The sequence below is a fragment of the Bacillus sp. GW823-FHT06A11 genome (genome assembly GCF_058795355.1).
In genome coordinates this window covers 1-115,343 of record NZ_JBXAHS010000006.1, presented here as the reverse complement: position 1 = coordinate 115,343, position 115,343 = coordinate 1, and the positions used below count along the sequence as shown (strand labels likewise).

Below are 115,343 nucleotides of genomic sequence, written 5' to 3'. Positions count from 1 at the left end.
CGTGTCATTATAGTAACATCACTAGCAGGCGGAACAGGTTCAGGGATGTTTCTGCAAATTGCATTATATTTACGTGAAATGCTTCGGAAGAAATTGCAGCATCATAACATTTTAATACGCGGTGCGTTTTTAATGCCGGATGTTTTAGTAAAGACGAGAACGGTTAGTGCGAAAGAATTTGAAACGGTGCAAGCAAATGGCTATGCATCGTTAAAAGAATTACATGCTATTACGCTCGGTTCTACTGGAGAATTATCAAAACGCGGTGGTGTAACAATTGAATTAGAGTATCGCCCTGATCAAGTAGATGAAGACGGAAGAACGAATCATACAATTAAACAACATCATTTACCGTACAATTATTGTTTCTTATACGATTACGAAAATCTACATGGACACCATTTACACAATTTATCAGACTATATGGAACAGATGGCAAATACAATTTATTTACAGTTATTTAGCCCGATGTCTACAAGTCATTTTGCACAAGAAGACAATCAAATTCAGCAATTAGCAGAATCAAGTGGAAAAGGACGATATTGCGGGGCAGGAACGGCAAAACTCATTTATCCATATGAGCATGTGTTAAAATATTGTGCTTTAAAATGGGCGGTGCAAGGTTTAGATGAATCGTGGCTGCATTTAGATCAACTGTTTCAAGAGAAGAAGCAAAGATACGACCAAGATGTAAAACGTGGGATGCAGCGTGAAAAGCCGGAGAGAGGTAAAAGTTATTTAGAGGACTTGGAGCATCTTGCTACCCGTCCAGAGCAAGCTCATATTTTCTATAGACAAATGTACAATGAAACACGTGAAGGAGCAGAGGGTGGTAAGCTCGGAGTTGCGAAATCAAAACTGTTTTTAGAAGCTGTAGAAAGTTATGTACAACGAACGGTGCAAAAAGATGAGGAATTAAATCGTCTGCAACATGAGTGTAAAATTTCAGCTGCGAAACTGAAAATGATGGAACAAATGAAAGGTGAAGTGGCAAGAGTGGATCATGCGGTTCGCTTATATGCATATGCGATTCCGAGCCGTGTACATGAACATGTAACGACACTTTTATATGACATGATTGAATCAGACCGCTTTTCACCAAGTGGTTCTGAAGGGCAGTCCTATCAATTAAATACATGGTTTTTAAAGAAAACAGATCCAGTTCACCCAGTAGCAGCACGTTTTATGTTATATGAAATTCGAAAACAGTTAGTAGAAAAAATGAATCGATTACATGAAAATAATGAACAAAAGCGTAATGTAATTCAAAACTACGATAAAAAATTTAATGTAGGTAATATCGATGGCACGGTAACGGCTGTACGCCGAGTAGAAATTGCTCAACAACAAGGCTGGTTCGGAAAAATGATTAATAATCAGCAACGTTTATTCAAAAGAGAATTTGAAGACATCGTAACGCAATATGTACACAAATTAAATGAATATCGAAAAGAAATGCTATTAGAACTTGTGTATCAATCGCTATATCAGGCAGTTAATAAAATGATTCAATATTGGGAAAGATTTTTTGATAATTTACATGAAACACGTGAAAATTTATTGTTTGAAATCCAAAAGCGCAGTAAGGAATTTGAAGGGAAAACAAACCCGACGAATGTTTATGTATTAGCAGAGGAACAGCTGCAAGAAAAGATATGGCAAGATATGCAGCAACATTTAAATTTAGGTGTACTACCGAAAGATATATCAGCGGAAATTTATATGAGTTTGTATGGGGAATATTGTCGTGATGCGAAAACAGAAGAGATTCAGTCGAAAAAGGTAGAGGATTTCTATCGCGAACATATACTGAGCTATTGTTATGACGAACTGCAAGTACGCTATCGTGATAAATTAGAATTGAATATTATTGAAGCGTTGCGAAAAGAAGCAGATTATAAGAAACGTGATCGCGATGAATACGTGCGTGAAAAAATTGAAGACCTGTTCCATTTAGCAAGTCCATTCATTCCGAAAGTTGCTCATCATAGGGAATTACAATATTGGGGTATACATCCTTCTTTAAAGAAAGAGCTACAAGAGGAATTGATTCAAGAAATGTTTAAAGAAAAAGATACAGTACACGAAGCCTTTTCGCCATTTGAAGTGATCTGTTATCGAGCACATTATGGCTTATCGCTGCAAGATTTTCCTAAATTATCATCAGGACATATTTCAAACGGATTTATGAATGATAAAGGGGACTATTTCCAATCGTATTATCGCCGTGTAAACAAATTAAATAGTAAAAAATCTAGTTTAACGCCGCATTTAGATAAGTATTGGCACTTACCAGCCTTTATGCCAGATTTGAATGCGACTCAAACAAAATTAGATTATGATAAATGTAATCGTGCATTACTATACGCATATATGTATCGCTGGATTAGTTTAGTTGCTGTTGATGGACAGTTTGTGTATCAATATAACGGTGTGGGACGTAGCTTTTTAATTCAGTCGATGGGAAAAAATATTTCAAGCGAAAGTTATAAATTACACAGAGCATTGCTTCATAATCCGTTTATTTATGAAAACATCTTGTCACGATTTGAAGAAGAGCAAGAAAAGGCGATGATACAAGGTGGACATTTATATACACATCCGTTCGTATTAGGAGCCCAAGATGTAAGATGGCTTAGAAAAGAACATGTCCACAATCTTTTAGACATGATTTTAATGTATGACCGTGAAGCGAAGTATGATCCGACGTTAGAAGAAACATCAGATGAATTATTAAGACTATTCCTTGATGAAATCGAGTTGTATTTCCAGAACTATTACGGTACAGGTGCTGATATGGTTGCAAAGAAAGAGAAAGAAATGTTTATTAAACAATTGTGGGATCGCTCGCATGCGAAAGGATATGTAGATCCAAATAGCGCTCCGTATAAAAAATGGCAAAATTTATTAAGTATTCAAGATGAAGAAGAAACGCCAAAAACGAATGTATAGTGAATGAAAAGGGAATCCTTAAAAGTGGCAATACAACTTTAGAAAAGAGGGATTCTGATGCCGTTTTTAGGAAGTGTATATCAAATATTTGGGTTATATCCGGAACTTTATTATGGGATGATTTCAGCAGAGTTGCAAGAGGAAGCTCAGAAGGAGCATCTTGAAAATAGTAGTGCAGAAGCTGAAGTGGAAGAATAAAAAAAGTGCAGATGAAAATCTGCACTTTTTTGTTAGTATTAAAATGGTGAAATAACCTCAAATTAATTATTATTTTTGAATAATAATTAATTTGAGGTTATTATGATTTTCATTACATTGTATGTAATGAAAATCAATGTAATAAAATGAATATGAATATTAAGGTGGAAAACAACAATGTTTTTAAGAAAATAATTATGTATAAAAATAACATTTGATACATAATCAACCGATTATTTTTGAGTGATTTATTATTGACAATATAATTAATTGTATGATAAATTCAATCAGCATTCTTAATGGTTTTTTGGTATGATTAATATTTTGAAAATTCAATACGGTATAAAGAGATTGAATTTTCTGTTTTTTTATGAGGTGGGTTACTAAGTCTATAGGGGAAGTGAACTATGTATATTTTTATTTTTAAAATAGAACAGTAATAAAGAATGTAACAAGTAAGAGATAAACTTGAAAAAGAGGTTTCAAAGAATGAGTCTTTTCATAAAGAAAGCAATGGATGAAGAAAAGAAAAAAGTATTGAATCAAACTTTAGGAGCGATTGATTTAACTCTTTTAGGTATTGGAGCAATTATTGGTACAGGTATTTTCGTATTAACTGGTATTGTAGCAGCGAAACATGCTGGTCCGGCGATTGTATTATCTTTTGTATTAGCGGCAATTATATGTGCATGTGTAGCTTTCTGTTATGCTGAATTTGCATCTACAGTTCCAGTTTCGGGAAGTGTATATTCATATACATATATGACACTAGGTGAGATTTTTGCATTTATAGTTGGCTGGTGTGTTATGCTGGAGTATTTATTAGCGACTTCTGCGGTTGCAGCAGGCTGGTCAGCATATTTTCAGTCATTGCTACTAGGTTTTAATATTCACATTCCTACGGTTTTTGCTTCGGCACCAGGAATGGGGAAGGGTGGAATCATTGATTTACCAGCAGTTCTTATTATTTTAGTTGTTACATTTTTATTAAGCCGTGGTGCAAAAGAAAGTGCACGAATTAATAATATAATGGTTATTATTAAACTGGCTGTTATTGTAGGATTTATTGTTGTAGGGACACAATATGTAAGACCAGAGAATTGGCAACCATTTCTACCGTTTGGTTTTCACGGTGTGGTAGGGGGCGCTGCTACTGTATTTTTTGCTTTTTTAGGATTTGATGCAGTTGCAACAGCCGCAGAGGAAGTGAAGCGTCCACAACGTAACGTGCCAATTGGGCTACTTGTTTCCTTGTTCATTTGTACCGTTCTATATGTAGGTGTTTCATTCGTGCTAACTGGAATGGTTCCGTTTACGGAATTAAATGTTGCTGATCCGGTTGCATATGCGTTGCGCACTGTAGGAGAAGATAGAATTGCTGGGTTGTTATCGGTGGGAGCGATAGCGGGGCTAACAACAGTTCTGTTAGTAGCTATGTTTGCATTTGTTCGTGTATCTTACTCGATGAGTCGAGATGGACTGTTACCAAAAAGACTTTCAAGTGTCCATAAACGTTTACAAACTCCATTTTTTAATACGTGGGTTACAGGTATACTAGCAGCTTTATTAGCGGGATTAGTGGATTTGAATTTATTAGCTAATTTAGTGAATATGGGAACGATAACAGCATTTGTGTTTGTATCTATAGCTGTCATTGTATTAAGAAAGACGCATCCTGATATGAAGAGGCCATTCCGTGCCCCTCTAGTACCTTTTTTCCCTATCGTTTCAATAGTAAGTTGTATATATTTGGCTTTGAACCTTTCTAAGCTTACTTTAATTAGTTTTGTGGCATGGATTATAATAGGCGTTTTCATATATTTTGTATATGCTAAAAAACATAGTAATGTTAGAAATGGAAATAGAGTATAGTCCATTGAAATAATACTTGTAATGGAAATGAAAACACGCTACTTATTCATATAAGAACAAGTAGCGTGTTTTTTCTATTTAATAATCCCATTTTCTAAAATTTTAATAGTTGGTGCCACTTTCACATTAGCTTTTGAAAAGGAACTTGGCCAATCATCTTCAACTTGTTTCCATTCTTCATATTGAAACGCTCTCGCATAATCACCAAATCCGAATGGATCAAGCTGCTGTTTTTGAATTTTGTGGATTAAATCGTTTAAATCATTGTTTAGTTGTTTTGTAATAAGAGAAGTTAATTTTTTTCTATCATTTTCTATATCCATGTTGAATGTAAGTTCAGATACGGCAATTTTTAAATCCATTTTAATATTAAATTTGAAGCGGTTATCGCTATAGTCTGTACCGATATCATGACTCATACTAAGAACATTTATTGTTATAAAATCGTCGCCTTTTGTATCTTTTAGATGGCTATTACTTTCAACTAAATTAGAGGGGATTTTCATTGTAAGTGAAACGGGTATATTAGCTTTCTTTTGCACCATAAGAAGAAGGGCACTTTCGTAGCGATTTAAAGACATCTTATAAGTTCCACGAGAGGTTAATAGTGCCGAACCGGTAACAATAACATCTTTCTTCCCTTTTTTTATTTCTGAAATAGCAGGAGTTACGCCTTTATTAAAAGTTTGTCTATGAAATTCATGGAATGTCGTAAACACGGTCCGATTGTATAGTTTGTTCGTATTAATTAAATCTGTTAAATATTCAGGAAGAGCAGGCTTATCTTTGAAATTATTATATATAACAGAAGAAATGGGGCCATCTACTGCAACCATGCGCATATTCCCTGTATTTTTAGGGTCGCGATACCAAACATCCAGATAAGGCATAGCTCCTTCTTGTTTTAAAAAATTCGTGCTAAACAATATAAGCTGTAACTTTTCTGTGGACACTAAACCGCTGCTTGAACTGTTAAACGTATCTTTTGCTTCTCGGGGTGTATGTACTTTCGCTTTATGAATTTCGTACTTTTTCTCTACATCTTCATTGAAAATAGGGTTTACGTGATACACAATTAATTTTCCTTTTGCTTTTGCGTCAAAACCGTAAATTAATGAGATGGATTGTTTTTCTAAATCAAGCCGATCTTCACAACCTGCTAAAAAAATTATGAGAAAACAAAATATAATAAAATGAATAAAGCGTCTCATTTAAACTTTTCTCCTTTTCCAATGCTGATAAAGTGTCATGTATAAGAGAAATACAACTGGGAATAGAAAAACGATAAAATAACTAGCAGTTCCCCAAAATTCCCGCAACGAACTTATCTGATAAGAAGAAGGGATATAAAAGAATAAGATGAAAATACACCCGAATAATAAAAAATAAATAGGTAATGAACTGCCTTTTTTGTTAAGTAATTGATTAATACCATCTGAAGCAGTAAAAATATAAGGAATACAGGAATCAAAAATAATAAAGAGATAAAATGACAAAAAGATAATTTCAAACCGCTCAAGAAATGAGAAATGAAACGGTGTAACAAGAGAAAGAGTTGGCCATAAAAACTTTGTTATACCATCTGGACTAAAATAAATAAAAGAAACGAACGTGATTTGAAGATAAATAAATAACGTAATCAAATTTGCAATAACAATTCCTTTTTTTGCAGATGCTTTGTTAGTTAAATAAGGATAAAGGACAAACGCAAACTCGAATCCGAGAAACGCAATGATAGTTGATTTTACGGTGTTTATAATTGGTAGCCATCCTTCCTTGATAAGAGGAAGAAGATATATAAAATGCCCATCTTTAAGAGGAATAAATAATAATAATGGCATCCAAAGTGTAAAGATGACAGTGAAAACAGCAAAACGACTAATAATAAGTGCTCCTTTACATGCAAGCATAAGCATTGGAATAGATAGCAAAATCATAATTAAAGACATAGGAGATCTAGGTAAAATCCAAATATGAATAACGTATAAGAGGGAAAAAATTAAGGAAACAGCTGCGAGTACAGCATATAAAATCCAAAAAATCATTACTACTCTTCCTAGCCATTTTCCAAGATAGCGTATCAGCACATCAAGTAAAGTATATCCTGGATGTTTTTCCATGATTTTTACAATACATAGACTGACTAAAGTAGTAATGACACATCCGATAATAATAGACATCCAGCCATCTGTATTCGCTCCTTGTGCAACTTCACGCGGGAGTGTAAGTACGCCGAATCCGACTTGAACACCACTAATAGTTAAAATGTATTGAAATAAAGTGATTTCCCTCTTTGCACGTTTTGTCACTTATTCTCCTCCTTTTCCTCAACATCTCTTTGCCGGTTATCTTGTTTTAATTGTAGAGATAGTGGCCGTTTCTTCATAATCTTCCAGGGGAAACGTACAAGGGTATCTTTTAAATCCGAAGCATATGACGGAGAAAAAGGACTACCATATGGCACACCAAGTGATTCCATAGAAAGAATATGGATGATAATGATTGCCATTCCAACCATAATTCCAATGACGCCAAATAAAGAGGCAGCTATCATCATTGGGAATCGAAGAAGCCGAATTCCTGCTGACATTTCTAAGTTAGGAATAATGAAAGAGGCAACCGCAGTAATTGATACGACGATAACCATAACGTTACTAACAATCCCAGCTTGAACCGCAGCTTGTCCAATTACAATTCCTCCTACGACGCCGATTGTTTGTCCAACAGGCCCAGGAAGCCGAATCGCTGCTTCTCGGAGCATTTCGAGAACTAATTCCATTAATAAAGCTTCTAATATGGGGGGAAAAGGAATTTTGGCTCGAGATTCTCCAATCGTTAACAACAATTTGAGCGGAATCACTTCATAATGGAAGGAAATCATAGCAATATAAAGAGCAGGAGCAAATATTGCAATAAATAACCCAGTGAAACGAAGGAGTCGTATAAAAGATGGAATCATAGGTCTGAAGCTGTAATCATCTATCGTCTGAAAAAAGGATGAAAAGGTCATCGGTCCTATTAATACGCCTGGTGAGCGATCTACAACAACAGCAATTCGCCCATTCAAAATATGATGTGCCGTTGTGTCAGGACGTTCAGTGATAGACAATTGTGGGAAGAGAGTATAGGAATTATCTTCAACAAATCCTTCTAATTCACCGGTAGTAAGAATAGCATCTACTTTGATTGATTCAATGCGGCAGGCCATATCTTGTACAACATCTTCGTTTGCAACATCTGCAAGATAAAGTAAAAAAACTTTAGAGGTTGCTCGTTCGCCAACAGTGAATCCCTTCACTTTTAATTCGCGATTTGGAATATAGCGACGAATAAGTGCGATACTATCACTTGCCACTTCATTAAATCCTTCGTGTGAGCTTTTTATGGAAGTCTCTGTTGTAGGTTCTTCAATACTCCTTTTTGGCGCCGCTTGCGTATCTAGTTCTAAAGCTGATAATTGCCCGTTTATAAATAAAATACTTTTGCCATGTAAGAGAGATTGCTCAATGTCTATCCACTTCTGAACTTTTTTAATATTCCCTATAGAAACAGAAGATTCCCAAAAATCATCTTCATTCCATTCTTTAAATAAGAGAGGACGAAGAATATCTACATTAATAACAGTTTTATCTACAAGTCCTTCCATATATATAAGAGCAGCTTCTTTTCCGTTTTTTAACGGGAAAGTGCGTGTAATTAATTCTGGAATACCACTAAATAATTTGGATAAGTGTTTAAGATTAAGCGGCATGGAGGAAGAAATTTCTTTATTTAATACAGTTTCAGATTGCTCATGAGTAGAGAAAGATTTTTCGCCCCTTATCCATTTTCGAAAAGATCCCATATATTCACCTTATTCCTCGTTGAACTTTATATGGGTTATTATGGATAGTTACATACAGACATATGCGCAGTTTAAAATTTATATTGTATATTTGTACATTTAACGCTATAATTATAGTGTTAAAGATGGAATCGTGATATGACCTGTTATGAATCTATCGTTTTATTTATGAATAAATGGATTGGTATTTTAGCAAGATGTGCTAATAAACTACTCCACCATGATGATAGCGTGCCCAAAATGTGGTGCGTATATTTTCGTGGTGGAGTTTTTTTATTCTCAAAAAGGGGGAGAGACCATGAATGACAACATGGTTCATATTACAATTGACGGAAAAAAGTATACAGCGGAGCCTGGTTCAACGATATTGGGTGTTATTAATGAGAACGGGATTGAACATCCGCAAATTTGTTACGTGCCAGAAGTAGATCCTATTCAAACATGTGACACTTGTATTGTAGAAGTTGACGGAAAGTTAATGCGTTCTTGTTCGACGATAGCAACGGAAGGTATGGACATTGAACGTGCTTCTGTTCGCGCAAAAGAAGCACAAACAGAGGCGATGGATCGGTTACTAGAAAATCATTTATTATACTGTACAGTATGTGACAACAACAATGGGAACTGTAAACTGCATAATACAGCAGAATTAATGGAAATTGAACATCAAAAATATCCTTATGAACCGAAAGTAGATGTAAGTGAAGTTGATATGACGCATCCGTTTTATCGCTATGACCCTAATCAATGTATTGCATGCGGTCAATGCGTTGAGGTGTGTCAAAACTTACAAGTAAATGAAACGTTATCGATAGACTGGGAAGCGGAACGCCCACGAGTTATTTGGGATGAAGGAGTAAATATTAATGATTCTTCATGCGTTAGCTGTGGTCAATGTGTAACGATTTGCCCTTGTAACGCTTTAATGGAGAAAACGATGCTCGGTGAAGCTGGATTTATGACGGGATTAAAACCAGATATTCTTGAACCGATGGTAGATTTAATTAAAGAAGTTGAGCCTGGATATAGCGGTATTTTTGCGGTATCAGAAGTGGAAGCGGCCATGCGTGATACTCGTACGAAGAAAACGAAAACAGTATGTACATTTTGTGGTGTAGGTTGTTCGTTTGAAGTGTGGACGAAGGGGCGTAAAATCCTTAAAGTACAGCCATCTTCAGATGCACCAGTTAACGCAATTTCCACTTGTGTAAAAGGGAAATTTGGTTGGGATTTCGTAAATTCTAAAGAACGAATTACAAAACCTTTAATTCGTAAAAATGGAACGTTTGTTGAATCTACATGGGAAGAAGCACTGAATGTAGTTGCAAATAAATTAGGTACTATTAAAGAAGAGTACGGTAAAGGTTCTATCGGATTTATTTCTTCCTCTAAAATTACAAATGAAGATAATTATGTAATTCAAAAATTAGCTCGACAAGTATTTGGAACGAATAATATTGATAACTGCTCACGTTATTGCCAATCACCAGCAACGGATGGTTTGTTCCGTACAATTGGTATGGGCGGTGATGCAGGAACGATTAAAGATATTGCGCAATCTGGTCTTGTTATTGTTGTAGGATGTAATCCGACAGAAGGTCATCCTGTTTTAGCTACACGTATTAAACGTGCACATAAATTACACGGACAAAAGTTAATTGTAGCTGATCTTCGTAAAACAGAAATGGCAGAGCGATCAGATGTCTTTATTAGTCCAAAACAAGGAACAGATCAAGTTTGGTTAATGGCTGTTACAAAATATATGATTGATCGAGGTTGGCATGATCAGGAATTTATTAATGAGAATGTAAACTTCTTTGAAGATTTCAAAGAAAGTCTAGAAGAATATACACTTGCATATGCAGAAGAAGTAACAGGTATTTCAAAAGAAACACTTATTCAAATGGCTGAAATGATTCGTGATGCAGATGGTACATGTATCCTTTGGGGTATGGGGGTAACGCAAAATACAGGTGGTTCTGATACTTCCGCTGCAATTTCAAACTTACTTCTTGCAACAGGGAACTATCGTCGTCCAGGAGCAGGTGCATACCCACTTCGAGGTCACAATAACGTACAAGGTGCTTGTGATATGGGTACTTTACCAGGATGGCTTCCAGGATATCAGCACGTTACTAACGAAATGGAACGTGCGAAATTTGAAACTGCTTACGGAGTGAAAATTGATAGTGAACCAGGTCTTAATAATATTGAAATGCTTCACGCAATTGACGAAGGAAAAATGAAAGCAATGTATCTTGTCGGAGAAGATATGGCTCTTGTAGATTCTAATGCGAATCATGTACATGAAGTGTTGTCGAGCCTTGATTTCTTCGTTGTGCAAGATGTTTTCCTTTCTAAAACTGCTCAATATGCAGATGTTGTATTACCAGCAGCGCCATCTCTTGAGAAAGAAGGTACTTTCACAAATACAGAGCGCCGTGTCCAAAGATTATATCAAGTTCTTCCTACGTTAGGAGATGCGAAACCAGACTGGTGGATCGTCCAGGAGGTTGCGAATAAACTAGGGGCAAACTGGAATTATAGCCACCCAAGTGAAATCTTTGCTGAAATGGCAAGTTTATCACCATTATTCTCGCAAGTGAACTATGAAGTGCTTGAAGGATGGAACAGTTTCCATTGGGGAAGTTTTGATGGAACAAATACACCACTTCTGTTCCAAGATGGATTTAACTTCCCAGATAAAAAAGCTCGTTTTGCGATTGCTGACTGGGTACGTCCAGCTGAATTTCCAGCGGAGTTCGACCTTCACATTAACAACGGTCGTATGCTTGAGCATTTCCATGAAGGGAATATGACAAATAAATCAACAGGTATCCAAACGAAAGTACCTGGTGTTTTCGTTGAAATCTCTCCAGACCTTGCAAAAGAACGTGGCGTAAAAACGGGTTCGTTAGTTCGTCTTGTCTCTCCTTTTGGAGCATTAAAATTACGTGCACTCGTTACAGATCGTGTAAAAGCGAATGAGTTATATTTACCGATGAACTCTACAGATAACGAAACGGCAATTAATTTCTTAACAGGTCCTGCTGTGGATGTACGTACGAATACACCTGCGTATAAACAAACGAAAGTGCGTATGAAAGTGTTAGAAGTTGATGGCGAAAATCCGATGCCAAAAGCGAACCCACGCAATAAAAAACGTCACCCTCAAGCTGGAATTGAGGTACATCGTAAGTGGGCACGTCCAGGGTATGTGCATTTAACGGATAAGTAGGAGGAGAAAACTATGGCTGCACCTATAAAAATGATTCAAAAACAAGAATTAACTGAGGAAGAAATAAAACAGCAAAAATTAGATGATTTAAAGGAGCTTTTAACAAATAATGAAGAAGCTCTAAATCAGATGTTTAATATAGTAGGGGAATTAAATGACATTGGAATGCTAGAAGCTGCAAATTCTATGCTGAAAGCGAAAGAACCAATTGCAAAGATTGTTCTAGGTCAAGTAACTCGTGAGCCTGTTACAAATTTAATTAATAATATGATGGGTGCTGCAGGTGCGTTAACTGAACTTGACCCAGAACTTACGAAAAAGCTTATAGGTAGTTTATTAGTCGGGCTAGAAGAAGGTAATGAACATCTAGAAAGTAATAAAAAAGTAGGGGTATTCGATCTTATGAAAGTATTGAAAGACCCAGATATTAACCGCGCTATCGGGTTTGGGCTTCATTTCTTAAAAGGAATGGGGAAAGGGTTAAAAGACGAATAAACTTCATGAAGTGAACCTTTCCGCCCAAATATTTGTAGGAAATAGTTTGGGCGGAAGGCTCATTTTGGTAAAATATATAATAAAGTAAAATGAGGCTTTTGGGAGGTATAATTGTATGTCAAAAAAAGTACATGAATTTAATGATATGATCCGAAAACTTCGAAAGGAACTTTTCGGAAAAGGACCAGAACGAATTCATACTGTTTTTGCGGAAAATATGGCTATAGCGACTCTTTATGGAAACTTAACACCTACTGAAAAATTTATTTCAAGTACGATGGACGGTGCGGAAATGGTTCATATGGCTAGAACGAAAATGATTCAAGAAGTGTATGCTGCGAATTCCCGTGAACATTTGGAGGAACTTGTTGGAGCGAAATTAGTGAATTTGTTTTCAGATATGAAAGTAGAAGAAGATATTGCAGTTTCTGTATTTGTTTTTGATAAAAATATAACGTGAGAGAAGGATACTGATCGTGAAACCGATACAGGTAGAAAGAGAAATCTTTCGTTATGAACAGGGAGCATTTAAGCACATAGAGGACAGCATTGTAACAGAGTTTCCTGTCACCATTAAAATGAACGGACAGGAGTTTGTTACAATGGTTAGTACTCCAGAATATATAGAAGATATGGTAATAGGCTTCTTAGCGTCTGAAGGAATCATTCGGAAGTATGAAGATATTGATAGTGTATGGGTGCAGGAGAAAGAAGGCTTTGTGCATGTAACAACGACAAAAGTAAATCCGTATTATGAACAAATGCAAAATAAACGCTATATTACGTCTTGTTGTGGTATGAGTAGGCAAGGGTTTATTTTTGCAAATGATGCACTAAGTGCAAAAAAAATGAAGGGTGTCCATGTACAGGTTACGGCAGAGGATTGTTTTCGGTTAATGAAAGAAATGCAGCAATCTGCGGATACGTTTCATCATACTGGTGGGGTTCATAATGCAGCTTTATGTGATGTGAATGGTATTATTTTAAGCCGAATGGATATTGGTAGGCATAATGCACTAGACAAAATTTACGGTTATTGTTTAAGAAACGATATTTCTATAAAAGATAAAATCATTGTTTTTAGTGGTCGTATTTCTTCGGAAATATTATTGAAAGTTGCAAAAATCGGTTGTGAAATTATACTATCAAAATCAGCTCCAACTGAGTTAGCTTTGCAACTAGCGGAAGATTTAGGTATTACGACAATAGGATTTATTCGTAATCACTCCTTAAATGTATATACCCATCCAGAACGTGTTTTAAATATAAAATAAAAGTGAGGCAATGAAGATGAAATCAGTTACATTAGACAAGTTGCAACGTCCGTTAAAGGATTTACGTATTTCAGTTACTGATCGCTGTAATTTTCGCTGCCGATATTGTATGCCAGAAGAAATATTTGGTCCTGATTACTCGTTTTTGTCTAATGATAAAATTTTATCTTTTGATGAGATTGAAAGGATAACACGTATTTTTGTTTCTTTAGGTGTAAGAAAGTTACGAATTACGGGCGGAGAACCGTTACTTCGAAGAGGTCTTCCAAAGCTTATTGAGCGCCTTAATAAAATTGATGGTGTAGAAGATATCGGTTTAACAACCAATGGATCGTTACTTAAAAAGTTTGCTCCTGATTTATATAAGGCGGGACTATCACGTGTAACAGTTAGCTTAGATTCCTTGGAAGAAGATCGGTTTTTCTATTTAAATGGTAATAGGAGCAAAGTGCAAAGGGTTCTGGAAGGAATACAGGCTGCTGCTGAAGTTGGTATGAAAATTAAAATAAATATGGTCGTTCAAAAAGGGAAAAATGAACAAGATATTTTGCAGATGGCGCAATACTTTAAAGAAAATAAGCATATTCTTCGGTTTATTGAGTATATGGATGTTGGGAATTATAATGGCTGGGAGTTAGGTGAAGTTATTTCCAAACAAGAAATAGTAGATACGATTCATCAAGTTATGCCGTTAGAACGGATAGAAGCAAATTATTCTGGTGAAGTGGCTACTAGGTATCGTTATATAGGAAGCGATGAGGAAATAGGTATTATTTCATCAGTAACAGATTCTTTTTGCTCATCATGTACGAGAGCTCGTATTTCTGCAGAAGGAAAATTATATACTTGCTTATTTGCTTCTAAAGGAAATGATTTAAGAGAATTGCTTCGTTCTGAACATACAGATGAGGACATTACAGATGTAGTACGCGATATATGGAATAATAGGGAAGATCGTTATTCAGATGAACGCTTAAATCATACAAATAAGAAAGCAATACCTAAAATTGAAATGTCACATATCGGTGGTTAATATATAAAGCTAGCTTCATAGTGAAAAATGGAAAATTTACAAGAGTTGTGGATTTTCTATTTTATAGTAAAAGTGATGATTGATATCTCTGTAAAAGATGTGCAGAGAAATTAAGCAGCATTCAAAAACCTTTATTTGAGGAGGTTTTTTGAAGCTGCTTTTTTATTTGGAGAAAATGGAGGAATGGGTAATGGCATTTCATAAGCCGGAACAAATTGCTGAGCTTGTCATTGAGGCCGGTGTTCAAAAAGTAAGACAGACATTGCCAGCGATGCTTATTCTCGGTTTTTTAGGAGGAGCGTTTATTGCGATAGGTTTTTTACTTAACATTCGAGTTTTAGGGAATTTACCTGAGCGCTGGGGAAGTCTAGTGAATGTTTTAGGAGGAGCAGTATTTCCTGTTGGACTCATGCTCGTAGTATTAGCAGGAGGAGAATTAATTACGGGAAATATGATGTCACTGTCTATGGCGCTTTATGCAAAGAAAATTACATTGATAAGTGTACTGAATAACTGGGTTTGGATTACTCTCATGAATTTTATTGGGGCAATTTTTGTTGCGTATTGCTTTGGGCATCTTGGCGGATTAACAGAGGGAGAGTATTTAAATAAAACGGTAGCGATAGCGGAAGGGAAGTTACATGAATCATTTGGGAGAACTTTAATTTTAGCAATTGGTTGTAATTGGCTCGTTTGTCTTGCTCTTTGGCTCGCTTACGGGACGAGTGATTTTGTCGGAAAAATCATCGGAATTTGGATTCCAATTATGGCATTTGTAGTGATTGGATTTCAGCAAGTAGTAGCAAATATGTTTGTCATTTCCGCTGTTATTTTTGCTGGTCATCTAACGTGGATGGATTTGGCTAAAAATTTTGTTCCTGTTTTTATCGGGAATGTAATTGGAGGAGCTGGGTTTGTTGGTTTTGCTTACTTTGCTTGTTATCAGAAACAACATTCTAATATGAAATAGAGTTCTTGAGAGGAAGGGTATGTAATGGCTGATCGGTATTCACGACAACAGTTGTTCAAACCAATTGGGAGTAAAGGACAAGAAAAAATTCGAAATAAACATGTGTTAATTGTAGGGGCAGGCGCATTAGGAAGTGCAAGTGCCGAAAGTTTCGTACGTGCAGGTGTTGGCAAGTTGACGATTATTGATCGTGACTACGTTGAATGGAGTAATTTACAAAGGCAACAATTGTACTCTGAACAAGATGCGAGAGAGAAAATGCCGAAAGCAATTGCTGCAAAAAATCGGTTAGAACAAATTAATTCGGAAGTACAAATACATGCTTTCGTAATGGATGCAACTTCAGAAAATATGAAAGGTCTATTAAAAAATGTAGATGTAATCATTGATGCAACAGATAATTTTGATATTCGATTTGTAATAAATGATTTATCACAAAAACATAATATTCCTTGGGTATATGGTTCTTGCGTTGGATCGTATGGTATGAGTTATACAATTATTCCGCAAGAGACACCGTGTTTACATTGTATGCTGAAAAATATTCCTGTTACAGGTGTGACATGTGATACCGCTGGAATTATTAGTCCGACTGTTCAAATCGTCGCAGCATATCAAGTGGCAGAAGCACTCAAAATTTTAGTGGGAGATTTCTCAGCAATTAGAAAAACATTTTTCATGTTTGATATATGGAGTAATCAAAATCATTTTATAAAATTAGGGAAAATAAAAACAGACACTTGTCTCTCATGCGGTTTGAATCGAACTTATCCTTATTTATCATACGAAAATCAAACGAAAGCAGCTGTTTTATGCGGAAGAAATACAGTTCAAATTAGAACAGTAGACAATAGGAAATACAATTTTGATGATATAGAAAAAGTATTACAAAAACTGGGGGAAGTAGATCGGAATCCGTATTTACTATCTTGCCAATTCGATGATTACCGCGTGGTTGTTTTTCGAGATGGTCGTGTTTTTATTCATGGTACAAATGATGTTTCGAAAGCGAAACAACTATATTATCGCGTATTCGGTTAATAGAGAGGGTGTCAACAATGGAAAGAAGAGTGCCAATTACGGTTGAAGAAGCTGTTCGTAAAGTGATGGGATTTGCTGATAAAGGCTTAAAGGAGCTATTACCAATTGAATTAGCTTATGGACGTATATTAGCAGAGGATTTAGTAGCTGACCATGATGTACCGTCATTTAATCGTTCGCCGTATGACGGATTTGCTATTCGAGCAGAAGATACTAATTTAGCAAGTTATGAAACGCCAATTGTATTTGAAGTAGTGGGTGAAATTGGTGCAGGATCGCTATTCCATGAGAAAGTAGGTCCGTTTCAAGCAGTTCGAATTATGACGGGAGCACAAATTCCGAATGGCTGTGATGCGGTTGTTATGTTAGAGCTGACTAGTCAATATGAGAAGAATGGCAACAATTATATGGAAGTGAAGCGATCATTCAAAACGGGCGACAATATTTCTTTTCAAGGTGAAGATGCTCGTAAAGGAACGGTTCTTGCAAAGAAAGGATCGTACATTAATCCAGGTATTTCAGCTCTTCTTGCTACATTCGGTTATAGTGAAGTACCAGTTGCGAGAAAGCCTGTAATTGGACTGTTAGCGACTGGGAGTGAATTGCTCGATGTCGATGATTCATTACAGCCAGGGAAAATCCGAAACAGTAATACGTATATGATATTGTCTCAAATTCGAAGAGCGGGCGGCAGAGTAAAATATTTTGGGAAGTTTAGTGATGATTTTAATACGTGTTTTACAGCTGTGAAAGAAGCGCTTGGCCAAGTAGATATGTTAATTACAACGGGCGGTGTATCAGTAGGAGATTATGATTATTTACCAGCTATTTACGAAAAGTTAGGTGCATCTGTTCTTTTTAATAAAGTTGCAATGCGACCAGGAAGTGTTACGACTGTAGCACAATTAAATGGCAAGTTATTATTTGGTTTATCAGGAAATCCATCAGCTTGTTATGTAGGGTTTGAATTATTCGTAAGACCGTGTATTCGGACGTATATGTTTAGTGAAAAAGTACATTTAAAAAGAGAAAAAGCGTTATTAGGAGAAGATTTTCTAAAACCGAATCCATTTACAAGATTTGTACGAGCAAAATTGCAATATGATGAGGGGAAATTAATCGTTTATCCATCAGGGTTTGATAAATCTAGCTCAGTTTCTTCATTGGCAGAATCAAATGCGTTTATCGTATTGCCGGGCGGGACAAGAGGATATAAAAAAGATATGTTTGTTGATGTTCTTTTATTAGAAGATAACGAAGGTAGTGAATGGCCTTGGACATTTCATAAAGTGAGAGGTGGTTCTAATGGGACAAGCGCTATTTGAAATTGTAGATAATCCGATTTTAGTTGAAGAAGTAACGAATAAAGTCGCAAGAAGGGAAGCAGGTGCGATTACAACATTTATTGGTACGGTGAGAGAATTAACAAAAGGAAAACGAACGCTACATTTAGAGTATGAAGCATATAAACCGATGGCAGTAAAACAACTTATGAGAATTGGTGAAGAGATTAGTGAAAGATGGCCGGATGTAAAAGTAGCAATTACGCACCGTGTAGGGCGGCTAGAAATAATGGATATTGCGGTAGTCATAGCAGTTTCATCACCGCATCGTAAAGTAGCTTATGAAGCGAATGAGTACGCGATTGAACGTATAAAACGAATTGTTCCAATTTGGAAAAAAGAATTTTGGGAAGATGGAACGATGTGGATTGGAGATCAACTTGAAAACACACCATATCCAGAAGGAAAACCAAAGAAGGAAGAATGAGAAAATGATTACAATTTTATTATTTGCAAATTTGAGTGAGGAAGTTGGATCGGATCGATTAGTAATTTCAGAAAAGCAAGAAATGACAGTGCAGCAATTAAAAGAATGGCTCAAAGTCAGCTATTGTTTAAAATCGCTGGATAAAGTGATGGTGGCTGTTAATGAGGAGTTTGTAATGAATGAAGAGATGATAAAGGCTGGAGATATAGTCGCATTAATCCCGCCCGTTAGCGGCGGGTAATAAGCTTTTTCACCAGATGAAGCGCCAAGAAGATGTTGTATATAAATTAGAATAAGAGAAGGGATGAGTTCCATGCTTACTAAAGAACAAATAATGAATGCATTAAAACATGTAGAGGATCCAGAGTTACACAAAAGTGTTGTAGAATTAAATATGGTTAGAAATATACAAATGAACGGAACAGAGGTTAAACTTGAAGTAGTACTAACAATCCAAGGTTGTCCATTAAAAGCAAAAATTCAACAAGATATTGAAGAATCACTTCACGCAATTGGTGCTTCTAAAGTGGAGATAACATTTGGTTCTATGACACAAGAAGAACGTGCAGCTTTAACAGAGAAGTTAAAGAAAAATACTAGAACAGAAACTGGTATGCCGAGCATGCTTCGCACGGATTCAGGAGTACGTTTTATTACTGTAACGAGCGGAAAAGGCGGAGTTGGAAAATCAACGGTGACAATTAATCTTGCAACTGCACTAGCTCGTATGGGGAAAAAAGTGGGGATATTAGATGCGGATATATATGGTTTTAGTATTCCAGCTATGATGGAAACGAATAAGAAACCAACGATGATTGATCAAACGGCAATTCCAGTCATTAGTCACGGTGTTAAAATCATGTCGATGGGATTTTTTACAGAAGGAAATAACCCAGTTATGTGGCGCGGTCCGATGCTAAATAAATGGATTCAAAATTTCCTTGCGAATACGCACTGGGGAGAATTAGATTATTTATTACTTGATTTACCACCAGGTACAGGAGATGTTGCGATTGATGTTGCAGCGATGATTCCGCAAGCGAAAGAAATAATTGTTACAACTCCGCACAATGTAGCTTCATTCGTTGCTTCAAGAGTCGGTGTAATGGCAAAACATACGAAGCATGAGATTTTAGGTATTGTGGAAAATATGGCTTATTATGAAGAGCAAGATGGATCGAAAAATTATCTCTTCGGAAAAGGCGGTGGCGAAATGTTAGCAGAACAATTGCAAACAGAAGTAATCGCACAAGTACCTTTTGCAAAACGTGAAGAAAATAGCGGTTCATCTGTATATGATGAAGATTCTCTTGTTGGAGAAGTGTTTACATCGTTAGCTGAGGATATTATTTATAGAGGATAGAGGGGGAAGTTTAGTATGGCGTGTAACATTGATCATTCTATTGAAGATGTGATGAATAAGCTCGAAAGTCAAAAGAATTCTTTACCTGAAGGGATCTTTAAAGAGTTAAAGAGTTTTTTACAAGGTAATCATTCGCAGAAATTATTAAATGATATTTTTCACCTTCTAAAAAAGTATGATTTAGTCAGTGAGGAAGAACGAGAGACGAGAAACGCACAATTATTGCACATTTTGAATTAAGTACTCTTTGGCTTTAGAATTTTTTCAGAAGGGGTGAATGTGATGGATATGAAAAAGATGATTGAAACGATAGAAGTAACTAGAGTGACTGACGAGGAATTATCGATTTCGAATTTACATCCAAAGCTTGTGAAGTTGTATAGTCAAAAAGATAGTACAGAGTATACGAAGCTATTAAAATATATTTTATCATTATCCGTGCAGTTGAAGCTGAATCTCGTATTGAAATATTTTGGTGTGCGTCCGATTGTTGCTGCAGACGAGCGTATGCAATTTCAAGAGATATTTAAATGCTTAGCTAAGAAAGATGAGAATGGGGAATGGTTTCTAAATTTGGTTTCTTTATATGTAGGGCTAATTGTAGTTCTTCATTTTGAGGAGAAAGTGATTGAGAGCAGTTTTTTTGATGATATGGTAGTGGGTGAATGTAATGAAATATAAGATTCTGCTCATAACATTTTTCTATTTAAATGCTTTAATTGCGATTTTAGTTGGTTTTGTAAATATGAAGGTAACTAATTAAGAAAAAGGAATGAAACTAGTTTGATAAAAAGAGTTCTTCAGTTGTTTCCGGCGTTTTTTCGTGTTACCATTAAGCGAATTTTTCATAAGGAGAGAAAGCGATGAAATGGATTTATTTTCTTATTATTAACGTTATAGCTTTTAGCCTTATGGGGCTTGATAAACGAAAAGCAAAGAAGAAACAGTGGAGAACGCCAGAAAGTACGCTGTTTTTATCAGCGGCAGCTGGGGGAGCAGTTGGAGCTTGGATCGGTATGTATATGTTTCATCATAAAACTCATAAAAAGAAATTTGTTTTCGGCATACCGTTACTTGTTGTAATAACGGTATGTTTATTATTCGTTGTATGAGAAATGTCGAAAGAAATGCAGATTGATTATTGGTAAAGTGAGCATGTGAGACCGTATAATGGAGAAAAAATGAGAAGAGGAGAAAAAGGAAGATGGGGAGTCAATCAGCAGAGCAAAAAAAAGGGATACTATATGCGGCTGGTGCTTATACGATGTGGGGAATTCTACCGATTTATTGGAAATGGGTTGAGGAAGTTCCAGCAGATGAAATATTAGCACACCGCATCGTTTGGGCATTTGTTTTTATGTTACTTGTATTAGGTGTTACGAAGAGGTTTCGCCAGTTTATTGGGGAATTTGTGAATCTTTTTAAACGACCTAAATTATTAATGTCATTAACAATAGCTTCAGTCTTGATTAGCGGAAACTGGTTTGTTTACATATGGGCCGTTAATCATAATCATGTTATTGAAGCGAGTCTTGGCTATTATATTAATCCGCTTATTAGTATTTTACTTGGTACAGTCGTTTTAAAGGAAAAGTTAAACTTTTGGCAATATGTTGCAGTTGGTTTAGCAGGAGTAGGGGTTGTCATTTTAACAGTACGTTTCGGATCTATTCCGTGGGTTTCTCTTTCACTTGCCTTTTCATTTGGATTATACGGATTAACGAAAAAACTGTTAAACTATGATGCCACAATTGGACTTACGATGGAAACGATGTTAGTGACGCCGTTTGCAATCATTTATCTTGTTATGACAGGAGCACATGGTTTCGGCTCATTTGGATCTATTTCAATGTTATCAACGTTACTTTTAATAGGAGCAGGTATTGTAACGGCATTACCACTATTTTATTTTGCAAAAGGAGCACAACTTATTCCGCTTTATATGGTGGGATTTTTACAATATATTGCGCCAACAATTAGCTTAATTTTAGGTGTATTTGTATTTGGTGAACATTTCACATCTACACATATGATTGCATTTTTCTGTATATGGGTTGCTTTATTTGTATTCTCGGTAGCGAAGACAAAGTTTTTAGTGCAGAAACAACCGAAATTTATAAAAAATAAATCAGCAAAAGTATCATAATGCGTAGTATTTTCTACGCATTTTTCTTTATACTGATACTATATAGGATTTCCATCATAGCTAGTAGGGAGCTGAGAACGTGGAAACAATTTTACATAATGATCCGCTTATGGCCGCTGTAATTTCATGGTTTTTAGCACAATTAACGAAAGTAGTCTTTAAATTAGTCAAAACGGGTGAATTTGATTTTGCAAAGTTTTTCGCTTCAGGTGGGATGCCGAGTTCTCATGCTTCAACTGTTACAGCACTTGCTACAGGAGTTGGGGTAGTAGAAGGTGTGGAAAGCTCGATGTTTGCGGTTGCTACTATTTTTGCCATTATTGTTATGTATGATGCTTCAGGAGTAAGGCTTGCAGTAAGTAAACAAGCAAAAATATTGAATGAGTTTTTTCACGGTAGAGAAACAGAATATAAGAAGTTAAATGAACTTGTTGGGCATACACCGTATGAAGTAGTAGTTGGTGCTTTATTAGGGATTATTGTCGGAGTAGGATATTGTTTATGAGCGGAACATTTTATATGTTCTGCTTTTCTTTGTTTTTATACATATTCAGCTACCTTTTTGAATATCGTTATACGGATTTCGAAAGGGTGGGTGAGTAACTTGTTATTATATGAAAAAGTGCATGAAGAAATAGCGAGAAGAACAACTGCACTTCAAACAATGCAACGGCAAGATGGTACGTGGCAGTTTTGTTTTGAAGGAGCGCCACTAACAGATTGTCATATGATTTTTTTATTAAAATTATTAGGTAGAGATAAAGAGATAGAACCGTTTGTAAAAAGATTAGCATCACTTCAAACAAATGAAGGAACATGGAAATTGTATGAAGATGAAATGGGTGGTAATTTATCTGCTACAATTCAATCTTATGCTGCCTTACTTGCATCGGAAAAATATACAAAAGAAGATGCGAATATGAAGCGAGCGGAAATGTTTATAAATGAGCGCGGGGGGGTAGCGCGTGCTCATTTTATGACGAAGTTTTTATTAGCAATTCATGGAGAATATGAATACCCTTCTCTCTTTCATTTGCCAACACCAATTATGTTTCTGCAGAATGATTCCCCTCTCAGTATTTTTGAACTGAGTAGCTCAGCACGTATTCATTTAATTCCGATGATGTTGTGTTTAAATAAAAGATTTCGAGTAGAGAAAAAGTTATTGCCAAATTTAAATCATATTGCAGGCGGGGGCGGAGGATGGTTTCGGGAGGACCGATCTCCGGTTTTTCAAACGTTAGTAAGTGACGTGAAGAAAATTATAACGTATCCACTTTCTTTGCATCATAAAGGATATGAGGAAGTAGAACGTTTTATGAAAGAGCGTATTGATGAAAATGGAACATTATATAGTTACGCAACTGCCTCGTTTTATATGATTTATGCTTTACTTGCATTAGGACATTCTATTCAATCACCAATTATTCAGAAGGCTATAACGGGAATCACATCTTATATATGGAAGATGGAGAGAGGGAGCCATTTGCAAAACTCTCCGTCAACTATATGGGATACAGCTTTACTCAGTTATGCTTTGCAAGAAGCTCAAGTTCCGAAAGCAAGTAAAGTGATTCAAAATGCATCAGCGTATTTACTAAGAAAACAGCAAACAAAGAAAGTAGATTGGAGTGTACATGCACCGGATCTCTTCCCAGGTGGTTGGGGCTTTTCGGATGTGAATACGACGATTCCAGATATTGATGATACAACTGCTACGTTAAGAGCATTGGCGCGAAGTAGAGGGAACGAAAATGTAGACAATGCTTGGAAGCGAGCGGTTAATTGGGTTAAAGGATTGCAAAATAATGATGGTGGTTGGGGGGCTTTTGAAAAAGGCGTAACGAGCCGTATATTAGCAAATTTACCAATCGAAAATGCAAGTGATATGATTACAGATCCTTCTACACCAGATATTACAGGAAGAGTGTTAGAATTTTTCGGGACGTATACGCAAAATCAATTGCCCGAGAAACAAAAACAAAGTGCGATAAATTGGTTAATGAATGTACAAGAGGAAAATGGATCGTGGTATGGGAAATGGGGAATTTGTTATATATATGGTACGTGGGCAGTGTTGACGGGTTTACGGTCACTCGGAATACCATCTAGCGATCCATCATTGAAACGAGCAGCTTTATGGCTTGAACATATACAGCATGAAGATGGTGGCTGGGGAGAATCTTGCCAAAGTAGTGTGGAAAAAAGATTTGTTACTTTGCCATTTAGTACACCATCCCAAACAGCATGGGCGTTAGATGCCCTCATTTCTTACTATGATAAAGAAACGCCAGTCGTTCGCAAAGGTATTTCATATTTGCTCTCCAACCCTTATGTAAATGAAAAATATCCTACTGGAACAGGCTTGCCAGGTGGGTTTTATATTCGTTATCATAGTTATGCTCATATATATCCGTTGCTTACTTTGGCTCATTATGCAAAAAAATATAGAAAATAAACCGAGAGATGTCTCTCGGTTTATTTTGTTGGGTAGTAGGTCCCTTTTGAAAAGAATAAGGTTGTGATGTACCTTATTTTTCGGTTGATTGGCGTTTTTGACGTGCATCAGCGGCATTTGCACGTGCGTTTGCTTCTAAGTCATTGTGGTCAGCGAGTTCGCGAGAGAACTCAACATCAATGCCATCAGTTGCTTTGCTTTGTTTGAAATTCTTTTTGTTCATTCGACATAATCTCCTTGCACTTTATGCGACGTTGCAAAGTTAGTTTGACACAAATAGACTTTTTTATACAAAGAGGAATTGAAAAGCAAAAAGCCGAAATATACAGTATAAGTAATAGAAATGGGGGATAGGAATGGAGTTTTTAAATGGGAAAACAGCTGTTGTAACAGGAGCTGCACAGGGAATTGGAAAAGAGATTGCAAGGGTTTATGCAAAACTAGGGGCGAAAGTATTAATTAGCGATGTAAATGAAGAGAATCTACAAAAAACGACACGTGAGTTATCAGATGAAGGATATGAAGTGTGCTCATATCGATGTGATGTGAGTAATCAAAATGAAGCGAAGTCGTTAATTGAATATGCGGTTCAAAAATTCGGTACATTACATATTTTGGTGAATAACGCCGGGATTACAAGAGATGCAATGTTACATAAAATGGAGAAGTCTGCTTGGGAACAAGTATTACAAGTGAACTTAACTGGTGTTTTTTATTGTATGCAACCAGCGCTTCTTTACATGAGACAACAAGGGTATGGACGCATTATTAATATATCTTCAATTAGTAGAGAAGGAAACATAGGTCAAGCAAATTATGCGGCTACAAAGGCAGGAGTTGTCGGTTTAACGAAAACAGCAGCGAAAGAAGTTGGAAGCTTCGGTATTACTTGTAATGCGATTTGTCCGGGTTTTATGGATACAGATATGACAAAAACGATACCAGATAAAGTGAAAGAAAAGATGGTTGGTGCTATTCCAGTTGGTAGAATTGGAACGCCAGAAGATATTGCGAACGCAGCAGCTTTTTTAGCATCAGAATACGCATCTTATATTACAGGTGAAGTATTAAATGTGAGCGGAGGACTGCAAGTTTAAAGGAATACATAATGAAAAGAACCTGACTAGGTAGGTCAGGTTCTTTCTCATTAATTTAAGTTAAGCCAAACGCTCTTTACTTCTGTATAGTTATTTAATGCGTAAGATCCCATTTCACGGCCAAGACCAGATTGTTTAAATCCTCCAAATGGAGATGCTGCATCAAAGACGTTATAACAGTTTACCCATACTGTACCTGCACGTACTTTACTTGCAACATAGTGTGCTGTTTTAACATTTTCTGTCCACACACCAGCCGCTAAGCCGAATTGTGATTTATTTGCACGTTCAATTACTTCATCAATATCGTTAAACGGTATTGCAGAAATAACTGGACCGAAAATTTCTTCTTTTGCGATCGTCATTTCATCATTTACGTCAGCGAATACTGTAGGAGAAACGAAGTAGCCTTGATCGAATGGATTACTTCCTCCGCATAGTACTTCAGCTCCTTCTTCAATCCCTTTTTCAATGTAGCCCATTACACGTTTTTGTTGTTCTTCAGAAACGAGAGGACCAATTGTTGTTTCAGGGTTAAGACCGACACCTTGATTTAGTTTTTTAGAATAGAGGACGAGATCAGCCATGACATTATCATACATTTTCTTCGGAACAAATAAGCGTGACCCAGCAGAGCATACTTGTCCTTGGTTAAACATAACACCAGAAAGTGCACCAGGAATCGCGCGAGATAAATCAGCATCTGGCAAGATGATATTTGGTGATTTGCCGCCTAATTCAAGTGTAACGCGTTTTAATGATTCGGATGCTTGTCGCATAATTTGTTTACCGACAGGAGTAGAACCGGTAAATGCAATTTTATCAACGAGTGGATGATTAACGAGAGCTTGTCCAGCTGATTCACCGAATCCAGGTACGATATTAATAACACCTTTCGGGAATCCAGCTTCTTCAATTAATTCAGCTAAGTATAGAGCAGATAGTGGAGTTTGTTCTGCAGGTTTTAAAACGATTGTACATCCTGTAGCAAGCGCTGCTCCCATTTTCCACATTGCCATAAGAAGCGGGAAGTTCCAAGGGATAATTTGACCAACGACACCAACAGCTTCATGGCGTGTATAGTTAAAGTAATCACCGGAAACAGGAATTGTTTGACCAACGATTTTCGTAGCCCATCCAGCGTAATAGCGCATATGCTCAATTGCAAGTGGTATGTCTGCTGCCATTGTTTCACGGATTGGTTTTCCGTTATCTAATGTTTCGAGCTGTGCAAGCTCTTCTTTATGTTCTTCCATTAGATCAGCTAACTTGTACATGAGACGGCTTCGCTCAGCAGTGCTCATACGAGACCAAGGACCTTCGTCAAAAGCCATACGAGCTGCGACTACAGCTTTATGAATATCTTCGCGACCAGCTTCAGAAACGACGGCAAGTGTTTCACCAGTTGCTGGGTTAGGTGTTTTAAACGTTTTGCTGGAAGCGCTTTCAACGAAAGATCCATTCACATATAACTTTTTTGTACCTTGAAGAAACTTTTCTACCTTTTCATGAAGATTTACAGCTAGTTGACTCATTGTATAACCCCCTTGAAAATATAATGTAAACGCAGTACGAGACGGCGCTTATTCCGAAATCAAGGATGTGGAAACTAGATGGAAAGCCTCTAATTAAAATCATAATTAATAAATACTGAAAATTCAAATTTCATTTGTGTTACAATTGTAAAAAATATGTAATGTAAGAGAAGCTTCTATATGATTATAAAAAATCCTGCTTGTTTTTGCTTTCTAGTAGGAAAAACTAGAAGAACAATGGTACAATAATACATCGTGAGAGGAGGGGGAAAAATGAAAGATTATCATGATGATCCACGCTTTCGAATAGCCCATAGAGAAGCGTTAATTGGTCTTGGACTTGCTATTATTAATTTTATAATATGGTACGGATTTGCTTATGGGCTTGGTAGTAAAGATCCAAGTGAATATACATATGTATTAGGTTTTCCCGCATGGTTTTTTTATAGCTGTATCGTTGGATTTATCGTTATGGTTATTTTACTTAGTTTAGTTGTTCGTTTTGTATTTCAAGATATTTCACTCGATGAGGAAGAAAAAAGTGAGGAATAATAGATGAATTGGTATGTAATCATTCCAATGATAATTTCGTTTATCGTTGTATTTTTAATTGGTGTATATGCTTCAAGACGCGTGCAAGCAACAGCACATAATAAATTTTTACAAGAATATTTTCTTGGTGGGCGTGAGTTAGGCGGTTTATTATTAGCGATGACAATGATTGCTACGTACGGTAGTGCAAGTAGCTTTATTGGTGGTCCCGGTATTGCTTACAATATGGGGCTTGGATGGGTACTATTATCTGCGATTCAAGTTGTAACAGGATATATCGTTTTAACGGTTATCGGTAAAAAGTTTGCAATTATTGCTAGGAAGATGGAAGCAATTACTCTTATCGATTATTTAAAAGGGAGATACAATAATAAAGCAGTTGTTATACTCTCTGCGTTATGTATTATTATCTTTTTATTTTCAGCGACAGTAGCCCAGTGGGTCGGCGGTGGACGATTAATCGAGTCACTAACGGGTCTATCGTATACAACAGCACTATTTTTATTTACTTTTTCTGTACTTGTGTACGTATTAATTGGTGGATTTCGTGCAGTCGCGCTATCAGATACATTATTAGGAATCATTATGTTAGTTGGAACGACAATCATTTTAATTGCTACTGTCATTGCTGGTGGTGGAATTGAAAAGATTATGCAGGAACTTGTTCAAATTAATCCAAATTTAATTACACCATTCGGAGCAGATGGCAGTTTAACGAAATCATATGTTACATCATTTTGGATTTTAATTGGAATTGGCGTTGTAGGTTTACCGCAAATTAGCGTGCGTGCCATGTCTTATAAAAATTCAAAAGCTATGCACCAAGCTTTAATAATTGGAACAGTTGTCGTTGGTACAATTATGATTGGTATGCATTTAACAGGTGTATTTGCAAGAGTAGTACTTCCAGGTATAACGGTACCAGATAAAGTAATGCCGCTACTCGCGATGGAAGTGTTGCCACCTTGGTTAGCTGGAGTTTTCTTAGCTGCACCAATGGCGGCGATTATGTCTACAGTAAACTCTTTATTATTACTTGTAAGCTCGTCAATTATTAAAGATATATACGTAAATTACATAAATAAAGATGCAGCAGACAGTACGATAAAAAAAGGAAGTTTGTGGATTACTGGTATTGTAGGGCTACTCGTTTATGTAGCGGCGATTAAACCACCAGATTTTTTAATATGGCTAAATTTATTTTCTTTCGGTGGATTAGAAGCAGCATTCATTTGGCCAATCGTATTAGGGTTATATTGGAGAAAAGGAAATGCTACGGGAGCGCTTGCTTCCATTTTCGTTGGAGTAGGTTCATATATGTGTATTCATCTTTTCTATCCAAATCCGTTCGGTATACATACAGTTGTCTTCCCAATTTGTTTTGCGTTTATCGCTTATGTTATTGGAAGTATGAGTGCTGTAAAAAAAACAGTATAGGTTAGCTGAAGAACGTAGTCCTTATAAGACTGCGTTTTTTCGTATGAATTTGTTCTTTTTTATTCTGTATATCCACGTTTATTCATAAATTAATAACAACTGAGGGGATGGAGTTGAGGTCGATGAAAAAAGTGTTATTTTTAGGAGACCCAGGCATTGATGACTCTTTAGCAATTATGTATGGATTGTTGCATCCTGATATTGATATTGTTGGGGTAGTAACGGGATATGGAAATGTAACACAAGAAAAGGCGACAAGTAATGCCGCATATTTATTGCAAATGGCAGGACGGGAAGATATACCTGTTATTAATGGTGCGAAAATTCCTTTATCCGGAGATGTTACAACGTATTATCCAGAAATTCATGGGGCAGACGGTTTAGGGCCAATTAAACCTCCAAAAACTTTTTCGCCAAATATAAAGCCTTTTTGTGCATTTTTTGATCTTCTTGAAAAATATAAAGGGGAATTAATAATAGTCGATGCTGGTAGATCAACAACACTAGCGACGGCATTTATTTTAGAAAAGCCGATGATGAAGTATGTGAAAGAATATTATATAATGGGCGGTGCTTTCTTAATGCCTGGCAATGTAACACCAGTCGCAGAGGCGAATTTTCATGGTGATCCGATTGCGTCGCAATTAGTTATGCAAAATGCTAAAAATGTGACATTAGTACCACTTAACGTTACATCTGAAGCAATTATTACGCCGGAAATGGTAAAATATATTACGAAACACTCTAAAACGAGTTTTAATAAGTTAATCGAGCCGATATTTACGTATTATTATAAAGCTTATAGAAAGTTAAATCCGAAAATAAAAGGAAGCCCAGTACATGACGTCGTTACAATGATGGTTGCGGCAAATCCATCCCTTTTAGACTATGTATATCGTCGTGTCGATGTAGATACAGCTGGAATTGCAAAAGGAGAGAGTATTGCTGATTTTCGGCCTCAACCTGATGCAAAAGCATTAAAAAATTGGGTGCGAATTGGTTGGTCGTTACATTATAAAAAGTTTCTTGAGGATTTTGTGAAATTTATGACGTAGACATAATAGGAGCATACAAGTTAAAATAATGGAGATGGTTATTTAAATGACCATCTCCATTATTTTGTTTTTTAATCATAAATAGAGAAGAGTTACACAATAGGAGAGGAATTTTACTTGAAAAAAACTATAGTATGCGCAGTAATTGTGGGTATTTTTGTTTTGCTAATATCGGGTAACTTTTTAGTGAAAAAAGTGTGGAGTTCAAATAATGATGATGCACAGTATATTGCATCTTTTATTGAAGAACATAAAGATGAAAAAAATAGTGCGCTTCTAGTAAAGAGAAATGATAAAGTTGTTTATTCTGTAAACCCAAATGTTGTATTGCCAGTTGCTAGTACGATGAAATTAATTGTGGCGCTTGAATATACGAAACAAGTTACTGAAGGGAAAATTGATTCGTCTAGTTTTGTGTCGATTAACGATGTGAATCGCTATTATGTGCCGAATACAGATGGTGGTGCACAAGATAGATGGCAAAAGTATTTGGAGAAGACGGGCAAGATAACTGAAGGAGCGGTTTCTTTAGAAGAAGTGGCAAAAGGAATGGTTAAGTTTAGTTCGAATGCAAATGCTGAATACTTAATGGAATTGTTAGGATTAGACAACATCAATCGAAATTTACAAAGTTTATCACTTCCTGCACATCAACCACTATTTCCAATCGTTTCATCTTTGTATATCCCGGGATATTTGCATAAAGAATTACATGTTCCAAAATATAAAATAGAGAAAAAGTTAAAAGAAATGTCTCAAGAGCAATATCGTGAATATTCGATGATTATTCATGAACGCTTAAAGAAGAAGGGACCATTATTACAGAAGGAAATTCCGCTTTATTTAGAGGAACGTTACGACAAAATTTGGTCAGATAGATTACCAGCAGCTTCTGCAAATGATTATATGGTATTACTTCAAAAGGCAAACCATAAAGGTGGCTTGACAGAAGCTGAAGAAAAAGTGTGGGCAAATATCGTTGAAACAGACATGAGTGCTAAGAAATACCGTAAAACATTTAGACATGCTGGACAAAAGAATGGTTACACACCATGGACGGTTACAAAAGCGGTTTACGCTATGGATAAACGTGGAAACTGTACAGAAATTGTGTTTTTGGCGAACAATTTAAATGAAGACGATAGTGCAGAAATACGGAAACATTTAGCAAACTTACATTTCCAAGTGTTGCAAAGTGATAAGTATGATGCGACTTTTATTAAATAAACTCGGTGCAGAGAGCACCGAGTTTATTTTTATGTACAGGCACTTTTTTTCTATCAATGGGTATGATGGGTAGTAATACTTAGGTGAGAGGGGAAAAGGTGATGAAACAGAGTAAGGAAGAGTTTATAAAGAGTGAAGGCGCTGATTTCCCTGGAAAAACATATGTGGATTGTGTATTACAACATGTATTTGATTTTCAACGAAATTACTTATTGAAAGATATGTTTCAAGTGCATAAAGCACATATTACGATGCTGACTGAAGAAAGTTTAATAAAAATAGAAGAAGCTAAAGTTATATTAAACGCACTTAGAAAAGTAGAGCGAATACCAAAAGATAAATTGGTATATACAGAGCAGCATGAAGACCTCTTTTTTTTAATCGAACATTTAATTTCTCAAGAAGCGAAATGCGATTTTGTAAGTAATATGCATATTGGTAGAAGTAGAAATGATATGGGTGTAACGATGTATCGCATGAGTCTAAGGCGGTATATATTACGATTAATGGAACATCATTTGCTATTGCAAGAAAGTGTACTGCAACTTGCTGATGATCATAAGGAAACGATCATGCCAGCTTATACACATACACAACCGGCACAGCCAACAACATTTGGTCATTATACTTTAGCAATTTATGATACGATGCAAAGAGATTTAGAACGAATGAAAAAAACGTACCAGCTTTTAAATCAGTCTCCAATGGGGGCGGCTGCACTCTCTACAACAAGTTTCCCGATTAAACGAGAACGAGTTGCTCATCTACTTGGATTTACAACTGTAATTGAGAACTCATATGATGCTGTTGCCGGAGCGGATTATTTATTAGAAGTTAGCTCGCTACTTATGGTAATGATGACGAATACGAGTAGATGGATTCATGACTTTTTGTTGTTAGCAACGAAAGAATATGACGGTATTACTGTTGCAAAGCCATATGTACAAATTAGTAGTATTATGCCGCAAAAACGAAATCCGGTTTCAATTGAACACGCTCGTGCAATTACGAGTAGTGCTTTAGGAGAAGCATTTACAGTATTTCAAATGATTCATAATACACCATTTGGTGATATTGTCGATACGGAAGATGACTTGCAGCCATATTTATATAAAGGGATTGAAAAGGCGATTCGTGTTTTTTGTATGATGAATGCAGTGATCCTAACGATGAAAGTAGAAGAAGAAACGTTAAAAAGTCGTTCCTATAAACATGCAATAACGATAACGGATTTCGCTGATGTTTTAACGAAAAATTATGAAATTCCATTTCGGCATGCTCATCATGCAGCAAGTGCTATTGCAAATATGTCATTGGAGCAGAAAAAAGAACTACATGAATTACACTTCAAAGATGTAAATATGTATTTGCAAGAACATTTTAAAATAAATTTATTAGAAAAAGAGTGGAAAGAAATTATATCGCCAGAAGCTTTTATTCAAAAAAGAAATGTATACGGTGGACCGAGTAAAAAAGAAATGAAGCGTATGATTAAAAATCGAAAAGAGTCCTTTCGAAAAGAAGAAGATGTATTTGAAAAGGAAAAACAGAGAATTTTACAAGCTGAAAATGCCTTGAATACATTAGCTTTGAATATTATTGAATCGTAAAAGAGGGATTTAATGAATTAATCGCCAATACTTAATTAAAATATAAATAGAGAGAAGAGATTGTCGATGATTCAATTACATGTATATGAAGAGATTTTTCATTTTAAAGAAGATGTTACACCATTTCTAGAAAAGAATGAGCAGGAAAACAATCTCATATTAGGTGTATTACAAATGGTTCAAGAACCGATATTTATGGGGATAGCGAAACAAGGAGAAGACATTGCGGTTGTATTTCTGCAAACAGAAGAGAAGAAACAAATCATTGTTGCAACTTCTGAAATTTCGGGAGTAGCTATTGAGGAACTTGCAAAAGAGTTAACGAAAGTATATCCGGATATTCCTGGATTGATCGGTAATAAGAAAATTGTACAGAAATTAGCGGAAGAGATTGCGGTATTAGAAAATAAGAAAATGAATGTTGCAATGGAGCAAGGTGTGTATGAGCTGAACAGAGTAAAGAAGAAGTGTAATGCGAACGGACTTTTCCGGGCGGTAAATAATGATGAATTACCATTAATAGAACAGTGGATATATCAATTTTGTGAAGACGTAAAGCTTCCTACTACGAAAGAAGAAGCAAAACAAACTGCGCATACATTAATAACTACAAATCGACTGTTTGGTTTGGAAGTAGATAGGAAACTTGTTTCTGTAGCTGCAAAAACGAGACCAACGAAAAATAATATAACAGTTAATTTCGTATACACGCCGAAAGAAGCAAGGAAAAAGGGATACGCATCTAATTGTGTAGCGGCACTTAGTCAACGTATGTTAGATGAAGGGTACAAGACGACTACGTTATATACTGATTTAGCGAATCCGATATCGAATAAAATTTATCAAGAAATCGGTTATGAGCAAATTGCGGAGTCTGTGCTTATATTTTTAGAGAAGTAAAACAAAAAGGTGTGCAATTTTAGCACACCTTTTTGTTATTCATCAATTCTAATAATCTCGCCTTGAGGGAAGTCCTCAGTTTCTAGTAAGTTACGAATAGCTTTCGCAACATATTCAGGTGATAATAGTTTTCCTTCTTCTTTTAATGCAATGAAGCGATCCAAATTTATGAAATCTTCTTTATTTGTTTCACGAATTTGTGATTGCATATTTGTATCAACAACACCAGGTGCAAAAGCGACGATTTTTACTGGATATTCTTTTTCTACTTCTTCAGTTGCTACGCACTGTGTAAACATATTTACACCAGCTTTCGTTGTACAATAAGCGCCCCAGCCAAAGTAAGGGTTTTTTCCTGCACCAGATGAAATGTTAATAACGCGTTTATCTACTTTCCAGTCTTTCGTATGTTTCATAAATATAGATGTAAGAATCATAGGTGCAAGTAAATTAATGTGAACGTTCGTAATGAATTGTTCGCTTTCAGCTTTTTCAATTGGCTTCATAGGTGCAACTGTACCCGCATTATTAATTAAATGAATAGAGGATACATTGTCTTTTTTAATAGATGAAATGATCTCTTTAAAGTTAATTTCTAAGTTATGTACATCTTGAAGATCTAGGGAATGAAAAATGCAATTGCTGTTATATTGCTCTGCAAGTTTTGTAAGCTCTTTATTTTCTCTTCTAGAAATAGAGATGACAGTTGTATTTTTTTCTAATAATTGCGTAGCGATTGCCTCACCTAAACCTTGTGAAGTTCCTGTTATGATAACGTAGCGCATAGTTTTATAAACCCCTCTCATATGTGCGGAATTTTGTTGGACAACGTACATTGTATAGTTTGTCTACATTTTATAGTATAGAGCACTTTTTACTATAATTGAAATGAGATGATTGTGTGCCTTTTATAAATAGGTTTACGACAACAGTACCTGGTGCCGTCACGTTTACTGGGAATACGCTGGGACTTAGCCCTACATCACCTGCACCAGGTAATATTTTTGGTACACTTGCTGTGTTTACGACAGTAAATACAGCGTTGCAAGTACCAGGATTCCCAGCAGGGACAACAGATGAGTGGCAATTGAATTCTTCAAGTGCAATTTTAAATCTTCCAGCGGGGAGCAGTGTGTTATATGCAGAATTAGTTTGGGCTGGTACTTTCCGGACTGATACGGAAGATGTTTTACCATTTTTAAATGATAACATTACATTTACAACGCCAGCAGGGACGTTTTCTGTTACGCCAGATCCTGCTACCGCGCAGCAAGGTTCAGTAGGAAACCAGTTTTATTATGCTCGCTCTGCCAATGTAACGAATCTTGTTAGTGCAGGTGGAGCAGGCACATATACAACAGGTGCCGTGCCAGCTGCAAGAACTTCAGCTGACCCGACAATCAGTCGTTCAGCTGGATGGACGCTTGAGGTTGTGTATCAAAATGCAAGTTTACCACTTCGAAATTTGTCAGTATATGCAGGCCAAGAAATTATTGATGCTTCATCACCACCAGTTGATGCTACTATTTCAGGATTTGCTACGCCGGCAACAGGAGCTGTTACAGGAAGAGTGCTCGTAACTGCTCAAGAAGGCGATTCTAACATTGTTGGAGATCAACTTCGCTTTGGACCGAATGCAAATGCTACAGTTGCATTATTCGGACCGAGAAATCCTGCGAATAATTTCTTTCAGTCACAAATTTGTAATGATAGTGGAAATTTAGATACGAGCGGCACGTTTGGAGATTTGAATCAGCCGTTAGGGGTAGCTTTGGCCGTCCGAAGACAAGGGTGGGATATTACGAATGTAGATGCCTCCTCATCTTTAGTAAACAGTCAAACATCAGCAACGGTTCGATTTGTTACAAATGGAGATGGATACGCAGCAGCTGGTTTTGGTGTTCAAATTGATGCAACAGGTCCAATTATTAATCCTGTTAAATCAGTTAATAGAACAGTCGCGGGGGTAGGGGATACTCTCACTTATACAATTACGGTCCCAAATACAGGAACAGGAAGTGCAGAAAACGTTGTATTACGTGATAGTATTCCGAACGGAACGACGTTTGTTGCAGGTAGTGTTACGGTAGGGGGAGTAACACAGCCGAATGCAAACCCTGCTAATGGAATTAGTTTAGGTACAATCCCAAATAACACGCAAAGAATTGTTACATTTCAAGTTCGAATAACATCATTCCCGAATCCCAATCCTATTTTAAATCGTGCAATGGTGTCATATCAATTCCGTCCCTTCGTTGGTAGTCCTCCTATTACAAGTACGTCTTCTTCAAACACAGTACAAACGACAGTGAACCAAGCAACTATTAGTATGCAAAAATCTGTAGATTTACAGACGGCAACACTTAATGATGTATTAACGTACACAGTTAATGTCACAAATAATGGAAACGTCACTGCGAACAATGTTATTTTTGTTGATAGTATCCCTGCTGGAACAACATTTGTCGCAAATAGCGTTACGGTAAATGGAGTAGCGCGTCCAGGAGCGAATCCAGCAAGTAGTATTAATCTTGGAAGTATTAATGCATCGCAAACGACTGTAGTGCGCTTTCAAGTTCGAGTAACATCGAACCCTCTTGTCAATCCAATTCCAAACCGTGCGAGTGTAACATTTAACTTTACTCCAGTGCCTGGTCAACAACCAGTTTCAGGGCAAGCGACAAGTAATACTGTAGTTACGACAATTAATATAGCTGATATAACAACGAGAAAAACAGTGGATAAAGCTTTTGCAACGGTTAACGACGTTCTTACGTACACGGTAACAATTCAAAATACAGGAAATGTACTTGCAACGAACGTTATTTTTCAAGATCCGATCCCAATTGGAACGACATTTATCGCAAATAGTGTGACTGTGGATGGGGTTTCACAACCTGGGGTAAATCCAGCGACTGGGTTTACAGTAGCTAATATATCTCCTGGCGGAAGTAGGACTGTTACATTTCAAGTACGAGTAACATCTACACCATCGGGAGGTACGATTGCGAATCGCGGAAATGTATCTGCTAATTTCGTCGTTATTCCGAATCAGCCACCGATAACAATTAATAGACAAACGAATACAGTTGTGACACAAGTTAATACAGGCGGTTTAAATGTAATAAAAGAAGTAAATACAACGCAAGCGGCGGTAGGGGATACTTTAACGTACACAATTGCCGTCCAAAATACAGGGAATGTTCCGTTAACAAATGTATTTTTCCAAGACCCTATTTCTTCTGCTGTTTCATTTGTTGCAAATTCTGTAACAATTAATGGAGTACAGCAAAGTGGACTAAATCCGAATACAGGATTCTCTCTTCCGAATATTCCTGCGGCTCAAACGGTTGTAGTCACATTTGACGTAGTAATTGTACAGAATCCAGAAAATGAAGATATTTTAAATCAAGCAAATGTAACAGCAAGCTTTCAAGTGAATCCGAATGAACCACCAGTAACAATCAATGTACCGAGTAATGTTGTGAATACGACAGTACAATCAGGAAACTTTGAAGTTGTGAAAGCAGTCAATACGGATGTTGCAACAGTAGGGGATATTTTAGTATATACAATAGAAGTCATAAATGCAGGTAGTGTACCAGCTACGAATGTATTTTTCCAAGATTCAATTCCCCAAGGGACATTATTTATTGAAAATAGTGTAGTTGTGAATGGTGTTTTACAAGAAGGGGCAGATCCAGAACTTGGATTCCTATTAAATAATTTGCCTACTGGCGCCAGTGTTATTGTTACATTTGAAGTATTAATTGATGAAATTCCCCAAGGAAATAATGTTGTAAATAATGCGAATGTAACTGGAGATTTCCTTGTAAATCCAACAGAGCCGCCGATTACTGTAACAGTACCAAGTAATACTGTTATGACGATCGTGAATTCTTCAGGGTTAAATGTAATGAAAAGTGTAAGTGCTACTGAAGCCGGTGTAGGAGATACGTTAACGTATACAGTTCGTATACAAAATAGTGGAACGGTGACAGCGACAAATGTATCATTCCTTGATCCGATTCCAGTTGGAACCACTTTTGTAGCGAATAGTGTAACAATAAACGGGACACCTCAACCAGGTTTAAACCCGACAACTGGATTTCCACTTGCTAATATTCCAGTAGGAGGAATGGTGACGGTCACTTTTCAAGTGACAATCACGAGTGTACCACCAAATAGAGTTCTTCCGAATAATGCGAATGTCACTGCTGATTTCCAAGTAAGTCCTCTCCAGCCACCAATTACAATTGTAACGATTAGTAATATTGTTGTGACGCGAGTGAATGTAGGATCACTTAATGTAATGAAGAGTGTAAATACACTACAAGCCGGTGTAGGAGATACGTTAACGTATACGATTCTTATTCAAAATACAGGAACTGTTCCTGCAACGAATATTGTTTTTCAAGATCCAATTCCGTCTGGTACTGCCTTTGTAGCAAATAGTGTGACGATAAATGGAGTCGTACAGCAAGGCGCGGATCCTATGCTAGGTTTCCCGGTACCAAATATTCCGGTCGGGCAAACGGCTACGATTACGTTTCAAGTTACAGTGACGAGTGTTCCGAGCGGTGGAAATATAAGAAACCAATCGAACGTTACTGCAAGTTTTCTTATAAACCCAGCAAACCCTCCAATAACGACTGTTACAAATAGTAATTTTGTAGTGACGCAAGTAAACACAGCACAGTTAAATATACAAAAATCTTCATCTGTACAACAAGCAGCACTTGGAGAAACTTACACGTATTCTGTTGTCATTCGAAATAACGGTACAGTAACAGCAACGAATGTCTCTTTCCTTGATCCAATTGCTTTAGAAACAACTTTTGTAGCAAATAGTGTAACGATAAATGGAACGCCACAACCTGGATTTGACCCGAATGTTGGTTTCCCGCTTCCTAATATTGCAGCTGGAACATCATTGACAGTAACGTTCCAAGTTACGGTAGTTGCACCGTCTACACGTGGAGCAGTATTAAATACAGCATCTGCTACAGCCACTTTCTTATTAAATCCTTTACAGCCACCTGTAACAACAACGAATTCAAGTAATACAACGGTAGTTACAATACCGTTACCTCCTCCTGGTGAAGTAACTGCAACAAAAACAGTTGATGTTGCAACTGGGGCCGTTGGGGATGTATTAACGTATACTGTGCTCATTTCAAACGTAGGAATTATCCCTGTTACAGATGTGTTCTTCCAAGATGTCATACCAGAAGGAACGACGTTTGTTGACAATAGTGTAACGATAGGTGGAGTGCAGCAACTTGGTTTAAATCCAGAAATAGGATTTACAGTTACTCCATTATTAATCGCTGGTGGAAGTATTGAGATCACATTCCAAGTGACGATTACAGAAATTCCAGATAATGAAGTCATATTAAATGATGCAGATGTTACATTTACTTCACAACCAAATCCGCAGGAACCACCGATTACGGAAACGATATTAACAAATTTAGTCGTTACGACAATTAATATAGCTTTTATTTTTCCATTGAAACTAGTAGATAAAGAAGTAGCGACGGTGGGAGAAATATTAACGTATGATGTATTGATTTTTAATTTCGGAACAGTGCCAGCGACGAATGTTCAATTTATCGATACTACTTCCGCGGGTGTAGCATTTGTACCAGGAAGTGTGAGCATAAACGGGGTACCAGCACCAGGATTAGATCCTTTCATTGGTTTTACAGTTCCAGATATACCTGTCGATGATTTTGTACTTGTCACATATCAGGAAGTGGTTACAAGCATACCAGAAGGTGGAACGATTGTTAATTTTGTAGACGTTACAGCTACATTTGCTGTAAGTGAAACAGAACCGCCTATTACGGAAACAACGACAAGTAATACGACATTAACAGAAATCAATGAGCCTGGTTTGAATGTTTTAAAATCAGTGAGTCAGCCGGTTGTCGCAGTAGGCGATACAATCACATATACAACAGTAGTTCAAAATACAGGAACAGTGCCAGCAACGAATGTTCAATATAGTGATGTATTACCTTCCTCTATAGCATTCGTGCCGAACAGTGTAACGATAGATGGTGTGTTACAACCTGGATTCAATCCGAATAATGGATTCCCGCTTCCAGATATAAATCCAGGTGAAAGTGTAGAAGTCATCTTCCAAGTAACCGTTGTTAGTGCGCCATCAAACGGAACAATTGCCAATACGGCAAATGTAACTGGAAGTTTTGTATTAGTACCAGGAGAACCACCAGTTATAGTAACAGAGCCGAGCAATACAACACTTACAACTGTAAATAGAGGGCAATTTAATGTTATTAAACAAGTAAATAGGGTTGCTACTCTCGTTGGAGATATATTAACGTATACGGTTCAAATAACGAATACAGGAACAGTAACAGCTAATGCTGTTCAGTTTGTTGATACCATTTCAGCAGGAGCGTCATTTGTACCAAATAGTGTAACGATAAATGGAGCCTCGCAACCAAACTTAAATCCAATTACTGGATTTGGAGTTGGTGATATACCGGTAGGTGAAACAGTTATAGTGACGTTTCAAGCGACAGTTACAAACATCCCGTCATCAGGAACAATTACGAACGTTGCAAATATAACAGGAAGCTTTACTTTAGTGCCAGGAGAACCACCAGTTGTAGTAACAGAGCCGAGTAATACGACGATAACTAGAGTGAATAGAGGACGATTCAGCGTTATAAAATCTGTAAATAAAGAAGCGACACGATTAGGAGATACGTTAACGTATAGTGTGCAAGTGACAAATACGGGAACGGTAACAGCAACGAATGTTCAGTTTATCGATGTTCCATCACCTAGTTTAGAATTCGTTCCTGGAAGTGTACAAATAAATGGGATTCCGCAAGTAGGTTTAGATCCATTTGTAGGCTTTGCATTGCCTGATCTTGCAGTAGGGGATAGTGTATTAATTACATTTGAAGTAAATGTAATCGCAGTTCCGCCTTCTAGTAGCATTATGAATACAGCAAGAGTAACGGGTGATTTCGAATTGATTCCAGGAGAACCTCCGTCTACAATTACCAATTCAAGTAATACGACGGTTACGCCGGTAAATAGAGGCAGCTTAGATATGCTAAAAGAAGTAGACCATTCAGTTGTTGGTGTAGGAGAAACGGTAACGTATACTGTTCGTATATTAAATACTGGTACTGCTGATGCAATGAATGTTCAATTTATCGATGTGCTATCTCAGGAAGCTGATTTCGTTCCAAATAGTGTAACGATAAATGGGGTTCCGCAACCGGGGTTAAATCCGCAGATTGGATTTACGATACCTGATATACCAGTTGGTGAGACGTCACTTGTAACATATGAAGCTACGATTACAAGTTTTCCGGATGGTGGTACAGTAGTGAACGTTGCTGGGGCGTTAGCAGAATATATTTTAGTACCAGGGGAGCCGCCAGTTACAGTGATGGATACAAGCAATACAGTTATAGTGACGGTAAATACTGCAATCTTATTTGTTGCAAAAGGAGCAAACTTTGAAGTAGCAATGATAGGGGATGTTGTCACTTACGGAATCGCTGTTATAAATGATAGTACAGTTCCTGTGACCAATATTGTGTTAACAGATATCATTGATCCGAATACGCTATTTATAAATGGTACGGTAACGGTAAATGATGTACCTCTTCCATTTGCTAATCCGAATACTGGTATTCCGTTAGGTGATTTTCAGCCAAATGATGCAGCAATTATTAATTTCCAAGTTGTAATAATAGGAGGGCAAGTAAATAATTTAGTTACAAATACTGCTACAGCGAATGGGCTTGCAACTGTAAATCCGAATGAGCCGCCAGTAGTAGTTGAAGGTGATAGTAATACAGTTGTTATCCCGTTTATTCCTCAAAATGTCTCAACGACAGTCGTAAAAACGGCAGATTTACAGGTAGCAACAATTGGAGATGTCATTACGTTTACGACAGTCATCACAAATACGGGTGATACTGTAATGCAAAATATTCGTTTTCAAGATATGTTAGATAGTAGTGTTCGATTTGTTCCTGGAAGTGTAACGGTTGATAATACGCCAGTGCCGAATGTAAGCCCGGCAGTAGGGTTTCTTATCGGAAGTTTAAATCCTGGTGAAGCAAGGACAGTTTCGTTCCAAGTAGCAGTACAGAGCGCGCCAAATGGTTCAGGAAATTATATAAATCAAGCGAGTATTCGTTTTGAACATCAAGTAGGCACAGTATTGCCACCTGTTACACAAATAGTAGAAAGTAACATAGTTGTCATTCCATTTGTTCCAACGATTGAACACATTTGCGAAACAAACTTTAATTGCTTAGATAAGATTCCATTTCAATGTTCTCCGTGTAATCATTTGCATGGACATAAAAAATAAAAACAGAAAGAGCATCCAATTATTTTTCAGGATGCTCTTTCTGTTTTAATCATATAGATTCATTTTCGGGCGAGGTGAAAAATTCTTCGATTTTGTCGGAGAGTAGTAATGGAATGGCTCCTTTTATAACAGAAATGTCCCAGTCCCACCATGCGAGATTCTCTAGTTTGTCAATCGTTTCTTGCGGGAAACGATATCGAACAAATTTTGCAGGATTACCAGCTACAATTGCATACGGGGGTACGTCTTTTGTAACAACGCTTCTGGCGCCGATAATGGCCCCGTTACCAATTGTAACACCAGATAAAATGCAGGATTGATAACCAATCCATACATCATTGCCGACTACGATATCACCTTTTGAAGAAGGGTGACCAGTAATATGTGCTCCTTCATCAAAAAGTGCATTAAATGGATAAGTTGTTATCCAGTCTGCGCGATGTTCACCGCCAAGTATGAAAACCACTTCTTCTGCTAATGAACAAAACTTACCTATTTTTAATTTTGTTTCATCGTTCCAAGAAAAAATGGTTGGCCCTACTTTACTATAAGTATAATCACCAATATCATATTTATTATATTCAGGTTTTTGATTTAAATATAACATGCTTCTTCAGCCTCCTTTCTCAATTAAGTGATACGTATGGAATATTATATGCAAGATGTAGTAATGTGAACTGTATTAATAGGTGAAATGAACAAAAGGGAGTGGGATGTATGCGATACGAAATGGGTTTATATAATAAACCGTTTCAGTCAATTCAATCAGGAAAAAAAGTATATGAAGTACGCCTATACGATAAAAAACGTCAACTAATAAACAAAGGTGATGAAATCGTATTTACGAATCTTACGACAACAGAAATGATGACGGTAAAAGTAACGGAAATAAAGCGATACGAGAGCTTTAAATCTATGTATGAACAAATTGATAAAAAATTATTGGATTGTGAAAATGATAGTTTAGAGGAAATGTTAGAAAGTACATACAAAATATATACGAAAGAACAAGAAAAAGAGTGGGGAACAGTTGCGATTCGTATTGAGGTAATAAAATGATAAGAAATCGCGGGGCGGCCATCATTGTACAGGAAGGAAAAATCGCTCTTATAAAACGTATTCGAGAAGAGGAAACATATTATGTTTTTCCTGGCGGAGGGATTGAGGAAGGTGAAACGCCTGAAGAGGCAACGAAAAGAGAGGTATACGAAGAATTAGGGCTACATATAAAAGTGAAGCACCTTATTGCAAAGTTAAAATATAAAGGAAATGAATATTATTATGGCGCCTATATTACAGGGGGAGTGTTCGGAAGCGGAACAGGTGAGGAATTTCAGCGGGAAGGTAGAGGAAGTTATATTCCGTTATGGCTACCGATAAACGAGTTGGAAAAAGTGAATATAAAACCTTATGAAGTGGTCGGAAATATATTTAATTATTATAAAATATAACGTCTGACAACATACAAAAAAAACCATTGACATAGGCTTCTGATTTAAGTATTGTATTCGAGTATGTTTATAATCAGGAGGTTTATATGAGCAATCAAACTACTACACATCATGTGAAAATGACAACAGCGGATCCATCTGGAATTGGTCTATTTGGATTAGCGATGGTAACACTTGTAGCATCATCTCAAAAGTTAGGCTTAACAGATGGCGTTTCACTTGTATTACCATGGGCAATCTTTTTAGGAGGATTTGCACAAATCTTTGCTTGCATTCACGATGCAAAGCATAACAATACATTCGGTACGACAGCATTTGGTGCGTACGGCCTATTTTGGTTAGGTGTTGGAATGACTTGGTTAATTCAACTTGGAGTATTTGGCGAAAAATTAGCACAAGCTGCAGATTCAAAACAGCTTGGTGTAGCCTTTATCGGATATTTGATTTTCACAATCTTTATGACGATTGGTGCAATGGAAACACATAAAGTATTATTTATGATCTTCGTCCTTATTGATTTCTTATTTATTGGTCTTTCATTAAGTACTTTAGGTGTTATGCCGCACGCAATGCATAATTTAGCAGCATATTCTGAACTTCTTATTTCATTATTATCTTTCTATGGTTCAGCAGCAGCAGTGTTAAACACACACTTCGGAAAAGTTGTTTTACCAGTAGGGAAGCCTTTTGGTATTTTTAAAAAGTAATAAAAAAGCACAGATGATTGTATAGTCATCTGTGCTTTTTTTATTTATTCCTCTATTTGTGGGCTGTCTGAAAAATCCTGATTGGTGAGGACTCATTAAAGTTTCACTTTATTTGAAATAAGTAATGTGAAATGTAAATAAAAGTAGAAAAAAATCAATTGAAATTGATTCTCATTATTAATATAATGAGAATGAGAATCATTTATTGTTAGAGGGGGATGCCAAAGTGGCAAAAATTTTAATAGCTTATGCAAGTATGTCAGGAAATACAGAGAGTATTGCTGATTTAATTAAAGTTAGTTTAGATGCTTTTGATCATGAAGTAGTATTGCAAGAGATGGAAGGCATGGATGCTGAAGAATTATTAGCTTATGATGGAATCATTTTAGGATCTTATACGTGGGGCGATGGTGAATTACCATTTGAAGCAGAAGATTTTCATGAGGACTTAGAAAATATAGATTTAGCTGGGAAAAAGGTAGCGGTATTCGGATCAGGTGATACGGCGTATGAACTGTTTTGTGAAGCGGTAACGATATTTGAAGAACGCCTTGTAGAACGAGGTGCAGAGCTTGTACAAGAAGGGCTGAAAATTGAATTAGCTCCAGAAGATCAAGAGGATGTTGAAAAATGCAGTAATTTTGCAATTGCATTTGCTGAGAAGTTCTAAGAATGGGAGTGTCAACGTGGAGACGATGTTAAGTGCAACTGCTATTACAAAGTTAAGAGATGGAAAACTGTTGTTAGCTACTACATATAATGGCTTATTTGTTGAACAAGACGGAGAATGGAAACGAATTTTAAATGGTTTTCAAAAACGAATTAGGGATTTACATAGCGAAGATAATGTAGTTTATGGTGTAGGTGACGAAGGGATTTTTATTCGTAGTATGAATGGTGGAGAGAACTGGACAATTCAGCGTTTTCCAACAAAAGCAACAAGTTGGAATGTATGTAGCAATGTACAAGGAACTGTTGTTGCTCATGGAGAAAAAACGCTGTATCTTTCTAATAATTTCGGTTCGACATGGGAGACTATTCATCCGTTTCTTGAGTATGGCAGTGCGGCACCGTCTATTCGATCATTATTTTTATATAAACATTACTTATTTATTGGTACGAAAATACATGCTAAGTATGGTGGTGTTTGGCTCTTTGATTTGAAGACACGTAAATTAAAGAGGATTAAAATTACGATGAATCAAATGATCTCTGCGTTGACTTTACACAATTCTTATTTAGTAGCGGCAAGTGGATCGTGCAAGGGAGTTAGCGGGAATATTTCTTATTGTAAAATAGATGACAGTATTGCGAGTGAAAAAATATATTGGCATACATGTCAAAGTGAGCAGAAAGCAAGTAGTTATTTAGACTTAAGTGTAGACCAACATGTCTTATATACAACTTCAACACAAAATAAGGCGGGTATTAGTAGTGTGTGCCGTGTACTTCTTGACGAAGGTATTGTTACAGTATGTGATTCAGTTAAAGGGCACGGATGGCGCATTGTTAATCAAAAAGATGGTTATGTAGTAGCTGGATCAGGTGAATTAAAAGCAATGCAGTGGGAACAAAAAATAATTTAAGAAAAAACTTTACTTTTATTATATTGATATGATATAGTATGTTTAAACCATTTTACTTTTAATAATATAGAGATTTAAATGAGCTGTAACTTCCGAGGAGGATAGCAATGTTAAATCTCCTCAGGGGTTGCAGTTTTTTAATATCTGGCTTATTATTGTAAGGTGGTTGAAAATGAATATGTACATATAGGTACATTGTAGGAGGATTTTTTTCATGCAAAACGGTAAAGTAAAATGGTTTAACTCAGAAAAAGGTTTCGGTTTCATCGAAGTTGAAGGCGGAGAAGACGTATTCGTTCATTTCTCAGCTATCCAAGGCGAAGGCTTCAAAACTTTAGAAGAAGGTCAAGAAGTTACTTTCGAAGTAGAACAAGGTAACCGTGGACCTCAAGCTACTAACGTAAACAAGAAGTAATTTTTGAAAAAAGAAGGGCTCGCCCTTCTTTTTTTTTTTTTTTTGCATTTTTATAGATGTCCTCCTACTTACATATCATAATAAGACTGAATTTTCATTTATTTATTCGAAGGATTTTTGTATAAAGTACATGAATAAATAAATACTGAAAATAGAGTGTTTGTGTGAAAAAGGAATTTAGAAAGAGGTAAATAAATTGAAAAACGCTACACATTTCATTGTGTTTGATATTGAGAGGAATTTCAGACCGTATAAATCAGAAGATCCGTCAGAAATAGTTGATATCGGAGCTGTAAAAATAGAAATAGGTACAATGAAGATAATTGAAGAATTTTCGGAGTTAGTAAAACCAAGTGCACGATTAACTCGTCATACAACAAAATTAACCGGTATTACGAAGAAAGATTTAATGGCTGTAGACAAATTCCCTCAAATTATAGAGAAATTTATTCAGTTTATCGGAGAAGATTCTATATTTGTTTCATGGGGAAAAGAAGATTATCGCTTTCTATCTCATGATTGTACATTACATGGTGTTGAATGCCCCATTATAGAAAAAGAAAGTAGAATTGATTTGCAAAAATTTGTTTTCCAAGCATATGAGGAATTGTTTGAACATACGCCAAGTTTACAATTTGCGGTAGAACAGCTCGCTTTAACGTGGGAAGGGAAACAGCACCGTGCTTTAGCAGATGCCGAAAATACAGCAAATATACTTCTTAAAGTGTATAGCGAGAGAGATATTAATAAGCGATACAAAAGACATGGTGAACTTGAACTTGTAAAAAACGGAAAACTAACAGAAAAAGCGAAAAAAAAGATGCGGAAATGGGTGTTTAAAGAACTAAAGAAAAATACAGAACGCCCTTTTGAATGGAGTACATTTGAAAGTAGTGACACGTGGGAAAGTATAACGGAAAGATATTATATAAGTGAAAATACAGTAGAACTCCTGAAAAAACATTTTCGTACGGCAGTGAGAAAAGCGGAACGACAGATTAGGTATTTGGCTGAGATGGAGGAGAATGTAGAGGTTAAATGACATTCTCCTCTATTTCTAGCTACATAAATTTAACATCATTATACTGATGGATGAATAAAGTATTCATATTAAATAGGAATTGATTTGTTGTGATTAGGCCATTATAATTGCTTTGAAAATTAAGGGGTGGTAAGAATTTTTAAATACATTCATAAAATTAGAGCCCATAGAAATGAAAGAGGGTAGAGTTAAATGGAAGCAATCTTTAACATTGTAACAGTTTTAGTTTTGGGGATAATATTTGCCACGCTATCAGCAGTAATTATACTTCCTTTCATAGCAAAGAAGAAGAATTGGAAAAAGCTTAATATATCTTTAAAGCGTGGTGTATTAAAGGTTAAAATCGAAGAATAAAATATGAGTTTTATACAAGGGAGGTGTGATAGTGATAGACTTGGATATTAAAGATGTCACCGTACAGATGGAATTAAACGGTGTCTTTTGGAATGAGGATGGGGTTGCTGAAATGACGGTGACTACAAAAGCTGAGTATTCTCTTCTTCTTCGTTTAGTAGTTGACTTAAAAAGTAAAACTATTAGGGCGACAAGTGCCGACATAGTAAATGGATTCTGCCCTCTGTGCAAACAGAAAAAGGACAAATGTAGTGAACTTAATGACCTACAAAACAAAATGGGAATTTTAGAAGAAGCCTACGATTGGGTGAGAGAGCATCCGGAATATCGTTTTCAATTATCTTTTTACGAGTATAATAAATTTGAGGTAGTGAAGTGAAGCTTTCATTTTACCAACATACATAGTGACTACTCTAATGGAAATACGCTTGTACAACAAGGAAGGAATTTACTGGATTCTGCAACAAGTGTTATCTTGGATTAAAAATAAATATTTTTGTTATAAAGCAGAAAAACTGATTCTTAGTAGAATCGGTTTTTTATATAACTATAAAATATGTCCACAATAAAAGAGCGCTTATTAAAAGCGCTCGGTAAAAATAGTTATATGGAAGGATTTATTCAATCCCGTTCGGATCATAAGAATATTGCTGCTTATTCTCAATCCGCTCAATCACATCTTGCAACTCATCCGGCTTCAGGAATTCAATAGGAGAGAAGCCTTTCTCAAACGTAAGTGTATCAGCCTCAATCATTAATACGTATCGGTCATTTACCTTCGCAATATGTATTTGATCCCCGAAATCAGCAAGCAAAGCCTTCACAGAGATATGATCTGCTTTTAGTTTTAATTCCACTTCAGGAGCGTGCTCGACGATTTGAGCGGTAGCTTCCATTACTTCTTCGGTTGAAAATTGTTCCATAATTTCCCGCTTCGGACTAGCAGCCCATACTTCCATCGCTTGGTCGAATTGTTCGCGTTCTTCCGTACCTTCTTCAAATACATCTTCAATTTGGTCGTATACCATGTCCATTACTTGTGTTTTCATAATTTCAGGCATAGAGCGTTCATATTCGACGAATTTTAAGAAGTCTTCAAAGTAGCGGGCATGTGATGCTTGGTGTATTTTTAGTTCGCCTACTTCAACCATACCTTCTTCAGGCATGTATGGGTATTGGATAGATTTCATATTCTTTGTTGTGATGGCCATTTCAACGTTACGAATCAGTGTGGATTCATCAGAAATAGAAGCAACCTTTGGTTCGAAGTCGCATTTCATTACGAATACGAATGGGTCATCAAAGTATTTTCGAAGTTTTGCCTGAGCAATTAAAAATACACCACCGCGTACAGCGCTTGTGTCAAGATATGTATAAACGAGAGGTTCGCTCATATCTTTAAAGTTGTCCTTTGTTTCTGCAAAGCGAATACGATTAAAAAGGTTGTAATGAGGGTTTGAATCAAGTTCGTGCCCCTCCTCTACAATAAAGCGACCAATTTTTGTTGGGGCTTGTTCTGTTTTTGCATGACGTTCTACTTTTCGCTTCGATATTTTTAATAACTCACCATTCAAAAATTCTTTTAAGGAGCTATCTTCATATTCTTCAGCGTCTAAAGTTTGAAAATGTTTGTAGCGTTTATCAACTGCTTCACCTTTTCCTTCTACTTGTACAACATAAAAGGAAAGATAATTTATTTCAAAATCCATATTTATCACCTTGTTTCATTTCATTAACTCTTATCAGTATAGAGATGGAAAAAACTTTCGTCAATTTATATAAGGAAGGGGGAGCCCCTTCCTTATATAATTTTTATTTTCTCGATTAAAATCCGTCTTCTAATGCTGCGAATGGAATGTTTAGTCTGTTTTCTACTGTACGTAAACGTTGGTTTAAGCGGTTTAGTCTACGTGTATGGCGCTCAACTGTATTTTCTAGTTGACGTACTCTTTGTTCAAGCTCATTTACGCGTCTTTCTAATTGACGATTTCCAGTGCCAGGAAAAGAGATTGGAAGTTGGAATTGTCTATTTTGGTCATATGGATTCGTTTGCTCTGCTTGATCTATATTAGATTGGTATTGTGCTTGTAAGTCATACTGTGGTTGTTGGTACGCATATTGATTATATGGATCATATGGATTGTAGGGATACATAATAACATCCTCCATTTCTTTAAAATAGGTTGAATTCACCATAATGTATGTGCAAAAGCGGAGCGGTGGCACGGCAAATACCTATTTATGTTGACGGGATTTCTCTTTATCCCGCATTAACGGGCAGTAAGACCCCACTGATTAAAGTTTCACTTTATAAAAAATAGCTTGAGGGTTTTTGATTTGTATTTCTTTTGCTTGATGGTATATACTGGATAAAAGAGAGAGTTTACATAAAAGTTACAATTCTATCAAACTCAAACTTTTATGTAAATATGTATAGACATTTATAAAAGAAAAGAGTAATTTATATAGAGTGAAAAATAACTTGTAACATTTTATAAACATATTGTAAAATGATTGTAACAAAACATACATAAAAATGAAATAAATACATAATAGTGATGTTGGGGAAAGGGAGAGAGTATATTGTTCCGTAAAGTAAAGGGTATATTAGTTGGGGTGTTATGTGTAGCTGTAGTGAGTGGCTGTGGTGCAAAAGTAAGTGATGTTGCATTGGTAAGTGATATTGGTGGGCACACTGTAGAGGCTAAAGCAGAAGTGCAGGATACTATTAGTTTAGTTGATGGTCGAACTGGTACTGAAGTGAAAAAATTAGATTTATCTGGTTTAGGCTATTTTGAAGATGAAGCGAAATTTAAAAAGTCTGTAACAAAGGTTGTTGGTGAGGTTGGAAAAAGCGTCGACAAAAAAATGGTTCCTTCACGTATAGCACCTGATGGAAGTTGGCAAGAAGGAAAACCTTCTTATGAATTAATGGAAAAAGAATTAGTAGATAAATTGTTAAACGTTGGTATGTGGGATGCTACGTATCAGTTGCCGATTGTGGAGAAAAAACCAGTCGCAACATTAAGTGATGCGCAAGGAAATGGTACGGTAATTGGTAGATATGAAACGAACTTAGGTGGTTCAACAGGTGGCCGTATTGAGAATATTCGTTTGTCAGCAGCGAGCATAAATGGAGTTGTGTTAGCAAAAGGAGACCGTTTCTCTTTTAATTCTTTAATCGGTGATACAACACCAGATAAAGGATATCAATTAGGGAAAGAAATAGTTGATGGTAAATTAGTAGATGGATATGGCGGTGGTGTTTGTCAAACATCTTCAACTTTATACAATGCAGCAGATCAAGCTGGCCTGAAAATGGTGGAGAGAACTACACATTCTAAAACGGTAGGTTATGTTCCACAAGGAAGAGATGCTACAATTGCATATCCATATTTAGATTTAGTATTTGAAAATACGAATGATGCACCTGTGAAGCTTTATATGGGCATTCAGGGTGGAAAGCTAGTTGCTGAAGTACATAAAATGAGATAAGAGTTATAAAGCCCCCTTTTCTGAAAGTTAGAAAAGGGGGCATTTTATTATGAAAATAAAAATGTATGTAAATTCTGACTTTTCTTATTTACATAGGATGATTTTAGTTGTATCCTTCATAGTAACGGTTATATGTAATGGGAAAATATAGGGATAAGGAGATGAGGTTATTCATGGTACAAATTCATCCGAAAACACGTATTGGTCATGTTGAATTTAAAGTGAAAGATTTAGAGCGTCAAATTTCTTTTTATGAGAATGTTGTAGGATTAGAGGTAATTAAGCAAGAGGGGAATAAAGCATATTTATCTGGAAAAGGTGGAAAAAACGCGTTACTTGTTCTTGAAAAGATAGAGGACGGGGTACTGCAAGAACCGCGTACGACTGGTATATATCATGTAGCCTTTTTAGTTCCGACTCGTGAAGCTTTTGCTTCTGCGCTATTTGGGGTTCTTCGTAATAAGAATGTAATTGACAGCCCGGCTGAGCAAGAAGGGCGTTATACATATTCAAATGAAATTTTACCAATTTCAAGGTTTAATAGTGCAAGTGATCATACATATAGCGAAGCTTATTATTTGCAAGATTTAGAGGGGAATGGTATTGAAATTTATGCAGACCGACCGCGCGATCAATGGGGAGAAGGGCCAGGAGGAAGTACACCACTTGATTTAAAAGAATTGGCAACACTCGTTGATTATGAGTTTGATGGTTTGCCTGCTAATACTGTCGTTGGGCATGTACATTTACGAATAGCTGATGTAGAGAAATCACATGAATTTTATGTGGAAACAGTAGGTTTTGAAGTACAGCAGCGTGAAGAGGATTGCTTATTTATTTCAGCAGGGGGATATCATCACCATATTGGTGCAAATACGTGGAACGGAGTAAACAATCCACACCCACCAGTACATGCAACTGGACTAAAGGTATATGCGATTGTACTACCGCATAAAGAAGCGTTAGATGAAGTGAAAGAAAGATTAATAGAAAAACAACATGAAATAAATGAAACTACAAATGGGTTTGCGGTAGTAGATCCAAGTGGTATTACAGTGCAGTTTGAAATAGAAACAGTGTAAAAGAAGCAAGAAAGTGTATAATCACTTTCTTGCTTCTTTGTGATCATTCATATCTCAATCCAATATCTTCTTACTACATTCCCATCTTCCTCAGTGAAATCATCATTACGAAGCCCACCGTTATGTAAAATCGTTTTTTCAGAAGCGGTATTCACTGCGTCGCAAACGACAAGTACTTTCTCGATGTTTAATTCCTTCGTTTTTTCTAGCGATAATTTTAATAACTTTGTAGCATAACCTTTTCTTCTTTCAGAAGGGCGAATGCCATAACCAATATGACCGCCAGCGTTAAATAAATGTTCGGTTAAACTATGACGTATATTAACAGCTCCCACAATTTTATTTTCATCTGTAACAAGCCAATATGTAGAATCTGGTACCCAAGTTTCAGGGATATTTATTCCGTTATGCGCATCGAGAAGTTCTTGAACCATAGCTGGGAAGTTGGCAGGATTTTTTGTGATAACCCACGGGATCATTGTTTCACCGCTATCTTTCCATTCGTTATAGAAATCTAAGTATTCTTCTTGTAAATCAGTAGTAGGTGTAAGTAATGAGACGTTCATTGTTAGTAAGCTCCTTTATTTATGTAGTTTTTATAAAAAATTATAAAACAAAGTGAAAGCGTTTTCCGAAATTTATCAACCTAATTTCATGCAATCCACCTTTGGTTTTTTAGAAAATTAGTGAAGGTTTAAAATTAGGAGTTATTTATTTTATGTTAATATTTAAAATATTAACATAAAACAGTCGGAGTATTAAGTGTATTTTAGTGGTATTCTTTCATGTTGATAAATGGATGTTTGTGATAATTTTTGTTTTATCTATCTATAATGAATGAAAGGGGGAAGTGCCCGTGAGTGTAGATTTTGATTTTATTATACGAATCGGTGTTGCTGGCTTGTTAGGAGCAATGATTGGTATTGAAAGAGAAATTCGATCGAAAGAAGCTGGATTAAAGACTCATTTCCTCGTAGCGGTAGGAAGTGCGTTAATAATGGTTGTTTCGAAATATGCCTTTTCAGATATTGTGTATGAAGAGCATACGTCTCTAGACCCAAGTCGGATTGCGGCACAAGTCGTTAGTGGAGTTGGTTTTTTAGGTGCAGGCACAATTATTATTCAAAAGCAGGCGGTGAAAGGATTAACGACCGCGGCTGGTTTATGGGCTACTGCCGGTATAGGATTAGCAATTGGAGCGGGAATGTATGTAGTAGGCATTGGAGCGACGATTCTCGTTTTAATTGGTTTAGAAATTGTAAGTCGTATTTTTAAGGTGCAATTTTTATTTCCACAAAATATAACAGTGCAAATGTTTGTAAATAAACATGAAGCGGTACAACAAATATTAGAAACACTACAAGTGAAAGGCATCCCAATACTCTCATATGAGGTGGAAGCTTCACAGCAAGGTACAGAAACTGTTTATAAGGTAGGGATGCAACTGAAAAATATATCGTCAGAAGAAAAGAATGAGTTTATTCAGCATATGCAAACATTACCGGAAGTTACATTTATAAAGTTAAAATCATAGTGTTGAAAACGAGGATAGATGTAGCAGGAATTTTGCTATTATCTATCTTTTTTTGATATAAAATGCACGGAAAGTCAAGCGTTAATTTTATATGGAATGGATACATGTGTGAACGTTACCTTATTTTTTTCTCAATACAGGACAAAAAGTAAAAATAGTAAAATAATGGAGCGGGACACTAAAAATGTAAGGTAGGGGAGAGCATGAAAGGCTATTCAAAGAAAATGTTAGTAGGGGTAAGTTTTGCTAGTTTAATGTTAGGGAGTTTTCAAGGAGTAAGTTTGGCAGAAGATACTAAGGGAGAGCAAGTTTCTTATCGAAATGTGCTCAAAATGGAGCCAGTCGGTGTACAACTACCAGTACAAGAATTAGCTCATTCATCGAAAGTGCTCGAAAGCAAGTCTTTTGAGAAAAGGTTACAATTTGCCGATTTATCACAAAGACCACCTGAGGTGAAAAAAGAAAGTAAGCAATTAGCTGTAGCGAAAACTTATACAATTGCCGAATTAAATCAATTAAGCAATCAGCAGTTAGTAGATTTACTTGTAACAATTGATTGGGAGCAAATTACGGGGCTATTTCAGTTTAATATAGACAGTCTAGCATTCTATCAAAATGATAGTAGGATGCAGGCGATTATTGATAAATTGAAGCAGCAAGGACAAGCCTATACGAAGGATGATTCAAAAGGGATTGAGACATTAGTAGAGGTAGTACGTTCAGGGTTTTATTTAGGATTTTATAATTCGGAACTTAGTAAATTAAATGAACGGAGTTATCATGATAAATGCTTACCTGCATTAAAAGCGATGGCTAACAATTCAAATTTTAAGCTGGGTACATTAGAGCAAAATAGAGTGGTATCATCATACGGAAAGTTAATAGGAAACGCTTCGAGCGATGTGGAAACGATAACATCGGCTGCAAAGATTTTTAAACAATATAATGCTAATTTTTCTACATTAGTAGATAATCTTTCAGCTGGAAATGCTATTTACGATATTATGCAAGGTGTTGATTACGACATTCAATCGTATTTGTACGATACGAGGAAAGCACCGAAAGATACAGTATGGTATCAGAAAATAGATAGTTATATTAATGAATTAAGTCGTTTTGCATTAATGGGAACGATTACAGCAAAAAACGGTTGGCTTATTAATAATGGCATTTATTATACAGGTAGACTCGGTATGTTCCATAGTACAGGAACGAAAGGGTTACAAGTTGTAACAGATGCGATGAAAATGTATCCGTATTTAGGGGAGCAATATTTCGTAGCTGCTGAGCAAATTGCAACGAATTATGGCGGAAAAGATGCAAATGGTAAAGTGGTGAATTTAGATCAAATAAGAGAAGATGGAAAGAAAAAATATTTGCCAAAAACGTATACGTTTGATGATGGGGCAATTGTTTTAAAAGCTGGAGATAAAGTGACAGAAGAAAAAGTAAAACGTTTATATTGGGCGGCAAAAGAAGTAAAGGCACAATTCCATCGTACGGTTGAAAGTGATCAACCTTTAGAAAAAGGAAATCCTGATGATGTATTAACGATGGTTATTTATAATAGCCCAGCAGAATATCAATTTAATCGTCAATTGTACGGTTATGAAACGAATAACGGTGGTCTTTATATAGAAGGAACAGGTACGTTCTTTACTTATGAGCGTACGCCAGAAGAAAGTATTTATAGTTTAGAAGAATTATTCAGACACGAGTTCACGCATTATTTACAAGGTAGATATGAAGTACCAGGGTTATGGGGACAAGGGAAAATATATGAAAATGAAAGATTATCTTGGTTTGAAGAAGGAAATGCTGAATTTTTTGCAGGGGCAACGAGAACGGATAATGTTGTACCGAGAAAGAGTATTATAGGAGGATTATCTTCAAACCCAGAGGAGCGTTATACGGCAGAGCGAACGTTAAATGCAAAGTATGGAACGTGGGATTTCTATAATTATTCCTTTGCTTTACAATCGTATATGTACAATAAGAGATATGATATGTTCGATAAAATACATGATCTTATTAGGAAAAATGATGTAACAGCATATGATGCATATCGCTCTACATTAAGTAAAGATGCGAATTTAAATAAAGAATATCAAGACTATATGCAAATGCTAGTTGATAATCGTGAGAAATATAATGTGCCATTAGTATCAGACGATTATTTAGCGAATCATGCATCGAAGCCAGTTTCAGATATTGCAGCAGAAATAACAGCGGAAGCAAAATTGAAAAATGTATCAGTGAAGAAAAATAAATCACAGTTCTTTAATACATTCACACTACAAGGAACATATACAGGAACTGCAGCAAAAGGAGAATATGAAGATTGGAAAACAATTACACAAAACGTTAATGATACGTTAAAACGTTTAAGTGCAAAGGAATGGACAGGCTATAAAACAGTAACAGCATACTTCGTAAATTATCGCGTGAATGCATCAGGACAATTTGAATATGATGTTGTGTTCCACGGTATTAATACAGAAGAAGGTGCAGAGAATAAAGCACCAGTTGCAGTTATAAACGGTCCGTATAGTGGAAATGTAAATGAAGCAATTTCATTTAAAAGCGACGGATCAAAAGATGAAGACGGGAAAATTACTTCGTATAAATGGGAGTTTGGTGATGGAGCAGTAAGTAATGAGCAAAATCCAACTCACGTATATACAAAAGAAGGAACGTATACAACGAAATTAACGGTAACAGACGATAAAGGAGCAACTAATACTGCTACAGCGACTGTAACTGTTCAAAAGAAAGAAGATAACAGTGTAGAAAAAGAACCGAATAACTCATTCCAAACAGCAAACAAACTGCAGTTAAATCAAGTCTTACGTGCTAGTTTAGGAAATGGCGATACAAGTGATTTCTTTGAAATTAATGTGGAGACTGCTAAAAACCTTCAAATTAACGTAACGAATGAAAATAATATCGGAATGAACTGGGTACTTTATTCTGAAGCAGATTTAAATAATTATGTTACGTATGCTCAGCAGCAAGGGAATAAACTAGTAGGTAGTTACTACACGTATCCAGGGAAGTATTATTTACATGTGTATCAGTATGGCGGGGGGACAGGGAATTATACGGTGGAAGTGAAGTAGTAAAAAGGGAGTTGTCTTTTTCAATGAATGGCACAAGGTCTGTACTTTAATGGAAAAACAACTGTAGGAAATGTCTATAATGATAATAACAAATTAAGTGTCGAGAGATGTTATATTTACATTAAACCAATCTAATCAGTAAATGAGATAAAGTCGATGAACTAGTATTTCATCACGATGTAAGAAAAGTTATAAATATTAAGTGTTTTTAATTGAATTAAACTAAAGGATCAGAGTATATCTGTAACAATAGATAAGCTCTGATCCTTATTATTTTTAATTAATATACATGAATTTAAGATAATTAATAAGTAAGCTAGCGCTAGCGGGATTCTTAAAATTCATTTATGTAATTAACTAAACAGAAAATTTTTATCGCATTAGTAAGGGATACTAATAGAAAAGCGTGTCCCTTTACCTAAGTTACTCTCTATCTCTATATCTCCGTTTAATTCTTTAATAATACTATAAGCAATCATAGTACCAAGCCCAGTTCCTTTTTCTGTTGTTGAATAGAATGGCAAAGCAATTCGTTTTATTTGTTGAGATGACATCCCAATTCCTGAATCAATAATATCAATTATGATATTTCCTTTTACTTTTTGTATATTTATTTGTAATAATCCACCATTTTTCATAGCCTCAATTCCGTTTTGGATGATGTTGTTTAGACAGAGTTTGAATTTTTCGGGGTCCCCATTTATATAAAAGGAATCTGTACTATTTTGTTTGATTTCAACTTTGTATGATAGAGCGAGTGGTGAAATAGTATCTTTCACCTGATTTAAAATGTGATTAATATCTATTTTCTCTTTTAGGGTGTTCTGTGGTTTGGTTAAAGATAAATAGTTATTAATAGTAGATTGTATTTGCTGCATTTCAATTAACATGATTTCTAAGTATTGATCCTGAGATAGCTTAGAGGCATGTTTTTCATTTAATAATTGAGTGAATCCATGTACCGTGGTTAGTGGATTGTGGATTTCGTGTGCAATTGACGCTGCTAGTTCGCTAGCTATATAAAATTTTTCAGCCCGTTGTAGCTTTTCTTTCATTTTATATTTCTCGATCATTCCCTCTATTAAATAAACTGATAATAATACTGTGAAAATATTAATGATTATGTAATTTAATAAAAATTCTATGAGAGTAGAGTCTATTTTCCCTCCTGTATGTATTTGAGTTACAATACCGCAAATAGAAAGTGAAGTTGTACATACTAAAATAAGGAGTAAGCTTAATAATACTTTTTTTTCTTTAATATACATAGGTAATAAGTAACGAAAGAGCATTGTTATACCAAAAATAATAGTGAAGATAATAAATGATGGAAGAACGCCATTTCCGCCTAAGTAAAACCGATAAGAAAGATATAAAATTCCTATAAAAACAATGTTTTTTGTATTTCCATATAGAAAAACTAATATAATAGGAATAAAACGTAAATCATAAATAAATCCCACATGTAAATGAAAAGGAAAAGTCATACAAAAAATAATAGCAATGGAGGAAAGGATAGAAAATAATATATTATTACATGTTGTTTTTTCTTTAAACTCTAGCCAAAATACGTGATAGCTAAGGATACAAATTATTATAATAAAGGTATTTAATAAAAGAGTAGAAATTCCCATAGTTTTGCATCTCCAATAGTTTGTAAGTAGAATTATGTATGAGTTGGACATAGATGTTTAGTATTAGTAGACTTTTTATCTAAAAAAGGAAGGGTACTTGAAAAATGCTGTTATATTACTCGTATTAAAATTGATAAGGAAAATAGAAAAAATCTATTTAAATTTATGTACATATGAAATTATAAACTAACTTTTGTATAGGTGAAATTTGGATTGAGTTACTGATAAAATAAGGTTTTTTAAGTATGAATATTCTGTAAAAATGATATACATGGTGACTCCTGTTTTGTAGCCTTCGTTATATTAACATGGAATATATCAAATTACAAAGTGAAATTTTAGAAAAATTTTATTAGTACATTTTATCTGAAATAGAAATGCTATTTATGTGAGTATTTTGGTACTTACTCGTATAAAACTTTGTTAGAAAAAGACTTTAAAATTCACATGTTTTTTATGAAGCGTAATATTGTAACTTTATCTATGTGGGTTTCTCAATAACTATTAAGGTGAAGAGTTAAGATATATAGGTTTATAGATATGAATTATTACATAAAAACGCACTTGGAAAAGGATGTATGATGGTAATAGAATACAAACATCAAGGGGGAACTTAAAATGAAGTTAAATAAACTAGTGCTTAGTTGTGGAGTAGTTTCAGCATTAACACTTGGTGTGTTAGGGAATAATACTTATGCTGAAGAAGTACACAAAACGAATGATCCAATTCATGTAGTTGAACATGTTTCTGCAGACTTATTATTAACCCAAACAATGGATTATAGTGGCGAGGCTGAAACTTCTTTCGTATATGATGGGAGTACTGACTTAAGCTTCTCTATGAAAAATAATGGTCAAAATACAATGGGATATAGTGTAAAAGGTCCAAATACAGAGCTAATTGTTGGTGGTTATATAAAACCTGGAGAACAACAAATTAATGTTACAAATGTACGGAATGCTTTATCTCCATTACCGAATGGAACATATAAAATTTATGTTTCAAATGATGATGGTTCTAAGGGGCAATTCCAAGTTTCAGTAAGATCTATGAATTAAATTTAAAACGCTTTGCTTTTAAGTTAATTTAATCTTTACTTATTGGAAAGAAGCTAAATTGAATTGAGAATTACCGATAAAAATGAAAACGAGCACCTTATCTAATTGTGAGAGGGTGTTCGTTTTTTGCTATTAAACAGAAAACAATTATAAATACATTTTGATATTTCCATTGCTAACCTACTAGATTGTGTCAACGAGAGAATGTCTACTATAAAAGATATCAAAATAAAGATGATGTAACATTCCGCTAAATTATATGGGGAAATAGAAAAACCACTCTTATATGAGTGGTTTTTAGTAATTATTTTTAGGTTATACATTTAAAATTAGGCTAAGTTATAGAAATAATAAACATTTAATCCGTTGTTATTATTTTGGTTCTGGATAATAATTGTAGTATGAGATTCTAATAAATTCTTGGTAGACATTTGTTAATTTGGCATCTCTAAGAGCATCGTTGAATTTTTGCATACGTACACTCCCTTGAGCGTAGCCTCCACCTGGAGTATAAGGGTTTCTTGCTTCAAAGTCATCCAAAAATACTTTTAATTTTTTATAGTCTTGAGATTGATAGAAAGCCACGGCCTCTTCAGGAGTGACATCAAAGTAAGAGGATGACGTTGAGTTATAAGAAGCTGCTTGAGCAGTAGGTGCCTCTAGCATAGTTGCAGCTCCACCGAACATAGTAAGCGCCATAGAAGATACAATAATTTTTTTTAACATAATAAAACCTCCATGTAGAATATTGGATTAACAGTAACCCTGTAATCATTGTAGTTACATTGAAAATGATTATCAAATGCAATATTGCATAATGTATCCCGCTATTTGTGGGCAGTAAGACTCACGCCCAAAAATTCAATGAAAGTAAAGAAGTTAGATGGGGATCGAGCTGAATAAAGTTTTACTTTATTCTTTAAATGAGGAGTCACCCTTATATCTCAATGAAGGAGCGTAATAGAGAATTAATAGATTAAAAGAGGTGTATAAATTATTCGGATTAACCAGAAAATGAAAAGGCTATTTTTAATAGGGAGAAAGCTTAATAACTGAAGTGAAGGAATTGGTATTTATATATTTAACATACATATTTGTCTTTTAACTTGTAGGCGTGTTTTAGAATTTGTATATAGTAAATTCGTTAAAAAACTTGATAAATAATAAAATGTGTAAATTTTTTGACTATTTCATTAAAATTATTTAATATTTGTAATTTATTGTTTTATAATGATAATCGGGTCGATCGTGAATGTTTTAGATATTGCGATATATACTCGGATTAATTTATTCTAGGGAGGTTACAAAATTGGGTAAGAGAGTCATTATAAGAGTTTTTACATTATTATCAGTACTGGCATTATTCCTTAATGTATTTTTACCTAGGGCTAGTGCAGAGGTTATGACGCATGAGAAATATTCAATGGACTGGAGTTATAGTAATAGTCTAGGTAAGTACATTCGCACTGAAATGATTAAAAATTCAAGTGGTCAAATTGCTTATTGCTTAACTCTTGGATTAAAATCACCAAATGGTGAAGATCTTCCTGAAATGGGGAAAACAGATAATGTAGTATATAGAGTCTTATTAAATGGTTTCCCACAAAAAAGTGCTGAACAGCTGGGAGTAGCTAATAAAAATGAAGCGCATTATGCAACGCAACTTGCGGTTTGGAATGCATTAGGTCAACTCGATGTAAATGAATTAAAACATGAGAATAAAAATGTTGAAAAAGCAGCTAAGGCTATTATTAGTAATGCTAATAATAGTGAAGAGACTCAAGATGTTTTTATGAATGTGATTCCTGCTGAAAAGCAAAAAGCAGAATTAAAGGGTGAATTCTTCGAAACAAATCTATATTCAGTACAAACAAATGCTAAGAGTGGTTCTTATAAGGTAGTAGCGAAAAATGCACCTAATGGAGTTAGAATTGTTAGTGAAAATGGAGAAGTGAAAGATCAGCTTTCAGTTGGAGAAAAATTTCGTATCCAAATTCCTAAGAATACAAAAACGGGTGAATTTAATTTAAGTGTAGCTGCTAATTTAACTAAAGTTCAAGCAATTGCTTACCGTGGTACGGATACTGTTCAGAACGCTACAGTACTATTAGAAAGAAATGAAGAAAAGCTTAGTAGTGATCTTGCAGTAAATTGGGAAGCAGCTGGTTCTTTAAAAATTAAAAAGGTTGGAGAAAATGGAGAAGTTTTAGCTGATGCAGTATTTGAGGTCTTTAATGCAAATAATGAATCAGTTGGAAAAATCACGACTGGTGCTGATGGTATGGCAGAATTAAACAACTTACCAATTGGTACTTACACATTAAAAGAAATTAAAGCACCAACAGGCTATGTTTCAGATGATAAACCACAAACTATTGAAGTTAAGACAGGAGAAACAGGAGCTGTCCAAATAGTAAATAACAAAGTAAAAGGTAACATCGAAATTAAAAAGCTCAGTGATTCAGGAAAGGTTTTACCAAATGTTGAATTCACAGTCTTTACTGAAGATGGAAAAGAAGTGCAAAAAGTAGTAACAAAAGAAAATGGAATTGCAAACGTTGAAGGTCTTACGTATGGTAAGTATTATTTCTTAGAGACAAAAACACCTAATGGATATATTGGAAATAAAACAAAGTATCCTTTTGAAATTAAAGAGCACAATAAAACACTTACTTTTACAGTGGAAAATACCGAAGTGAAAGGTAGTGTAAAATTACTAAAAGTAGATAATGAAGATATTAGCAAAAAATTAGAAGGTGCAGTATTTGAATTGAAAGATGAAAGTGGAAAAGTAGTTGGGGAATATAAGACAGATAAAAATGGCGAGATTAACGTCAAAGATTTAGCGTATGGTAAATATTCATTTGTAGAAAAGGCTTCTCCACATGGTTACGTTCTTGTTAAAGAACCAATTATGTTCGAAATAAAGGAACATGGGAAGATTATTGAGTTATTGGCAGTTAATCATCTTATCAAAGGTGATCTAGAAATTACAAAGGTAGATGTAGCTGATGGAAATAACAAGCTTCCAAATGCAGAATTTACGATTTATAACGAAGCAGGAAAAGAAGTAGTAAAAGGAAAAACAGACGATAAAGGAATCGCTAAATTTGAAAAATTACCATTTGGAAAATACACATATAAAGAAACTGTTGCGCCAAAAGGTTATGTATTAAATGAAGAAACGTTCTCTTTTGAAATTAAAGAGAATGGTCAAATCATTAAACACATTGTCAAAGATGAAAAGATTCCTTCAATAAAAACAACAGCTACTGATAAAACAGATGGTACAAAAGAAATACACACGTCTAAGTCTGTAACAATCCAAGATAAAGTGGAATACAAAGACCTACAAGTAGGTAAAGAATACACTTTAAAAGGTAAATTAATGAATAAAGAGACTAATAAACCATTAGTTGTAAATGGTAAAGAAGTAACAGCTGAAACGAAGTTTACACCAAAAGAAGCAAATGGCTCTATTACATTAGACTTCACATTTGATGCAACTGGTTTAGAAGAAAAAGAGGTAGTAGTATTCGAAGAGTTATTGAAAGAAGGAAAAATTGTTACAACACATGCTGATATCAATGATAAAGGTCAAACAGTTAAGTTCGTTAAGCCATCAGTAAAAACGACAGCAACAAACAAAGCTGATGGTGGAAAAGAGATTCATTCAAAGGATTCTATCACTATTCAAGACAAAGTGGAGTATACTAACTTAGTTGTAGGTAAAGAGTACACTGTAAAAGGTAAACTAATGAACAAAGCTATTAACAAACCATTATTAATTGATGGAAAAGAAGTAACAGCTGAAACGAAGTTTACTGCAAAAGAAAAGAACGGTTTTGTAACATTAGACTTTACTTTTGTTGGTGCTGAACAGCAAGGAAGAGAAGTAGTCGTGTTTGAAGACTTATTACATGAAGGTCAAGTAATTGCAACACATGCTGACATTAACGATGTAGGTCAAACAGTTCGATTTGTAGAACCTTCTATTAAAACGACAGCAACAAACAAAGCTGATGGTTCTAAAGAGTTAGACGCTTCTAAATCTGTAACAATCCAAGATAAAGTGGAATACAAAGACTTAATCGTGGGTAAAGAGTATGTTGTAAAAGGTAAACTGATGGATAAAGCAACAAACAAGCCATTATTAGTTGATGGAAAAGAAGTAACAGTAGAATCTAAGTTTATTGCTAAAGAGAAGAATGGTTCTATCACACTAGATTTCACATTTAATGCTTCTGCATTACAAGGTAAAGAAGTAGTAGTATTTGAAGAACTGTATCAAGATAATATATTAGTAGCTATTCACGCTGAAATTGAAGATAAGGAACAAACAGTGAAATTTAAAGAGGTAAAGCCGGAACAACCTAAACCAGAACAGCCAAATTCAGATAAAAATACTCCAACACCAGAGCAGCCTAACGAGCAAGTAAAAGAACAACCACAACCTAAGCAAGAAATTCAATCTAAAATTGGATGGTTACCGCAAACAGGTACTAATCTTACAAGTTGGATCTCTATGGCTGCAGGCGCATTACTGTTAATTGTTGGTGGAGTGATTTTCTTAAAACGTAAAAATGCATAGAAATTAAAAAATAAGCACATCTGTTTTTATAACAAGATGTGCTTATTTTTATCATTTTAGCCAAGAAGACTCCTATATTCAAGCGTGAATGGCATTTAAAATAGCAAATTTATTTGTAGTAAATAATACATAATTTTGTTTTACTGTTTTAATTAAAATACGGTCTGTTGTCCCATAAGCTGTTCCAATACGTATGACATCTACTTCTTCAACACCAGCATAGGTAGCATCTTCGGTAATCTCAATCACATCACGTAATGGAATTGTAATCTCCGCCAATTGCCATGAAATAATTAACTCTTCATTTGTTTTTTTTACATTAATGCCTAGCATTATACCAAGACCCTTCAATAATAATACGCTACACTTCTAATCTTATTATATAAATTTTTAGATTTTTTATCTATATGTAGGAATAGAATTTATTTATATTTGTGAGCATCTTAATGATGTCAAACAAATAGAAGGATATACAGTCTTTCTATTAAGAAATATGGTAAGAACAAAAGTTCACTTCAAATTAATATGAATTTGATATGGTTGAGATATTATGAACGAGAAATAGTAAGAGTTGCAGGAAGGAAATGAATAATGAGACTTAAATTAGTAGGAATTTTCATTTGTGTAATTATGATGTTAGGTATCTTTATAATTTACACCAATCAATCTATTGGTAAAGAACCAGATAAGACGAACTATGAATCTCGTGAAAACTCCATAAATAAAGAGAAAGATAGTAGAGGAAAAGGGCAATCAAAATACAATGAAAGTTCTTTTGCTAGTATACAGGCTGTAGTTAATAAGGAATATGGATTACCCGAAGACTATAAACCAGAGGATTTAGTTGTACCAAATGTACCATTCTCATTTAGTGGAACGGTAGAAAAGAGCCACCTCCGTAAAGAGGCGGCAGAAGCACTGGAAAAGTTATTTGATTTAGCAAAGCAGGAGGGGATTCAGTTAAATGCTGTTTCGGGATTTCGTTCCTATGACTATCAACAACGATTGTATACAAACAATGTGAAAAGAAAAGGACAAGAGCATACGGATCGCTTCTCGGCAAAACCAGGACATAGCGAACATCAAACAGGGTTAACAATGGACGTTTCTTCTAAAAGTGCGAACAATGAACTAGAGTTATCCTTTGCTAATACGAAGGAAGGAAAATGGCTGAAAGAAAACGCGCATCGCGCAGGGTTTATCATTCGTTACCCTAAGGGAAAGGAAAGTATTACAGGTTATGCATATGAACCTTGGCATATTCGCTATGTAGGAGATATTGCTGAAAATATATATAAACAAAAGCAGACTTTAGAAGAATACATGAATCTATGAAAATAGAATTGAAGAATTAAACTGGCTATCAATAGACGTGAGATTGTAAAAGGCAGGGGATATAAATTAAGGTGTTTTTTAATTTTTTTGGTGAAGAGGGAAGGTCTCCCTCTTCTTTTTTCATTCCTTGTAAAATTTGAGGATGTCTTAAGGGAATGAAAAGATGGATTGTGTGAATTTATTAATATAGGCTACTTTAGGTGGCTTCTAGAGATGTTTTTTGAGGGAATACAATGTTATAAGTTTGTAGTATTCATTGCAGCAACTGACTATATTATAGGAGCATTCACGTTGGAATATAACAGAGAATTATAGAGTAAAGTAGGATTCAAAAGCATTGTTAAAAATGTTGGTGTTATAAGTTATTTTCCTATCAAAATAATTAGTCTTTTTTCAAAATTTAAGGTTGTTATTTTATTATATCTAGTAACTATTTATATTATTTAATAATTACTTTGTTTACTATTAAGGTGGTTATCTTACAAAATTGTAAGGTTATTTTAATTGACACTCGTATGTATAAGTAACTATACTGGTTACACAATATTGGTGAGTATATTTAATAATCTCTATCTATAAGTGTATGTCCGAGGATTATTTTTGGAGTAATAGTTCGATTTTAAATTCGTTATACGATATATAGCGATATAAATAACGTGATCTATTCTTTATTCAAAGTCGTATTATTTAAAGATTAATTATAAATGATATATTTACCAAATTGTAATAAATTGATAGAGGTGTTACATTTTGAAATATAAATTAATTGCTACAGGAATTCTTGCTGGAAGTCTATTATCCTACTCATCTAATACATTTGCAAATACTCATAAGTTCCCAGATGTTCCTGCATGGGCGGACAAATCCGTTAATTATTTAGTTGATAAACAGGTATTGAATGGCTATCCAGACGGAACTTTCGGTTCAAATGACTCATTAGACAGAGCTTCGGCTACAAAAATTATGACAAAAGTTTTAGGTATACAAATTGACTCTAATGCAAAACCATCATTTACAGATTCACAAAACCACTGGGCTACTCCGTATATTGCTGCTGCTGAAAAAGCTGGTATTGTTAAAGGTGAGGGTAATGGAATCTTCAATCCATCCGGAAAAGTAACTCGCGCTGCTATGGCTACGATGCTAGTAAATGCATATAAACTACAAAGCACATCAAATCATAACGAGCAGGTTAAATTTGAAGATTTAAAAGGGCATTGGGGAGAAAAATATGCCAATATTTTAATCGGTTTGAAAATTTCCAATGGTACTGAGAACGGTTGGCAACCAAATAGATTTATAACACGTGCTGAAGCTGCTCAACTTACTGCAAAAACAGATATGATGCAACATCGTCCAAAAAACCCATTAGAAAGTAAAACAATCATTATTGATCCTGGACATGGTGGCGAAGATCCTGGGAAATCCACAAAGGGATTACCTGAAAGTAAGATTGTACTAGACACTTCTTTACGTCTACAACAATTACTTGAAAAGCATACACCATTTACAGTTTTATTAACTCGTCAATCTGATAATAGACCAGGACATGATCAAAAAAGTTCTTTACAGGAACGTGTTAAATTTGCTAAGAAAAATCAGGGTAATATCTTTATAAGCGTACATGCAAATGCTTTTAATGGTAATGCAAAAGGGACAGAAACATATTACTATAAATCTTCTAAATCCGAAAAAACAAATCCTCATGTGGAAGAAAGTCGCGTTTTAGCAGAAAAAATTCAAACACGTTTAGTAGAGGCACTTCAAACACGAGACAGAGGAGTTAAACATGGAGACCTTCATGTTATAAGAGAAAATGACATGCCAGCTGTGTTGACGGAACTGGCGTTTATAGATAATGGTATTGATTACAGTAAATTATCTACGGAAAATGGCAGACAAATTGCAGCAGAAGCCATTTATGAAGGAATTTTAGATTATTATGAATGGAAAGGAAATAATGTATCTGAATATAGGCTGTAATAAGTAATTGAAAATATAGTAATTCTCGAAATGAAGAATTCTATAATTTTTTTGTATTTTTTTAAACAACAATTTTAAATTTGTATTTAAAATTGTTGTTTAAATCGTTACTTTATGTTTTAATATTATTGATAATAGTTATCAATAATAGTGAGAGGAAGATTAGTGAAACATGTGTTTTTAGTTAGTGTCATAAAGTTAATGAATTTCTATATTGTATGGCTATGAATCTATCTCTATTTTTGTGAACTAGAAATAATATATTTATATCTTTTAAATGTTTAAGAAGGAGTGGCTGTCTGTATGAAAAAAGCAAAAGAAATAGCTAAATGCGTTGCGGTAGCGTCCGTTATTATGTCTGGATCATTTGGTTTACAAGCAACATCTGCATTTGCAGAGTCTAAAGGAACTGTAGAAAATCTTCAAAATGGTGGGAAGGTCTATAATAGTTTTAAAACTACTTATGACATGAAGCAAAATATCAAAAATTCAATAAAGGTTTCTTTTATTGAGGATCCTTACGCAGATAAAAAGATTGCAATTGTTACCACCGATGGTAGTAATATAGATGCTAAATATACAATTAATAGCGGATACTATAACGCAGGTTTAAAATGGCCATCAGCCTATCATACTGAAGCAGAAATAACAAGTGGTGATAGTGCTCAATTCCATAAAGCTGCCCCAGTTAATACAATGACTTCAGCAAAGGTCACTTCTGAGGTAGGGTATACACTTGGTGGAAGTGTTAAAGTAGGAGTAAATGATAAAGGGCCAAATGCCGATGCAAGTATCACAGGTAGCTTTGCTTGGAAAGAAAGTGTATCTTATGATCAAGTAGATTATAAAACGGTATTGGAGACTCACACAGATAAAAAATTAAATTGGAAAGTAGGATTCCAATCATTTAATTTCCCAGAGTGGGGAATTTATAATCGTGATTCATTCAATACTTTCTATGGTAATCAACTATTTATGAAATCACGTAGTTATAATGAAGGAACGAATAATTTTGTTTCAAAAGATACAGTACCAGCTTTAACAGGATATGGTTTTTCTCCAAACGTAGTAGCGGTTATTACTGCTGATAAAACAGAAACTACATCAGATTTAAAAATAACAAATCGTAGAATTTCAGATCAGTACAATATCGAATGGGTAAGTTCAAAATGGTGGGGAACAAATAATAAAGATACATATAATGAATTCTTTACGAACCACTATAAATTAGACTGGAAAAACCATCAAGTTACTCTTGATAAACAAAAAGCCCTTGAAGAACAAATGAATAGTATCAACAGTGTGAATGATAAACTTAACAAAGGAAAAGGGAAATTATCTCTTTCAATGAATGGAAATCAACTCCAAGCTACGTCTAGCAATGCTGGTTATGGTATCAGTTACGAAGATAAAAATTGGGGTATCTTTGTAAATGGTGAAAAGGTCTATACTTTTAATGAAAAATCAACTGTAGGCAATATATCTAATGATATTAACAAATTAAACATTAAAGGACCTTATATCGAGATTAAACAGATTTAGTCAGAAAATGATGGACAATTGATGGACAATTATCTCATCAAGATACGAGTACGCTAGTTTATTTTAAATTTGTATAATGTAACGAAAGGACCAAAGTTTATCTATAAAATAAATAAACTTTGGTCCTTATTATGTTTTTATTCGCGCACGAAATTAAGATGAAATTAGATGTTTTTTGTCTATTCTTTTACTCAATTAGAAAAGAGCGTAAAGTAGTTGAAAGCTATTGATGCTACGCAAGGGGATATTGTTTAAAGTAATCAGAACCTCATCGGTTGTTAAGTTACCACTTTAAATATATAATTAAATTTCATTAAAAAGATACTCTATTCAAAGTCCTTATTGGGTTTTTGAAGTGAAATATATACTATTTGAGGTGTGTGAAATGGGGAAATCTCGAGAGCAGACGATGGAAAATATCTTAAAGGCTGCTAAGAAAAAATTTGGAGAGCGTGGCTACGAAGGTACGAGCATACAAGAAATTGCAAAAGAAGCGAAAGTGAATGTTGCTATGGCTTCTTACTATTTTAATGGGAAAGAAAACCTATATTATGAGGTATTTAAGAAATATGGCCTTGCTAATGAGCTACCCAATTTTCTTGAGAAGAATCAATTTGATCCTATCGATGCCCTTAGAGAATATTTAACGGTTTTTACTATACATATAAAAGAGAACCCTGAAATTGGATCATTGGCATATGAGGAGATTATTAAGGAAAGTGCACGATTAGAAAAGATTAAACCGTATTTCATAGGTAATTTTGAACAGTTAAAAGAAATATTACAGGAGGGTGAAAAGCAAGGAGTTTTTCATTTCTTCTCTATAAATCATACGATACATTGGATCACTTCTATTGTTTTATTTCCAAAGTTTAAAAAGTTTATTGATTCTTTAGGCCCAAATGAAACGAATGATACAAATCATGAATGGATGCCAGAAGACTTAGTGAACAGGATTGTTACTGCATTAACAGATAAACCTAACGTGTAAATTATTCAGTGTATATGAATTCTATTATTACTATTTAAAGCCTAATTTCTCAATGTATTGTAGAGAAATTAGGCTTTTTTCAACACGTCATTAAAGTATTTATAATTCAATGACTCAATTTGCTGATTATATTTTCAAGTATTCGTTTTGAGCTACATAGATATAGTTTTTGTTGCAACTGTTTGTTGAAATGCTTTATCATGCTCAACAATAACCATTGTGGGATTAAATTGTTGAATAAGCTCTTCGATTTGCATACGGGAATAGATATCTATAAAATTTAGTGGTTCATCCCATATATATATATGAGCTTTTTCACATAAGCTTTTAGCGATAAGCAGTTTTTTCTTTTGTCCACCAGAATAATGAGATATATCTTTCTCAAATTGAATTCGGTCAAAGTCCATCTTACGTAGGATGGATTTAAATAAGGTCTCATCAATCTTGTGCTGTTCAATAAAGTCTGATAGCGATCCCTTTAAATGAGAAGTATCTTGTTGGACATAGGAAATGATGAGTCCTGTACCTAAAATAACTAAGCCTGTATGCTGTATCGGATGTCCTAGAATTAGTTTTAGGATACTACTTTTTCCGCTCCCATTCGTTCCATCAAGTACAATTCGGTCACCTTGTTCAACTATGAAGCTAATCGAATCATTCACAATTTGGTCATCGTACTTAACGGACACATCAACCAAAGTAATCAATTCATTTGATTTAAATTGTAATTGTTCCAATTTTAAGGACTCAGTTTTCTCCACATTTTTTAGTAATTTTGACTTTTCTTCAATAGCTTTTTGTTGTCTTGATTCAAGGTTTTTTGCTCTTTTCATCATCTTGGCTGCTTTATGACCTACAAACCCCTTATCCAACTTAGAGCCTGAATTCCTCGTTCCATTTTTTGAAGCTTCCACATCATGAGACCAACTTGCTGAACGCTTGGAAGACTGTTTTAATCTCCCTATGTCTTTTTGTAGACGCTCATTTGTAGCCTCTTCGTGCTCTTGCTGTCTATCAAAATTTAACTTCCAAGAAGAATAGTTACCACTCTGAACTTCAATATTTGCTCTATTTATAGATAGGATATGGTCAACGCACCCATCTAAAAAGATTCTGTCATGTGAAATTAAAATAAATCCTTTTTTCTTCCTTAGATAATCAGAGACTATCTTTCGTGCATCAGTATCTAAGTGATTTGTTGGTTCATCAATTAATAGGAATTGGCCCTCATTTAAAAACAGTGCAGCAAGCAACACCTTTGTTTGTTCCCCATTTGATAATGTTTTAAATGGTCTGTATATGACCTCAGCATCAACATTTAAATAGGATATCTCACGCAGAAATTCCCAATCTTCTGCTTGGGGACAAATTTCTTCAAGGATTTCATAAGTGAATTTGTTCTTATCTGCAACAGAGTAGGGGAAGTAATTGAATTCTACCGAAGCAAGGATTTTCCCACCATACTCATAATTCCCTAACAATAAATTAAAGAATGTCGTTTTACCTCGTCCGTTTCTACCGATAAATCCTAGCTTCCAATCCGTATCTATTTGGAAGTTTACACTTTCAAAAATATTATCAAAGCTACCTGGGTATGAAAAAGTTAAATCTTGGACTTTTATCATTGACATAATAATTCCTCCTTTATATATCGAAACGTTTTATATAAAGTCGGAACATCCATCCATTTTTTAATTGCTCTATATAAGTTTGATGGATATTAACGACTTATATAGAGCATTACATGTGTAACAATAGTGTCTGAAGTACTCATTTTTCTCGCTCCTTTATTTGTTAGGTACATTTAACAATTAATAAGTTCCAACTAACATAAACGGGAATAAAAAAATCCCCCCAATTGTAATCGGAAAGATTAGTCTTTCGTCTATACTTAATAAGTACTTATTAATCATTTGAATCATGACAAATAAAGTATGAACTGAATTTTAAAAATGGATAGACTAACCCTATATTTTGTAGTTTGAAGTTATAAAATTCAACTTAAAATATAAATTAGTTAATCATTATTCATCCATCATTCCTTTCATAATTCTATTTTTAGAGTAACATTCTTTTTAGAGAGATGCAATATCAGCTTCAGCTTCACCTAATCCTAGATTATTTATAATTCTTTGAGTAAGGAGGAAATATGAAATTGACATCAATCTAAGTTGTAACTATAATTGTTACAGTTAGTTTCGAAAACTAATTCGAATTTCTATGTTAAAGATAGTATATTTTCATTCCTTTTTAAGTGTGACAGTTAGCAACTAACTATAATTCAATAGAGGATTAGATTTTATCTCATATTTAAAGAGTAGATAAGTTATACAATCCAAATTTATGATGCACAAATACTTGAAAAACTACATTTTTTAACTGATCCTTTTTGGAATCCTCAGTATTGAAAATTGTAAACATCTACAAAAAGTTAATAAGACTGTTGTATGTAGAAAGAAATCTTTTAAAAAGGTCATAATATGGATAATAGGTAGCACACATTTTAATTAGTAGGAGTTGTGCTACTATCAAGACATTTCTTAATAAAAGTATAGAAAAAACTCAAGAAGGTGAGTCCATTGCGTAAAAATGCATATGTGCAATTTTATGTATTGATATTGGCTTTAATAGCTTATATAAGCTTTTGCTGTATATTTTTATTTGTTCTTCCGAATCATTATTTCGTATCAGATTTTAATATCCGGCTATCATCTTTAGTCGTTGAAACTACTGTATTTATCTCATTACTGTATTCTATATTATCCAGAAAAATTAAGTTAGGAGTATTCTGGATTTGCATAATTATTGCGATAGGGTGTTTCCTGATAGGAAATTTCATATCTGCTTTTCAAGTACTTAATGTAGAATTACCAATACAAAATTTTAATATCTCTGATATATTTTTGTTGTTTTTCTTATTTTTCTTTCTCTTTGCGTTTTTTTATAAAATTATGATGGAATGTAACAAATGGGAGAGAGCGTATTTACTTTGTGATTTATGCATTGTTGTTACTGCTATTTTTACATTAGAGTGGTACCTATTTAATAAACCTTCCGCAAATATCTTATTCTTTTCAATTGGAGATGTTTTTCTTTCATTTATTTTTCCGATTATAGATTTATTACTTCTATTACTTGGAGTTACACTAATCTTTCGACCTGCTATTTTCAATGCAAAAAGTAAATTGTTTATTTTTATCTTAGTATTAACTGGATTGGCTATTACGGACTACTTATATTTTTACTTACAAGATGATTTGTCAGATCGTTCAGTTATATTATTAAGGTGTTTGTATAGAGTTTTCCTATTATTTATCGCTATTGCTGCTACAATCCCAAAGAATACTTCTTCTAAAAGAAATTATTTTATTGTCAACCCGAAATTTGGAAGGGAACTTCTTGGCATATTTCCTTATCTTGCAGTTGCAGTCTTAATTGGCTTTACTTTGAAAGAACAAACTTCTTCAGCTACATTGATTACGGGAAATTGTATTGCTTTTGTATTTGTACTGATTCGTCATACAATTGTACGAATGCAAAACAAAGATTTAACCGAGACCTTAAAAGTGTTTAATAATCAATTAGAACAAACAGTATCTCAAAGAACAAGGGATTTAATAAACAAATCTAATGATTTGGTAAAAAGTCAAGAGAGATTTAAGTCTTTATATGAGTATCATCCAGATCCTATTTTAACGATTGATTCAAATGGTATCGTATTAAATATAAACCAGGCTGGAAGTATGTTATTAGGAAAAGAAAGTGCTGCATTAATAGGGAAAGAGTGCTTCTCTATTTTTTTAGATGAAGATAAATCTGAATTGGAATCGGCTATAAAGAAAGGGAAACGATGTAGTTCATCTTCGTTACAGTTACGTGTGAAAAATAACAATGAGAAGGATATTCTCTTTTGGTATGTCACTATAGTTCCTATTATGATAGAAGGACAAACCTTTGGGAGTTATGTAATGGTAAAAGACATAACGAGGATGAAACAACAACAGGATGAGATAAATTATCTTGCGTTCCATGATACGGTGACGGAGATTGGAAATCGTATATTCTTCCAACAAGAATTAGATAGATCCATTAAGCGTGCACAAAAAACACAGGATAAGTTCGGGCTCCTGTATATTGATTTAAATCGCTTTAAGACCATTAATGATACATTGGGTCATTCGATTGGTGACAGAGTTTTAAAAGAAGTTGCCAAACGTTTTAGGACATGTCTGTCACCGACTATTCCTCTAGCAAGAATAGGTGGAGATGAGTTTGCAATCATTGTCCATAACCAAACAGAGCAACAGCTATTGGATTTGTGTAAAACTCTATTTCGTATAACTGAAGAACCATTTGTAGTAAATCAGCATAGTTTTTACTTATCTCTTAGTATAGGAATAGCAGTGTATCCATTTGGAGGAATAAATACTACTACACTTTTACAACACGCTGATATCGCTATGTATAGCGCAAAGGAAAAAGGTAACAATGCTGTTTGTATGTATGACGAGACATTATCACAAAAAGTAACTCGTCGATTACGATTAGAACAGGATTTACCAAATGCAATTGAAAATAATGAGTTATTTTTATTGTATCAACCACAAATTGATAGTAAGGCAGGTAAGGTTATTGGTGCAGAGGCTTTAATACGCTGGCAACATCCAGAGCTTGGGCTGATTTCTCCTTTTGAGTTTATACCTATCGCAGAAGAAACGGCGCAGATTATTTCAATTGGGAAGTGGACGTTACAGAAAGCGTGTCGACAACTGAAAGAATGGCATTCTGCGGGCTATTCAAATCTAAAGATGGGGATAAATTTATCAGCTATAGAGTTTGAACAGAAAGATTTTGTTCAAACAATGATATCTACCATAGAAGAGATAGGAGTACCTGCTAATTCAATTGATTTGGAATTAACAGAGCGAATAGCAATGGTAGATGAAAAAGAAACCTTATCGAAGTTAAAAGTATTAAAATCATATGGTGTACATTTATCAATTGACGATTTTGGTACAGGTTATTCTTCACTAGCGTATCTGCCTCTTTATCCAATTGATATTTTGAAAATTCCAAGAGAATTTGTTAATAGGATCGGAACTTCTACTGATGGAGATGAAATTATACAAACCATTATTTCACTTGCTCATACTTTAAACATGAAAGTGATAGCAGAAGGGGTGGAAACGAAGGAACAATTAAAAGTGTTACAACGTAATGGATGTTATCTAATTCAGGGCTATTACTACAGTAAACCTGTAAATGAAGATGAATTTATCGATTTTTTAAGTACAATGCAAAATGAATAAGTGAAAAATCAGTATCTGTATAAAGTAAAGTGAAAAGACGTTCTATCCATATGGATTTGAACGTCTTTCTTATGTTTATTTTCAGTAGTTATGCAGCAAGGTTTCAGCCTTTGAAAGTAAAATAAGTATCTATATTCCTTGTATTTTGGGCTAATGGGATATGAGGTGAAAATTGCTTCATGTGAAAACGCATTAGGGACAGCTTGTATATTCTTAAAGCAATTTGAAAAAGGATTAGCAGTTTGTATGGAATTAGGAAATGAAGAGTATGTATATCATTTCAATATTTTACATTCTCTTAATGAATATGAAGCAATTAAACTCTTAGAAGAAGTGAAAAAAGTGTTTCTTACTTCGAAAAGCAAGGTTTATGGGATTTCGTAGAAGAATATGCAGATCTAAAAAAGGAAGAAATTATACAATAATCACATGCTATCATTTTTAATAGCTAATTAACAAAGGGACTCCAATTATGGAGTCCCTTTGTTAATGGGGTAATGCTCTGGTTTATCTAATTATAACAATATTTGTAAAAAATGCAAAGGGGTCCTAGTTTGGAGGGGGAATTATTTAATCTTTTTTATTTAATAAAAGGGATAATATTTAGTTATCTTCGCTTCTTAATTATGTTTTCTATCACAATTTGAAGTGAATTTCATTTAATCTTATTTATTTTATAGGAATTATAAGGTATACTAAAAATAGGTGCGAAATGTACCATTTGAAAAAGAGTGAATTGCAAAAAGGAATCCGTAAAGGATTCCTTTTTTGTTTCTTTGAAAATGAAGCAATGTTCTAATTATCTCTTTCATTTCTATGAATGCGCTGCGATCTTATAAACTAAAAAAGAATTTTTGGGAAATTGCCATATTCCTGTAACAAAACAAAGGTATGTTATGTGTGTTAAATATAAAGAGAAAGAAGGAAAAGTTGTGAAAAAAATTTTGCCAATTGTTGCGTTATTAGGCATGATGAGTTTCGGAGTACAGGAAATGAATGTAAGAGCTGATACATACCACAAAGGCGATTCAAAAATTAGTTTTTGGGATTCGAAAAGAAAGGGTACTAATTTCATGAATAGTACGTCATTACCTGAAAACTATAAAAGTGCAAAAGAAGCTAATATTGAATATGTACGTTTAGCACCTGATAAATGGGCAAAAGATAAAGATTTTCTATTTGAGGATAAACCAGATACTTCTGGAAAGGATTTTCTGATAGGTAATGCAGATAACTATCAGGGATTAGTAAAGGAGGATTTAGAAAAATTAAAGGCGGATTTAGATGCCGCACAATCACAAGGAATGAAAGTTGTTCTTACAATGTTATCCTTACCTGGTGATCGATGGCGCCAATTTAATAATAACAAGAATGACGACAGAATATGGGAGGAAGAGAAGTATCAAGAACAAGCAAGTCAATTTTGGAAGGATCTTGCTTTGGAATTAAAAGATCACCCCGCGGTGGTTGGTTATAATATTATAAATGAACCACATCCAGAAACAGCTAAAAATAATAGATATAATGATTTTTGGACGGAAGATTATGAGAAATGGTATGCAAAAGTGAAGGGAACGACAGCGGATTTAAACAGATTTTATCAAAAAGTAATCAATTCCATTCGTGAAGTAGACCAAGAAACACCGATTATTTTAGATTCAGGTTTATATGCTACTCCATGGGCCTTTAAATATTTAAAACCAGTAAATGATAAAAAAACCCTATATGCATTTCATATGTATGAACCATATGAATTAACGAGTCAAGGTGAAAAACAAAATAAGGAGTATCAATATCCAGGATTAGTAAAAGTAGGAGATTTAGAGAAACCTGTAATGTGGAATAAGCAGGGATTAGAGCAATTTTTGAAGCCAATCCAACAATGGTCTAAGAAAAATCATGTATCATCTAATCGAATTATTGCAGAGGAGTTTGGAATTAACCGTACTGTTCCAGGAGCTACCCAATACATGCAAGATCTTATTTCTATCTTCAACCAAAAAGGTTGGCATAAATCATTCTATGCATTTCGTGAAGACACATGGACAGGGATGGATTATGAATTGGGAACAGGAAAAATAAAATGGGATGAAGAGGGTAAACCGATGCGTCAAGATAATTCACTCTGGGATGTAATAAAAAAAGATTTACAAACGCGTAAATAGTTTAGAATATTAGGCCTAAGGACTAAATGTAAGCATCTAATTCAAATAGAATTAGATGCTTTTTATTTCGAAAAAAGGTGGAGTTGAATTAAAGATTCCATCTTTTCTTTTGCATAAAGAGTACCAATCAGGTTTATTTACAACGAAAAATAAGATTTTTAGAGAATAGCTTAGAAAAAAATTGTGGAGGTTCAAACAAATGTGGTCACAATTGTTTAAACCTTTAAAGTAAATAAGTTTTATGAATTTTTTGTGAGATTCCAACCCTTAAATGTTGAAAATTATTTACTGATTTCTCCAATTGGGTGTATTTCTCCAATTAGATGGGAGTTTAGAATACAGAATCAAAACATAATAGGCTGTTATCGATGAGTTTATCGTAAAGTTGTTATTTAATGTGTCATCAAATAACATTTATATACAATAATAAATAAAGAAAAGGAGATATTTATGAAAAAATATAGAGTAATAGACACAACTTAAATAGTATGAATAGTTTAGATTGTAAAAACATGAAGAAGAAAACAAAAAATCCTTAAGAGTACTAAGGAAAAATGAGGGAGATAATATGGGGAATAATTCAAAACATAAAACTAGAAAAATACTTGCAGCTACTGCTACAGTAACTATGCTTGCGACTGGAATGATTTCTTCATCAGATGTCTTTGCGGAGCAAAAGGAGCAGCAAAAAAATTTATCGACATCACTGCAAAGTGAAAAGTCAGTTAAATCAGAAAATATAACATTTACAGTCCCAGGAAAAGGAGATGTTGAGGTACTAAAACAACAGGAAAGAAAAAGTATGGCATTTAGTCCATATGAACCAACTGGTTTATATGCAAAACCAAATGAACAAATAACGATTAATGTAGAAGGTAATCAAGATATTCAGGTATATATTGGAACGTATTCGTATGATGCTTCTTGGAGAGAAGATTCTAAGATAAAATCATTTACATTAAAACCTGGTGTAAACACAATCCAATCTCCAAATGGGGGGCTGATTTATTTTTATAATAAACAGCAAGGTGGTACCATTCGAACAACAATCACAACAGGTGGAACGACTACGCCTTTCTTTGAACTAGGAAAGCATACGAAACAAGATTTAATAAACATGCTGGACCAATATCCTAATGCACATGCAGTGGAGTTAAAAGGCGAACGTGTATTAATTACGGCCAGCCCTGCACGTGTTAAGAAATATTTGTTGGGTTCTAATACAGATCCTGTACAACTCTTAAAAAAGATGGATGAAGCTACTCGAATTCAAGACAAAGTAGCTGGATTATCTGAAGAACAAGTAGATAAACATTATGTTCATTACGTAGAAGAAAATCATTCTCCTGATTATTATATGTATGCAACTTCTTATCGAACAGCATATGTAGGAGATGCAATCCAATACGTGTTAGATATTAATAAATTTATAACAGATGGCTGGGGCCCTTGGCATGAGGCAGGACATTTAAGACAACAATCGCCCTGGAAGTTTTATAATATGACAGAAGTACAAAATAATATATACAGCCTTTCTGTAGAAAAAGCATTTAATCAACCATCCAACTTAGAGAAAAGTGGAATTTATCCAAAAGCATTTCAATATTTAGAACAAGTGAATAAAAATTATGATGAAATTAGCGATGTTTTTGTAAAGCTTGTTATGCTTTGGCAACTACAGTTAGCGTATGGAGAGGATTTTTATCCTAAATTGCATCAATTGTATAGAGACATGCCTTCAAGTGAACTTCCACAAACTGATGAAAATAAAAAACAATTATTTATGATTTCAGCATCAAAAGTAGCCAAACAAAATTTGATTCCTTTCTTTGAGAAGTGGGGATTACGTCCAAATAACGATACCATTCAAAAGGTAGCTGCATTAGGATATCCAATTTTAACAGCAGAGATTTGGAAGGGTACGGATTCTAATCCAATTAAACCAGATATGCCTGATGTAAATAATATTTTAGAAGGAAACCAGTTTGCATGGTCGCTGAAAGGGATTGGAGATTTTGAATTCGCAAAAGTAAATTTAAATAAATCAACAGAAGAAATGCAAATTGATCTAAAAGCAGGTGTACCACATAACTACTTTGATAGTACATATGCAAGTATTAAAGTGCAAAACACATCAGGTAAAGTAGTATATAACAAGGAGTTTTATGGGAATAAACAGCAAAATGCTGGAACACAAAAAGTTTCAGTAAAGACCGGTGATCTTATTGAGCTTACACATTTAGAAGGCAGAGAGAGGGCAACATTAATAAATTTAGATAACAATAAACGTGAAAACCTTGATAAAAAAGTAATGTATGAAGTTACAAAGGATGGCCTGAAAAAAGTAAATCAAATTGTTAATCCGAAACCAGATACAGAAGCGCCCACACAGCCACAAGGATTATATGCAAGTAACCTTACTTCTAACAGTGTAGAGCTAAAATGGAATCCTTCTACAGATAATATAGGTGTAAAAGAATATCAGGTATTACGTGATGGACAATTGATTCAAACCGTACAAGGAACGACATTTATTGATCAAAACTTAACAGCTAATAAGGAATATAAATATGCAGTAAAGGCTGTAGATGCAGCTGGAAATACATCAATTCAAAGTGAAATTCTTCCGGTAAAAACCAAAGATCAAAATGTATCTTATGAAAAATGGGATCCAAAGAAGGCATATACAAAGGGCGATAAAGTAGAACATCAAGGGACGGTGTATGAAGCGGTTCAAAATCATCAAGGAAATGGTGACCCGAATTGGATATTTGCGTTATCTTTATGGAAACCACTTACAATCAAATAACATGTAAGAATTAGATGTGAAGATAGAACAACATAAAATTGGGGCAGTATTTTAAAGATTTACTGGATGTTGTTTGAATTTTGATAGATTTCTCTACTAAGTTATTATTCAATAATAAAAATTAGAAAAGGATGTAGATTAGTGATTAGTCAGAAAACGAAGAAAAGATTTAATAAAGTTATTATAATGACCGCAGCATGTAGCATGTTTTCTATGTTTGGAGCGTCTATTTCGCACACTAAAGCTGCAACACATTCAGCTGCTCCAGCAGTTTATGTGAGTCCCCAAAATATACCTGCCTCAGATATTATTAGTATAGACTGGTCACCAGTTCAGACTCCACCTTATACGTACTGGGCTGTACACAACTGGAATGCAGGTGGTGAAGCTGGAGGATATGCTGGTTTTCAACAACAAAGTGGGTTTGATGAAAATGGAAAACGTACTTTACATTTTGCCTTATGGGATCCAATTTCCTCTAAAGAAGCAATAAAGGCCGAATACTTATCTCCGAATTCGCAAGCTGGACCCTTTGGAGGAGAAGGAACAGGAATGAAGGTTCAAACAACTTATGGTTGGAAAGACTACAATTGGTACACAATGACAATGCGTTCATGGCAAGAAAATGGTCATACTAAATTTGGACAATGGATGAAAGATGTAACAAAGAATAAATGGCATCAAATTGCAATTATGGACTTTCCGGTTGCTAATGTTGCATTTAATCATGGTTTAGGAATGTTTCAAGAAGACTGGGCTGATAGTGGACAGAATGTTCGAGAAGCGCGCTTGAAAAATGGTTATAGCCGAAAATTAGTTGATAAACAATGGAGTTCTTGGAATAATCAAAGTATTTCTGGAACGCATGATAATACTTATCAATATGATGGAGGATCTACATCAGAATATGTATGGGTCAAAGCAGGAGGTAATACGCAGTCTACTATTGGGGCAGGAAAAATATTCACGCTAAATCAACCTACTCAACCTGAAATAGGAAAATTAGATTTTGATATCCAATCTATATATTATGAAAATGAAAAATTAAATGTATCTTGGAAACTAAAAGAAAATAGTACACCGCAATTTAAGGGGAAAATTGAAATTTATAACAATGAAAATATGACGGGCCAACCTATTAACGTAATTAATGATATTAAATCTTATCAAAATGGAATCAGTCAATCTATATCATTACCAACAAATGCTTATGCAAAAATTGTATTAACGGATATATTTGATCAAACTGTTGAGAAAAAGGTACAAATCAAAAATGAATCTCCAAACATTTTTGAAGGTAATGAATTTGCATGGTCGCTGAAAGGGATTGGAGATTTTGAATTTGCGAAAGTAAATTTAAATAAATCAACAGAAGAAATGCAAATTGATCTAAAAGCAGGTGTACCACATGACTACTTTGATAGTACATATGCAAGTATTAAAGTGCAAAACACATCAGGTAAAGTGGTCTATAACAAAGAGATTTATGGAAACAAACAGCAAAATGCTGAATCGCAAAAAGTTCCAGTCAAAGTAGGCGATTATATAGAGTTAACACATCTAGAAGGTGTACATAGAGCCACTCTTACAAATGTAGATAATAGTAAACAAGAGAGCTTTGGAAAAAAAGCAATATACGAAGTTACAAAGGAAGGCCTGAAGAAAGTAGAAAAAATGCCAGAAGCAACAATTTTAGAAGGAAACAAGTTTGCCTGGTCATTAAAAGGATATAGTGATAGAGAAATTGCAAAAGTAGATTATGATAAAACGGTAGAAGAGATGAAGGTAAAACTAGAAGCAGGTGTACCACATTCCTATTTTGCTAGTACGTATGCGAGTATTAAGGTCCAGAATTCTTCTGGTAACGTTCTGTACAATAAGGAAATCGTGGGAAATAAACAACAAAATGCTGAAAACCAAACTGTGCCCGTCAAGGTAGGGGATTACATTGAATTTATCCATATAGAAGGAGAAGCAACAAAGGAAAAAACGCGAGCAACTTTAACTAACCTTGAAAATAACAAAAATGAAACCATTGGAAAGACAGCGAGGTATCAAGTGACAAAAGAAGGCTTGAAGAAAGTAGAGAAAATGCCAGAAACAACGGTTTTAGATGGAAATCAATTCGCTTGGTCATTAAAGGGATATAATGATCGAGAAATCGCGAAAATAGAATATAACAAAGCAACAGAAAAAATGCAGCTTAAATTAGAAGCGGGTATACCCCATTCTTATTTTAGTAATACGTATGCAAGCATTAAAGTCCAGAATTTATCTGGTAATATTTTGTACAATAAAGAAATTATAGGGAATAGACAACAAGATGCTGAGAGCCAAACCGTTTCAGTCAAAGTAGGAGATTGTATTGAGTTTACTCATATAGAGGGAGAAGCACAAAAGGAAAAGACACGCGCCACACTTACTAATCTTGAGAATAGTAAGCAGGAGTATATGGGAAAGAAAAGAATATATCAGGTTACCTCTATGGGATTATTAATAAAGTCATAGATTTCACTACAAAAGTTAAATTATAGATTTATATATTATATAAAAATCTTAACCATTATACGCATTAAAAAATTCTCAAGAGAATATAGATCGGCGGGTATAGTATGAACATATTTAAAGGGTTTCTAATTTCATCAATTGCAATGACCACATTTGTAGGAACAGATCTAATTTTACAAAATGATAGTATTCATAATAAAGTTTACGCTGAATCTTATAATGTCACATACAAAGAAAGAGATTCACAGGAAGAAAGATTAGTTGTAAAGTTTAAAAATCAAATTGACTTACCTTATGAAGATGGTATTGAGAAACGAATAAAAAATGGGGATTATGATAACAATTTAAAGAAGTTATTTTCCGAAAATACAGAACTTACTTTGAATCGTCTGTTCTCATCTGTAAATCCGGTAGAGATTGAAAAGTTATCAGTACAATCTAAATCAGTTGCTAATGAATCAGCTAATAATTTATTAAATTATTATATTGTACAAGCTCCTAATAACATAGAAATAGAATTATTACTGAAAAAATTTGAAACATCTCCTCTCGTAGAGGAGGCTTATATACAAGAAAAACAAATTTTGACACCTCCTGAAATACAGTTACCAGATTTGTCTGTAAATCCGTACGATGATCCTAGATTTCAAAATCAAGGATATCTTGAAGCGGCACCAAAGGGAATTAATGCCTCGCATGCTTGGAGCATTAAAGGTGGTGACGGAAAGGGTACAACTTTTGTGGATATGGAATATGGATGGTTATTGAACCATGAGGATCTAGTTAATAAAAATATAAAGCTTATGTCTGGACAAAATATAAGCCAGCATAGAGCTCATGGTACTTCTGTATTAGGAATTGTTTCATCAGAAGATAATCAAATTGGAAATATTGGAATTGCACCAAGTGCAAATGTAAAAGTAATATCCCAGATCAGGGATAATGGAATTTATAATACAGCGGATGCTATTTTAAGTGCTGTACATAATTTACAAGCGGGAGATATTCTTTTATTAGAGGCACAAGCTTCGTATGATGGGTATGGGGATAAATATTTACCTGTAGAAGTACATCCAGATATTTTTGATGCAATTCGTGTTGGTGCAGATAAAGGGATTATTATTATAGAAGCTGGCGCAAATGGTTCAAACGACTTAGATAATTTTAAAGATCGTAATGGAAAAAAGATCTTAAATCGAAATAGTCCAGACTTCAAGGATTCAGGTGCTATTATGGTTGGGGCGGGATCATCAACTGTTCCACATAAACGTTTATGGTTTTCAAATTATGGAAGTCGATTAGATGTATATGGATGGGGAGAAAATGTTGATACAACATCAGCAAATCCAAGTCAAAATACTACAAATTTATATACATCAACATTTAGTGGAACATCAAGTGCTTCACCAATTATTGCTGGAGCAGCAACTTCGATTCAAGGTATTGCTAAAGAACATCGAGGTTCTCCTTATACACCAGCCGAATTAAGAAATATCTTAAGTAATCCGAATACAGGAACAAAATCTCAAGATCCGTGGAATGATAGAATAGGTGTTTTACCTGATCTAAAATCTATATTAGATAACTTAGGTTTTAATTCAGATATACCGGACTCTTCTAGTATTTTAGAAGGAAACCAGTTTGCATGGTCACTAAAAGGAATTAGTGATTTCGAGTTTGCAAAAATTAATTTCAATAAGTCAACAGAAGAAATGCAAATCGACTTAAAAGCAGGCGTACCGCATCATTATTTTAATGAAACGTATGCGAGTATTAAAGTACAAAATACATCAGGAAAAGTAGTATACAATAAAGACATTTATGGAAACAAACAACAAAATGCTGAATCGCAAAGAGTTCCAGTCAAAGTAGGAGACTATATTGAATTAACACATCTAGAAGGTATTCATAGAGCTACTTTAACAAATGTAGGTAATAGTAAACAAGAAAGCTTTGGAAAAAAAGCAATATACCAAGTTACAAAGGAAGGTCTGAAGAAAGCAGAAAAAATGCCCGAAGCTACAATTTTAGATGGAAATCAATTTGCATGGTCACTAAAAGGAATTAGTGATTTCGAGTTTGCAAAAGTTAATTTTAATAAGTCGACAGAAGAAATGCAAATCGACTTAAAAGCAGGCGTACCGCATCATTATTTTAATGAAACGTATGCGAGTATTAAAGTACAAAACACATCAGGAAAAGTGGTCTATAACAAAGAGATTTATGGAAACAAACAGCAAAATGCTGAATCGCAAAAATTTCCAGTCAAAGTAGGGGATTATATAGAGTTAACACATCTAGAAGGTGTACATAGAGCTACTCTTACAAATGTAGATAATAGTAAACAAGAAAGTTTTGGAAAAAAAGTCATGTACGAAGTTACAAAAGAAGGCTTGAAGAAAGTAGAAAAAATGCCAGAAACAACGGTTTTAGATGGAAATCATTTTGGGTGGTCTTTAAAAGGATATAGTGATAGAGAAATCGCAAAAGTTGATTATAATAGGACAACAGAGAAAATGCAGGTGAATTTAGAAGCAGGCGTACCACATTCTTACTTTAATAATACGTATGCAAGTATTACAGTAAAGAATTCGACCGGTAGTGTTGTGTATAATAAGGAAATAGTAGGAAATAGACAACAAACTGCTGAAATCCAAAAGGTGCCCGTAAAAGCGGGAGATTACATTGAGATTACCCATATAGAAGGGGAAGCAGTAAAGGAAAAGACACGCGCTACACTTATTAACCTTGAGAATAATAAACAAGAATATATAGGCAAAAAAAGAACCTATCAAGTTACTTCAACGGGATTAAACAAAATAGATTAACATGAAGAACCTTCTAATTATTAGTTAGATGCAAATAGTCGTTCATTATGAACGGCTATTTGGCTTTAATTTAAAGAAAAGTGAAATGAAAATACTCTCTCTTTTGTATATACTCTCCTTGCCATCAACTGCTACATTTGTTTATCAGGGGGGGGATTTTAAAAATGTGCTTGAGAATTGATAAATGTTTAAGTGTTATAGATTTGAGAAAAAAGAAACAGAATAGTAAGGTATTTGTTGATAAACCCTCTCTGTCATTACAATATTTTACATATCTGGTATGATATATATGAGTTCTATGTATATTAAGGGAGGAATGAGAATGAAAAGTTTCATAACACGTGCAAGTGGTAATACAATCTCAAAAAGGTTAGTTTTAATGGTGTTGTCGATGGTTTTAATGATATTGATGATTACACCATCGAATGATGTATCGGCAGCCAATCTATCAAAAGCAGGTTCACTAAAAGGCGTAAATTTATTTAATGGAAGTTGGACAGTTGCTATACAGGCAGCAAATTTACAATATGTTTCGGCTGAGCCTTCGGGAAATATAATAGCAAATCGTAATGCAGTTAATGGATGGGAGAAATTCGAATTAATTTCGACTGGGGAATTATATACGTACGCTTTAAAAGCTAAAAGTAATGGGAAGTATGTTTCGTTTGAGCCAAATGGTAGAGTAGTAGCAGATCGTACATCAATTGGTGCATGGGAAAAGTTTATCTTATATAATGGTGGAGACAATAGGATATATGTATTACAAGCACTAAGTAATGGTAGATATATATCAGCAAATGGTGGTAGAGAATTAACAGCTACTAGTTATGTAGCTGGAAGCTGGGAAAGATTTGTTATTGTATACTTCTAAACTTTGAAGTGTTATATATCTAAATGATAATGGCATGTTTAGTTGGTATAAATACCTAATACAATAAAGTTTTAAGCATGTAATACAAGTGTATATTAACGTGTAAAAGGGCTGCAAATAATTAGCAGTCCTTTTTGCATGGACTTACTGAGGTTATAATGAGAAGAAAAAGAACCCTATAGGGTTCTTTTTCAAGGCATATTAACAGTAAGGAGAATCATGAAATGCTACTTCAAATCTTTATTAGGGGAAAGATTTTGAAAAAGCTTAACACGTATTTATTTTTACATAAATGTAAGATGTAGTAAATTGATAATGTTTATACTTACTATTACTAATATTCAATTAAGATAGTTAATACTATTTGTATGGTGTTAATGAAGTACATATTTAGAAAACTAATAATAGCCCCAAGTTGGTTAAATATGTCTAATATTATATTTTATTTGTTAAAAGAGCTTATAGTTATATCATTTCAAAAATTAATTAACATTTAAACAATTTTAACTGAAATTGGATGTGTATTAAATAAAATAGACAAAGACCCTGTAATAAATACAGGGCCGGATACAGGGTTAAGGGAACGCATAGTTTCTTAATATCATAGTAGCATATATTCTTTGTATAGCTACATGAGGATTTTGACAGAATTAAGAACAAGACAGAAAATCTGTAGGAAAGTAAATATAGTGCTGGAAATGTGATTTTAAATTAAGCTATAGGTATATTGAAATGGATGAAAACTCTTGAGTACCATGATTAAATTGCCTTTAATTATGAGGTTTAGGTTAGAGGGATAATTGGATCTTACTGAAAAGAAAAAATGTTTTTTAGATTAAAAGAAGAAAAGACACCTTTTGGGTGTCTTTTCTTTAGGTAAACAGTTCACATATTGCTGAATTAGATACGAAACCATAATTCGACTACGAAGTAAATCCTAACATAATCTGAACAGAAAAAATATGTAATATTACATTTTTAGTTTTTAATTATTTTATCGAAGATAGAGTAGCAATTTAAATAAAAGGGCATGCAGTAGTATCTGCAGCCCTTTTTAGGAGGAACTCAAGACACCATTAGGACACGTATTGGAAACAGGTTCAAAAATAGTATGTGTGAAAAGAAAAAGTCCTATACCAAAAGTAGACAGGACCTTATCTTTTTTACATTTTAAAAAATGAAATTCTGTCCTTTTGAAATCAGTACAGCACACACTTGGTTCGAAATGAAATTAGAAAAAGTATACATGAAAATGGCAGACAACTATTTTGTTGCCTGCCGGTGCCAGTGGGTTGAATGAGTTAGTCAATTCAATAAATTGTGCTATCCCATTACCAGAAGATTGAAGCCGCTAGTTCAAACGGCTTAGACATAGTTTGTCTAATAAAGAAAAAATTATGAGTAGAAATTTTGTTTGCTCTATATGAAAAGATAAATAGATATTCATCAGACAAGGATAATTTAGCATATCTTGAATAGGGTGTAGGAATGAATTAAAGAAAGGGATATTTGTTTAGGAAGGGACTGACTCAGGAGTGGGACTTTCGGACAGGGTTTGGGGAGCGGTGATTGCCTTTGGCATTGCGACTAATATCGTTGCTTGTATAATGGCAGTATACATTCAAAAATATGAGCTAATGATAAATCATCTTACAAATATTTTATTTTTAATAATTATCTCTTTAACGTTTATAAAGATGAAAATTAACAGATGGGTGGCTTTAGGATTTACATTAGTTGTAATAGAGAAAGGTATTAAAGCGGGATATGACTTCTACACACATAATTATTATAGTGTCAGTTGGAGTTTAGCTATTATTGTCTATTGCATATACGAGATGGAAAAGTATCATATTGAAATAAACGAATAGGCGCAACAAAAAGGTGTTAGTAGGTGGAATTCTTTTTAAAATACTATAAAAAAGACACTACAAGAGTGTCTTTTTTTTGAAAATACTCTATAATTAACTTTGGGGAAGGTAATGTTAGAGTATTCGTTTAGCATTATCTTTATATTTGATAAACCATGAAATCGAAAGATTTTGTGGTTTATTTTATGAACAATAGATATTACAGTATTGGCAGTGAGCTATTAATCATTTTAAGCATTAGGGGAGAATGGATTAAAAGTCTAACATCGAATAACGGTTCCGGAATATAGTGTTGCGAAATGATCTCCCATATCCCAAACGGTACTTGCCTGTATATAGCCCTTAAAGCCTTCTGAAGAATAATAAATCTCTTTTGGTATACTTTCTTTAGTTTGGAAATGTGCTTTAGAGTACTTTACATAATGGTTTTTAACAACTTTTGCTTCTGGAACAATAGTGTTTTTTTGTTCCAATGTTGGCCTAGCACTAGAAGGTGGTATGAATTTTACATTGTCTTGGTAATTAGGATCTAAGGTGTCAGCTTGTACACTGTGTGACGAAACAAAGGTGCTTAGACTACTTCCCGCGATTAAAGTTGCAAATACTAACTTTGAGAATTTTGTTAATCTACTCATTCTATAATCTCCTTTTTATTATTTTGTAAGGTATCTCCTTACACCTCACAGTCTATATCCACTACAAAAGGGTGTACATACATATTGATAGACAAAATTCTACAAAATACCGCATGTTTTTGGGATTTATGTATAATAATCCAATGTCTAATAATCTATCAAAAGTAAAAAGGTAGGTCTTATATAAAAGAAAATGAATAATTTATGCAGGTAATGTATATGGAATTATTGTTTAAATATTCTAAAATGAGTTGATAAAGATGTTGGTAGGTTTTTTGGAAAACAAATAATTCCCTAGATGAAATTTGGAAGGAAGATTCTCTGTTAGAGTTTTTATAAGGGAATTCATTTTCGTAGATTCAAAATGTAAAAATAACTAAAAGAGCAAGTGTTTCAATGGGTAAAAAGCTATGTTGAGTCTTTTTTCTCTGTCGGTGGTCGTCTAATCAATGAAATGACGGATGCTTATGATAGTTTGTATCTAGCAACATTCGTGTATAAACGAATGAATTAAGAAAAGGGTGAAATATTGGAAAACTCGAAATGGATGCCTTTAAGTAATGTTGATGATGATGAGGAAATTTGGGCAGGAGCAAGAGTTAGGTTGTACAATGTTGGTATGAATAGAGAAGATAAAGAAAATAATTTCTATGAATATATTATTTCTTATATCTACGACAACACTAACTACTTACAACTAACTAATTTAACAACAGGAAAAGCAGGTTATATTATTTGTGTCATTGAAAAAGAATTACCAAATAATTATGCTTTGGGCAGAACATTAAAGCAAAGAATAGGTTTAGAAAATACCTATTTTAGATTTGAATAATCAACAAATAAGGGAAGCACCAACTCTAAGGTGTCTTCCCTTATTTAATACTTTTTATCAATAATCAATATTAACAGAGCCTAAATAAAAAAGTGAGAAAAATGATAAACATTCTTCTCACTTTCATCAATTAGGGTGGCATATACATAAATATGCGTTAGGGTGGATTTTTGGATGAAAAATCCACATGCATAGTATAACAAACTACATAAGGTAGATTATATGTAATATTGCATATAGGGAAAGATTCTTCTATAGAAATAAAATACAGTTTATACTGAATTATTGATTTATTATAAGGTAATAATATATTATCGGATTTTATATCTATTACTTATGTATACGTGTTACAATGAATTTCTCTAATTTATTTTATTCTCCTATATAGAATTTATGGTTTAGTTATCTCTTACAACAAAATCGGCCGTAGTAAATGATTCATGAATAGTGTGATGCATTTAGAATGGTTCAAAGGCTGTTAAACATAATCATACAAAGAATAAATTTATGTAGTTATTTTTTAGAGAATTTATTATGGTAAAGACTTCATCCGATTTGAATAGCGCTAAATTAAAATTTTTATCCAATCAAGGTCAAATAATATCTGTTAAATGAAGGTTATGTTTCATCCATTTTATTGGGAACAATTCGTAGTTTTAGAATTGCTGAATATGGAAAGATAACATATTCGAAAGGAGGATAGATAAAACGCTGCCTGTGAAATTTAAATCGTTAAATAAGGAAGTTGAGATAATAGGATTTAATAGGGGGTTTCATTTCGAATGGTACTGTAAATATATGTAGAAAAAATAAAGGAGAAAAATTTAAATAAACTATATCAGTAGTGAAAGGGAGAAGTATCTAGTGTTTAATATAAAAGAAAGATTGGGACAAATAAAGCTTAAAACGAAGTTGTCTATGGCATTTATAGCAATATTAATTATACCAAGCCTTATCGTAGGAGTATCATCTTATAATAAAGCAAAAACAGATCTTAATGAAACAATTCTACAATCAGCAAAAGATAATATAAGTATTTTAGATAAGATTGTTGATGATGAATTAGAAAATAAGCAAACAGATGTCTCTCATTTTGCAAAGGTACTCACACAAGGGGATTATAATCCTGAACAATCGCAAAATGTACAGAGTAAATTTGATCAATATATACAGTTACATCCAGAGATAGAAACGATTTATACGGCATCCAGTAACAATCAATTTATTCATGCACCTGTTGGAAAAATACCAGAAGGGTTTAATCCGTTAGAAAGCAGTTGGTATAAGGATGCAGTAAAAGCAAATGGAGAGATTATTGTTTCATCTCCATATAAATCAAAGTCTACAGGAAATATGGTAATAGCAATTGCAAAGCAAAATGCAGATAAAAGTGGTGTCATTGGCGTAGATTTGAATATTAAAGATATAGTAAAAACATCCAAAATGATTAAAATTGGAAAGCAAGGATTTGTATCTATAGTCAGTCAAGATAAAACAATAGTTGTTCATCCATCACTAAAACCAGGAGAGAAATTAGAGAAAACTTTAGCGGATGAACTGTACAAAAAAGAAGATGACGTAATTACTTATAGCCTTAACGGGGAAGATCGAAACATAAGCTTTAAGACAAACAAAAAAACAGGTTGGAAAATAGCTGGCGTAATGCCTACGAAAGAAATTGAAGAAGCTACCAATCCTATTTTTTATAAAACGCTCACTATAATAGGGGCTTCATTATTGTTAGGTGGAATTGTAATTTTATTCATACTTAGATCTATTATTAATCCACTAAGACAATTAGTTATTTCGGCCCAAAGAATTAGTCAGGGAGATTTAACCGAGAAAATAGATATTCGTTCAAAGGATGAACTTGGTCAATTAGGCGGTAGTTTCAATACAATGGCAGAGTCGTTACGTAATATTATTTCTCAAATTAACACATCTGCAGGACATGTAGCTGCGTCTTCTGAGGAACTAACTGCTAGTGTAGAACAAGCAAGCGTTGCGACGGAACAAATTACAAAAGAGATGGAAGAGATCTCGAATAGTGCAGAGGTTCAAAATAATGAAGTTGAGTCTGGAGCTGAATTAATTGGTGAGGTAACACGAAATATTCAATATGTAGCTGAGAATGCATCTGAAGTATCGGCTTCATCCATATACACAAAACAAAAAGCCAATGAAGGTGAACAATTAGTAGAACAAACTGTAACACAAATGCAGTCTATCCATCACTCTGTTTCTCAATCCGATAATGTAATAAAATTATTAGATAAGAAATCGCAACAAATTGGAAGTATATTAGAAGCGATTCAAAATATTGCGGAACAAACAAATTTATTAGCATTAAATGCAGCAATTGAAGCAGCTAGAGCAGGAGAACAGGGGCGAGGATTTGCAATTGTTGCCGATGAAGTTAGGAAGCTAGCAGAGCAATCATCTGATTCTTCGATGGAAATTGGAAGTTTAATTAAGGAAATACAAGCAGACGTACATGAGACTGTAAAAGCTATGAATGAAGTAGGAGTAGAAGTACAGTCGGGAATTAAGGTTGCAAATGATACAAAACAAAGTTTTTATGAGATTTCAAAATCTGCAAATGAAATTGTATCAAAAGTACATGGTATGGTAGAACTATCAAATAAAATGACAACTGATGCAATGAAAGTTGATACATCGATTGATCAAATAGCTATGGCTGTAAAAGAGAATTCTTCAAGTATGCAAACGATAGCTGGTTCATCTGAGGAACAACATGCTTCTATGGAAGAGATAAATTCTTCAGCAATACAATTAGCGCAGATGGCGGAAGAACTTCAAGAGTTAATTGGTGGATTTAAGATTTAAGTTGAGATTCTAGGAGAGAATGCTAGAATCTTGTTACAGAGTGGAAATGAAAAATCTTATAACATAGTATATAAGTATAATACGTACTCTCTACACGTATTGAACAGGCAGATAAGCCATTTAAAAACCCTCCATTTGGAGGGTTTTTAAATACATTTACATTAAATTTGTTGTGGTGCACCACCAACACTATATGAAGGAGTAGGATAATGACCATGAGTAGCAAGCTGATTTGTTTTAGAAAACTGAAAAATTCCCACCGTTAATACCCCAATAAAAGCAATGCCAGATAATAATAAGCTAATTTTTTTCATTATTTTAAGACTCCTTTTTCAATTAATTTTAGTCTTGCTTGATAACAAATATGGAAATAGTCACTTACCTTTTTGTGGTTCTCTAATTGTCTACATTTTGTGGCAAATAATTCAGCGTATTCGACAACATATTCCCATAACTCATCTTTCTCAAAGTATAAGATTCCTTCTTGAATGATTTTTTCTAATTCTTCCAATGGAATGTTTTCGTTTAAGCTTTTTAAAATAAAGAAGTGATGCATATATTCTTCGTTATGGATTTCTCTGCAGATTTTTAATCCCTTAACAATGAGTTTGCTAGCCGTCGATTGTTCTCCTAACTTATAATGTTCCTTAGCTTGTAGGAAGATAGCCTTGAAGTGTGTAGGGATTTTCTCTGTTACTTCTGAAAGGTGGCGAATAGCTAAAGTAGACATACTTTGATCAGAATACAGCCACCCCATAGTACTTTTTACGTATAACAAGGAATCTTCTACCTTATTCTTTTGTAGTAAATCAATTGCACATTGTAGATATTCTTCAGCTTGTTCGTACTGTTTTAAATAGATGCAGCAACCACCTAACAAACTATTACAAAAGGCTGTTTTTACTTCATAACCTTCATATTTTGAAAAGATTACTCTCGATTTATTTGCGTATTCGATAGAAGCAAGCATGTTATAGGTATGGTGATAAAAAGTAGCAATTCTATAGTAGAACTCAGCGTGTTCAATTTCATCTGGTATGTCTACTAATATCTTTTCTGCCAGTTTATAATGTTCCTCTGCCTCAGTAAAATTTGATATAAAAGTGGAATGAATGGATTTAAAAAAGTGATAATAGAAGCGTAGAAAATGGTCTGTAGGCATATCATAGTCACTAATGGCATCAAAGCTATTTTGTTGAATACCAAGGCTATCTGTTAAGACATTATAACGGAATTCAAGTAGTGAATAATATAGTAACAAATTTTGATCTTGATGTTCTTGATTTGGCTCAGTACTTAATTTGCTGATTTTTTCATCAATTTTCTTTTTTAGATTAGTAGCTTTTATAACTTGTTGAGATAGCATAGATCGATACCAGTCGTTTAATAGAGAGGTTAACTGCTCATTTCCTTTTACTGAGACACTCATAATATACGCCCCCATCTTATAGAAATATCCTAATCCAATTTAATTGTAACTATCATAGCAAAATAGAAGAAAAAATAGTATGATTTTACAACTTTTTCAAGAAAATTCAGAAAATAATCAATTGTTGTCGAATGTACTTAGAATAAAACATCCAAAAATTATCAAAAAATGATATGAGTCTTTATACGTTCTATTAGGTGAACTAAGAAACTGTGATTGAAGATTTATGAAATTTCCTTTTCTTAAAACGGATCAATTACATATTACTTTTTAAATTGTTTATCAGATACTATAGTATGTATTACAAACAAATATATAAATCTTGTGTGTGTAAATAAGAAGAGAATAAAGAAAACAAAAAAAGAACTTGTAAGAATTCCTACAAGTCCTTATTTAGATAATGTAAAAAGGTGAAACAGAATACCTCATTATTTTTAATAGGGAAATTATCTTACTTATGGCTTGGTTTTATAGAAGATTTGTTCTTATTGTTGATTAAAGGGAAATTTAAGACTGGTAAGGGGAAAGTGCATAAAAGAGAAAGTCTCCTTTACTTATTCTGAAAAGATAATTCAAAAAGCTATTTGTGTATAGAATAAGCTATGCATAAATTCATCAACATTGGTGATAATAAATAAGAGAATCAATATATAAGCATAAACTTGTTAAAGCTCAGTGTAATTCTATAAATAGTAGATATAATTATCTGAAAAATAACATTATTTACTTTTCGAGTAGGGTAAGTAGAAAAAAATAGGAAGTTTTTCTTTGAAGAAAGCTCTTTTGACAGGAATAGATTTTTTCATAACTAGAACAAATAAATTAATAATCGCATATACTGTATTGTCGTTAAAGCAAGACATTATTTTCTCAGAACAAGGGAATCACTAGAAAAATACGTGATTCCTTTATTCTTCAATATAATATCAATAGTTGATTTGAAATAACCGAAGAAATAAAATCTTTGTTAATGGACAATCACATAATTTTAGGTATAGTAGGTTTATAATTTAGACTATAAAAATTAATGTGTCTTTTATTATTTAACCAAGAAGACTCACTCCATAAGGAACTCACAGCAAGTATGAGCATGTGGGAGTAGTTCAAAGCATGCAATATTGTTTGATTTGGCTAATACATAGATTTATCATCTCAGAACTGGTGTAAGAATTATAATGTTTATACCATTCTATTGTATTTTCTAAAGTCTGTTGTAGGGACCATTTTGGCTGCCAATTAAGATTGAATTTTGCTTTGCTAATGTCAAGATTCAGTAAATTTGCTTCATGGAAATTTATTGGACCTATATTTTCTGCTGTCCAATCCCCGCAGCCCCAAATATCTAGTAAACTGGTCACTAATTTTTCTACTGGAACAATATTGCTTAGGGATGGCCCGAAGTTCCATGCTCCTGAATAAAGGATACCATTATTTATAATTTTTTCTGTAAGGAGTAAATACCCGCTTAAGGGTTCTAGTACATGTTGCCAGGGTCTAATAGCAGTAGGGTTTCTAATAATAATGTTTTTGTTTGATTCTAATGCTCGTATACAATCAGGAATAATTCTATCTATTGACCAATCGCCACCACCAATTACATTACCAGCTCGAACGCTTGCAATTATTTTCTTGTGTTGAGAAAAGTTTTCTTCTGAAAAGTAAGAATTTCGATAGGAAGAAATTAAAAGTTCGCAGCATCCTTTACTTGAGCTATATATGTCATGGCCGCCCATAGGGTCAATTTCACGATAACCCCAAGGCCATTCTTTATTTTCATAGCACTTGTCACTTGTCACCATAATTCCTATTTTAGCTGATTCATGTAATCGAATTGCCTCTAGTACATTCATAGTTCCTACAACGTTTACCTCGTATGTTTCTCTAGGATATTCATATGAATACTTAACTAGAGGTTGGGCAGCTAAATGGAATACAATTTCAGGTTTATAATCTGTAAAAACCTTATTTAATTTATTAAAATCTCTAATGTCTCCACGAATATCAATTATATTATTTTGAAGGTTAGTAATGTTAAAGTTATCATTTTTATTTTTAGGATCTAATGAATATCCGATTACAGTAGCACCTAATTCATTCAACCATAGGGATAACCAAGAACCTTTAAAACCAGTATGTCCAGTAATTAAAATTGTTTTTCCGTAAAAAGCATTATTAAAGTTTTGGTTTAACAATTAGTCCACCTCCTTTAGTACCCTATTTTTAGGGGGTTAGGTATAAATGTTTATTATTTTTATACCAATTAACAGTTTTTATAATTCCTTCTTCAATATTAATTCTAGGTTCCCAGGAAAGAGAGTTTTTTATTTTTTGCACATCTGCTTCAGGAACCCATCTTTCATTTGTTCTAGAGGAAATTGCACCGTAATTTGGTCTGGAATTGGTTTTCAAATGTTTGAATAATAATTCTACATAATGTTTCAAGGGGTGAATAGTGCCGCTCCCAATATTAAAGATTTCATTTTGTACAGTAGTATTTTCTACTGCTAGGATACAGGCATCTATTACATTTTCTATATAACAATAATCTCTTAATTGATTACATAAAGTTAAATTTACATCTTTGTTTTGTAATACTCGCAAGATTATATAGCTAAAAATTTTATGCGGCTCTTCGCCTTCTCCGAATATGCCAAAAGGTCTTAATGTTATAAGATTAATATTGTTTTCGCTAGCAATTTGATGGGCGAGTATAGTAGCAGCAGCTTTGGTACTTCCATAGATATCCACAGGAGTTAGTAACATATTTTCATGAATAGGTTCCATCTTGTTACCGTATTCAGAACTACTCCCAAAATTGATGATTTTTTTACAATTCACCAATTTTGCTGCTTGAATAATGTTACAAGTCCCTATAACATTTGTTTCTATAGCATGGATGTAATCTGTATGGGCAGAATTTACACCATAGGCTGCCAGGTGAAAGATATAATCGGGATTAATTTTCTTTATTGCATCTTGTACTTGTTTTTTATCTCGTATATCTATTTCATAGGTTTCAATATATTTTAGAATATCCTTTAGTCTCCAAGAGTTTGATGGTGTTCTTATGAAAAGAACAATTTTTGCTTGTAAATTTAAAAGTCTTCGTGCCAAGTGAGAACCAATAAAACCGTATCCACCAGTAATAAGGAAAGTTTTATTTTTAAATGAAGCAATCATAGTGATAATCTATCCTTTATTAAGATGTATTTTTAGTTGCTGAAATAAATAGATTTATTTTTAAATAAGGAAAGTATCAGTCTTAATTGTGATGAGGGGAGGGGTATTTAAAATGATTTTTTATTGTTGTTGTATCAATTTGGTCAGCAAATAAAGAGGAGGGAGATTTTTGAAAAGTATTATGAAGGGTATGACATGTCTTGTTCAATTGTTCAATATAAGGAATGTATATATAATCTAAAACTGCTGGAGGTAATTCTAAAGTTTCTTGTTTCCATAAATCGAACTCGTTTGGATTAATAATTTGCATACTTCCAAAATGAAAAGCTATTAATTCATCTTGATCAATAAAAACTTTATTATCTGTTTTAGATATAGAACTGCTATTTAAAATGACATTCCAAGGTGCTGCATCAATACCTTTATGAGTCATGATTTTTATATTAGAAAAGATGTTAGGAATGTGATTTAAATATTTTTGGTCACCCCATCTATTCATTTCAACATCATAATGATTATTACAATATTCTAGGCATTTATCTTTCCACCATGTTAAAATTTCTTTACTATTTTGATCGTTTTTGAAGCCTACTAAACCAGCTTGGTATATACCGTGTATGCTTTCAATTGCAGTAGAGCTTCTTTGAGGGCAAAGGAATACAGAGTATTTCCACCACTCATCAAGAATGATATTAGGTGCTGTAAAGAAATACATATCAGCATCACAATATATAATGTGATCAACTTCCGGATAAAGACTAAGGACATGTAGACATAGGGGCGCTTTTAATGTCCAACAATATTCTTGTAAACTTCTATCATTTTTTATACTGAGGAGTTCATGATTTTCAATTTCTTTTACTGGAATTAGTATGGCGTGCTTTAATTTTAATTTCTCTAATATTTGATAAGTTAAATCATCCATACAACAGATCCATACAGTAAATTTAGCGTTGAAATTTTCTAAGGAATAATAAGAGGTCAATCCTTGAATTAATCGTTCTTTACTTATAATCATGGAAAAGTTCATAAAATGATTGGATTGATTCATTTTTCTTCTTAATTGTGAATCTTTATATAAAGTTTGAGCTTTATTTATATCTTTTTTACTTAAAAATTGTTTAGTATCTTTATTGAATTTATCCTTTAATTGCTTTAAAACAAATTGAATTCTCTCTAAATACGGAGTGTAAATATGGTTTAATATATTATTGGGTATTGAAATTTCTCCCAAAGACCAAAGGTCAAAATCATTTTCAGTAAAGATAGTAATACATGCAAAATGGTAAACAACTAGTTTGTCGTTTTCAATAAATACATCGTTTTTAGTCTTGTCAATTTTATAATCGTTATTATATATACAGTTCCAAGGCGCAGCATTTATACCTAAGTTATTTGAAATTTTTACTTTTGGAAAATATATAGGGATATAATCTAAATACTTTTGGTCTCCAAATTTCCCCTCCTCAGCCTCGGCACTGCACCAATCTATACATTTATTTTTCCACCATCTTACACTTTTTAGTCCATAGAGATCATTCTTAAATCCAATTAGACCGGCCTGATATTTTCCATACATCTTTTCTACCCAATCACGATCTCTTTGGGGGGTTAGGAAAATAGAATGGTCACCCCATTCCTCAAAAATAATATTAGGGTCAGAGAAAAAGCATAAATCACCATCACAATATAGAATAGATGGTAAATCATAATTGACCAATAAATATTCTATCAAGACAGATTTTAAAGTCCAACAATATTCATTTACTTTTCTTTTTCTCTTAATTGCTTTTAGTTCACGATCTTCTAATTCTTCAACTTGTAAAAGGTTTACATTAATTAAACTCATTTCTTTTAATAGTGAATATGCAAAAGGATCTATACAACAAATCCACAATGTGAATTTTTCTGAGTACTGCATTAGTGATTGCTGTAAAGCAATAATTTTCAAGACATACTCACTACCTACAATGACGCAGAAATGATTATTTAGATCATGTTGTTGATTATAGAATTGGGGATGTCTTTTTTGAGTATTTTTTTTGGAGAGATTTGAAGCTTTAATTCCTGTTGAAAGTGGGTTAACTATTTTCTCATTAGAGGGGATATACAATCGAGGTAAACTTATTTTTTTATCATTAGAGTTCAATGCTTATTCAGTCCTCTCCACTAAAATTTATTTGGATTCCAACTTTCATTTACAGTTTTTAAATCTTTAGGTGTATCGACACTAGCCCAAAAGTCATTGTGTTCATAGACTGCGAGCTCATTGTCTTTTATTAAATTTCGAAGAGGATCTTCTTCTAGAACACAATCATCATTATTACTTAAATAATCGAATATTTCTTTGTTAAATACAAAAAACCCGCCATTAATTACTTCATCAAGTAATGGTTTTTCTTTAAAATCAATAGCAATTCCATCTTCGACCTCCAATAGGCCGTATTGACTATTTTTTTTAATTCCAGTTAATGTAGCAATTTTTCCTTTTTCTTTATGGAATGCTATTAGTTGATCAATATCTATATTGGCTAATCCGTCACCATAAGTTAATAAAAAGGTTTCACCCTGTACAAAGGATTCAAGTTTTTTTAGTCTTGCCCCGGTCATTGTATCAATTCCTGTATCTATAAAGTGTATATTCCAATTTTCTAATTCCTGAAGTAGCGTATATTGACTGGTTTTAAAATTCAAACTAAAGTCATTCTCTTTCCAGCTAAAGTCCATAAAATATTCTTTAATTTTCTCACCTTTATATCCTAAGGGCAAAATGAAATCAGAATGTCCATATTTTCTATACCAATTCATTATATGCAAGAGGAGAGGCTTTCCTTGAACTCGAACTAATGGTTTGGGAATGTCCTCTAAAATTCCTTGCATCCGAAGCCCTTTTCCGCCACACAAAATTATGACTTTCATAGATTTATTTCCTTCCTCTCTATATATTTTACTAATTTAAACTATGTAGTTTGTTTGATAAATGTATACACGGTTGTACCATAATGACAATCAACTAAAAAATATATGTTAGATTTATAATTCAAATGCTGATTAAACGTGAAGAATACGCACTGTAGTTTATTCTCAATCTTATGTAAATTAGGTTATTTTAAAATCAATGCTTTATTTTATTTAATACTAATGAAAGAAATTGCTTGTTTATAAGATAAAAGAAGGGGAGGGGAAACAAGGGAATTGAAGAAGCTTATAATGAAAAATCTAAGAAGGAAATTAACTATTTAAAGGAAAAGTGAACAAATATTAAATTGTAGATTTTACAAATTAAAAAAAGAGCACCGTATAAAGGTGCTCTAGTGATGGAATCAATTTTGTAAAGAACCATTTATTCAATAAAGAAGGACTTATGAATTATTATATGAACGGTTTATTAATTAAGTGTGTATCAATTAGATGGGAATTTTATTTCTCTACACCTATTTTAATTTACTGGCAAAATCATGTTAAAAGTAAGAAGGAAAGTATTAAGTTAATGTTATTTTATTTAAAATATAATCCCAATCGGAATCATCACCTTCCCATCTATCCTGATAACGTGGGAGTTCAATTGAACAAACCCTTGATATTCCCCAATTTTGTTCAACGATATTAGATATATCCTCCTTAAAATTGACAATAAGAATATTAAAATCTTTATTTGTAATTTCGGATAATACGTTTTTTAATTCAATCGCTTCATCTCGATTTCCCCAAATCCTAATGAATAAAATCGATTCACTACTATTTATTTTTTCAAGGAATCGATTAATTCTAGTGTCTAATTTAGCTTTAAAAGAAGGATAAGTTGATTTCCAATTCTTTTCTGAGTCAATAGGAAAGTCATGCATTGAAAAACAATTATAATAAGTGTCCTTTATACAATAGGTAATTCGTTCTGCCCATTTAGTTTGATTATCAAATTCTGATTCAATAAGACCGTAACTTTCTGAACCTTCTATGACCATATTTTCCAACTTCATAAATTTTTCAAACCGACTTTGAAGTAATCTGTTTACATCTGAAAGTGATGGATAATAAAACCAATCTAAAGGTCCAGAAAATGTTCTTAAATGGTGCCTTTTGATTTGGTTAGTGACTTGACACAATTCTCCTAAACTTACAATTACGCCATAGGATTTTTGTATATCATCTAGGTTCATCCTCATCATCCTTTTTAAAAGTAATTTAAATTATCTATTCAGTATATGATGCAATAACATATTGATGTGGACATATATATCAAAGTACATAGAGCTAAGGCATTTGTATAAACTTTAAAAGTTAAGATACCTAAGTTAAGGAATTTTATCTTTGACGTTATATCATAGAGTTGCTATTGGAATGAAAACTGGTAGGGATATTGCACCAGAGTTATTTACTCTCCAGTAACTTAAATTAGAAACCAGTCCTTGATTACTGTAGTAAAATTGTTGTCTTTTTAAAAGAATACTTAGATAAAAAAAGAAAACCCTATTGGTTAGCATTTAACGAGTAGAGTTTTCTTTGAATTAGCACCTTTTACATGATAAATATTGAAGAGGGAAAACCCACTTAGAAAAACTTTTAAGCAGAAAAATAGACTAGTCTATTTTAATTTCTAATGGTCCCAGTATCTTTTATTTTGACGTGTGTCTTTACATTTATTTTAGCCTCTGCTAACGCTTGCAACCAATCTCCTTTTACTTTTTTCCACTCTTTATATTGAAATGCTCTAGCATATAGGGATAATCCGATTGGATCAATTTTATTCTGCTGTATTTCATACAACATATTTTGTAAATTATTATTAATTTCTTTTTGAATGGAACTTTTTAAATTATTTATATTTTTTTTATTATCATAGTGCCCCTTAATTAAATTCGCATTGGTTTTTTCTATTAAAGCTACATTAGCATATATATCGAGATTAAATACAAACTTTCCGTTTTGAAAATTAACAAATACCTTCCTTGTCGCGTTCTGTACGAAGATAGAAGTGTTTATTTTTTTGTTGGACTTTTTAGGAGGAAGCGCAAGGTGTAGTATCATTCGCCCGCTACTTTTTTGCTTATTTATAAGATTGAAAAATTTAACATCTTTTTTAGGGATATGAGTTAAATATTTCCCTTTTCGATTTAAAAATGCAATTCCTACTGTGTCGATTTCATTCTTTGTTTTTTTGATAATTGGAACAGCTTGCGTCATTCCTTCTTCATTTTGTTCTCTCATTAATTGTTGAATTGTAGAAGAGACGGATTGGTTATTTTGAATTGACGATTCAATTACACCATTTATATAAGATGAAAGTGATGGTTTACTAGGCTTATGAATTTTAAAAATTTCTTCTGCAGGTCCATCTACAAGTACTACTTTAGCATTAATGGTAGCGTAAGGATCACGGTAAGAAGAATCAAGCTCCTGCAACCAATTTGCTTCTTGCGCTAATTTTTTCCCAATTAAAATGATTTCAGCTTTGGAAGCTGTCATAAAGCCTGTTAACTTTGTATCTATCTTACTGAATCCAGTATATACAGTTGATGCTTGTGTCCAATGTTCTATAGTACTTTTTGGTTGTTTATGATGAAAGAGTGGTATGCTTGTTCCAACTTTTATGTCTCCATTAGGGGTTCTATCCAAGCCAATTAACAGGATTAATGAAACCTTCTCAAGAGGAATTCTCTGACTACAACCAATTATATATACACAACAAATTACAATCCATATCCATTTTCGAATCAAAGTTGTTTCCTCCTAGTAATCCAAGTAAAAAGAATACTGTAAGCGAAAAATAAGATTGGTAATAGAATAAAGAAAACGACATTTAAGATATCCATAAGAGAATATATAAACAAATATTGATCCACATCGGGATTTAGGAAAATAAATAGGCCAACTATAAGTAACATAAAAGCAAGTAGCGCCCAATTGCGGGCGTTTTTTTGAAGTGAAATGGTCACAGATTCAAAACTGAAAAATAAATACGGATATATTGTAGTGGAAAATACAATTAAATAGTAAGCGATATATATAATTTCTAATCGTTCCATGAAAGAAAAACGAACCCCTTTTAACAGATGAAATACTGGCCAGATTACATCTTTTATCCCTTCTGGACTAAAGTATATATAAGAAAGGATAGTAACATATAGATAGAAAAACATGGTTCCAGTATTCGCTATTAGTAGTCCTTTTATGGCTTTTTGTTTTTTTTGTAAGAATGGGTATATATAATATGCGATTTCTAGGCCAGCATAAGGAGTAATGGTTTCTTTTGTTGCCTTTACAATAGGGTATAATCCTTCTTTAAATATAGGTAGTAGGTGTAAAGGATTGTAGTTAGTCTTTAGTGAAAAAAGAAGAAATAGCGGCATCCAAGTAGTGAAGAAGAAAACAAGCATAGAATAACTAGTAAGAGCCCTTAACCCACTCAGGGCTAAAATAATAAAAGGTAATAGTAATAATATGGTGATTTGATAAGCAGGAGTGGAAGGGAATATCCACACTTTTACAATATCAGTTGCCTTTAATAAAGTATTAAATCCAGCAAAAAATAGATAAAAGGCATATGCAAGAAAAAGAATTGTCCCTATCCATTTACCAAAGTATGTTTTTAAGATTTGTGAGAAATTTTTGTTAGGATTTTTTTGTAACATTAATATAATAAATACACCGATTATAGAAGTAACTATCCATCCGAGAATGATCGAAATCCAGCCATCTGTACCAGCAGTAGTAGCAAGTGGGCTTGGCATAATTAACATACCAGATGCGAGTTGCAGCGAATGAATGAAAATAATAAATTCGAATAAAGTTACTTTTTGGAACTTAAGATTCCCCATGTTAACCACCTTCTTTTTTCTTTCTTTGTTTCGGCTGTCCTGTACTCGAGCGGGTGGTAATCATCGAAATAGGAAATCTTACAAAAGAATCTTTTAACTCTTGGAGACGAAATGGTGCGATTGGCATTCCGTATGGTGAACCATAGGAAGTTAGTGAAACAAAATGAGCAAATAAGAGCATTAATCCACTAACAATACCTACAATCCCATAAAAGTAAGCCAATAACATCATTGGAAAACGGATAAGGCGTATAGAACTTGATAAATCATAATTAGAAACAATAAATGAAGCAATGGCTGTAATAGATACGATAATAACCATAACGTTACTAACAAGACCAGCTTGAACAGCTGCCTGTCCAATTACAATCCCTCCAACGATTCCAATAGTTTGTCCAATTGGTTGTGGTAAGCGAATGCCAGCTTCACGTAGCATTTCTAGTGTAATTTCCATTATAAAAGCTTCCAATAAGGGGGAGAAAGGGACTTTGACTCTTGATGTTGCAATAGAAGTGTATAAGTCTATAGGAATAATTTCAAAGTGAAAAGAGACTATAGCAATATAAAATGCGGGTAAAAAAATAGCTATAATAAATCCTGCAAATCGTAATAAGCGAAAAAATGATGCGATGAGCCAATGAATATTATAGTCATCTGGGGTTTGAAAAAATCCAATCAAATTCATCGGAACAACCATTGCACCAGGGGATCTATCCATTAATACTGCTACTTTCCCATCAAGTATATGATTTGAAATGGCGTCTGGGCGCTCGCTTAAATACGCCTGTGGAAAAGGAGTCCAATTTTGATCTTTTGTATAATTAGATAGCTCTCCAATACTTAATACCGCATCTGTTTTGATTTTACAGATTCTAGTTTCAATTTCTTGGACTACATCTGCGTTTGCTACATCACCTAAGTAAATTAAATAGACTAAAGAAGTGGCTCTTTCTCCAATCGTCAGCTTTTTGATTTTTAACTCTGTAGAAGGAATATATCGACGGATAAGACCTATATTTTTTGTGGCATTTTCAATAAATCCATCATGGGATCCTTTTATAGTAACTTCTGAAATTGGCTCTTGAATTGCTCTCTCTGCCCAGCCTTTTGTATTTATTAGAAGTGAACGCTTTTCTCCCTCCATAAACAGTACACATTGCCCCTCAAGTAATCCTTCTTTAATTTCATTCCATGTATATACTATTTTGGTATGAGTAGCAATAATATTAGAATTAAATATTTGACTGTCTTCATTTACTTCTTGTAATAATGTTGTAACAACATTGGTTTTTAATGCAACACCATCTGTAAGGCCTTCGAAATAATATAGTAAAATATTCGTGTTTGTTTTTAATTGCAAAGGATGTTCAATTAAATCTGCACTAATATCAAAGATGTTATCTAATGTATTTTTAAGTTCTTTTAAGTTACTTGTTTGGATCTTTTCAATGGTTTTATCTGTCTTAGTTTCTAAGGTCTCTTCATTTAAGGACAAAATTGACACCTCTTTAATATATAACGATTAGTTGTATTTATTATTTTTATATGATTGAATTTTATTCACTAATTTAAACTAATTGGAGATAAGAATTAATAAATTTGATGTGCTATATTATTAATTCAATAATTGGGAGCAAAAAGCAGATGTAATTTGTGTGGAAATTTCAGTATTAAGATAGAATTGAAATTTGAATGATTATAATAAAAAGAGCCCTTGATAGGTTCTTTTTTTAGTTGGTAAATATGATGTCAACAATAGATGGCGATAAAGGTAGTAATTTAGATGTCTTTATGTTAATCTGCTAAATTTTGTAAGGCGAATTCTTTTTTTCATACCTTCATACTCAATGAAAAAGGATATTTCATTTATTTGGGTGTTCTAGTGTATTTTAATTTTGCGCACCAACAAATTTTGTTTAGGGACAAAATGCGTTTTCTTAATTATCAGAAAAAACAGTGCGACAAAATTCCTATTAATTATTTTGGTAGGTATCAAATATTTCTTTGACCTTATTTTCTTGATATTACCGTACGTTTATATGTTTCTAAGGGAAAGGAATACTTTCATTTTTATTACCATCTATTGTTTGATTAAGATGGTAACATGAAAGTGAAACGTTTACAACCAGAAAATAAAGAAAAAATATTAAAATACGACTTTTTTCGACAATCATTCTATGTTTATATTTCATTTTATTATAGGAAAAGGCGGGGGAAAGCGGACCTTTTCCTATAAAATGTTTTGTTGGAATTAGAAATAACTAAAAAAGTAATATTATCTTAAAATTAAAATGAAATTCAATGATAAGGTTATAATTGAATTTTTAAACCTCATGTGTATTGAAAGTATGGTCAAATCTTAATCCACGTTGCGTTTCTTCCTTTTGTAACTAGCTTAATATGGCCAAACACTTGCAAGGAATTTAAAGCCTTACTGATTGTACTTTCTGCAATGTCTGGATAAGTGTTACGAATACTTTCCTTAGTAAAGGGTTGTTTTTGTTTAAGTATAAAATCCTGAATTCTCTCAACTTTAGTATGTTTACATATAGAATCTAGAACTGTGTTATGTAGATCTTTGTAAGCCTCTAATATAATGGTTAAAAACGTTTTTAACCAAAAGCTATTATTATGTTCCTCGCAGTACCAATTCACCGAAGATTTATAAATCGAATTGTAATAATCAGATTCGTTTTTCTTAATATATTTATCCAAACATACATATTTTACAAATGTATGTCCACTCTTAATTAACAGCAATTGCATTAACATAAATGCCAGCCTGTTATTACCTTGATTGAAAGGGACTATGCAATAAAAATTTAATATAAAACGAGCTATTAATAAAAGTGAATGTAGCCCCTTACTAGTATTTAATGAGTTGTATTGATCACATAATTGCTCCATAAACCGTGGGATAAGTTCATGCGGAAGAATGCGGTAACTATTCAAGTGCATTCCATGTTCTGGAACTCCTGGAATAATAAAAGGTTTTTCACGCCATTTGGCACTGTCAGAGGTAATATAATGTATTAGTTGAAAATGTAATTCCTGTATAGTTGCTGGATTAATTAATAAAGTACAGGAGTTTTTATGTACAAAAGAAAGTGTTTGATAATAGCAGAAAATAGCATCTTCAGAAATATTTTGAGGTACTATATCATCTAAAATAAGTTCTTTTAATCTTTTATTAGGAACTTTTATATCCTCATAAATAGTTGTGAAATTTTTTATGTAATGTAGTGGTATAGTTTTTTCTAAACTATTAAATATGTCAGGGTTTTGTTCCTGATAGGCAGCTAATTTTCCTTTGAATTCGCTAATTTCACTTATTAAATTGATTAACCTCCTTTTTAATTCAATATTTTTGTACTTATCATCAAAAAAGTCTCTCATTTTTGTTCCTCCTGTAACCCCTTAACACGTTGTTGCATATATCTTTCCATTCTAAAGGTATGCCACGAAATCATTGTAAAATAAAGATATTGTAGGTCTGATTTTGAATATATATATCAGAATCTATATTTTTATTTAACAATTAAAATGTGGAAATTATAAAGAAGAATCGTTACGATTCAATTTTAATAGGCATAATCCTAACATCAAATGCAAAAATGTACAATAAAAAAATATAAAATATAAAACTATCAAATCTTTTGAAAGATTATCTAAAAGAGTTTTAAGAAGTTGTAGGTATAGATGTTCTTTGGTTTAGGAGTAAATAATAAAGCGATAATAAAGTTTTCATAGGTAATTAAAAAGTAGATAGACTATTAATTTGTGACAATTACGTGCCTAATCTATCATATACTTTTATGAGAATTCTAAAATTAAATCCTAACGAGCTGAATTTTCTATATTTAGCATAAATATTAGGGAGGCGTGCTGATGAAATGTATCATTTTATATAGAAATATGTAACGTTTAACACTCGTATTGTAAAATATTTTGACATACGTTAATTTAAATATTAGGTACAGGAACATTTAATAAAAACTCAGTACTAAAATACCCATTAAACGTTTCACCCTAAGAACTTTTCTCAAGCACACTGAAGTTCATCCTTTGTTTCTGTGCCTTATTAGATAAAAATAACACAATAAATCATCGGAATATGATAATTGAAATTGGATTTTTAAATCTTTTCTCTTTTCTTAAATATTAACAATCTCTTGATAATCTGTTTAAAGTAAGGAAATACAGGATAGAAAATGGCTATTAATAAAGAAAATACAGTTAAGCTAGATACCTTAAGTTATTTTATAAGTAATTAAGCGTTAGTTTGAATTAGTAGGGGTATTATATGTGTTTTAACCTCAAGTGTATATGTTTAAGGTTAAAGAATTTGTGAGTGGTATAAAAGTAGCGGAAGTCTGGAAGAAACGGATATAATCGGTTTCTTCTAGACTTTTTTGCTTTTTGTAATATAAAAAATTTATTTTTCCTACATGAGGAATTTTTTGTTTTAATATTTGAATTTTTTGTGAAATTAAATGGAGTTTTTATTCTTCTTTTAATACATAATGTTACAAAATTGCTTAATTGTATTTACTTTATTTTTATAGGAGATTAAAAATAATAATAAATGTACCAATTTATGAGAGATATTAATATATTAATTGACGATTTGTTCGTTTATCTCTATATTGCTATTATATTAGCGATAACAATAATATATTGGGGGGACAAGAATGAATTTGAAATTAACATCTAAATTGGAAAGATTAAGAAAAAGTAAAAAAGGAATTGGTGCTTGTGTTTTAGCTGCAGGGGTAACGGCTATCACTATGATTCCTCAAAGTGCGTATGCACATGGGTTTGTTGAAAAGCCGAGTAGTCGTGCTGCTTTATGTAGTCAGAATTATGGGGCATTAAATTTAAATTGTGGAAATGTAATGTATGAACCTCAAAGTCTAGAAGCACCTAAAGGGTTTCCCGATGGTGGACCGATTGATGGTAAAATCGCTTCGGCAGGAGGATTGTTTGGGGGTATTCTTGACCAACAAACAACAAATCGTTGGTTCAAAAACACAATTAAGGGTGGAGAAAATACATTTACATGGAAATATACAGCAGCACATTCTACAAGTAAATGGCATTATTACATTACAAAAAAAGGATGGGATCCTAATAAACCATTAACACGTGCGGAATTAGAACCAATTGGAACTGTAAAACATGACGGTTCGGCCGCATCAAATAATTTAACACATACAATTAATGTACCAACTGATCGTAATGGTTATCATGTTATTTTAGCTGTATGGGATGTAGCAGATACGTCAAATGCCTTTTATAATGTAATTGATGTAAATTTAGTAAATAATGAAACACCTGATACAGTAGCTCCAAGTCAACCAACTGAATTAAATGCCTCTAAAGTTTCTGCCAATAGTGTTGAAATAACATGGAAGGCCTCTACTGATAATATAGGTGTAAAAGAATATCAAGTGTTACGTAATGGAGAAGTAATTGATACGGTACCAGGTACAACTTTTATTGATAAAAAGTTAAAAGCAGATACGGAATATACCTATACAATAAAGGCATTAGACTCTGCTGGAAACATATCAAAAGAAAGTGAAAAACTAAAGGTTAAGACAACACATGCAATCCCAGATAAAGAGGCTCCGACTCAACCAAAAGGATTACATAGTATGGGTACAACAGCGACAACTGTTGATTTGATGTGGAGTCCGTCGGAAGATAATGTAGGTGTTGACCATTATATTGTATATAGAGAAAGCGCTGGGGTTATGAATAAAATTGGGACAGCAGCTAATACATCCTTTATAGATAAAGGTTTGAAGGCTAATACATCGTATAAATATGTAGTGACAGCGGTTGATTTAGCTGGAAATGAATCTAGTAGAAGTGATGTTTTGAATGTAACTACTAAGTTAGAGGATTCCACATATGAAAAATGGGATGCAAGAAAAGTATATACTAAAGGTGATAGAGTAGTACATGAGGGAAAAGTGTATGAAGCGGTTCAAGATCATCAAGGAAATGGCGATTCAAATTGGATTTTTGCCTTATCGCTTTGGAAGCCAGTTTTGAATAAATGATAAGCTGAAAAAGGTAGCTAACAATTTTGGATTTCTCTTTAAAAATTAAGGGCCGTTCCAAATATAATTATCTAATGGATTAAATGATATGTTAATAAAGTGAAATTTTAATCAGTGAAGGTTTTGTTCATCCCCCACTGATTATCATCCCTCACCAATCGGGCTTTTACGGGCGCCCGTTAATGCGGGATAAAATTTAAACGCCATCCTAATGTTTACGAAATGAAATTAAAAAAGAATCCCAATGGAATTCCATTGGGATTCTTTTTTTCTAATTTGTAATAGCGTATATTTTCACTGTGAATTTTCTAGTGGCACCAATTGGACTTGCAATATAATATTTAGTATTTGTGTAAGCTTCAGTCCTAGATTCATGTGAAATATTTTTCCAACGAGTAGAATCTATTCCTAGGGAAACATCAATCATTACATTGAAAGAAATAGTAGAAGGATAATCTTTTTCTGAAGGCTCAATAACCCATTTTAATTCTTTGGTACCTACAGGTAAACTATCAATTTTAAAGTTTTGGCTGGATCGATTTTGTTGCCCTGATAAAGGACTAGATTCAGATGATATTTGTGAAATTAATATTTCTTTTTCATTTGAATGTATACCATTTAATTTAATGATACTATCAATTAAACCTGGACCGGGAAAATCAGCTGCGATGATACCAGAATGTTTAATTGCGCCTTGTTGTAAGAGTTCGGTCCCAAGTGTATTCATCCCCCCATAGTATACTTGTCCGTTTCTATCGCGAGGGAAATCACTCCACGCATTAGTGGAATTCGTTTGAATCAATTTAGGACTACTGTCAGTATTTCTGCTCTCTTTTCCGCTTGCAACAAACCAAGGATATACATTATTTAAAAATGCGGCTGCGCCCCCCGTACCACTAAAATGGTTGAGATAAATTTTTCCATTATTAAAATTAATATTTGTATTTTGTAGATGGTTTTTTATCGCAATCCATTTTGTATATATTTCGTCTGGTCCGCTTCCAATTTCAAATTTATCTTGTATATTCAAACCTTCGTAATCAATCCCGTACAATTGAGTGGATGTAAAGTTTTGTAAGATTACAATTTTCCCGCGGGTATCTCCTAAAGTAGGGTTATTTCTATCTGAAGTTGGTACGGAATTAGGATCCCAAAAATATGAAGCATTAACGTTTTTATATTTTAAAAATATCTCCTCAAATGATAGAGATCCACTTTCAGGAGTAGTTTCTTCTTTTAAGCGCATTAATATTGTTTCTGTTGGATGATCTTTTAAAAATTGAATGATCTCTTTTAATACATCTTCAAACACAGCTTTTTGATTTACAACGCCATGATACATTGCAAAAGAATCTTTTACACGTTTAACACGCATATCTACATATCGAATTCCGGAATTTAATTGTTGGGATAAATCCATAGTTTGATTTCTTGTCAAATTTTCATCAAGAAAACTCGCTCCATGTAAAGCCATCGTACCGTGAGTCCCTGGAATAGATATTTCACTTATTTTTGTTGAACCTTCTATTTTCGACATCCACGATGGATTTTGATACCCTATATTGGATTCATAGGAGTAACCTGGATGACTATCAGCTAAAATAGTAGATGGTGTACTTAAACTTGCTAGTGTAATACAAGTAAGGATGCTAATTTTAAAGAAATTTCTCATTTTTATTTTGTTCATTTTTTCTCTCCTGACCTTTAAACAATTGTTAGATGATTTTTTACTATATTTATTGTTTTTCATTTTTAAGATAATAAATTTTTGTATATAAAAATAATTAACAATAGGAGGAGTAAGTTATTTGAGACTTTAATAATTTTTTATTATAAATTGTCCCTAATAGCCAAACGGATTCTTGAAAACTCGAAGTATAGCCTCCAAAAAACAACTGTTTATCGTATTCAATACAAACAAAACAGAAGTCCTAAAAAAGACTTCTATTTTGTGACATATAATGAATGATAAGGTGGTAAACAAATCAAGATAATGTGATTGAGTGGTAAAAATTTATTAATAGCTGTTTTAGAATCTCTTATAACAAGGCTGATTACAAAAAGCGGATCTCTACACTGCTAATAAAAATTGAAAAATTCTACTCATTAAAACTTAGACTAACTACAGTTGCAATTGATTGGGCTGCATGTTCCCAGCTTCCATCTATAACTTTACCAATCTGCTGACCAAGTGCATTTAAATCATTTGGATTAACTGGAATTCCATTATACGCAGCAAGAATTGATAAAAGTGGAGCAGCAAATGGTGTCCAACCACCTCTATCAATATTAAATACAGGTTTATCTAGTACCTTTCCATCTTGTACTGTAAACTCATAATAAAATTGATCATCTGGACGAAAACTTAAATGATGAGAGATTTGCCCCTTAACATATTTTTTTCCTGCACCTAGATTTACTACTTCTATTTCTTTTACATTAAATTCATGTTCAAATACTTTAATTTTTTTGACTTCTGGACCATTTAAGGCAGCTTGAACGGCTGTTTCCAAATTGTTTTGTGCAAAAGGTTGAATACTTAATTGTGCCTCTTTTAGTTGAATAGGAGCCTCCTTTTCTGCAGCAAACACCGAGGTAGTAGGTAGTGCACCTGTAGCTAACGTAGCTGCAAGTGCCGTTGTCATCATGATTTTTCGTTTCATCTTCATAGTTTTCCTTCCTCTCTTAAAGTTATGATATATAATTTTTTAAGATTGACACGGTACAATTTTTTTCATAATGCACGCAAAAAACTGGTTTAAGAACTATGTGAAAAACGTGTCGGAAAATTAAAATTAATTATATATGTATTTTAAATGATATATATCTACACATATTTTTTCAATTTTTAGATAAATTAAACAGTCATTACTGCATAAGAGTCAATTTAGCACTTTATTTATCTATACACTTCCTATAAACACATTTAGTTCATAGTAAAAGTAATATATTTGATATTAAATGTCTTGCATAATGCGATAAAATTTCACAATTTTTTATCAATATATACAGAAAAAAAGTAACGAAACTTAAGTGATATTTAGTACTTTTCATATTTGTGAAGTATGTGAATTTGCCTATTGTAACATCTAAGATGTTAGATGTTGTTTTTTAAACATTACTTATCCGGATTCATGAAAAGTATTTTAATATATTATCTTTATTTTATATAACAATATATAGTTTTAGTGTTAAAACTAAAATATGGAAGTAACATAGGGGATTTACGCATATAGTAATGTTGATGGTAAAATTAACAAAATTTTCATTTAAATCAGATAAAGCTATGATGTTTTTAACTTATAATAATGTTACTACGATGAAAAAATGGCTACTAATTAGTTAATTTAAAAATCAATTTTAGATAGGAAGAGGATAATGAAGACCAGAGATACTTATAAAATTATTGTAATTGGTGCTGGGACTGCAGGAATATCTTCTACTGCACATTTATTAAGAAATATCCCCCTATTGAAAGAAAGTATAGCGATTATTGATCCGTCAAAAAAACATTATTTTCAGCCACTATGGAGTTTAGTGGGGGGAGGAATTGTTTCAAAGGAAAGTACAATGCGTGATCAAGAATCGCTTATTCCAAAAGGGGCAACGTGGATCCCTAAAAGTGTTGTTAAGTTATTTCCGGATGAAAATAAGATACTGTTAGATGACGGACTGCTGCTTGAGTATGAAATTCTTATTGTAGCAGCTGGTATACAAATAAATTGGGAAGGTATTAAAGGCTTAAAAGAATCTATTGGGACTAATGGGGTATGTAGCAATTATTCTTATACATATGTTGATTCTACTTGGAGAGAAATCGAAAAATTTAAAGGAGGAAATGCGCTTTTTACCCACCCTAATACTCCTATTAAATGCGGTGGTGCTCCACAAAAAATTATGTATTTAGCAGAGGAGTATTTTTGTAATAGTGGTGTAAGAAACAGAAGTGAAGTAATGTTTTATTCTGCAAACAGTAACATCTTTCAGGTTCCGCGATATGCAAATACTTTAGAACAAGTACTAGAAAGAAAGCAAATTATAACGAACTATAATAAAAACTTAGTAGAGATTATCGCTGAAAAAAGAGAGGCAATTTTTGAAGATACGCAAACACTAAAAAGAGAAACCGTACCATATAGTATGATACATGTTGTTCCACCAATGGGGCCACCTAATTTTATTAAAGAGAGTGAGATAAGTGATCATCAGGGATGGGTAGATATAAGCCCTTATACTTTGCAGCATGTGCAATATAAAAATATTTTTGGACTTGGAGATTGTACCAATTTACCTACCTCTAAAACTGGAGCAGCAATTCGAAAACAAATACCCGTCTTAAAACGAAATATTATGGACGTACTTAGCGGAAGAGATTTACAGGCTAAATATGATGGATATACATCATGTCCGATTGTTACAGGATATAAAAGTCTTATACTCGCTGAATTTAACTATGAACATGAGCCCCAAGAAACGTTTCCATTTAATCAAGCGAAAGAACGATATAGTATGTTTTTACTTAAAAGATATATGTTGCCATATATGTATTGGAATTTAATGTTGAAAGGGATTCTATAGGAGAAGATAAAAAGTGGTTACAAAAATTGAAAATCAATTTGAAATAACTAATTGGAGGGAATAGCTATGCTTTTAAAATATTTTTATGATGAAAAATTAGCACATGCTTCCTATTTAGTCGGTTGTCAGAAAGAAGGCGTAGCAATCGTTGTTGATCCCAGTCGCTATATAGAACAATATATAGAATTTGCTAAGAAAGAGGGGATGGAAGTAATTGCTGCGGCTGAGACTCACATT

Annotated in this window: 87 protein-coding genes and 1 pseudogene (1 of these 88 running past the window's edge); 60 read left to right on the top strand and 28 right to left on the bottom strand. The window is 33.8% G+C overall.

The genetic code is table 11. From position 1 onward, the window contains the following. The 3 genes from AC1Q8L_RS24240 to AC1Q8L_RS24230 form a co-directional block, all read left to right on the top strand. Nucleotides 1–2,952 carry the 3' portion of a tubulin-like doman-containing protein gene (locus AC1Q8L_RS24240; protein ID WP_000175110.1) on the top strand. 411 nt of this gene lie to the left of the window's left edge, so the window shows 2,952 of its 3,363 coding nt (coding positions 412–3,363); its start codon lies off the left edge, out of view; its stop codon occupies nucleotides 2,950–2,952. A 57-nt stretch (nucleotides 2,953–3,009) separates the two neighbouring features. Beyond that, entirely contained in the window at nucleotides 3,010–3,150 is a 141-nt protein-coding gene (locus AC1Q8L_RS24235; RefSeq protein WP_001116193.1) for a hypothetical protein, read from the top strand. A 489-nt stretch (nucleotides 3,151–3,639) separates the two neighbouring features. After that, a complete protein-coding gene (locus tag AC1Q8L_RS24230) occupies nucleotides 3,640–5,022 on the top strand; it encodes an APC family permease (RefSeq protein ID WP_141544101.1) in 1,383 nt (460 codons plus the stop codon). A 74-nt stretch (nucleotides 5,023–5,096) separates the two neighbouring features. Here AC1Q8L_RS24230 and AC1Q8L_RS24225 read toward each other — a convergent pair whose 3' ends face one another. From AC1Q8L_RS24225 to AC1Q8L_RS24215, 3 genes are read right to left on the bottom strand one after another with little or no spacing between them, the layout of a single operon-like run. After that, nucleotides 5,097–6,233 (bottom strand): Ger(x)C family spore germination protein, encoded by a 1,137-nt coding sequence (locus AC1Q8L_RS24225; protein WP_001252187.1) that lies wholly within the window; start codon nucleotides 6,231–6,233, stop codon nucleotides 5,097–5,099. After that, nucleotides 6,234–7,331, bottom strand: coding sequence for an endospore germination permease (locus tag AC1Q8L_RS24220; RefSeq protein ID WP_000166524.1), 1,098 nt, complete (start codon nucleotides 7,329–7,331; stop codon nucleotides 6,234–6,236). Then, nucleotides 7,328–8,866 carry a spore germination protein gene (locus tag AC1Q8L_RS24215; protein WP_000534549.1) on the bottom strand — a complete coding sequence of 513 codons (1,539 nt, stop codon included), beginning with the start codon at nucleotides 8,864–8,866 and terminating at the stop codon, nucleotides 7,328–7,330. The genes AC1Q8L_RS24220 and AC1Q8L_RS24215 overlap by 4 nt, the downstream gene beginning before the upstream one ends. 298 nt (nucleotides 8,867–9,164) lie before the next feature. Here AC1Q8L_RS24215 and fdhF point away from each other — a divergent pair, with 298 nt between their 5' ends. The 17 genes from fdhF (at nucleotide 9,165) to AC1Q8L_RS24130 (ending at nucleotide 24,654) form a co-directional block, all read left to right on the top strand. Continuing rightward, nucleotides 9,165–12,104, top strand: a complete 2,940-nt coding sequence (fdhF, locus tag AC1Q8L_RS24210; protein ID WP_098311795.1) for a formate dehydrogenase subunit alpha — start codon at nucleotides 9,165–9,167, stop codon at nucleotides 12,102–12,104. Between the two features lie 12 nt (nucleotides 12,105–12,116). Next, complete coding sequence (locus AC1Q8L_RS24205) at nucleotides 12,117–12,599, top strand: helical membrane plugin domain-containing protein (protein ID WP_000729897.1); 483 nt, start codon at nucleotides 12,117–12,119, stop codon at nucleotides 12,597–12,599. 115 nt (nucleotides 12,600–12,714) lie between these two features. After that, nucleotides 12,715–13,059: a Na-translocating system protein MpsC family protein gene (locus AC1Q8L_RS24200; protein WP_000039582.1), complete on the top strand. Its 345-nt coding sequence runs from the start codon at nucleotides 12,715–12,717 to the stop codon at nucleotides 13,057–13,059. A gap of 16 nt (nucleotides 13,060–13,075) precedes the next feature. Continuing rightward, nucleotides 13,076–13,873 carry a formate dehydrogenase accessory sulfurtransferase FdhD gene (gene fdhD / locus AC1Q8L_RS24195; protein ID WP_000802685.1) on the top strand — a complete coding sequence of 266 codons (798 nt, stop codon included), beginning with the start codon at nucleotides 13,076–13,078 and terminating at the stop codon, nucleotides 13,871–13,873. 16 nt (nucleotides 13,874–13,889) lie between these two features. Further along, on the top strand, nucleotides 13,890–14,906 hold the full coding sequence (gene moaA, locus AC1Q8L_RS24190) for a GTP 3',8-cyclase MoaA (RefSeq protein WP_000844119.1): 1,017 nt from the start codon (nucleotides 13,890–13,892) through the stop codon (nucleotides 14,904–14,906). Between the two features lie 190 nt (nucleotides 14,907–15,096). After that, nucleotides 15,097–15,876, top strand: a complete 780-nt coding sequence (locus AC1Q8L_RS24185; protein WP_000863998.1) for a formate channel — start codon at nucleotides 15,097–15,099, stop codon at nucleotides 15,874–15,876. A 24-nt stretch (nucleotides 15,877–15,900) separates the two neighbouring features. Beyond that, nucleotides 15,901–16,917 (top strand): molybdopterin-synthase adenylyltransferase MoeB, encoded by a 1,017-nt coding sequence (locus AC1Q8L_RS24180; RefSeq protein ID WP_061660592.1) that lies wholly within the window; start codon nucleotides 15,901–15,903, stop codon nucleotides 16,915–16,917. Between the two features lie 17 nt (nucleotides 16,918–16,934). Further along, nucleotides 16,935–18,242, top strand: coding sequence for a molybdopterin molybdotransferase MoeA (locus AC1Q8L_RS24175; RefSeq protein WP_098311796.1), 1,308 nt, complete (start codon nucleotides 16,935–16,937; stop codon nucleotides 18,240–18,242). Then, nucleotides 18,223–18,687: a molybdopterin synthase catalytic subunit MoaE gene (moaE, locus tag AC1Q8L_RS24170; RefSeq protein ID WP_000529383.1), complete on the top strand. Its 465-nt coding sequence runs from the start codon at nucleotides 18,223–18,225 to the stop codon at nucleotides 18,685–18,687. The genes AC1Q8L_RS24175 and moaE overlap by 20 nt, the downstream gene beginning before the upstream one ends. Nucleotides 18,688–18,691: 4 nt before the next feature. Further along, complete coding sequence (moaD, locus tag AC1Q8L_RS24165) at nucleotides 18,692–18,928, top strand: molybdopterin converting factor subunit 1 (protein WP_000628507.1); 237 nt, start codon at nucleotides 18,692–18,694, stop codon at nucleotides 18,926–18,928. Between the two features lie 72 nt (nucleotides 18,929–19,000). Next, nucleotides 19,001–20,050, top strand: coding sequence for a P-loop NTPase (locus AC1Q8L_RS24160; RefSeq protein ID WP_000956196.1), 1,050 nt, complete (start codon nucleotides 19,001–19,003; stop codon nucleotides 20,048–20,050). Nucleotides 20,051–20,065: 15 nt separating this feature from the next. Continuing rightward, on the top strand, nucleotides 20,066–20,290 hold the full coding sequence (locus AC1Q8L_RS24155; RefSeq protein ID WP_000752378.1) for a hypothetical protein: 225 nt from the start codon (nucleotides 20,066–20,068) through the stop codon (nucleotides 20,288–20,290). A gap of 42 nt (nucleotides 20,291–20,332) precedes the next feature. After that, nucleotides 20,333–20,731, top strand: a complete 399-nt coding sequence (locus tag AC1Q8L_RS24150; protein ID WP_000367304.1) for a hypothetical protein — start codon at nucleotides 20,333–20,335, stop codon at nucleotides 20,729–20,731. A gap of 182 nt (nucleotides 20,732–20,913) precedes the next feature. Further along, the gene (locus AC1Q8L_RS24145; protein ID WP_000871349.1) at nucleotides 20,914–21,162 is read left to right on the top strand and encodes a DUF1294 domain-containing protein; all 249 of its coding nucleotides are present in this window, start codon (nucleotides 20,914–20,916) and stop codon (nucleotides 21,160–21,162) included. 92 nt (nucleotides 21,163–21,254) lie between these two features. Further along, a complete protein-coding gene (rarD, locus tag AC1Q8L_RS24140) occupies nucleotides 21,255–22,196 on the top strand; it encodes an EamA family transporter RarD (protein ID WP_000535541.1) in 942 nt (313 codons plus the stop codon). Between the two features lie 79 nt (nucleotides 22,197–22,275). Next, nucleotides 22,276–22,701: a divergent PAP2 family protein gene (locus AC1Q8L_RS24135; RefSeq protein WP_000447821.1), complete on the top strand. Its 426-nt coding sequence runs from the start codon at nucleotides 22,276–22,278 to the stop codon at nucleotides 22,699–22,701. A 99-nt stretch (nucleotides 22,702–22,800) separates the two neighbouring features. After that, entirely contained in the window at nucleotides 22,801–24,654 is a 1,854-nt protein-coding gene (locus AC1Q8L_RS24130) for a terpene cyclase/mutase family protein (RefSeq protein ID WP_098311797.1), read from the top strand. A gap of 73 nt (nucleotides 24,655–24,727) precedes the next feature. On the opposite strand, the gene AC1Q8L_RS24125 is transcribed toward AC1Q8L_RS24130, so the two are convergent. Then, complete coding sequence (locus AC1Q8L_RS24125; protein ID WP_001035815.1) at nucleotides 24,728–24,877, bottom strand: YfhD family protein; 150 nt, start codon at nucleotides 24,875–24,877, stop codon at nucleotides 24,728–24,730. A gap of 133 nt (nucleotides 24,878–25,010) precedes the next feature. Here AC1Q8L_RS24125 and fabG point away from each other — a divergent pair, with 133 nt between their 5' ends. Then, nucleotides 25,011–25,751, top strand: a complete 741-nt coding sequence (gene fabG / locus AC1Q8L_RS24120) for a 3-oxoacyl-ACP reductase FabG (RefSeq protein WP_000395038.1) — start codon at nucleotides 25,011–25,013, stop codon at nucleotides 25,749–25,751. Nucleotides 25,752–25,801: 50 nt separating this feature from the next. On the opposite strand, the gene dhaS is transcribed toward fabG, so the two are convergent. Further along, nucleotides 25,802–27,286 carry an aldehyde dehydrogenase DhaS gene (dhaS, locus tag AC1Q8L_RS24115; RefSeq protein ID WP_098311798.1) on the bottom strand — a complete coding sequence of 495 codons (1,485 nt, stop codon included), beginning with the start codon at nucleotides 27,284–27,286 and terminating at the stop codon, nucleotides 25,802–25,804. Between the two features lie 273 nt (nucleotides 27,287–27,559). Between dhaS and AC1Q8L_RS24110 the strand changes: the two genes are divergently transcribed. From AC1Q8L_RS24110 to AC1Q8L_RS24085, 6 genes are all read left to right on the top strand, one after another. Then, nucleotides 27,560–27,838: a YhdT family protein gene (locus AC1Q8L_RS24110; protein ID WP_000656237.1), complete on the top strand. Its 279-nt coding sequence runs from the start codon at nucleotides 27,560–27,562 to the stop codon at nucleotides 27,836–27,838. A gap of 3 nt (nucleotides 27,839–27,841) precedes the next feature. Further along, entirely contained in the window at nucleotides 27,842–29,275 is a 1,434-nt protein-coding gene (gene panF, locus AC1Q8L_RS24105) for a sodium/pantothenate symporter (RefSeq protein WP_016080713.1), read from the top strand. Nucleotides 29,276–29,397: 122 nt separating this feature from the next. Next, the gene (locus AC1Q8L_RS24100) at nucleotides 29,398–30,330 is read left to right on the top strand and encodes a nucleoside hydrolase (RefSeq protein ID WP_000756465.1); all 933 of its coding nucleotides are present in this window, start codon (nucleotides 29,398–29,400) and stop codon (nucleotides 30,328–30,330) included. 117 nt (nucleotides 30,331–30,447) lie between these two features. After that, nucleotides 30,448–31,557, top strand: a complete 1,110-nt coding sequence (locus AC1Q8L_RS24095; RefSeq protein ID WP_000751368.1) for a serine hydrolase — start codon at nucleotides 30,448–30,450, stop codon at nucleotides 31,555–31,557. A gap of 101 nt (nucleotides 31,558–31,658) precedes the next feature. Further along, on the top strand, nucleotides 31,659–33,167 hold the full coding sequence (argH, locus tag AC1Q8L_RS24090; protein WP_000813967.1) for an argininosuccinate lyase: 1,509 nt from the start codon (nucleotides 31,659–31,661) through the stop codon (nucleotides 33,165–33,167). A gap of 66 nt (nucleotides 33,168–33,233) precedes the next feature. Further along, nucleotides 33,234–34,067 carry a GNAT family N-acetyltransferase gene (locus tag AC1Q8L_RS24085; RefSeq protein ID WP_000615371.1) on the top strand — a complete coding sequence of 278 codons (834 nt, stop codon included), beginning with the start codon at nucleotides 33,234–33,236 and terminating at the stop codon, nucleotides 34,065–34,067. 35 nt (nucleotides 34,068–34,102) lie between these two features. Here the strand turns inward: AC1Q8L_RS24085 and AC1Q8L_RS24080 are convergent, their stop codons facing one another. Then, on the bottom strand, nucleotides 34,103–34,852 hold the full coding sequence (locus tag AC1Q8L_RS24080; protein ID WP_001271054.1) for a (S)-benzoin forming benzil reductase: 750 nt from the start codon (nucleotides 34,850–34,852) through the stop codon (nucleotides 34,103–34,105). A gap of 116 nt (nucleotides 34,853–34,968) precedes the next feature. Here AC1Q8L_RS24080 and AC1Q8L_RS24075 point away from each other — a divergent pair, with 116 nt between their 5' ends. Then, nucleotides 34,969–42,441: a DUF11 domain-containing protein gene (locus tag AC1Q8L_RS24075; protein WP_098311800.1), complete on the top strand. Its 7,473-nt coding sequence runs from the start codon at nucleotides 34,969–34,971 to the stop codon at nucleotides 42,439–42,441. Nucleotides 42,442–42,490: 49 nt separating this feature from the next. Here the strand turns inward: AC1Q8L_RS24075 and AC1Q8L_RS24070 are convergent, their stop codons facing one another. Then, nucleotides 42,491–43,048, bottom strand: a complete 558-nt coding sequence (locus tag AC1Q8L_RS24070; RefSeq protein ID WP_000966309.1) for a CatB-related O-acetyltransferase — start codon at nucleotides 43,046–43,048, stop codon at nucleotides 42,491–42,493. A 110-nt stretch (nucleotides 43,049–43,158) separates the two neighbouring features. On the opposite strand from AC1Q8L_RS24070, the gene AC1Q8L_RS24065 reads away from it, so the two are divergent. The 9 genes from AC1Q8L_RS24065 (at nucleotide 43,159) to AC1Q8L_RS24025 (ending at nucleotide 48,375) form a co-directional block, all read left to right on the top strand. Further along, nucleotides 43,159–43,500 (top strand): ASCH domain-containing protein, encoded by a 342-nt coding sequence (locus AC1Q8L_RS24065; protein WP_016512464.1) that lies wholly within the window; start codon nucleotides 43,159–43,161, stop codon nucleotides 43,498–43,500. Then, a complete protein-coding gene (locus AC1Q8L_RS24060) occupies nucleotides 43,497–43,892 on the top strand; it encodes an NUDIX hydrolase (RefSeq protein WP_016512465.1) in 396 nt (131 codons plus the stop codon). Before AC1Q8L_RS24065 ends, AC1Q8L_RS24060 begins: the two co-directional genes overlap by 4 nt. Before the next feature lie 86 nt (nucleotides 43,893–43,978). After that, on the top strand, nucleotides 43,979–44,599 hold the full coding sequence (locus AC1Q8L_RS24055) for an acetate uptake transporter (protein WP_000070938.1): 621 nt from the start codon (nucleotides 43,979–43,981) through the stop codon (nucleotides 44,597–44,599). Between the two features lie 226 nt (nucleotides 44,600–44,825). Next, a complete protein-coding gene (locus AC1Q8L_RS24050; RefSeq protein WP_001062759.1) occupies nucleotides 44,826–45,269 on the top strand; it encodes a flavodoxin in 444 nt (147 codons plus the stop codon). A 16-nt stretch (nucleotides 45,270–45,285) separates the two neighbouring features. Next, the gene (locus AC1Q8L_RS24045; protein WP_000449497.1) at nucleotides 45,286–46,185 is read left to right on the top strand and encodes a WD40/YVTN/BNR-like repeat-containing protein; all 900 of its coding nucleotides are present in this window, start codon (nucleotides 45,286–45,288) and stop codon (nucleotides 46,183–46,185) included. A 214-nt stretch (nucleotides 46,186–46,399) separates the two neighbouring features. Further along, on the top strand, nucleotides 46,400–46,600 hold the full coding sequence (gene cspB, locus AC1Q8L_RS24040; RefSeq protein ID WP_001179150.1) for a cold shock-like protein CspB: 201 nt from the start codon (nucleotides 46,400–46,402) through the stop codon (nucleotides 46,598–46,600). 196 nt (nucleotides 46,601–46,796) lie between these two features. Next, entirely contained in the window at nucleotides 46,797–47,642 is an 846-nt protein-coding gene (locus AC1Q8L_RS24035) for an exonuclease (RefSeq protein ID WP_016512466.1), read from the top strand. Between the two features lie 192 nt (nucleotides 47,643–47,834). Further along, complete coding sequence (locus AC1Q8L_RS24030) at nucleotides 47,835–47,996, top strand: hypothetical protein (RefSeq protein ID WP_000387293.1); 162 nt, start codon at nucleotides 47,835–47,837, stop codon at nucleotides 47,994–47,996. 31 nt (nucleotides 47,997–48,027) lie between these two features. Next, nucleotides 48,028–48,375, top strand: a complete 348-nt coding sequence (locus tag AC1Q8L_RS24025; RefSeq protein WP_000566112.1) for a hypothetical protein — start codon at nucleotides 48,028–48,030, stop codon at nucleotides 48,373–48,375. 238 nt (nucleotides 48,376–48,613) lie between these two features. Here AC1Q8L_RS24025 and AC1Q8L_RS24020 read toward each other — a convergent pair whose 3' ends face one another. Continuing rightward, a complete protein-coding gene (locus AC1Q8L_RS24020; protein ID WP_000345035.1) occupies nucleotides 48,614–49,705 on the bottom strand; it encodes a DUF3900 domain-containing protein in 1,092 nt (363 codons plus the stop codon). A gap of 115 nt (nucleotides 49,706–49,820) precedes the next feature. Beyond that, entirely contained in the window at nucleotides 49,821–50,150 is a 330-nt protein-coding gene (locus AC1Q8L_RS24015; protein ID WP_000283707.1) for a hypothetical protein, read from the bottom strand. 429 nt (nucleotides 50,151–50,579) lie between these two features. On the opposite strand from AC1Q8L_RS24015, the gene AC1Q8L_RS24010 reads away from it, so the two are divergent. Both AC1Q8L_RS24010 and AC1Q8L_RS24005 read left to right on the top strand, forming a co-directional pair. Beyond that, nucleotides 50,580–51,491, top strand: coding sequence for a VanW family protein (locus AC1Q8L_RS24010; protein ID WP_000488980.1), 912 nt, complete (start codon nucleotides 50,580–50,582; stop codon nucleotides 51,489–51,491). 173 nt (nucleotides 51,492–51,664) lie between these two features. After that, the gene (locus tag AC1Q8L_RS24005) at nucleotides 51,665–52,573 is read left to right on the top strand and encodes a VOC family protein (protein ID WP_000249882.1); all 909 of its coding nucleotides are present in this window, start codon (nucleotides 51,665–51,667) and stop codon (nucleotides 52,571–52,573) included. Between the two features lie 47 nt (nucleotides 52,574–52,620). On the opposite strand, the gene AC1Q8L_RS24000 is transcribed toward AC1Q8L_RS24005, so the two are convergent. Then, nucleotides 52,621–53,139: a GNAT family N-acetyltransferase gene (locus AC1Q8L_RS24000; protein ID WP_001103133.1), complete on the bottom strand. Its 519-nt coding sequence runs from the start codon at nucleotides 53,137–53,139 to the stop codon at nucleotides 52,621–52,623. A gap of 290 nt (nucleotides 53,140–53,429) precedes the next feature. On the opposite strand from AC1Q8L_RS24000, the gene AC1Q8L_RS23995 reads away from it, so the two are divergent. Together AC1Q8L_RS23995 and colA are read left to right on the top strand one after the other, a co-directional pair. Next, entirely contained in the window at nucleotides 53,430–54,107 is a 678-nt protein-coding gene (locus AC1Q8L_RS23995) for an MgtC/SapB family protein (RefSeq protein ID WP_000109730.1), read from the top strand. A gap of 203 nt (nucleotides 54,108–54,310) precedes the next feature. Next, nucleotides 54,311–57,226, top strand: a complete 2,916-nt coding sequence (gene colA / locus AC1Q8L_RS23990; RefSeq protein WP_098311801.1) for a collagenase ColA — start codon at nucleotides 54,311–54,313, stop codon at nucleotides 57,224–57,226. A 380-nt stretch (nucleotides 57,227–57,606) separates the two neighbouring features. On the opposite strand, the gene AC1Q8L_RS23985 is transcribed toward colA, so the two are convergent. Further along, the gene (locus AC1Q8L_RS23985; RefSeq protein WP_000513023.1) at nucleotides 57,607–58,860 is read right to left on the bottom strand and encodes an ATP-binding protein; all 1,254 of its coding nucleotides are present in this window, start codon (nucleotides 58,858–58,860) and stop codon (nucleotides 57,607–57,609) included. 618 nt (nucleotides 58,861–59,478) lie between these two features. Here AC1Q8L_RS23985 and AC1Q8L_RS23980 point away from each other — a divergent pair. Beyond that, nucleotides 59,479–59,919 (top strand): hypothetical protein, encoded by a 441-nt coding sequence (locus tag AC1Q8L_RS23980; RefSeq protein ID WP_000773517.1) that lies wholly within the window; start codon nucleotides 59,479–59,481, stop codon nucleotides 59,917–59,919. Nucleotides 59,920–60,291: 372 nt separating this feature from the next. Here AC1Q8L_RS23980 and AC1Q8L_RS23975 read toward each other — a convergent pair whose 3' ends face one another. Continuing rightward, the gene (locus tag AC1Q8L_RS23975; protein WP_492339513.1) at nucleotides 60,292–60,645 is read right to left on the bottom strand and encodes a hypothetical protein; all 354 of its coding nucleotides are present in this window, start codon (nucleotides 60,643–60,645) and stop codon (nucleotides 60,292–60,294) included. 583 nt (nucleotides 60,646–61,228) lie between these two features. Here AC1Q8L_RS23975 and AC1Q8L_RS23970 point away from each other — a divergent pair. Continuing rightward, nucleotides 61,229–64,510, top strand: coding sequence for a VaFE repeat-containing surface-anchored protein (locus tag AC1Q8L_RS23970; RefSeq protein ID WP_000520158.1), 3,282 nt, complete (start codon nucleotides 61,229–61,231; stop codon nucleotides 64,508–64,510). Nucleotides 64,511–64,588: 78 nt separating this feature from the next. Here the strand turns inward: AC1Q8L_RS23970 and AC1Q8L_RS23965 are convergent, their stop codons facing one another. Beyond that, complete coding sequence (locus tag AC1Q8L_RS23965; protein WP_000900689.1) at nucleotides 64,589–64,843, bottom strand: SunI/YnzG family protein; 255 nt, start codon at nucleotides 64,841–64,843, stop codon at nucleotides 64,589–64,591. Between the two features lie 258 nt (nucleotides 64,844–65,101). Between AC1Q8L_RS23965 and AC1Q8L_RS23960 the strand changes: the two genes are divergently transcribed. From AC1Q8L_RS23960 to hlyIIR, 4 genes are all read left to right on the top strand, one after another. Then, complete coding sequence (locus AC1Q8L_RS23960; protein WP_001237442.1) at nucleotides 65,102–65,845, top strand: M15 family metallopeptidase; 744 nt, start codon at nucleotides 65,102–65,104, stop codon at nucleotides 65,843–65,845. A 750-nt stretch (nucleotides 65,846–66,595) separates the two neighbouring features. Beyond that, the gene (locus AC1Q8L_RS23955) at nucleotides 66,596–67,828 is read left to right on the top strand and encodes an N-acetylmuramoyl-L-alanine amidase (protein WP_000875659.1); all 1,233 of its coding nucleotides are present in this window, start codon (nucleotides 66,596–66,598) and stop codon (nucleotides 67,826–67,828) included. Nucleotides 67,829–68,131: 303 nt separating this feature from the next. Next, nucleotides 68,132–69,370, top strand: a complete 1,239-nt coding sequence (hlyII, locus tag AC1Q8L_RS23950; protein WP_000709371.1) for a hemolysin II HlyII — start codon at nucleotides 68,132–68,134, stop codon at nucleotides 69,368–69,370. A gap of 385 nt (nucleotides 69,371–69,755) precedes the next feature. Continuing rightward, nucleotides 69,756–70,361, top strand: a complete 606-nt coding sequence (gene hlyIIR / locus AC1Q8L_RS23945) for a hemolysin II regulator HlyIIR (protein ID WP_000520482.1) — start codon at nucleotides 69,756–69,758, stop codon at nucleotides 70,359–70,361. A gap of 152 nt (nucleotides 70,362–70,513) precedes the next feature. Here the strand turns inward: hlyIIR and AC1Q8L_RS23940 are convergent, their stop codons facing one another. After that, complete coding sequence (locus AC1Q8L_RS23940; RefSeq protein ID WP_000061792.1) at nucleotides 70,514–71,992, bottom strand: Lsa family ABC-F type ribosomal protection protein; 1,479 nt, start codon at nucleotides 71,990–71,992, stop codon at nucleotides 70,514–70,516. Between the two features lie 948 nt (nucleotides 71,993–72,940). Between AC1Q8L_RS23940 and AC1Q8L_RS23935 the strand changes: the two genes are divergently transcribed. From AC1Q8L_RS23935 to AC1Q8L_RS23900, 8 genes are all read left to right on the top strand, one after another. Beyond that, a complete protein-coding gene (locus AC1Q8L_RS23935; protein WP_142317975.1) occupies nucleotides 72,941–75,670 on the top strand; it encodes a sensor domain-containing protein in 2,730 nt (909 codons plus the stop codon). Nucleotides 75,671–75,823: 153 nt separating this feature from the next. Beyond that, nucleotides 75,824–76,054 (top strand): hypothetical protein, encoded by a 231-nt coding sequence (locus AC1Q8L_RS23930; protein WP_029948057.1) that lies wholly within the window; start codon nucleotides 75,824–75,826, stop codon nucleotides 76,052–76,054. 512 nt (nucleotides 76,055–76,566) lie between these two features. Further along, the gene (locus AC1Q8L_RS23925) at nucleotides 76,567–77,835 is read left to right on the top strand and encodes a glycoside hydrolase family 5 protein (RefSeq protein WP_000337846.1); all 1,269 of its coding nucleotides are present in this window, start codon (nucleotides 76,567–76,569) and stop codon (nucleotides 77,833–77,835) included. 568 nt (nucleotides 77,836–78,403) lie between these two features. After that, nucleotides 78,404–80,644: a M60 family metallopeptidase gene (locus AC1Q8L_RS23920; protein ID WP_000527910.1), complete on the top strand. Its 2,241-nt coding sequence runs from the start codon at nucleotides 78,404–78,406 to the stop codon at nucleotides 80,642–80,644. Between the two features lie 141 nt (nucleotides 80,645–80,785). Continuing rightward, on the top strand, nucleotides 80,786–83,152 hold the full coding sequence (locus AC1Q8L_RS23915) for a putative mucin/carbohydrate-binding domain-containing protein (RefSeq protein ID WP_000625375.1): 2,367 nt from the start codon (nucleotides 80,786–80,788) through the stop codon (nucleotides 83,150–83,152). A 104-nt stretch (nucleotides 83,153–83,256) separates the two neighbouring features. Beyond that, on the top strand, nucleotides 83,257–85,980 hold the full coding sequence (locus tag AC1Q8L_RS23910; protein ID WP_098312134.1) for a putative mucin/carbohydrate-binding domain-containing protein: 2,724 nt from the start codon (nucleotides 83,257–83,259) through the stop codon (nucleotides 85,978–85,980). 322 nt (nucleotides 85,981–86,302) lie between these two features. After that, on the top strand, nucleotides 86,303–86,851 hold the full coding sequence (locus AC1Q8L_RS23905; protein ID WP_000834557.1) for a fascin domain-containing protein: 549 nt from the start codon (nucleotides 86,303–86,305) through the stop codon (nucleotides 86,849–86,851). Nucleotides 86,852–88,386: 1,535 nt separating this feature from the next. After that, entirely contained in the window at nucleotides 88,387–88,722 is a 336-nt protein-coding gene (locus tag AC1Q8L_RS23900) for a hypothetical protein (protein ID WP_000524431.1), read from the top strand. 260 nt (nucleotides 88,723–88,982) lie between these two features. On the opposite strand, the gene AC1Q8L_RS23895 is transcribed toward AC1Q8L_RS23900, so the two are convergent. After that, complete coding sequence (locus AC1Q8L_RS23895) at nucleotides 88,983–89,357, bottom strand: hypothetical protein (protein ID WP_000088962.1); 375 nt, start codon at nucleotides 89,355–89,357, stop codon at nucleotides 88,983–88,985. Between the two features lie 547 nt (nucleotides 89,358–89,904). Between AC1Q8L_RS23895 and AC1Q8L_RS23890 the strand changes: the two genes are divergently transcribed. Further along, complete coding sequence (locus AC1Q8L_RS23890) at nucleotides 89,905–90,189, top strand: hypothetical protein (protein WP_016118415.1); 285 nt, start codon at nucleotides 89,905–89,907, stop codon at nucleotides 90,187–90,189. 864 nt (nucleotides 90,190–91,053) lie between these two features. Then, nucleotides 91,054–93,036 (top strand): methyl-accepting chemotaxis protein, encoded by a 1,983-nt coding sequence (locus AC1Q8L_RS23885; RefSeq protein ID WP_000481866.1) that lies wholly within the window; start codon nucleotides 91,054–91,056, stop codon nucleotides 93,034–93,036. Nucleotides 93,037–93,197: 161 nt separating this feature from the next. Here the strand turns inward: AC1Q8L_RS23885 and AC1Q8L_RS23880 are convergent, their stop codons facing one another. The 11 genes from AC1Q8L_RS23880 to AC1Q8L_RS23830 form a co-directional block, all read right to left on the bottom strand. Beyond that, nucleotides 93,198–93,350, bottom strand: coding sequence for a hypothetical protein (locus AC1Q8L_RS23880; protein WP_000724110.1), 153 nt, complete (start codon nucleotides 93,348–93,350; stop codon nucleotides 93,198–93,200). Next, entirely contained in the window at nucleotides 93,350–94,465 is a 1,116-nt protein-coding gene (locus AC1Q8L_RS23875) for a response regulator aspartate phosphatase (RefSeq protein WP_098312133.1), read from the bottom strand. The genes AC1Q8L_RS23880 and AC1Q8L_RS23875 overlap by 1 nt, the downstream gene beginning before the upstream one ends. A 1,103-nt stretch (nucleotides 94,466–95,568) precedes the next feature. Continuing rightward, the gene (gene rfbG, locus AC1Q8L_RS23870; protein ID WP_000934344.1) at nucleotides 95,569–96,657 is read right to left on the bottom strand and encodes a CDP-glucose 4,6-dehydratase; all 1,089 of its coding nucleotides are present in this window, start codon (nucleotides 96,655–96,657) and stop codon (nucleotides 95,569–95,571) included. Between the two features lie 28 nt (nucleotides 96,658–96,685). Beyond that, the gene (locus AC1Q8L_RS23865; protein WP_000561952.1) at nucleotides 96,686–97,645 is read right to left on the bottom strand and encodes an NAD-dependent epimerase/dehydratase family protein; all 960 of its coding nucleotides are present in this window, start codon (nucleotides 97,643–97,645) and stop codon (nucleotides 96,686–96,688) included. A gap of 82 nt (nucleotides 97,646–97,727) precedes the next feature. After that, nucleotides 97,728–99,794, bottom strand: a complete 2,067-nt coding sequence (locus tag AC1Q8L_RS23860; protein ID WP_001087519.1) for a hypothetical protein — start codon at nucleotides 99,792–99,794, stop codon at nucleotides 97,728–97,730. A gap of 20 nt (nucleotides 99,795–99,814) precedes the next feature. Next, nucleotides 99,815–100,564, bottom strand: a complete 750-nt coding sequence (locus AC1Q8L_RS23855) for a sugar phosphate nucleotidyltransferase (protein ID WP_000864429.1) — start codon at nucleotides 100,562–100,564, stop codon at nucleotides 99,815–99,817. A 563-nt stretch (nucleotides 100,565–101,127) separates the two neighbouring features. Next, nucleotides 101,128–101,802 carry a papain-like cysteine peptidase gene (locus AC1Q8L_RS23850; protein ID WP_492339512.1) on the bottom strand — a complete coding sequence of 225 codons (675 nt, stop codon included), beginning with the start codon at nucleotides 101,800–101,802 and terminating at the stop codon, nucleotides 101,128–101,130. 430 nt (nucleotides 101,803–102,232) lie between these two features. Beyond that, a complete protein-coding gene (locus tag AC1Q8L_RS23845) occupies nucleotides 102,233–103,360 on the bottom strand; it encodes a Ger(x)C family spore germination protein (RefSeq protein ID WP_492339511.1) in 1,128 nt (375 codons plus the stop codon). Continuing rightward, a complete protein-coding gene (locus AC1Q8L_RS23840; RefSeq protein WP_000527368.1) occupies nucleotides 103,357–104,460 on the bottom strand; it encodes a GerAB/ArcD/ProY family transporter in 1,104 nt (367 codons plus the stop codon). The genes AC1Q8L_RS23845 and AC1Q8L_RS23840 overlap by 4 nt, the downstream gene beginning before the upstream one ends. A 1-nt stretch (nucleotide 104,461) precedes the next feature. Further along, entirely contained in the window at nucleotides 104,462–105,955 is a 1,494-nt protein-coding gene (locus AC1Q8L_RS23835) for a spore germination protein (RefSeq protein ID WP_025117941.1), read from the bottom strand. Nucleotides 105,956–106,812: 857 nt separating this feature from the next. Next, nucleotides 106,813–107,856 (bottom strand): Fic family protein, encoded by a 1,044-nt coding sequence (locus AC1Q8L_RS23830; RefSeq protein WP_001204217.1) that lies wholly within the window; start codon nucleotides 107,854–107,856, stop codon nucleotides 106,813–106,815. 1,295 nt (nucleotides 107,857–109,151) lie between these two features. Here AC1Q8L_RS23830 and AC1Q8L_RS23825 point away from each other — a divergent pair. Further along, the gene (locus AC1Q8L_RS23825) at nucleotides 109,152–110,528 is read left to right on the top strand and encodes a lytic polysaccharide monooxygenase (RefSeq protein ID WP_001049843.1); all 1,377 of its coding nucleotides are present in this window, start codon (nucleotides 109,152–109,154) and stop codon (nucleotides 110,526–110,528) included. 271 nt (nucleotides 110,529–110,799) lie between these two features. On the opposite strand, the gene AC1Q8L_RS23820 is transcribed toward AC1Q8L_RS23825, so the two are convergent. Then, on the bottom strand, nucleotides 110,800–112,215 hold the full coding sequence (locus AC1Q8L_RS23820) for a phosphatidylinositol-specific phospholipase C (protein ID WP_025117942.1): 1,416 nt from the start codon (nucleotides 112,213–112,215) through the stop codon (nucleotides 110,800–110,802). Nucleotides 112,216–112,627: 412 nt separating this feature from the next. Continuing rightward, on the bottom strand, nucleotides 112,628–113,197 hold the full coding sequence (locus AC1Q8L_RS23815; RefSeq protein WP_000782798.1) for a hypothetical protein: 570 nt from the start codon (nucleotides 113,195–113,197) through the stop codon (nucleotides 112,628–112,630). Between the two features lie 709 nt (nucleotides 113,198–113,906). On the opposite strand from AC1Q8L_RS23815, the gene AC1Q8L_RS23810 reads away from it, so the two are divergent. Both AC1Q8L_RS23810 and AC1Q8L_RS23805 read left to right on the top strand, forming a co-directional pair. After that, entirely contained in the window at nucleotides 113,907–115,106 is a 1,200-nt protein-coding gene (locus AC1Q8L_RS23810) for an FAD/NAD(P)-binding oxidoreductase (protein WP_000857343.1), read from the top strand. A 66-nt stretch (nucleotides 115,107–115,172) separates the two neighbouring features. Continuing rightward, a pseudogene (locus tag AC1Q8L_RS23805) lies at nucleotides 115,173–115,343 on the top strand (MBL fold metallo-hydrolase); the annotation flags it as partial.

Bases quoted from the DNA above. Each gene is read 5' to 3' on its own strand.
- AC1Q8L_RS24235 (WP_001116193.1), top strand. From the start codon at position 3,010: ATGCCGTTTTTAGGAAGTGTATATCAAATATTTGGGTTATATCCGGAA.
- AC1Q8L_RS24230 (WP_141544101.1), top strand. From the start codon at position 3,640: ATGAGTCTTTTCATAAAGAAAGCAATGGATGAAGAAAAGAAAAAAGTA.
- AC1Q8L_RS24225 (WP_001252187.1), bottom strand. From the start codon at position 6,233: ATGAGACGCTTTATTCATTTTATTATATTTTGTTTTCTCATAATTTTT.
- AC1Q8L_RS24215 (WP_000534549.1), bottom strand. From the start codon at position 8,866: ATGGGATCTTTTCGAAAATGGATAAGGGGCGAAAAATCTTTCTCTACT.
- fdhF (WP_098311795.1), top strand. From the start codon at position 9,165: ATGAATGACAACATGGTTCATATTACAATTGACGGAAAAAAGTATACA.
- AC1Q8L_RS24205 (WP_000729897.1), top strand. From the start codon at position 12,117: ATGGCTGCACCTATAAAAATGATTCAAAAACAAGAATTAACTGAGGAA.
- AC1Q8L_RS24200 (WP_000039582.1), top strand. From the start codon at position 12,715: ATGTCAAAAAAAGTACATGAATTTAATGATATGATCCGAAAACTTCGA.
- moaA (WP_000844119.1), top strand. From the start codon at position 13,890: ATGAAATCAGTTACATTAGACAAGTTGCAACGTCCGTTAAAGGATTTA.
- AC1Q8L_RS24185 (WP_000863998.1), top strand. From the start codon at position 15,097: ATGGCATTTCATAAGCCGGAACAAATTGCTGAGCTTGTCATTGAGGCC.
- AC1Q8L_RS24180 (WP_061660592.1), top strand. From the start codon at position 15,901: ATGGCTGATCGGTATTCACGACAACAGTTGTTCAAACCAATTGGGAGT.
- AC1Q8L_RS24175 (WP_098311796.1), top strand. From the start codon at position 16,935: ATGGAAAGAAGAGTGCCAATTACGGTTGAAGAAGCTGTTCGTAAAGTG.
- moaE (WP_000529383.1), top strand. From the start codon at position 18,223: ATGGGACAAGCGCTATTTGAAATTGTAGATAATCCGATTTTAGTTGAA.
- moaD (WP_000628507.1), top strand. From the start codon at position 18,692: ATGATTACAATTTTATTATTTGCAAATTTGAGTGAGGAAGTTGGATCG.
- AC1Q8L_RS24160 (WP_000956196.1), top strand. From the start codon at position 19,001: ATGCTTACTAAAGAACAAATAATGAATGCATTAAAACATGTAGAGGAT.
- AC1Q8L_RS24155 (WP_000752378.1), top strand. From the start codon at position 20,066: ATGGCGTGTAACATTGATCATTCTATTGAAGATGTGATGAATAAGCTC.
- AC1Q8L_RS24150 (WP_000367304.1), top strand. From the start codon at position 20,333: ATGGATATGAAAAAGATGATTGAAACGATAGAAGTAACTAGAGTGACT.
- AC1Q8L_RS24145 (WP_000871349.1), top strand. From the start codon at position 20,914: ATGAAATGGATTTATTTTCTTATTATTAACGTTATAGCTTTTAGCCTT.
- rarD (WP_000535541.1), top strand. From the start codon at position 21,255: ATGGGGAGTCAATCAGCAGAGCAAAAAAAAGGGATACTATATGCGGCT.
- AC1Q8L_RS24125 (WP_001035815.1), bottom strand. From the start codon at position 24,877: ATGAACAAAAAGAATTTCAAACAAAGCAAAGCAACTGATGGCATTGAT.
- fabG (WP_000395038.1), top strand. From the start codon at position 25,011: ATGGAGTTTTTAAATGGGAAAACAGCTGTTGTAACAGGAGCTGCACAG.
- dhaS (WP_098311798.1), bottom strand. From the start codon at position 27,286: ATGAGTCAACTAGCTGTAAATCTTCATGAAAAGGTAGAAAAGTTTCTT.
- AC1Q8L_RS24110 (WP_000656237.1), top strand. From the start codon at position 27,560: ATGAAAGATTATCATGATGATCCACGCTTTCGAATAGCCCATAGAGAA.
- panF (WP_016080713.1), top strand. From the start codon at position 27,842: ATGAATTGGTATGTAATCATTCCAATGATAATTTCGTTTATCGTTGTA.
- AC1Q8L_RS24100 (WP_000756465.1), top strand. From the start codon at position 29,398: ATGAAAAAAGTGTTATTTTTAGGAGACCCAGGCATTGATGACTCTTTA.
- argH (WP_000813967.1), top strand. From the start codon at position 31,659: ATGAAACAGAGTAAGGAAGAGTTTATAAAGAGTGAAGGCGCTGATTTC.
- AC1Q8L_RS24085 (WP_000615371.1), top strand. From the start codon at position 33,234: ATGATTCAATTACATGTATATGAAGAGATTTTTCATTTTAAAGAAGAT.
- AC1Q8L_RS24080 (WP_001271054.1), bottom strand. From the start codon at position 34,852: ATGCGCTACGTTATCATAACAGGAACTTCACAAGGTTTAGGTGAGGCA.
- AC1Q8L_RS24070 (WP_000966309.1), bottom strand. From the start codon at position 43,048: ATGTTATATTTAAATCAAAAACCTGAATATAATAAATATGATATTGGT.
- AC1Q8L_RS24065 (WP_016512464.1), top strand. From the start codon at position 43,159: ATGCGATACGAAATGGGTTTATATAATAAACCGTTTCAGTCAATTCAA.
- AC1Q8L_RS24060 (WP_016512465.1), top strand. From the start codon at position 43,497: ATGATAAGAAATCGCGGGGCGGCCATCATTGTACAGGAAGGAAAAATC.
- AC1Q8L_RS24055 (WP_000070938.1), top strand. From the start codon at position 43,979: ATGAGCAATCAAACTACTACACATCATGTGAAAATGACAACAGCGGAT.
- cspB (WP_001179150.1), top strand. From the start codon at position 46,400: ATGCAAAACGGTAAAGTAAAATGGTTTAACTCAGAAAAAGGTTTCGGT.
- AC1Q8L_RS24030 (WP_000387293.1), top strand. From the start codon at position 47,835: ATGGAAGCAATCTTTAACATTGTAACAGTTTTAGTTTTGGGGATAATA.
- AC1Q8L_RS24020 (WP_000345035.1), bottom strand. From the start codon at position 49,705: ATGGATTTTGAAATAAATTATCTTTCCTTTTATGTTGTACAAGTAGAA.
- AC1Q8L_RS24015 (WP_000283707.1), bottom strand. From the start codon at position 50,150: ATGTATCCCTACAATCCATATGATCCATATAATCAATATGCGTACCAA.
- AC1Q8L_RS24005 (WP_000249882.1), top strand. From the start codon at position 51,665: ATGGTACAAATTCATCCGAAAACACGTATTGGTCATGTTGAATTTAAA.
- AC1Q8L_RS24000 (WP_001103133.1), bottom strand. From the start codon at position 53,139: ATGAACGTCTCATTACTTACACCTACTACTGATTTACAAGAAGAATAC.
- colA (WP_098311801.1), top strand. From the start codon at position 54,311: ATGAAAGGCTATTCAAAGAAAATGTTAGTAGGGGTAAGTTTTGCTAGT.
- AC1Q8L_RS23985 (WP_000513023.1), bottom strand. From the start codon at position 58,860: ATGGGAATTTCTACTCTTTTATTAAATACCTTTATTATAATAATTTGT.
- AC1Q8L_RS23980 (WP_000773517.1), top strand. From the start codon at position 59,479: ATGAAGTTAAATAAACTAGTGCTTAGTTGTGGAGTAGTTTCAGCATTA.
- AC1Q8L_RS23975 (WP_492339513.1), bottom strand. From the start codon at position 60,645: ATGTTAAAAAAAATTATTGTATCTTCTATGGCGCTTACTATGTTCGGT.
- AC1Q8L_RS23965 (WP_000900689.1), bottom strand. From the start codon at position 64,843: ATGCTAGGCATTAATGTAAAAAAAACAAATGAAGAGTTAATTATTTCA.
- AC1Q8L_RS23960 (WP_001237442.1), top strand. From the start codon at position 65,102: ATGAGACTTAAATTAGTAGGAATTTTCATTTGTGTAATTATGATGTTA.
- hlyII (WP_000709371.1), top strand. From the start codon at position 68,132: ATGAAAAAAGCAAAAGAAATAGCTAAATGCGTTGCGGTAGCGTCCGTT.
- hlyIIR (WP_000520482.1), top strand. From the start codon at position 69,756: ATGGGGAAATCTCGAGAGCAGACGATGGAAAATATCTTAAAGGCTGCT.
- AC1Q8L_RS23940 (WP_000061792.1), bottom strand. From the start codon at position 71,992: ATGTCAATGATAAAAGTCCAAGATTTAACTTTTTCATACCCAGGTAGC.
- AC1Q8L_RS23930 (WP_029948057.1), top strand. From the start codon at position 75,824: ATGGGATATGAGGTGAAAATTGCTTCATGTGAAAACGCATTAGGGACA.
- AC1Q8L_RS23925 (WP_000337846.1), top strand. From the start codon at position 76,567: ATGTGTGTTAAATATAAAGAGAAAGAAGGAAAAGTTGTGAAAAAAATT.
- AC1Q8L_RS23920 (WP_000527910.1), top strand. From the start codon at position 78,404: ATGGGGAATAATTCAAAACATAAAACTAGAAAAATACTTGCAGCTACT.
- AC1Q8L_RS23910 (WP_098312134.1), top strand. From the start codon at position 83,257: ATGAACATATTTAAAGGGTTTCTAATTTCATCAATTGCAATGACCACA.
- AC1Q8L_RS23905 (WP_000834557.1), top strand. From the start codon at position 86,303: ATGAAAAGTTTCATAACACGTGCAAGTGGTAATACAATCTCAAAAAGG.
- AC1Q8L_RS23895 (WP_000088962.1), bottom strand. From the start codon at position 89,357: ATGAGTAGATTAACAAAATTCTCAAAGTTAGTATTTGCAACTTTAATC.
- AC1Q8L_RS23890 (WP_016118415.1), top strand. From the start codon at position 89,905: ATGCCTTTAAGTAATGTTGATGATGATGAGGAAATTTGGGCAGGAGCA.
- AC1Q8L_RS23880 (WP_000724110.1), bottom strand. From the start codon at position 93,350: ATGAAAAAAATTAGCTTATTATTATCTGGCATTGCTTTTATTGGGGTA.
- AC1Q8L_RS23875 (WP_098312133.1), bottom strand. From the start codon at position 94,465: ATGAGTGTCTCAGTAAAAGGAAATGAGCAGTTAACCTCTCTATTAAAC.
- AC1Q8L_RS23865 (WP_000561952.1), bottom strand. From the start codon at position 97,645: ATGATTGCTTCATTTAAAAATAAAACTTTCCTTATTACTGGTGGATAC.
- AC1Q8L_RS23855 (WP_000864429.1), bottom strand. From the start codon at position 100,564: ATGAAAGTCATAATTTTGTGTGGCGGAAAAGGGCTTCGGATGCAAGGA.
- AC1Q8L_RS23850 (WP_492339512.1), bottom strand. From the start codon at position 101,802: ATGAACCTAGATGATATACAAAAATCCTATGGCGTAATTGTAAGTTTA.
- AC1Q8L_RS23840 (WP_000527368.1), bottom strand. From the start codon at position 104,460: ATGGGGAATCTTAAGTTCCAAAAAGTAACTTTATTCGAATTTATTATT.
- AC1Q8L_RS23830 (WP_001204217.1), bottom strand. From the start codon at position 107,856: ATGAGAGACTTTTTTGATGATAAGTACAAAAATATTGAATTAAAAAGG.
- AC1Q8L_RS23825 (WP_001049843.1), top strand. From the start codon at position 109,152: ATGAATTTGAAATTAACATCTAAATTGGAAAGATTAAGAAAAAGTAAA.
- AC1Q8L_RS23820 (WP_025117942.1), bottom strand. From the start codon at position 112,215: ATGAACAAAATAAAAATGAGAAATTTCTTTAAAATTAGCATCCTTACT.
- AC1Q8L_RS23815 (WP_000782798.1), bottom strand. From the start codon at position 113,197: ATGAAGATGAAACGAAAAATCATGATGACAACGGCACTTGCAGCTACG.
- AC1Q8L_RS23810 (WP_000857343.1), top strand. From the start codon at position 113,907: ATGAAGACCAGAGATACTTATAAAATTATTGTAATTGGTGCTGGGACT.